Genomic DNA, 92817 nt, shown 5'->3' on the forward strand with positions numbered 1-92817 from the left:
CTGCGGAACGCCGGCGTACTTCGCCGCAAGCAACGCCAGGTCGATGCGCAGGGGCCCATTGAGCATCGACGAGAGCCCCTGGCTGGTGACCGGGCCGTATTGCTGCAGGTGTTTGCGCAGTCCACGGTCGGGGTCGATACTGTCGACCCATTGTCGACTGGTGCCCCGGAAAAAGGTGGGTCCCAGCGAGGAATCCGTGACGGGGTCTCCCAGCTCAAGCGCCGCACATGCGCGCAGCAAATGTTCCCACCGGATGAAGGCGTCGACTTCCCGGGGCTCGGGGCGGGAAGGGGCCAGCGACTCGTATCCGGGGAACGTGCGGAGCTGTTCCAGGGGGTCCAGATGCAGGGCGCGGGAGACCCCAATGATCGTTTCCTCCTTGACGCGGTCATCTGCCATTTGTTGCAAGATGCGTATGCGGGAAAAACCGGCTCCCTTCGAGAGCACGCTGAGTCCGGTGCCGGGAGCGACCGTGTTGAACCACCGGTTGGCATCACTCGCAACAAAAACCACGGGCTCTCCTTTCAACGAACTCTCCATTGGGTCGGCTTCACCCCTAATCTTCCACGGTGTCTGAACTGTCCCGGCAATCCTGCCGCCGGTTGACGAGGGGCGGATGGCCCGAGCCTTTAGGTTGGATCGTCGGTAATGGCACTTATGGAATGCTTGCCCGAGTTCCGAGCGAGTCCCGTCAAGCCCGGACCCGCAAGCCGGCACATGGGGAACCATAGGGAAACGCCAACGAGGGTCCCTGCCTGGGGAAGCCGGGACCACGGCGGTAGGGTTCCTCCACGCGGTGCGGTCTAGGTGCTTTTCTTGGGCCGCGAAGCACAGAGGGAGGACGGAGAACTCACGGCGGGCCGCGACCTTGGCGGTGTGCTCAGTGACCGGGTGGAATCCCCCGGTCTTGATACCCGCGAATGTCGCGGCCATTTCTTGGATGGGGCGGCTTGGTTCGTGGCTGCTGGCCCTCGGGGTCTTGGCCACGAAGTGCAGGTAGCACTTGGGCGCGGTCTTGCGTTGGCAGAAGACGCGATCGGTGCGAGCAGAAGACACGGCATCGCCGCGTCATGGGGAGCCGCGAAACCATCGTCGGCACCCAAATGCACCACCCGAGGCACGGGTCGCTAGCCGGCCTTCACGACCAGCAACTCGTCCCAGTGCGTGGTGTAGCGCGGTGACATCATCTCCCGGCGCATCGTCCACTCAGGGCCGGCCTTCATCCCTGCCAGCCCCAGGCCCACGGCACTGGCGCCGTGGCGCTGTTTGATCTTCTGGATCAGGGGACCGATTTCCTTGGCCTCGTGCGGGTTCACGAAGGGCTCGAACGTTTCCTGGGTTCCGGTCGGGCGAATATCGGTCACCACGATTCCGGCGCGGGCGTACTTGATGCCGTTGATGATCTGGGGAAGCAGTTCCTTGGCGGCGCGGGTCAACAACAGGGGATCCGCTGTGGGGCCAGGCAGGGCAACGGTGACGGCCGGCTGGTGGTTGTCCTTGGTGTTGTAGTAGCTCGTCATCGCCCAGGCACTCAACACCTTGGCCTGGCGCTGATGCTTGTGCAGGCGCGCGGAGGCCTGTTGTGCATAGATCCCCAAGACCTGTTCCATGCCGTGGGTGTCGGTGATGGGGGTGGAGAAGGATCTGCTGAAAATCAGCTGGTCTTTGATTTCGTGTTCCTCCTCCATGGGGATGCACGGGATGCCGCGCAATTCCAGGATGGTGCGCATCATGACGATCGAAAAGCGCTTGCGCAGCATGACCGCGTCGGAGTCCCGGAGGTCTTTCATGGTCCAGATCCCCAAACCGTTGAGACGTTTAGTGAGGCGCGGGCCGATGCCCCAGATTTCAACGACGGGCAGCCGGCCGAGCAGTTGCTCACGGTCGGCCAGGGTGACGGCTTCCCACACGCAGACACCCTCGAGGTGGGCATTCTTCTTGGCCGCCTTGTTGGCCAGCTTGGCCAACGTCTTGGTCTTGGCAATGCCCACGCAGACCGGTAGCCCCAGGTGATCCATCACGTCTTGCTTCATGCGCCGGGCCAGCTGCTGCAACTCGGGCAGCGTGCCCCGGACACCGAGAAATGCCTCATCGATACTGTAGACCTCGACCCATGCCGAGTGCCGACCCAGCAGCTGCATCACGCGGGAACTCAGGTCGCCATAGAGTTCGTAGTTGCTGGATTTTGCGACCAGTCCCGCCCCGCGGAACGTAGCGTCTGTTTCCAGCTTGAACCAGGGCGCACCCATTTCCACGCCCAAGGCCTTCGCCTCGTCGGAGCGTGCGACGGCGCAGCCGTCGTTGTTGCTCAACACGATGACCGGCCGGCCGATGAGCGTTGGGTCAAACGCCCGTTCGCAGCTCACATAGAAGCTGTTGACGTCCACATGGGCAATGTATTCTTCCGGGTTCCCGCAAGATCCTGCATCAGATGCAATAGCACCATTTAAAGGCGATGCAGACATGTTTCGGCAACTCCCCACACCGTCAGGGAAGCCAACTCCCCCACGGCCAGATCTGGATAGTCCGGGCTTTCGGCCTGCAGAACAACACCTTGCGGAGTGAGGCGTAGGCGCTTGACGGTCATTTCTCCGTCTAGGATGGCCACCACCACGGAACCGTCAACGGGTTTGCGGGCGCGGTTCACGATGAGTTCATCGCCGTCCGCGATCCCGGCGCCCTGCATGGAATGCCCGGACACCCGAACGATGAAGGTGCTGGTGGTGTCGTGGATGAGGTGTTCGCTGAGGTTGATGGACCCAAGGAAGTAGTCCTGGGCCGGGCTAGGGTACCCGGCAGCCACGGACGTCTCAGCGACCGGCAGCATTATCTGGTCGCCGCCACCATCTATGGAACGTATGTTCTGAATAGTCATCATTGCACCCCAATTTTTAGAAATTTAGTTCTACATAAGGATACGTCCGCTGCCCACGATTTGCTCTGCCCTTGGATGGTGGAACTCATAGGAACCATCGACGCAGCGGACGGCCCGGGAAAGGGCATGAGGGAAACGGGCATTCAAGCCGGGCAAGACGATGATGCGCATGCCCGGCTCGTGAATGCCCCGGCCGAGGGGGGGACGGCTGGTGCCAGTGCGCCGCACCTAGGACCAAAAGGTGCGGCCCCCGGAGACAAGGCCGGGGGCCGCGGTGTGTCCCTACAGAAAAGGAACCCTGTCTGCCTTGCGGCAAGTATTCGGTAGTCGTCCACGGTATCGAAGTGTTTCGACCGCGACGAACTGGGTAACTACCTCTCCCCGCCTGGGCGCCAACCCGGGGAAGGCAACCATTGCGCTGATGATCAGCGCCTACAAGGCCACCTGCGACCGCCAGGACTGGCGCCACCCGCAAGCCGACATGGCCACCTGCCCGACGACCCTTGAAACCTGGAGATACCAAGTCAGCACGGTAGAACGCGTCATTGTTGATAACATCAACCAGTAGGACGGTTTGCCCCGGAAATTTGAACGGCTGGGGCAAATCTCCTTGCTCTGGGTTTGATCGGTCATCACCCCGTTCCGGGTTTGACCGGGCACCACCCCGGTCGCGATCAAGCCCGGTACCGGGACTCCCAACCCCGCAACAGTATTCTCAACTCGCGAATACACCAATGGCCACCTCGGTTCCCTTCCGAGGTGGCCATTCATCCTTAACGGCCCTCGCTGCGCTCGGACTGATCCTTCTTGTCCTCCGCGGAGGAAAACATCAGCTGGGCAGGAATTTCATTTCGCACCCCCAAGATGTTCAGTCAAACTGGTACCACACTGGTATGGTACTGGCACCACGCCAAACTCACTCCACTCCAGTGCGGTACCATTCTGGTACTACACTGGTACTACACCAGCACTACACCGGTACCATACTGAAATCGTACCGGTGTAGTGATGGTACTAAGCGTTCTCTGCAGTGCCTGAACCGTATCGTTCCTCCAGAATGGGCCAAACAATACGCTCCAGCAGTTTCTGCTGGCTTATTTCCTCTAGCTCCGCAGCCGCCCGAAGGAGGTTCATCTGGCTGGTGCTGGTCCGGAAATTCAGTCCGGTGGTCTTCTTTTCCTTGTTTCGAATCTTCCAGGCCGGCAAATCTGGCTGTGTTGCAACTGGAACGGGAACCGACTGCTGTTCTGCTCGGTTTGCGAATTCTTCAATTTGGCGGTCAGTCGCGGGCGTCTGCCGAGTGCGAGGCTTCACCATGTGAGGATCTCCTGGGTAAGTAGCTGAACTTCGGCTTTGGCTTTGGAATCTTTCATCTCCACTACTCCTTGCCCTTCATCAAGGCAGTTTTTGAAGACCTTGCGCTCATGGATCACGGTGCTTGCAAGAGTGATTTCCGGGTAGTCGGCCAGATATTCCTGCGATTCCCTGATGTCAGTCGAAAATACATTGGTCGCTGCGCGGTTCATGGCTGCAAGCGTTTTGAGTGCCGGGTTGAAGTCCAGCGCCTCGCTCAGGGTTTCTACAACACCCGCCGTTGAATCCAAGTCCGCCTGCGAAGGCTGGAAGGGCATGAGGAAGACGTCGGCAATTGTCATCGCCGTGCGCATCTCCTTACTGTCTTTACCTGGTGCATCGACAATTACGACGTCGTATTTGCCGCCCAGCTCTTCCAGTGATGTTCGAAGGTTCCCCTTCATCTGCACCGCCTGAATGTACCGGTGCCCGTTCTCTTCACGGTCGCGCGCCCAGTTTGTGACGGTGTGAACAGTGGGGTCGGCCTCCACGAGGATTACGTCTTTTCCTAGACGCTGCATTTCGACGGCGATATTCACGGCAAGCGTTGATTTTCCGACGCCACCCTTATGGTGGCCAACAAGTAGGATCATGGCACTACACTAACACCACACCGGTCTGAACTGGTACCACACTAGTTATATTTTGGTACTGAATTGGTACCACTCTAGTGTGGTTTCGAAGTCTTCATGACTCAAAATTGGGATTGGTGGTCCATTCACAAACACGCCTTGTTTACGCAGTTCTGCGCATCGTTAGGGAACCGAGCGTGGTTTGGTGGTCCTCGTAGTCCGGCCAGAACGGTATGTCTTCATCTGCATACTCATAGTCATCAGTTATGAGCGCTAGAGAACCAAAAGCATTCGTCCTGTTGTCGAGCCAGGCATGCCATTGGGCACGTTGCTGCCTATGCGCGGCGTATTGAGCGGCAATGGCTTCAAGCACTCCAAAATACTCGGCCAGTGTTCGGAGCTTGCTGGGTGATGCAACGGCCCATCCACTATCTGTACGACTAATGAGTTGCCAGGCATAGAGCATTTCGAGTGCGTCTTTGGTACTGGTGGGGGAGAGTCCAGTTTCACGAGCGATTCGGGGGGTGTTCAGATCGCCTTCGCTCTTTTCTACGGCTTCGTAGACGAGAGCAGCTACCTGTCCTAGTTCCCTAAAGACGGGTCGAAGAGCGTGCGTCTTCCCCTTTTTCCAGGTCATCGTCTCGGCAATGACTGCGTACTCGTCAGGGATTACAAGCTCGTAGGCATCCGCATGGCGCCCGCGGCCTTCGCCGGCCTGACGAATCAAAGGTGTAGAGCCACTAGCAAGCAAGCGCAGCTGCCTGGCCACTGTTGCTTGATGAGTGCCGGTAGCCAGGGCGTATGAACGAACACCGAATTCAAGAACGGGGGAGTCCTTCTTATGAGCTGCTTCAAGTAGAGCTCGAAGAAGGAACCGAAGAGAGATCCCTTCGCGGCTTCTCAGGTGGGTTCGCTCGTAGGCGTTGAGTGCTCGTTCCCATGAGCGGAGGTACTGGTGGGTGGTTAGATCTTTAACGCCTAGCCCCCCCTGTGTATTAATCCGGCTTGTGTCGTATTTGCGGCCGTTCTTCCCTGCCGGGGAAACGTTGGCTTTTTTGGCGCAGAAGGCTTCGGCTTTCAGCCAGTCGCGCTTGAGGGCCTTGGCGCGTTGTGATGGTGTGTACCTGGCATAGAACCCTGCGAGGCCGGCCCAGGTACCCTCGTGCATGCGCTTCTGCACATCGGTCAGGGACCACCCGGAACCGGCGGCCGATGCCAAGACCGCTTGGCGGGCTTCCGACGGCGAGTTGTATCGAGAGGTGTCGAACGTGCCGTGACGTCCCATCTGCTCAGCCTCGCTACGCAACATAGTGCGGTCCGAGATGGCGTTCTTGGCACCGGGCGGGGTAGTGGGTTCTGGGATTGCTTCACGGAGAACGGCCAGTTCTGGCGACAGCTCCGTTCGTAGGGCGACAAGGCCGGGACTCGGGTTGGGGAGCATCGCCACATCAACAGCAACAGACAGCGGCTGAGTCAACGTTTGGTAGCCGCCACGCTTCCACGGAGAACCTGGCACACGAATACACCCGCTATAAACAGACTGGTGCGGAGATGGATCCAGGCTTTGGAATCTCTTGGCCAACGCTTCAACGCATTCACGAGCAGTCGTGAAATCAACACGGTTCCGCCACGGGATATACACGTGGATGCCTCCGGATGGAGATGTGTCTTCAATCCATCGCAGCCCGCACTTGGTAAGCAGGCTCTTCAGCTCACTGACATCCGCGGCCACATCACCGCGGCCGGAGTCAAAGTCCAAGCAGAATGCTGAAACGCACCCATCCTTTCCGGTAACCATCACGGCCGCGGGGAAAGAAGGGAGCGCAGGACTGATGGGGCGGGTGTTCTTCGTGAAGTAGTTGCGACCGCCATCCTTGGAAAGTCGCATCATCGGCTGTCCGGCTATTGCGGAGGCCAATGCCTTCCACTCGGCTGCAGCGCGAGCCTTTTCAAGGTCCTCCATCCCCTGGATGCGGGCATCGTGAGACAAGACACGCGTGGGAGTGGAGGGTACAGGTGTTGGTTCAAAAACAATTGTGTGTAGACTGTCATGCATAAGCAGCGTCCTTGTAAAAGGGTGTAGCTATTGGAGCTAGTCACTTCAATCCGGCCAAGAATGTTCAGTGACTAGCTTGGAAACTTGATCGAAGGCCCGCCTTGTGCGGGCCTTCTTCATTTAAGAGGCGTGCTTAATCGGCAACTCCGTTTGATTGTCGATAGCGTCAATGTCGATGGAGCCCAACTGTTCGAGGACTATGTCCGCGATGAAGTCACTGGCAGAAATTCCCTGGGCCTTGGCAACGGCAAAAATTTTCTCAGCCTGCGAGGTGGGAATACGGGTCGTGAATACATGCCGGTCGCCTTTGGAAGGACGCCCGACTCTGCTGCGCGTTAGATTACCCATAGAAGCAATTTACATTTCAGAAATAGCTGCACCAAGGGCTCCCTTCGGTGTGTCGCGATATATTTCCCCAAGTCATCAGACACGTCGGTTGCTTATGCCGTTCGCGACTGCCGCCGCAGAAGCAAGCCACGCGCGTTGCGTTGCAGGGCGTAGCGCTTCGTAGGAAATCTGCCCGTCAACAAGCGCGGGATCATGGGGGATTTGAACAGCCTGCCGCACCAGAGCTTCATAGCCCTTGGCTACATGTTCCAAATCGGCGCGAGTGGCCTTGGGGTCAGCTTGCGAAATGACTGCCACTGCTTCACGGGCGAGCCTCGCTGAGTGTTCGTTGCGCTCTGCCAGCGCTTCCAGGAGCAGCGCACCGGCTTCCGCGTGGTCGTTGCGGGTTGTGGTGGCCACGACGATTTGATCGGCAAGGTCGATCATGCGCAACCACATTGGGTCTGATTCGTCGTTGCCGCTGTCAATGAAAATCAGCCGGTAGTATTTTGCGGCTACGGCGTGGATGGCGTCCACGTCGGCCGGCTCCACGCGTTGCTCGTGTGCCAGCGCCATCGGCTTGGAGCGCAGCACATCGAATTTGTCCCGGGTTTGGTGGTGCACGAAGTGCGCCAGATCTGCGGACTGCGCCCCGGTACCCAATAGCTTTTCTGACTGGGGGAGTAAGTCGAGCAAGGTTGCCTCGTGCGGGCCTTGCTCGGTGCGCCAACCTAGGGTTCCCCGTGTTTGGTTGTTGTCCCAGGAGAGCACTCCTGCGCCTCCGTAGCGGGCGAATATGGCGCTCAGAAGCACTGTGGTTGGGGTTTTTCCTGCGCCTCCTTTGCCGTTCACGATGGCGATGGTGCGTGGGCCTGGCCAATGCTGGCTGACGGCCTGCACATCGCCCCGTTCGGCCCGCTCATCCTCGCTGGGAGCCATGCGCATTCCCATGCGGGTGAGGCTTCCGCGCCATCCCTTGGAGGCTGGTTCTTCGACCTGTTCCTTGGTCAGGAAGCTTTGGCGGGCCTCGCGGCGCGTGCCGGGGCCGGCCGGTTGCTGCTCTTGCCCGGTGCTGTTGGTGCTCGGGGTGGGCGCTTTCTGGGTGAAGGGGTTTGCCGCTTTCTCTCCGGTGGCGGGCGCCTGTGGTGCGGTTGCTTCGGGCGCGGAAATCTGGGGGGCTGTATCGGCATTGGGCACCGGCTTGCGGCTGGTAACCGGCTGTTCCATGTCCGTGGCGGGGGAGGGGTCCGCGGGGGTGCTCTGTCGCTTGCGGATCGGTGCAGCGATGGGTTCCTCATGGACCACTCGAGAAACATTTCCTGTGTCAGCGTCCACGCTGCCGTCCGGGTGGACTTTGACCGGCCAGGTGCCTTGCTCATCGGTCATGAGGGCCCGCACGGGCGCGCCCTGGCTGGCCGCGTGGCCGATCACGAGGGCCAGGGTCTTGGCTCGTGCCTCCTCTTCATTGGCAGCCTCGAACTCGTGGGTTCGATCCTCAATGGTGACCGTGGCCGTTCCGTCCGCGTTGACGATGGCTTCAATGATGTTTCCGGTGGTGCTCATGGTGTTCTCACTTTCTGCGAAGGAGTGAAATCTCGATGGATGGGGCTTCTCGGGGGGGGTTACTGGCCTGAGGCGGTGTAGTCCCTGATTTGGTAGGGGGCTTTGTCGGTGAAGGTGAAGAAGAACGTTGTTTTTCCTTCCCCTGCCCAGGTCTCTCCATCCGCGGTGGCCCATTGCCAGGTCGCAGTGACGGCGATGCTGTTTTGCTCGTGGTGCGCTGTTTCGATTTTGACGTTGGGGTGGCTGGTCGCTTTCTTGGCGGCTGCGTTCAACCATTCCTCGCCGGTTGCCGGTCGCTCGGGTGCGATGACTTCTTTCGCGCGTTCTGCGGTCATGAGTTTGCGGGCACGCATTTGCGCATCGGTGCGGTTGAAGTCCTTGGCCGGGTTCCACGTCGTCATGATCTTGGCCGCCTCAAGGGCAAGGGCAACCTTTGCCGGATCTTCACTGGCGTGGCCTTCCCCGTGCACCCCAGAACTCGGGCTAGGCGATGCCGTCGCTGTTGGTGCTGGCGTGCTGGCCGGCGCCGGTCCAGGCTCGTTGTCAGGCGAGTTGCATGCGGCCAGGCTCAGCGTGATCCCAACGAGTGCCGAGGTGATCATGAGTTGTTTTCGTTTCATCAGATATTCACCTTTTGCTGTCGAAGGATCGGTAGCGGGTCGATGGTTTTGCCGTTGTTGACAGCTGGGCGATCAAACACGGAGGTCTTGGGGTCGTTGATTTGGAAGTGCACATGAATGCCGCTGGAATTGCCGGTGGCACCGGGCTTTCCCAAGGGGGTCCCCTTCTTCACAACGTCGCCTGTTTTGACGAGTAGCGAATGATCCATGGCCTCGTGGAACTCAAAGACCAGGTGAGGTGCTTCGGTCATCTGGGCGAAGATGTAGTTGCCATAGAATCCGTAAAGCTTGTCCGGGGAGCCGACACTGACGTAGGTGATTTTCATGTCGGTGGGGGCGTAGAAGAACGGCTCCGAACCGGCGAGGTCGATGCCCTCGTGGTACATCAAATACGGTTGTCCCGCGCAGCTGGACAAGGGGCAAGGCCGTGAACCGAAACCGGAGGTCAGGCGCGAGGCGGGAAGCGGATGCGCCCATTCACCGGCTTGCAGGTCCCCGAAGTCGAAACCGCCCGGGGCTTCACAGGTGGAAGAAAACTCAAGTTGAGCGTTCTTCATGATCTTTTCTACGTATTCCTCGGTTTCAGCGAACGGTGGGATGCCGCCGTATTTCTGGACGTTGCCGGGGCCGGTGTTGTAGGCAGCAAGGGTGAGCTTGAGCTTTTCGTTCTCGTTGGTGGCCAGGTCGGCCACGAAATCGGACAGGTGCTTCATGTAGCGGCCCTGGGCATCGATGCCCGCAAAGGGATCCAGAACATCTTTTCCGTTGCCCCAGGTGGCCCAGGTGCCGGGCATGAACTGTGCGATTCCCGCAGCCCCTACAGGTGATTGTGCCTTGGGGTTCCAATTGGATTCTTGCTGGATCTGCGCTGCGATGATTCCCACGGGTAGCCCTGCAGTTTTGGAGGCCGCTTCCACGGCGTCTCGGTATTGTTCCGGGATGCTCGCTTGTGGTTTGTCGGAGTCGTCGACCGGTTCGCCCTGGATCACGCATGGGCCGTTCGGGTCTACCGGGGGTTCGTCATGTGCGCCCAGAAAGATGATCACTGGAGTGAGCACGAGCAGCAGCAAGGCCAGCAGCCCACCAATGATGAGTTTTGCCGAGCTTCCGCTTTCTTCCATGGTGCTTCCCCCCTTTACTGTGTGCGGTTGGAGCGGTAAACGACGGTGTTTTCTAGCTGCGTTGCCACTAGGTAGATGGCATCGTTGGTGACGAGTTCGGGGGCCGGATCTTCTGTGCGGTAGTTGTCCCACTTCTGCATTTCGGCGTCGGGATAGGTCAGGTCCAGCGTGACGGGGCCGTTGTTGGTGTTTGCGTAGACGGTCGTTCCGTGAATGCTGGTGATCGATGCCGACTTCAAATCGGTCAGTGCCGCAACGCTTCCGTAGCTCACACCGATGGAGCCGATGGCCGCCGTGCGGGCGTTCCTGTCTACGAAAAGGTCATCTGAAACGCTCGGGATTGCGCGTGGATTGGCAGAGACAAGCAGCTGGCCGGTGGTGGTGTCGAGCACGCCCACCAGGTCCGTTCCCTCATCCCAGGCAAGCAGCAGGTGCGTCTCATCGAGAGTCCATACGCGGCTTGGATACCTGGTGGTTCCCGCAGGTGCTGCAAAGCTTTTCTCGGCGGTGATTGTCCCGTGGTTATCGAGCGTGTAAATCGTGTTTGCGCTCAGGGTGGTGATGCTGCCGTCGGCGGTGGTGTTCAGGACGGTGGATCCGGGGGGAATCATCACGTTGTGGAGTTTCCCGGCCGCATCGGGTAGGCGAATGTACCAGTCGCCAAGGTCGATGTATGGCAGCGCCACGTCGGTTCGCGCGCTCTGCCCTGGTTCCATGGCGATCGCGGTGGGGGAGACGCTGTAGGTGTCATGGGGCATTGCGGTTGGCCAGAGGCGTAGCTCTTGGCCAACGACGGCGGCATACACGCTTTGTCCTGCCCAGGATGTTGCGTGGATGCCGTGCAGGTTTTCGGGGGAACCGGCGCCCCGCCACAGTGGTTGCCCGGTCTCGGGGTTCCGTGCGGTGACCGATCCATCGGGGTCCGCGGTCAACAGTCTCTCTGGACCGATCATGTTCACGGTGCTGCCTGCGGCCACCGGGTGGCTCCAGGCCGCCGTGGGCGAGTGCTGTGGCGGCGGTGCCGCGGGAAGGGTTGCGCCGACTCCTTGGGAAACGTAGGCCGGTGCTTGTGCTGCTGGTTGGTTGGCGACCACCACCGCGGCGGTGACACCCCCCAGAGTGAGCACTGCAAGAGTGCCCAACCCGGCGAACATCAGGCGCTTGGTGCGCCTTGTTTTGCGTTCCTTGCGGGCTTGCTCCGCTTCATGCTGTTCGGAGAGGTCCACGACCTCACCCGTGGCGGAAACGATCATGTCCCAGGAATTGTCCGTTGATGCGTCAATGGCACGGACACGCACGACACCCAGGTGGTGCCGGTGGAGCTTGGCGACAATCGCCGCGATGCCTGCTGCGACGAAATCATCGTCGTCGGCCAGGGGTACCGCGGCTCCGTCGAGGGTCACGGCTTCGTGGTCCGCGCTGATTTGCAGCGTGTATACGGGGAAGGCCGGGACCTTCTCGGGATCAGTCGTCATTTACCTCACCGCTGGCCGGCGGAGTGCCGGTATCGCTTATCTCGTCGCTGGTGAGCAGGAATGTCCGCAGGTCGGTTTTCCGGAAGCGACGCACGCGGGGGCCCACGGAGATCGACTTCAGTCCGAAGTCCTTGCTCCACTTCAGGATCGTCCCCGTCTTGACGCGCATCAGCTCGGCAATTTCTTCGGTCGTGGCAAGCTCTGGTAGCGCCTCGAGGAGGCCGTCCACTGCTTCGGGATCATTCATCTGCACTTCTCCAATGTGAGTGATAGGAGCTAGCCACGTCAACGGCTTTTAAGGCGTTTCGGACGATTGTGTACTTTTGTACAGTCTTTAACGTTTTGCCTGTTTTAGCTGTTTTAACCGTTGATCTTGTTTTGCTCGTGTGTTTATGCTGAGGATTGAATAACGATTACAGCTGCCAATAACGCTTAGGAGAACCTAGCTGTGTCTGGCGTGTCTAACCCTTTTGTCCAAGCCAAACAGACATTATCCCCTGAAACTAGCCCCGACATTCGGGATGACCTGATGGGATCCACATTATTTGTTGGTGGACCCACCCAGCCGGGCCTGTCGCTCCACCTTGAGGCGCCCCTCGAGGCGTGGGAAACCCGGAACGTCGGCCCTCTCGAGGGCGTCGCTGTCATGGGTCTGCATGGCGGGGCGGGGGCAAGCACCCTTGCCACACTGCTTGGTGGTTCAGCCTCGGATATTGGCCGGGCCTGGCCCATCTCCATGAATACCTGGACCGGCAACGCGTGGCCGACCCCCGTGATCGCCGTGGCACGCAACGACCACTCAGGTATCGAGGCCACGGACCGCTTCATCCGCTCCTGGGCGAGCGGCAAACTCACCGGTTCGCTGCTCTCCGCCCTGGTCATCATCGATGCCAGCCCCAAGCTCTCCGACGGCCGCAAACGAGCCACCAAGCGCCTGCTGCGCATGGTGCCACGCGGCACCCACATTCCATGGATCGACGCGTGGCTTGACGCCCCACCCGATCCCGCACGGATTCCCGGGCGGATCAAGAAGATCATCCGCGTGCTCAACACACCGTCACCCACCACATAGAGAGGAAAGCAGATGTTCTTCGAACTGCTCACTACCACCGCTCACATCGCCTCGGTCATCCCCAACCCAACCCCCGAACAGCCGCCGGGCACCGAGGGGTTCACCACCATCCTCAACTGGATCGCGTGGGCCGTGATCATGCTGGGCGTCGCAGGTTTCCTCGCCTCGGCTGGTTTTCTTGCTTTTGCCGCTTTCACCGGACGTGAGATCCAGGGCTTTAAGGGCCTGGTGATCTGTTTGGTTGTCTGCGTCCTGGCGGTTGCGGCAGGATCCATCATCAACGTCTTCGTCTAGAGACAGCCGCCAAACATTAGGAAGGAAGTGTCCCCATGGCCGAGGAACAAGACCCCTTAGGCAAAAGCTGGAAACGCTGGGGCGGCATCCTGGCCCTCATCCTGGCCGTCGTGGTGCTCGGGATCGTGCTGATCCCCAAGCCGACACCCACCCTGGAGAACACCCCCATGGTGCAGGCCACGGATCCGGCCCAAGCGGCGCCTTCAACTTCAGCAGGCTCGTCAGCCCCCAGTACGGGAGACTGCCCCGCACTGAGCACGGACGCATCCTTCCCCAACGATCCACCGGCCACCGAATGGAAGCGACACCCCGCCGGCATGCTGCTCCCGGTCTCCAAGGAACACGGCGCCGCGAAACAGGACGGCGATTTCTGGCGCTGCTTCAGCCACACCCCAACCGGTGCAGTCTTTGCAGGGGCTACGTTGAGTTTTGAATTTTCATCAGCAGGCGTTCTGGAGGCAGCAGCCGAATCTCCTCAGCGAGAAGCAATTTTCAACGCTCAAAAGAACGCTTCGGGGTCAGGTGAGTATCCCGCGATCACTGGATACCGGGTGATGAACAGCAGCAAGGAAAAAGCCTCTGTTGAGTATCTTGCTCCATATGGGGAACAGAGCTTTGCACTACGCATCAATGTTCTCTGGGACAAAAAATCCTCTGACTGGCGACTGGATCTAAGCTCGGGCGAACCAACGACTGACGTTGTCACTGATACAAGTGCCTTCACCCGTTGGAAGTAGGGAACCATCATGGCGACTACAGGCGGATGCCAGTGGTGGGATGTAGTTTGCAAGGGTAAAGAGGGAATCCAAGAATTTGCCGACGATACAATAACCAACTTCGTGAAGTCGATCTACGAAGGTGCTGTCGCTTTCGTCGCCCAGGTCTCAACCTTCTGGCTCGATACACCCAGCCCCGATGTTGCCAACGCCGCGGTGGCCAGCCTCCGCGCCGACATGTCCTGGTACGTGGCGGGCTTCGCCATCCTGGGGTTCTTCGTGGGCCTGATCAGGTTGGTCACCTCTCAAGACGTCAAGAACAGCCTGATCGGGATCGCGACCCCCATCGTCAACCTCATTCTGGCCACGGCCGTCTATGCGACAGGCATCGGCCTGCTGCTCACTGCCTCTGACCAGTTCGCGCGGTGGATCGTCCAACGGTCCACCGGAGGCGAGATCGATTTCGCCCAGCTGCTGACAACGTCCTCGGCCCTGTTGGCCAGCCCCGGCACGGCATTTCTGATGTTCATCGTGCTCTTCATCGGGGCACTGATCAACCTGCTGTTCATGTACTTCCGGGACGTGATGTTCCTGATTCTCTCGGCCTTCATCGTGGTCCTGGCAGCCTCCAGCGGTTCCGAGTCCGGGCGGCAGGCATGGCGCAAGGCCAATGGCTGGCTGATCGCTTTGCTGCTCTTCAAGCCCGTTGCCGCGGGCGTCTATTCGTTGGGGTTCCGCATGCTCGTCAACGGGGCAAGCAGCACCGAAGGCAAAGAAACAAGTATCACCGACGCGATCCATGCTTCGCTGATGGCAATCCTCATTCTGGTGCTGGCGGCGTTGGCGCTTCCGGCACTCGTCAAGTTCGTGGTTCCTGCCGCCGGGGTCGGTGCCGGGGCATTCTCCGGCGGTGCCGCGCTGGGCGCCGGCGTCACGCTCGCGGCCGGCGCGGCGGTGATTGCCAGTGGCGGCGCCGCTGCGCCGGCCGTTGCAGGTGGGGCTGGCGCGGCCGCTGGAGGAGCAAGTGCTGTTGCCGGCGGTGGGGCTGGAGCCGCCACTGCAGCAGGCGGTACTGCCAGTGGGGCTGCTGGTGGAAGTGGTGGCGGAGGCGGGGGCGGGGGCGCTGGCCCGCAATCTTCCGGTGGGTCCGGTGGTTCGTCGGTGGGTGAATCGATCAGCGGAACCGACGCCAAGGGAACCTCCGGCGCGGCGGGTTCCGAGAGCTCAGCTGGCGGCCCCGGGAGTGGCACTGGCGAAGCGGCTGGTGCCGGAGCCGGTGGTTCCGGTGGTTCGGCCGGCGGCAACGCTGGCTCGTCCTCGCCACGCGATTCGGGTTCCCAGGCATCATCCGGTGCTTCCACGCCGGGCAATGCGGCCTCGGGCCACACCCCCGGCGATGGCTCTGGATCTGGCTCCGGGGCTAAGACCGGTACCACCAATCTGGGTGCTGCCGTGCAGCAGATGAACGGCTCCAGCCCCGTTCCCCGGGGAAGCACGCTGGACGAAGCGATCAATGAAGAAGGCGGGCAGTAATGGCACAGCAAGAGATCCGCATCGAACCCAACACCTTCGGAAACCTCACGGTTCCCCGGCGCACCGGCCTGCTGGGCCTGTCGATGGGCCACAGCCTCGCACTGGTGCCCATCATTCTCATCGTGATCATGCTCGCCGTGCGCGGATGGATCATGGCCTCGCTGATCGTGGCGGGCGCCACCATCCTCGGTGCCGCGCTCCTGCTGGTCACCAGAAAAAACGGCCGGTCAATCTACGGGAGACTCATGTTGCGCTTCGCCCACCGTCAACGGGTCAAGGCCAACAAGCACCTGTACCTGGCCGGGCCGGCCGGGTTCACCCCCGACGGGCAGACCCGGCTTCCGGGGCTGATGGCCAAGTCGCAGCTGAGCGAGTTCGCGGACTCCTACGGCCAGCCCTTCGGCCTCATCCGCCTGTCCTCACGCGGCCACCACAACTACTCCGTGGTGCTGGAGTGCTACCCCAACGGCGACAGCCTCGTCGATCAGGCGGACGTTGATTCCCAGGTGGCCCACTGGGCCGCATGGCTGACCCAGCGCGGCCTGGACGAGGGAATCCGCGGCGCCTCGGTCACCATCGAGTCTTCCCAAGATTCGGGGCTTCACCTCAAAAAATTGTTGGCCGACAGCTTCACCGAAGATGCCCCCGATTTCGCCAAGCAGGTCATGGCCCGCATCGCCGAAACGGACAATTCCGATGCACCCCAGCTCGTGGCCCGCATCTCCGTCACCTTCGATGGCCGCCGCATCGACGGCAAGGCCGGGGACAGGGGCATGGAGGAAATGGCCGAGGAGATTGGGAACAAGCTTCCCGGCATCGTCTCCGGGCTGGCAAACACCGGGGCCGGGTCGGTGCGTCCCTGCACCGCCCAGGAAATCATCGACTTCACCCGCATCGCCTACGACCCCACCACGGCCACCGCCGTGGAAGAGAAGCAGGCGGAAGAGGGCACGGGGCTTCGGTGGGAGGATGCCGGGCCGTCCTTCGCGCTGGATGCCTTCGATTTCTACCGGCACGACCGGGCCGTGTCCAAGAGCTGGACGATGTATGAGGGCCCACGGGGTGCTTTCACCTCCAATGCCCTGGCCCGTGTGACAGCCCCCAGCGAGGGAGCACTGCGCAAGCGCGTGACCCTGCTGTATCGCCCGATCCCGGCGGATCAAACCACCACCGTGGTGGAGAACGAGCAAAAAGACGCGATGTTCTCCGGCTCCCAGCAGCGCGTCTCGGTTCGTGCCCGGCAGCGGTTGGCCGCGGCACAGAAAACCGCGCAGGAGGAGGCGCTGGGCTCCGGGCTGACCCGGTTCGGCATGATCGTGACCATCAGCGTGCGCGATCCCGAGGAACTGCGCCGGTTCGACCGCACGGTTCCAGGCATGGTCAGCCACGCCAAGCTGAGGGTCCGGGAAGCGATCGGCAACCAGGCCGTGACGTTCCAGGCGGGCCTGCCGCTGGGCATGGTGCTGCCGGACCACATGATGATCCCCGACGAAATCAGGACGTGGTTCTAATGACACTGGTTGAACAAAAGAAACGGGCCGAGAAGGAGAAACAGGAACCTGCGCTCACGCTCACCAAGCGCGACGTGACCCGCCTGGAAAAAGCGGCACGCAGGGCAGCACCCAGGAAAGCGCGGGAGCCAGGGTTCCTCCGGCGCCTGCTGGACGAAGGTGCGCAGAACCGTCTCACCCCCGGCGACACCGGCTGGAACCGTCCCGGCGGCGGGCCGGCCGGCTATGCCGAATCCCCCTTCGAGGTGCAGGGGTCTTCGGTCCAGGTATGCGGATTCTGGCCCTTCATCACCGGCGCCGGGCTTCCCCTGATTGGTGCCCCGTTGGGCCGCCACCTGCTGCGCAACACCCTGGTCACCGGGGATCCCATCGCCTGGTTCACCGCAGGGATCGTTTCCAACCCCTCCGCCTTCGTCCTGGGCCAACCCGGCTTGGGCAAGACCTCGCTGGTGCACCGCATAATCGCCGCCTGCACGGCACGCGGCGTGGTGCCCATGGTCCTTGCCGATTCGCGCCCCGACTATGTGCCGCACATTCTGGCCCTGGGCGGGCAGGTCATCACCTTCTCCCCGGGACAGGGACACCTCAACCCCTTGGACCTTGGCCCCCTGGTGGCCAGCCTGAGCCTGATCGAGGATGCGAAGGCACGTGGGATCGCCCTGTCGGAGATGACCAGCCGCCGCCGCTCGCTGATGGAAGGCATCGCCTCGATGATGCTGGGCCGCCCGCTGCGCCCGCACGAAAGCACCTGCCTGGCCGTGGCCATCACCGCGCTCGACCCGGATTTGCAGCATGCCCCGGTGCTCGGCGAATTGATCGACTACATCCGCTCGCGCCCCGAAATCCTGCGCACCAACGTGCTGGCCTACGACGATGACCACGAATACGACCATCGGCTCCAGGACCTGCTCGATGCCCTGATCAATCTGGGCCCCTCCGGCGCCTACGGCGACCTGTTCTCCCAGCCTTCGGATGCGCACATCACGCCGGGGGTGCCGGTGGTGTTCGACATTTCCGGGGTGAATGAGAATGACAGCGTGTTGGTTGCCGCCGTCCAGTCGTTGTGCTGGAACCTGGGCTCGGCCACGGTATCGGCTGAACAGCACCTGGCCAGCGCGGGGAAGCGCCGGCGCAAAACCTACCTGTTGGTCATGGATGAGCTGTGGCGGATCCTGCGCGCCTCCGATGACATGGTGCACTTCATCGACACGATCACCCGTCTGAACCGTGGGCGAGGCATCGGGCAGGTCATGATCACCCACACCATGAACGACCTGAAACTGTCCAAGGACCACCTCACCTCCACCGCGTGGGGATTCGTGGAACGCTCCGCCATGGTGTTCCTCGGCGGCCTGGCCCCCTCGGAGATGGGAAACCTCGAGGAGGTCTTCGCCCTCTCGGGCAAGGAAAAGCAGCTCATGACCGACTGGACGGGCGAGGCCGTGGTCGATCCGAAGACGAACCGGGCGGCCCTGCGGCCCGGGGCCGGCCGCTTCATCCTCAAGGTTGGCAAGACACCGGGCACCCCGTTCATGACGCACCTGACCGACCTGGAGCTGCAGGTCAGCGACACGAACCGCGCCTGGGAAATGGTGCGCTCATGATCGGCGCAGATCCCCGCTCCGGGCGCAAGAACCAACCCGCCACCAACGACATCGGGTGGATGCTCGCCGGAGGCATCCTGTCTCTGGCGCTGGTGGGCGCATTGTTGTGGGGTTTCGGGGCGATCCTGGATCCTGCGGTGGAACCGGCCACCAGCAACCCCGTCTCCATCCTCGTGGACCAGGCCCGCGGGTACCTGCCCGTGGGCGGTATCCAGGTGCTGGTCTTCGTCCTTGGCATGTCGCTGCTGGTGGCAATCGCGGTGATGCTGGTTGTGGTTTACCGGCGCAACACCACGAACCGCTCGCGCATCGACCATCTGGCCCGCGACATGTCCCACGCAAGAGACTTCGATCCGCTCGGCCGCGAGGCCGCCGAAATCGATGCCAAGCGTCTGGGCGCTCTCCAAACAGGGCCGGGTGTTCCCCTGGCCAAGCTGGTGAACAAAGGTAAGCCGCTGTATGCCTCGTGGGAATGGGTGCAAATCTGGTTGATGGGACCACGCGCGGGTAAGACCTCGTGCGTGTGCGTGCCCCAGATCCTCGAAACCCAAGGCCCTGTCTTGGCCACCTCGAACAAGCGAGACATCGTGGACATGACCCGCGGCCCGCGCGCACGCGTGGGCACGGTCTGGGTCCACGACGTCCAGGGCATCATCGGTGAAGAACCATCCTGGTGGTGGAATCCCTTGAGCTTCGTCAAGGAAATGGAAACCGCCGAGAAGCTGGCCGACGTGTTCGTGTCCTCTGCCACCGATGCCGGGGCGAAGCAAGATGCCTACTTCGAATCAGACGGCAAACGCCTGCTCTCGCATATGCTTTTTGCCGCTGCCGTGGGGCGCCGGCCGATCACCGATGTTTTCTACTGGGCACAGGTGCCCAACGACAAAACCCCGCGCGACCTTCTCTACAACAACGGATACGTAACCCTGGCCACGGCACTGGAACAGATCCAGAACCTGACCGAAAAGCAGCGCGACGGCGTGTATGGCACGATGCGGCCGTGGGTCAACGTGCTCTCCTATGACCGGGTGATCCCGTGGATTCGCGACACCGGCGTGACGGGACGGCCGCAGCTCGACCACAAGCGGTTCGCAACCTCAACCGATACATTGTTCCTGGTATCCAAGGAGGGCGGTGGCTCGGCTCGCGCCATCACCGCGGCACTGGCGATGGCCGTGATGACGGAAGCGGAAAAGACGGCTGCGCGGCAGCCAGGCGGCCGGCTCAAGACCCCCTTGATGGCGGTGCTCGATGAGGCTGCCAACGTGGTTCGCTGGCGCGAGCTGCCCGATGTGTACTCCCACTACGGATCCCGCGGCATCATCGTATCCACGTTCTTCCAGTCCTACAACCAGGGCGTCGAGGCCTACGGTGAAAAGGGCATGGCCAAGCTCTGGGGCGCCGCAAACATCCGGGTGGCCGGCTCGGGCCTGTCAGACGACAAGTTCCTCCCGTTCCTCTCCCAACTCATTGGCGAACGCGACGTACTCAAACGCTCGTCGAGCAGCGGGAAGCACGGCAGGTCTGTGTCCACCAACCTGCAGCGCGAACGCATCATGGACGTGGCAGACCTTGCGGCACTGCCGCGCGGCCGGGCCATCCTGACCAGCTCGGGCATGCCCGCCGGCCTCATCGAGCTGGAGCACTTCTCTCAAAAGCCCTATGCCCAGGACGTGCTGCAGTCCCAGAACTACTACGAAGGCGTCGCGGCCAGGGACGGTGCCGGCCCAAAAACCCTCTAACCCGGGGACCAGCGAAGGGTGAAGTGGAAGCATGCTTCGATCGCGATTCAAAACCGTCTCCGGAATCCGTGAGCGGCACATATAACAGCCACTCATAAGGGCTGCTTCCTCCGTTCCCGCATGAGTGCGGCATGGATCCGCGTCTCAACAACGTCCAGGCGTTCCGTTCTTTCCATTCCCTGAAGCCACTGAGCGCGTTCACTGACATCCCAGCCGGCCTCCGCAGGCGTGAGCAATTGGGCGACAACCCATGCCGATGTCTTCGGGAGACCCGTGTATTGCGCAGCCAAGAGCGCGAGATCCAAACGCAGAGGACCACCGAGCATTTTTGACAGCCCCGGATCGCTGATGGGCCCAGCGATTTGCAGGTATTTGCGCAGACTTCCCTCGGGATCAATGCTGTCGATCCACTGCCTACTGGTTTCCCCGAAATGAGTCGGACCCAGGGACTGTTCCATCAGTGATTCACCGAATTCAAGCGCGGCGCACGCACGCAGCAGATGCTCCCACTGGATGAAGGCGCCGATTTCCCGGGGATCCGGCCGGGACGGTTCAAGGTATTGGTACTCCGTGAAGTACCGTAGCTGCTCAAGCGGGTGGAGGTTGAGCACACGGGAGATCTTGATGATCGTTTCCTCCGAAACCCGATCACCCACGAGCTGCTGGCGGAGGCGAACCCTCGAGAAACCCGCTTCCCGGGAAAGCACTGTCAGCCCGACCCCGGGCGCGACGGATGTCAGCCAGCGCCCAACCTCGTCCTGAGTCAAAGCCACAGCGACGTCGAATCATCAAGGGGCCCCGTCGGGTCCAGCCGATCTCGGTTGAAAGCGACGGGACGGAACAAGAACCCCGGTAGCCGGCACGCTCTCTTGCGGTCCCGACCAGCCGTGACGGCGATCTGGACTTTATGCGACCTCGCTGAAGCCATCATGAGCAGATGCTACAGTTCCTTCCCCACCCCGCAAAGGCATCCGGGGCACGGCATCTCCCGGAACCTTGCCCATTCCGCTTCGCGGTGTGCGATAAGACCAGTTGGCCAAGCTAGTTCTTCGCCTGGGGAAGTTGCCGGCCGGTGCCGCCGTCGTTGCCCATGGCTCCGGCAGTTGCGGGTTCGTGGTCGCACCAAAGGCATGGAACGGGCCCTCGGGACCGGTGAGCCGGTCCATCATCGGATAGAAGTAACCGCGGTAAAAGACGAGGATCGCCTGGGGTCCGTCCAACCGCATCTGTTCCCACATCAACCACAGTGCCTGGACCAGAGTGACGGCCTCGGGGTAGTCGAACCAGTTGGGCGCCCATTTGCGGGCGTCATCGAGCTTGCGCAAGTAGTGTGGCAGGGCCAGCTTCCGTAGCCAGTGTTCGCAGTTACGGTACACGAACGTCCAGGCCTCGGCTGTTTCCTCTGGCCCTACGCGGCCGTCCCACGATGATGATTACCTTAAATTCGCCCACAACTTCTAGGTCCTCCTAATCGATATTGATTAGGAGGACCTAGAAAATGGCGAATCGTTTCTCATGGCCATCACACGGACACAGGCCAGGGATACGTTGAGTGCCCTCATCGAACTTTCACGGGAAGTCCTTGGCTACCGCCCACCACCTGAGAAGTTACGCCCATGCGGTTCTTAGAGCGCAAGATGCAGCATAGGAATTAGCGAGCGCCGAAGGTTCGCATAAACCCTTGGCGCTCGCTATGGATTTAGTCTTGAAGCACACCGTCAACCCGTCGGGGCAGGCCCCATGGGTTGGCATCCTGCAGTGCTTCCGGCAACAGGTCTGCCGGAATGTTTTGGTAACTCACCGGTCGCTGAAAACGGTAGATGGCGAGCGACCCGACCGAGGTCGTTCGTGAGTCGGAGGTGGCCGGGAATGGCCCGCCGTGGACCATCGAATCGTTGACTTCCACGCCGGTGGGCCATCCGTTGAAGAGAATCCGCCCGACCTTGCGCTCCAGAACCGGCAGGATCGTCCCGGCTCCCGAGCAATCCTGTTCCCCTGCATGCACGGTTGCCGTCAGCTGGCCTTGGAGACTCTCCAACGCGGAGGCCAAGTCTTCTTCGTCCTGGTACTGCACTATCAGGGCCGCAGAGCCGAAGATTTCCTCCTGCAGATCCGGGGTGCTCCGGAAGACCTGGGTGTCGGATAAGAACAGCGTGGGAGCCGGGGCGTTCCGGCCAACTATTTCCTGGCCCTCGGAGACGGCAGTGACACCTTCGGTTTTCACAAGCCGATGTACACCTTGCCGATATGAATCACAGATGCCAGCCGTCAGCATGGTCTGCCCATCGGCTGCAGCGAGCGCTCTGCCCGCTGCAGCAACAAAACCGTCATCGTTTGCGGGGACAAAGACCAGCCCGGGATTGGTGCAGAATTGGCCCGACCCCATGGTCAGGGACGCGACGAAACCTGCAGCAAGGTCCTGCGTTGCACTGCCGAGGGCACTTGGGAATATGACCACGGGGTTGATGCTGGACATTTCCGCGTAGACGGGAATCGGTTCCGGGCGTGCTGCCGCCGTCTTCATGAGGGCGACTCCGGCACCGCGGGATCCGGTGAATCCCACGGCCTTGATTCGGGGATGTGCGACCAGATGCTGCCCGACGGCGGAGCCTGCACCGAATAGCTGCGAGAAGACTCCGACCGGGAGACCGGCTTCTGCAACAGCCCGAGTCACGGCCTGCCCCACCAGCCCTGCAGTGCCGGGGTGGGCGTTGTGCGCCTTGACGATCACTGGACATCCCGCAGCCAGGGCCGAGGCGGTGTCGCCACCGGCGGTTGAGAACGCCAGCGGGAAGTTGCTTGCCCCGAATACTGCGACCGGCCCGAGGGGGATTTGCCGCTGGCGAAGGTCAGGAGCTGGTGCCGGAGACCTCTCTGGCTGTGCATTGTTGATGCGGACTTCCTGGTGCGCGCCGATGCGCAGTTCACGCGCGAAGAGCCGCAGCTGTCCCGTGGTCCGGCCAAGTTCTCCAGCAAGGCGCCCTTGTGGCAGGCCGGATTCCAGCCCGGCCCGGTCAACGATGCGCTCCTTGTCCTGCTCGATATGGTGGGCGATGAGTTCAAGGAACGCAGCGCGTTGCTCGGGCGAAGTACTGCGATAAGTGTCGAAGGCCTGCCATGCGGCCTCCGCCGCTTGGACCACGGCGGTTTCGTCAACAAATGTGAATGTGGGTTCCAGGCTTTCGCCGGTGGCCGGGTTGACTCCCCGGACCTGCCCTGCGCTGCCGGTGACGGGATGTCCCGCAATGATTGAACTAGCGACCAACGTCATGGTTCTCCTCTTGTCATCCTTGTAGTATTCGAGTGCTGCGGGTTATGCCAGGCAGCTGTCAGGCTCCCAGCCAGCCGCCGTCGACATTCAGCAGCTGTCCGGTGATGTAGCTGGAGGCGTCGGAGAGCAGGAACACTGCCATGCCGCCCAGATCCGCAGGGTCGCCGAGGCGACGCATGGGAATCCTGCCCATGATCCGTGCGTGCTGTTCCGGCTGGGCCAGCAAGTCTTCGGTGAGTTTGGTGCGGAAGTAGCCCGGACCGATGACGTTGGCCCGGATGCCATCAGCTGCCCATTCGGCCGACAACGAGCGGGCGACACCGACAATCCCTGTCTTGGTTGCGACGTAAGGTGCGATACGCGGCAACCCGATGCTGCTGTTCAGGGAGCCGATAAATACGTGCGAACCTCCCCGTTTCTCTTGTTTCTGCAACCGGGCAATGGCGGCGCTCAGGAAGAACGGGGCCTGCAGATTCATGGTCTGGACAAAGGTCCAGTCCTCCGGGGTGATGTCCACGGCATCCTTGCGCAGCTGCACGCCTGCTGCATGGATAACCCCGTCAATCGGCCCGTTCTCCGCCGCAGCGCGGACCAACTCATCAATTCCCGCCACGTCTGACAGGTCGGCGGGCAGGATGGCGCATTCCCCGCCACGTTCCGCTGCAAGTTCGGCGGTGCGGGCGAGTTCGTCGGCGGAACGGGAGACGGCGGTTACCCGCCCGCCGCAGGCTGCCACGGACAAGGCCATTCCCTGACCGAGGCCGCGACCGGCACCGGTGACCAGGATGTGCTTTCCCGCCAGGCTAAAGCTGCCGGGCAGGCAGGCCAGCGTGTCGGTTGTCTGCTGTTCTTCACTTGCCGTGTTCATGAGTTCTCTTTCTTGGTTGTCGTGAGGTGTTCGCTGGCGGCAAGGACGCGTTCCAGGTGCGCACGGGCCATGGTTGCTGCCTTGTTTCCGTCGCGCGCGAAGATTGCCTCGGCGATGGCTGTGTGTTCCTTCATGGTGGCGTCCTGCTCTGCCACATAGCCCAGGCTGGATTTGTAGGTTTTTCGCAGGTAACCGTTGATTGGTTCGATGCTGTGCACGAAAAAGGGGTTGCTGGATGCGACAGCAATGGCCCGGTGGAATGCCAGGTCCCACTCGAGAGCCATCTGCTGGTCGGCACCGGCCGAGTTGTAGCCAGAAAGGGTCTCCCGGATTCGGGCCTCGTCTTCATCGGTGTGGTTGTTTGCCGCAAGCTCGGTCATTCCGACTTCCAAGACAAGGCGCATCTCCATGAGCTGCCTAAAGGTTCCATCGGTCAGCTCGAGCATGAGTTCGTACTGGCGGGAGATCCCCGATCCGTCGAATGCGGCAACCACCATGCCTCGGCCAGGGCGGATGTCCACCAGTCCGCGTTCATCCAGGATCCGGCCTGCCTCGCGAATCACCGACCGGCTGACGTCATATTGTTCGACGAGCTCCGGCTCCGTTTCCAGGCGGTCGCCGGGCTTCAAGCCGCGCCTGATCACATCCGCGGTGATTCGATCTGCGACCTGCTCGGAAAGCCTGTTCCGCTTCGGCCTTGGGTTTGGAAACATCCCTGACATTGCCTTGTTTTCACTGTGCATGGTTCCAGTTTCCTTGGTCTTAGGCAATTCGGCACCGCAATTGCTCGCCACTAAGTGCGCGCCCTGCTTCCTCGCTGGCCAGTCGCTGCAGGTTTGCCAAGGAATCGTCATCGTAGAAGGCTGCGTGCGGCGTCAATATGACCTGGGGGAAGTTTCGCAGGGGCGAATCCGCCGGCAACGGTTCGGGGTCGGTGACATCCAGCGCGACGCCGGCCAGGCGCCCGTCCTGTACGGCTTCGGCAAGGGCGTCCAGATCCACGAGAGGTCCTCTGGCCGTGTTCACTATGACGCTTCCCGGTTGCATCCGTCCAAGGAATTCACGCCCGATGAGGTGATGGTTTTCCGGGGTGCTCGGGGCGTGCAGCGATACGGCGTGGGCCTGTTCCGAGAGCTCTTCGAGACTGACGGATTTCACGTTCAATTGTTCAAAGATTTCAGGGCTACAGAATGGATCGAACGCGACAAAGCTGAACCCGAAGGGTTCCAAGCGACGGTGCACGGCCTGGGCGATGCGACCCAGCCCGACCAACCCGATGGTGGTTGACCTGAAGCCCCGCAGCGGCCCCACCTCGGCGGGCTTGGCCCAGCCGTTGGTCTTGATCAGCGAATCGTATACGGGCAGTCGCCGAAGAACCGCGAGCAGGCTTGAAGCAGCGTGGTCAGCAACGGTTTCAACTCCATAGTCCGGCACGTTGGCCACCGCAACTCCAAATTCCTTCGCGGCATCGATGTCCACGTTGTCGTATCCGATGCCATAGCGGATCACCGTCGCACCGGGCTTGAAGCGGGACAGGACTTCGCGGCTCATGGGTGCAAAGTTCACGAAAGCGACATCCGCATTGCGGATGGACTTGATGGTTTCTTCCGTCTCGACGCAGGAGAAGCATTCGAATTCCGCACCATGCTTGACCGCAATCGCCTTCTCGAATTCCACATCACGGAACGCATGGTCCGTTACAACTACTCGCTGACTCATTGATTGTTATCCCATCCGGCGGTCTCTGCGGACCGCGTTCGTTGGCTGTTCGGAGAAATGTTTCGAAGATCACTTGTTCAGATCATATGATGATTATATGTTAGTCCGTGACTGGTATCACAAGCCCTGAAGAAATTTCTCTTGCAAAGGTTTCAAGTGACACCTGCAACTCGCAGCCATGAGGCTCGGGTGAAGTAGATAAATTGCAAACATACTTAAGGCGGCACACAGCATGGCATCGACTCCCACCATCGCTCATTTGTCCACGCAGAAGCTTCTCTCGGCCATGGCCCTGGGCATGGGTTTGAGTATTTCCCTCACCGCCTGCGGTGGACAGGCACCGGCCTCCACCGCAGCCACGAACTCCGGCCTGAAGGTTGGAATTTTCGTGGACAACGCCTTTGGCGATGGAGACTTCTTCGACCAGGCCGGCATCGCGGTTGAACCGCTCGAATCCGATCTCGGTGCCACCGTGAAGACCTACGAAGGCCAGCTCCAGGCCCAGAATTTTGCGCCGTTGTTGCAGGATGCCGCGGACGCGAACGACCTGGTCTTTGTTCTGGGCTTTGAAGCCATCGACGCCATGACTGAAGTAGCCGACCGAAACAAGGACACCACGTTCGTGTTCGTCGACGGCAAGGTAGACAGCCCCGAGGCGCTTTCCGCCGAGTTCCGCACGGCCGAGGGCTGCTTCATGGCCGGTGCATTGGCGGCGGCTGTCGGCGAAGACGCCTCTGCGGTGTCGACCGGCTTCATCGGCGGCGTCAATGCCCCCGTGGTGAAGAACTGCGAGGGCGGATTCACCGCCGGCGTATCTAACGTCGCACCGGACATGAAGGTGCTCGCACAATACGTGGGTTCCTTCACCGATCCCAGCAAGGGCCGCGAGGTGGCACTTGGACTGGAAACCCGCGGGGCACGGAGCGTCTTTGCCTATGCCGGCCTTTCCGGCGCCGGCGCATTCGACGCGGCCAAATCCGGTAGCAGCATTGCCCCCGTCGGCATCGTGGCCGACAAGAGCGCACTGGCTCCCGGCAAGGTCCCGGGCAGCCTGATCATGCGCGTGGACAAGGTCATCACCTCCATGGCCAAGGACTTCAGCGACGGCAAATTGAAGCACGGCGAGCAGCGCAGCTACGGTTTCGCCGAAGACGGCTGGGAAATGCTCTACGACGACAAGCTGGTCCCGGCCGAGCGCGTCAAGGAGCTCGAGGCACTCCAGGCCAAGCTGGTCAGCGGCGCGGTGAGCCCCGATGCCAAGTAACGACGCGCACCCCACGCGCCCCGTTCTTGAACTGCGGCAGATCACCAAGACTTTCGGGCCGGTCGTGGCCAACAAGGACGTGGATTTCGATCTCGCAGCGGGTGAAATCCATGCCCTCGTGGGCGAGAACGGCGCTGGCAAGACCACCCTGATGCGCATCCTGTACGGCATGTACCAGCCCGATGGCGGCAGCATTTCCATGGACGGACAGCCCGTCGGATTCAAGAAGCCCATGGATGCGATCAACCACGGCATCGGCATGGTGCACCAGCACTTCATGCTCGTGCCCGGGTTCACCGTGGCGGAAAACGTCACCCTCGGCGCCGAGCCCCGGCACAACGGGCTCTTCGACCACGCGGCCGCCAACGAATCCCTGCTCGAACCCATGAAGCGCCTGGGAATCAGCCTTGACCCCGAGACCATCACAGGGACGCTGAACGTGGCCACCCAGCAGAAACTTGAAATCATCAAGGTTCTCTACCGGGGCGCAAGGATCATCATCCTTGATGAACCCACCGCGGTCCTGACCCCGCAGGAAACCGAAGAACTCTTCATCCTGCTCAAGACGCTTGCGAAGGACGGCGCTTCCGTCATCTTCATTTCGCACAAACTCCGCGAGGTTTTCGCGGTGGCCGACAGGATCACTGTGCTGCGCAACGGGCAGACGATCCAGACGTTCACCGCCGCGCAGACCGATGCCGCCAGCGTCGTGGCCGCCATGACCGGGCGTACCGACGTCAACCTCGGCAGGGTGCAGCGGACGCAGCCCGGGGACGGAACGGTCCTCGAAGTCACAGGCCTCAACACCGACAAATTCGGATCGGATGCGGCCCTGAAATCCGTGTCCTTCAGCGTCCGGCCGGGCGAAGTCCTGGGCATCGCGGGCGTGGAAGGCAACGGACAGAGCACCCTCGCCGAGGCGCTGGTCGGCATCCAGGGCCTCACCGGCGGGACCATCCTGCTTCGGAACGATGAGCTGGAGGGACTCAACGTCGCCGACCGCCGCTCCAAGGGACTTTCCTACGTTGCCGAAGACCGACACCTGGAAGGCATTCCGCTCAACGGATCGGTGCTTGAGGGAATCAGCGCCGGCCTGCTGCGGCGTGACAATTCCCCGGCGGGGCTGGGGATCGCATTTTCCCGCGGCGTGCGCCAATGGGCCGTGGACATGATCGGCAAATACGGCATCAAGACCTCCGGGCCCGATGCCAAATGCAGCACGCTCTCCGGCGGCAACCAGCAAAAGATCGTGATGGCCCGCGAACTCGAAGACAACCCGCACTGCATCATCCTCGCCCAGCCAACCCGCGGCGTGGATCTCGGCGCGATCGAGTTCCTCTACAACCAGGTGGCCGAGGCCACCGCCGCCGGCTGCGCGGTGGTCCTCATCTCCGCGGACATGGACGAGATCCTGAGGCTCTCCGACCGCGTGCTGGTGATGTATGGAGGCGAAGTGGTCGCCGAGCAGCAAACCGTCGCGACCAGCCGGGAGGCACTGGGAATGTACATGATGGGCGCGCAGACAATGGAAGTGGCACGATGAGCCTGACAACACCGCTAAAGAACCCCCCACAGTCCACGGGCCGCGGGAAACGTTCAACCGCACCGACCGGCCTTTCCCTGGCAAGGCGCTTGGGTCCCGGGGTCTTCACCTTGGCCGTGGGCCTGCTGCTCGCCGTCCTGTTGATCCAGGCCCAGGGCTTCCAACCGCTGCCGACGATCCTCGCCGGCCTTGACTATGCAGTCGGCGATGCCAAGAGCATCGCCCGGACCCTCGCCTGGGGCCTACCGTTGTTCGTCGCCACCATGGGCGTTGCCCTGGCCTACCGTTCGGGCATGTTCAACATCGGGGCCGAAGGCCAGATCTACGCCGGCGCCATGGCCGCTGCCCTGACCGGCGCCTACATCGGACCCATGTTCACCGGGCTGCACCTGTTTCTGTGCCTGGCCGTCTCGGCCCTGACCGGCGCGGCCGTCGCCGCAGGCCTGGGCTGGCTGCGCGCGGTCTGGAACGTCGACGAAGTGCTCTCCACATTGCTGTCGAACTACATCATCATGCTCTTCTGCGCCTACCTGGCCACGGCCCCGCTGCGGGATCCCGCACGCCAAAGCGGAACCACCAAGGCAGTGCACGAAACGGCGATGTTCGCCGAATTAGTGCCGCAGACCCAACTGACCTCCGCACTATTCGTTGTCATCATCCTGTGTGCCGCCACCTGGTGGCTCAGCGAACGCTCCGTCACCGGCTACCGGTGGCGGATGACCGGGGAAAGCCCGGCCTTCGCGGCAGCCGTTGGCATCAACGTCCGACGCTCCCGCATCGGGTCAATGGCCACCAGTGGCGCGCTGTGCGGGATCGCCGGGGCACTGCTGGTCACCGCATCCCAGGGCCGTTTCTGGACCGAGATCGGCACCGGCATCGGCTGGGACGCCGTGCTGCTGGCGATGATCGCCAGGGCCAGGCCGCTCTCCGCCGTCGTCTGGGTTCTCGTCTACAGCGTCATGCGCTCGGCGGCCCGGGGCATCGAACAGGTCTCCACCGTCCCGTCGGAACTGTCCCTCATCCTCATCTCCGGGATCATCATCGCGGCAACCGCGCGGGCAGGCCTGTTCTCCCGCCTCGCCGGGCTGAACAAACTCCTCATTCGTTCGGAAGGTAAGTAACCGATGGAACTGCTCGATTCCTTTCTAGGATCCGGGGTGCGTCTGACAACACCCATCCTCCTCGCCGCACTCGCATGCCTACCCACGCAATGGACCAAGGATCTCAACGTCGGGCTGGAAGGCGGCATGCTCTTCGGGGCCTTCGGAGGCGTGGTTTTCGGCCTGACCTTCGGCTCGGGTTTCGCAGCCGTCACGCTGACCATTGCCGCCGGTGTGCTCAGCGGCCTGATCTTCGGTTGGCTGATCACCCGGCTGAATGTCAACGTGTTCATCGCCGGAATCGTGCTGAACATCTTTGCCGGCGCCGCGACCGTCTACCTGCTGCGATCGCTGTTCGGCGTGAAAGGCACCCTCAGCGCCCCGGGCATCCCCTCACTGCCCACCTACCGGATTCCGTTCATCGACGGGATCCCGGTGCTGGGCCCCATCCTGTCCGGCCATACCGTGCTCACCTACCTGAGCTGGGCCATCGTCGCCGTGGCCATCTTCGCGGTCAAGAACACGGTGCTGGTGCGCCACCTCAAGGCAGCCGGTGAACACCCCGCCGCACTGGCCGCGGCCGGCGGAAACGTGCAGCGCATGAGGATCCTGGCGCAGGTCTGGTGCTTCGCGTTGTGCGCCATCGCCGGCGCCCAGCTGAGCATCGGCCAACTGACCCTATTCACCGAGGGAATGACCAACGGCCTGGGCTTCGTCGCACTGGCGGCAGTGATCTTCTGCCGCGGACGCGTGTTGCTTCTGACCCTCATGAGCGTGGTCTTCGGCCTGGCATCTGCCGTCGCCATCCAGGTCAACGACTCGGTCATGCCACCCCAAATCGCACAGATGCTCCCGTACCTCATCGCGTTCGTGGGCCTGATCGTACTGGCCAGAACAACCAAGGACGGCGGAGTCAGAATCGCCACCCCGAACATGGAGTCCTAGAACATGCACGTAGAAGAACTAAACCCGGTCGACCTCGAACTCTTCGACAGCGTCAGGGATTTGCTGCTGGCCCGCCACGATCCTGAAAAACATGTCGTCGCCGCGGGCGTGAGAACCCTCTCGGGCGAGATCTACCTTGGCCTGCACCTGGGCTCGCGTCGCGTGAACGTCTGCGCCGAGTCCTCCGCCATCGCCAACGCGGAAATGGCCGGGGACCACCAAATCGCCACCATGGTGGCGCTCTGCCTGGACGACGACGGACGGGCCATCGTCACGAACCCGTGCGGTGTCTGCCGCGAGCTCATGGGCACATACTGCCTAGACTCCCACGTGATCATCGACTACAACGGCCTCGTCCGCAAGATCCCGGCCCCGGCACTCATGCCCCAGCGATGGCTCTTCCCGCACGAAAACGACTGGACCGTTGAAGACCCGACAGCCACAAAGGAAGCGAACTAATGCAAAAGCCAACCATCACCGATATCTGCCTCATCACCCGCGACCTGGATAATTCCATCGAGTTCTACACCGAGAAGCTCGGCTTCACGCTGAAACACAGAATGCCGGGATTCGCGGACTTCGCCGGCCCCGGGGTCATTCTGGCCCTCTGGGACGCGGAACATATCCAGAAAACCACCGGTGTCAGGTCGCAACGCGAAGAACCACAGGGCCACAACGTCATGCTCGCCGTAAAGCTCGACAGCCCGGAAGACATCGATCGCATGCACGAGGAACTCGTGGCCAGATCCGTGGAGTTCTATGACGCGCCGGCAGACTACCCGTGGAACGCACGCTGCCTCTACCTTGCAGGCCCCTGCGGCGAACTGTGGGAATTCTTTGCCTGGTACGACGGCGGCGAACCCGGCGCCGTCGATCTGTCATCCAACCAAGAACCAGTATCACTCTAATGAACGAGGAAGCAATGGAATTTTCAGTAACCGATCTGCTGCCGCTGGACGCAGAACAGGCATTGTTGGTTGGCCGCGTCTTCGACCCGGAAGTCGGCGGCCCCTGCGTCGTCGTCGTCATTGGCGACCAGGCCGTGGACATCTCCGCGGTGGAGCCCACGGTTTCCACCCTGTTGGAGCGCGAGGACCTGCTGTCGGCCGTTCAGCAGGATCTTGGCGGCCGCCGCTGGGAACTGCAAGATCTCCTGGCCGCCACCGCAGCCGGAGACACCGATAGGGCGCATCTGCTCTCCCCCATCGACATGCAGGTGATCAAGGCTGCAGGCGTCACGTTCGTCGAGAGCATGCTTGAACGAGTGATCGAGGAACGCGCCCAGGGCGATTCCTCCAAGGCCTTGGCCATCCGCGAGCGTCTTTCCACGGCCATCGGCGGAGCCATCTCCACGGTGCGCCCGGGCTCGCCCGAGGCCGCACAGGTCAAGGAAATCCTGCAGGCCGAAGGGCTCTGGTCGCAGTACCTCGAGGTCGGCATCGGACCCGACCCCGAGATCTTCAGCAAGGCCCCCGTATTGTCCTCAGTGGGCACCGCCACCGACATCGGCGTGCTCTCGCGTTCCACCTGGAACAATCCCGAACCCGAAGTGGTCCTTGCCGTTCGCTCGGATGGACGGGCAGTGGGCGCGACGCTTGGCAACGACGTCAACCTGCGCGACTTCGAAGGTCGCAGCGCGCTGTTGCTGACCGAGGCCAAGGACAACAACCGCTCCTGCGCCATCGGCCCCTTCATCCGCCTGTTCGATGACTCCTTCTCCATGGCCGATGTGCGCGAGCTGGACATCGAGCTGCAGGTCTCAGGCCCCGACGGGTTCGCCATGGATGGAACCAGCTCAATGAAGAAGATCAGCCGCGATCCGGAGGAGCTCATCGGCCACGCCCACGGCAAGCACCACCAGTACCCGGACGGATTCGTGCTCTTCACCGGGACGCTGTTCTCGCCAACCCAGGACCGGCATGCGCCGGGCGCAGGCTTCACCCACGAGGTCGGTGACGTGGTTTCCATCTCCAACCCGAAGCTGGGCATGCTCCGCAACACCGTCAAGCACGCCGAAGAAGCAGAGCCATGGACCCAGGGAATCTGGGCTTTTGCCCGCAACCTGAGCGCCCGCGGCCTGCTCTAACCCACCAACAGGAAAGGCAATCACTATGTATCAGGTCATCAATCCCGCCACCGGAGAACTCGTCGCCGAATACCCGGATGCCACGGACGCAGAGATCAGCGACGCGGTGGACCGCTCACACCGGGCCTACCTGTCGTGGCGCGAAACCCCCATCGCCGAACGCGCCCGTCTGGTCAAGCGCGCCGCGGAGATCTTTGCCGAGCGAACCGACGAACTTGCCGCGATCATCACCCGAGAGATGGGCAAGAGGATCGACGAAAGCAAGGGAGAGCTGCAGACCGTCGTAAGTATCTTCACTTACTATGCGGAGAACGGGCCCACCCTGGCCGGAGACGAGACTCTCGCGATCCAGGGCGGCAACGCGGTCATCCAGAAGCGCCCGATCGGTTCGTTGATCGGCATCATGCCGTGGAACTACCCCTACTATCAGGTGGCCCGCTTTGCCGCGCCCAACCTGGTTCTGGGGAACACCATCATTCTCAAGCATGCACGCAACTGCCCGGAATCCGCGGCAGCGATCGAGTCGGTACTGCACGACGCCGGCATTCCCGCCGATGCGTACATCAACGTTTACGCGTCGGCCTCCCAGATCGCCTCGATGCTCGCCGACCCACGGGTCCAGGGCGTCTCGCTGACCGGCAGCGAGCGGGCAGGCTCCGCGGTCGCCATGGAGGCCGGGCGAAACCTGAAAAAGGTGGTGTTGGAACTCGGCGGATCCGATCCGCTCGTTTTGCTCGATAGCTCCGACTTGGACAAGACCGTCGAGGTCGCCGTCGCGGCCCGCATGGGCAACAACGGCCAAGCCTGCAACGCGCCGAAGCGGATGATCGTCATGGACGACATCTACGACGAATTCGTGAAGAAGCTAACCGGTCAGATGTCCGCCTTCGAGCCGGGGGACCCTGCGGATCCAAGCACCACCTTGGCTCCGCTCTCCTCGCAGGCAGCCGCAGACGAACTCGTCGAGCAGATCGCCGACGCGGTGGCCAAGGGCGCAACCCTTCACACCGGAGGCACACACATCGACGGACCGGGGGCCTACGTGGCACCCGCGGTGCTGACCGGTGTCACCAAGGACATGCACGCCTACTACGGCGAGCTTTTCGGCCCCGCGGTGGTTGTCTACAGGGCCGCCAGCGAGGAAGAAGCGATTGAACTGGCAAACGACACGGTCTACGGGCTGGGTTCGGGAGTCTTCAGCGCGGATCCGGAACGCGCACGGCGCGTGGGTGAGCGAATCGACGCCGGAATGGTCTACATCAACGCAGCTGGCGGTTCCCAGGCCGATCTGCCCTTCGGCGGCATCAAGCGCTCGGGTGTCGGACGCGAGCTGGGTGCCCTGGGCATGGAGGAATTCATGAACAAGAAGATCGTTCGGCTCTAGCCATAAGAGAGAGTGAAGGGCCGACCCTATTGGGTCGGCCCTTCACTCTCTCGCGTAAGGCTAGATATCCGCTTCGGGGAAGTGGCTTGCCGGTGCCGCTATCGTCGGCCATGGCTCCGGCAAATGGGGGTGCGTGGTCTCGTCGTAGGCGTGGAATGGGCCGTCGGGGCCGGTGAGCCGGTCCATCAGCGGGTAGAAGTAGTCGCGGTAGTACACGAGGATCGCTTGGGGCCCGTCCAACTTCATCTGTTCCCAGGTCACCCAGAGCGCTTGGACCAGGGTGTCGGCTTCCGGGTAGTCGAACCAGTTGGGCGCCCATTTACGGGTGCCGTCGAGCTTGCGCAGGTAATGCGGCAGCGCCAATTCCTGCAGCCATTGCTCGCAATCCCGGTAGGTGAATGACGGCGCCTGGGCGGGCTGCCCGCCACCTGCAGGCTCGGCCGGTGCCTCGGGTTCCTCGGTGGGTCCGTCGAGGTCCACCAGTTCTTCATCCGGGACCGACATCATCGGATAAGCACCTTTTCTTGGGTCCGGTTCGGCTGGGCGGCACCGATGACGCGCTTGCGGTTCTTCATCGCGGTGTTGGAGTTCGTGAGGCTTGGTTCGTCCGGGAAGTTGGGGTTTGACTTGCCGCCGGTTTTTTCCCGCCATGAGGAAAGGGCTTGGGCGGCGCCCGGTGTCGGTTCACCGGGATTCCACTGCCCTTCGGTTTTCTCAGGTCTCGAAGCCTCCGTGGCTTCCTGGCCTTGCGCGTTCTTTTGGTCCCGGGCAACCTCCGCACCCGCGTCCCCTGCGAGGTTCAGGTGCGCGGCTTCCTCCACGCGCTCCACCTCGGCGCGTTCCCCCGGCTGGGTTGCCTGGGCAACCTTTGCCGCGGCCATGTCCTGGTCGTGATCCGCGTCCGGGGTCTCATCGCTTTCGGCGTCCAGGCGGTGGCTGGCGAAGTAGTCATCCAGGGCATCCCGCAATGCGGCGTGCCGGTCGGCCGGCGCGGTGGGGTGGTCGCGGTTGATGTCCTCGACGTTGATGCCAAATTGGTTGCGGATGCGGTCGGCGCCGTCCATGTAGGTGCGTCCGGCCTCCGGGTGCCGTGCAGCCAGCTCGGCGGCGACGGTCATGCGGTCGGCGATGGATTCCGAACCCGCATTCTTCCAAAATGGCGACGAGGAGAAGTCACGCCGGATTTGCTCGACCATGGCACGTTCACGAGCGCCATCGGCCAACAATGCAGCGTGGGCGCGCTGCTCCTGCGCCAGCCGCTCTTGCCCCTCCATATGGGAACGCCGCTGCGCCTGCTCGGCCGCCTGCATCCCGGATCCAAGGATCAATCGTGCAGTGCGTCCAAGGTCTTGGACGATTTCGGTTTCTTCCTGCTCCATCATGTTCATCACCTTCGCTAACGTTCGTGCCCACGTTCCGTGGACGTTCCTGGTTGATGGCGAGTGTTCCAATCACGGTAGGGACCATCCGGTGTCTTTGATGGCTGAGCCCCTGCCCGAACGAGGTTCTCCTTTTCAATCCGCGCCGCCGCGCTGTTCACGATCTGTTCGACCTCGGCCAAGAGTCGGGTGCTGGTGGTGGCCAGCCGGCGGCGTTCCTGCGCCATCGCACCTTGTGCCATCAGCGTTCCCAAACGGCCGGCCTGCTTGGCAACGGCAAGCCATCCGCGCGTGGAATCCTTGCTGGCGAAACGTTGCACCATCCGGGCTGCATACCGGGCGTTGCCCTGGCCCTGGGCTGCCCGGGCATAGGTTTCGGATAGCTGGGCGAACCGGCCCGGCTTGTTGCGTTCGAGCTGCACCGACAGGCGTGCGTAGATGTTGGCCAAGGTGTCCGGACCGGTCTTGTGGCTGACCATGCGTTCTACCTGTGCCTCGGAGAAGCCATGCAAGCGGGCCTTGGTGTGTTCACGATCCGCATGCGAGGAATGCAGCGACGCGAGGTAGGCGTTGCCTGCGGCCTTGCCGTCCTCTCCGAAGCGCACGTTGATGTCCGGCCACCCAAGCGTTGAATCAAGCTTGCTGGGCGCGTACCAGAACGCCGTGGCGCCCTCGTCTCGACCGACGAGGGAAACCTTGTAACCGCGGACCTCGGTGTTCGATCCACGGGCAAAACTTGGTGCGATGCGCACGCCCAAGTCCTGCGCATGGCGCAGGTATTCCTCGGAGGTGTTGGCCGTGGCCAGGGCCGCACGAAGGCGGCGGCGCAGCTCGAACTTATCCGAGTACGACGCACCCTGCCGGTCCGCGCGGGCGCGCTCGGCCGGCTTCTCGCCGGCCAGCCCGCGGCCGACCTCGGCAGACTCCAACCGTGGCAACCCGAACTCCTGCTCGAGCTCCCGGCACACGGTCTGGGTGCGGTGGAAGTCGTTGTGTACGTTGGCCTTCCCGCCATCCTCGCGCACCATCTGGACCACCAGGTGGATGTGGTCGTTGCCGTTCTTGGAGGCCCCGTGGTGCACCGCCGCCCAACGCGATGACTTGGCCCCGTCGGGGTCGACAAAACCCATGCGGTTCACGAACTCGTGGGCGATCTTTTCCCACTTCTCGTCATCCAGTGTCCCGTAGCCGGCCTCGACCGCCAGGGAGCAATGCCAGACCTCGCCGTGGCGTTCCCCGACACGGATCTTCCTGCCCGATTCATCACGCAGAAACTCCTGGGTTTCCCCGTCGCGTGCGTACTCGGGAACCATCACGGTGGTTCCGTGGATGCGGCGCGGATGATCCAAGACGTAGGAGACCTCGAACGCGTTCGATGCATCAAGAGCGGTGCCAACCGGCACGGCGAAAGTGACTTGGTCATCCCCGGCAACCAGACGTTGGTTCTCGTGCTCGTTCGCGCGCCCCGGGCCGACCAGGTAGGCCATGAGTCCGTTCATGCGGGCACCGCGAGTGACGTTGGGAATCATGACGGATCATCCGAGATTGCGAGCACTTCCAGGCACTCGTTGATGCGCGTCACCGTGGACCGAAGGTGCGCCAAGGATGCGTTCAGTTCGGGGGCGATTTCGCCGGTCGCATTCGCGGCCCGGGCAATCTGGTTGATGTTGTTCCCCGCCGCGGCAAGGCCGCGCTGCAACGTGAAAAGAGCGGTCAAAAGGTCCCGGCGCTCCTTCAGGGTTTCACCCGAGAAAGACGACAGCGTGCTTTCAACCAACAGACGCGGAACGCTGACCCCAAGCTCGGTTGCATGGACACGCAATGCGGCATCCTGGGCAACCGACAACTTCACCACACGGCGAGTCATCCGGCCACCGGGAACATTCGCCTGACGCTTACGGTCCATGCCATCGCGCATCCCCGCCACCTCCGCCCAGTGCAACGCCACTTGAAACCAATTCTGGGTTCAAGTGTTCCAGACAAGTGAGACGCAGTAAAGCACGACAAGCGACTTAGGGCACCTAAGTCTATAGCTTGCTCCGTCGTTTCTGGTCACGCGACCCTGGAATCTGATGTCGTGGATGCTTTCAAAACGGGGTGCTCTGTGGGTAGCCTGAAGGGGAAATGTCCTGTCACAGAACGGGCCGAGGCCGGCGACAGCACCGGATGCCGAATGAATCGGAGATGATCACATGAGCGATGCAGCAACCCGCATCCTGGAACAACTTCAAGCACAAAATGACCTGCGCATGCAGGCGGCCAACGAGATTGCCCAGGCCGTCGCAGCACGCGTACAAGCCGAACAGAACCTACTCACAGCGCAAGCCACAGAAAAGCAGGCTTTCACCAACGCGCTGAAGAAGGGCTGGACGCAACAGGAGCTGAACAAGATCAGCCCCGCGCGCGCCACCCGCAAGCGCACCAAGAAAAACACTGTATCGACCGATGACAGCACTGGAAGTGCACCGACCGAATAGTGTGCCAACGCAGAAGTGGGGGCAAGATCCTATTTGGATCTTGTCCCCACTTCTTACTCCCGGGGTACTTCGCCAGCCCCCTGCCCACAGGTGCACAGCGCAAGAAAATTCCTCCGGTCTTGCCGCTGCACACATGATGGACAGCGGGACCCAAACGACCGCCCGCACACAAGCCACAAGTTACCCACGTACCCCAACTCGCCACCCATAATCGTGGCATGTGCACGGCCTCACCGTCAGGCGGGGACTACTTGTTCCTCCGCTCGCCCAATGCAGCCTTGGAAACCGCTGCGAATCGCAGGATCATCGAGGTCACTGCCGATGACCACCACTCCCCGTTGTCCGTCCACACCTATTTCCGTGGCATCTTCCAGGGTGATGAGCCCTGAGACCACATGGACAATGAGATCGCGGCTTTCGCCGGCCCGGAAGACCTTCACAATCCCCTTGACCCTGATTACCGTCGGGGGCAGCCCGCCCAGCCAGGAACGGAATTTGTCCTCGTCCAGGGTCAGTTCGGATGTCAGGCTGATGCTCGTCATCGACCTCCCGTGTGCGGCATGCGGAACGTGCTCCCCGCGAAGTGACGGGCTGGATTCCGCCGCCTCCATGCGGGGTGGGTAGGCAAGCAAATCGGCAAGGTCCAAGGAAGCCCTGACGGCCACCAGCACGGGGGCCGATGGGTTCAACAATTCCAATCCGGCACGAATTTGTTCGACCTCCTGGGGACTGACCAGGTCGGTCTTGTTGAGCACCAAAAGGTCGGCGTGCGTTATCTGGTTGTAGGCGGCCTCGGCATGCTCGAGGTTCCTATCGAAGTTTGCCGCATCCACGAGCGTGACGGTTTGCTGCAGGTGCAGGGCATCCGAGAGCGGCGGACTGACCAGTCTCTCAATGACGGGCCCGGGATCGGCGAGCCCGCTGCTTTCCAGCAGGATATGGTCTAGCGGCTTGCCACTAGAGGCGAGGGCACTCAGTGCCCCTTCGAGGTCGCCCCGGCTGGCGCAGCAAACACACCCGTTAGCCAGTTCGACGATGTCCATCCCCTCACTGCGGGAAATCAGGGATCCGTCAATGGGGAGTTCGCCGAATTCATTGACGACCACCCCCACCCGGAGCCCTTCCTTTTGCTGGAGAAGCCGGTTGACCAGTGTGGTCTTGCCGCTTCCAAGGAATCCAGTGATGAACGTTACCGGGATAGCTGACTGCATGGACCTAACCTCTCCCTTCGGCGAGAGCCGGGGTCTTTCCCAGAAGACTCTCGCGCACACTCTTTTGACTGGCGGCATCGGCAATGGTTGCCGCCAGCGCTTGGGCCCCGTCGGCCACTGAACTATCGGCGATAGGCGTGGCACAGGCCGCCGTGAATTCTGGCTGGTGGTTAACAACAGGCCAGGTCCCCAGGCCGATGAACGGCTGGATGGTGGGCATGACCTGCGAGACATTGCCGACATCGCTGGAGGCCAAGAATCCATTCATATTGGGGTCATGGCTAAAGTCCCTGCCCAAGGCCTCGGCATTCTCGCGGTAGAGCCCGGCCAGGACCGGATCGGACCTCAGTTCCGCGTAGTTCCGCCCACCTCCGCTGAATCCGTGCGAGCACCCCGTGGCTCGTGCACCTCCCTCGAAACAGGATTTGACTCTGTTCTCCAGTTCGGCAAGCTGGGCAACGTTCGTTGACCGCAGGACATAATCAGCGGTGGTCCGGGCCGGGATGATGTTGGGTGCTTCACCGCCATGGGTGGTGTAGCCGCTGATCCTGTCTTCCTTGCCAATGTGTTGCCGGAGAAGCCCGAGCGCTACCTGGGCAACGGTTAGTGCGTCGGCAGCGTTGCGTCCTTGCTCGGGGGCCGCCGATGCGTGTGCCGCCACCCCCGTCATTTCCACCTGTAGTCTGCTGGCTGCGATCATCTGGGGTGCGGCAACCTCGAAGGGTGTCGGATGGACCATGAGTGCGGCATGGATGCCATCGAATCCCCCTCGCTCGAGCATGAGGAGCTTGCCGCCGGCAGCAAGACGTTCTTCTGCCGGTGTGCCCAACACCGTTAGGGTGATCCCCAACTCATCGACGAAGGGTGCCAGGGCTGCCGCGGCCGCGAAGGCCGTCGCGGCAATCAGGTTGTGGCCGCAGGCATGGCCCATGCCTGGGAGTGCGTCGTACTCCGCCAGCAGGGCAATGTTGAGGTCTCCGGTGCCAATGGAAGCGCGGAAGGCAGTCGGCAACCCACAGATACCGGACTCAACCGTGTAGCCTGCCCCATCCAGCGCTTCACTCATCCAGCGGCTGGCTTTCTCCTCCTCAAATCCGATCTCCGGGTTGGAGTGGATGCGGTGGCTGAGGCTGACGGCATCGTTGTGTACCAGGGAGATCCGTTTGTCGAGATGCCGCTTGACGGCGTGTGGATCAGCGTTCATGGACAAGTTCACCTCCGACGTAGGTCTGCAACACTTGCAGTTCGGCGATTTCCTGGTCGGCGCAGGTCAGGATGTCGCGGTCAAGGACAGTGAAGTCGGCAAGTTTGCCGAGCTCAATCGAACCGCGCACGTCTTCCTGCCAGCAGGCGTAGGCGTTGTTGATCGTGTACATGCGCAGCATTTGTTCGCGGGTGATCTGTTGGCCGGGAAGCAGCACCCCGGCCATGGTGTCCCCGGTGAGTGCCGAGTACTGGCTGAGGAAGGGACGATCCGGATCGTAGACCACTGCCGGGTTGTCCGAGCCGCCGGTGACCGTCAGCCCTCCGTCCATCCAGGACTTGATGGGCATCCCCCAGTCGCGCACGGTGCGCCGCCACGGATCCGTATCTGACATTTTGGCGATGCGGACTTGTTCCATGATCTCGTTCATGCGCATGGAGCGGGCCGAGGCGTAGTAGGCCAAAAGGGAATTGGAGGCGATAATTGCCCCGAGTTTGCGTGCCCGCTCGTAGTGCTGAGGTTCCTGGAGACCGAATCCGTGCTCGAAGCTGATGCGTCGGCCGGCGATCGGGTTTTCCATGGCGGCTTCCTCGAGGGCGGTCAATACCGTTTCCGTTGAATCACCGGATCCTCCCGTATTGATATGAATGGCCATGTTCCAGTTGCGGCGGTTGTATTCGTTGATGATGAACTTCAGCTTTTCCTTGCTGTGGGCCCACCACCCGTCGTTGACAGCGACGATTTTGATCCCGTTCAGCCGCAGCATCGAGTCACCCAAGTGCTGCTTGGGACCGAAATATGAATTCAGGGAATTGAGGATCTCATCCTCGGACATGTAGCGCGCGGGCAGGCCGAGCAGGACATCCGTGCGGATCTTGAGCAAGCCACGCCGATGGGCCTCGGTAAGGGCCTCGAGTTCGTCAATCGATGTCCCCATGTCGCGTACCCCCACGACGCCACATTGGTGGTAAATCTTCTGCTGGGCCATCATCGCCTTGATTTGGGTTTCCTGGTCGAAGTACAGGAAGTCCCATTTCTTGATGGGCTGGTTGTTGACCTTCCACCAAGCCTTGCGGGCCATGTCGCCGGCCCCGGCGATCAGGTGTCCGGTCGGCTCGCCGTCGTTGTCACGCACGATCCAGCCTTCAGGTTCTGTGGGGTTTTCGGTATCGCGTGTAATGCCGGCCAGGCGCAGTGCGTAACTGTTGCAGATCACATTCTTCCCGGACTGGAAGATGTATACGGGGTGGTCGGGTGAGACCTTGTCCAGGTCATGCCGGGTGGGGAAACGCCCGTCTTTCAGAGCCCCGCGGTACATGCAGGAGGTTCCGATCCATTCCCCCGCAGGGGTCGCGTCGACGCGGGCCTTGATCTCCCGGAGGATCTCATCGATGGATTGGAGGGTGGCAATGTTGACCTTGGCTTCCCCGTCCAGGGCATCCATGCCGGCCAGGGAGAAGTGGACGTGGTTGTCCATCTGTCCGGGCACCAGCGTCTTGCCGCCCAAATCCACGCGCTTGGTCCGTTTGCCGGCCAGCTGGGAGACTTCGTCGGTGCCTCCAATGGCGACGATCTTCCCGTCATAGACCGCCACGGCCTCGGCGGTGGAGAACTCCTTGTCGACGGTCACGATGTTTCCGTTGGTCAGAATCAAGTCAGGTGCGAATTCGATGGTCATGCTCTTACCTTCTTTCGTGGAACCTTTTTTGGTGGCGTAAAGCTTCGGTGAACCTATTCGGAGTTGGCCCCGCTCAAGGCGCGGACTTCGAGTGCGTCGTAGCCTTCCTCAGCTGCAACATCGCGCTTGGACAATGCGCCAATGATCGCAAAGAGGAAACCTGCCGGCACGGATACCAGCCCAGGATTGGTGAGTGGGAACCAGCTGAAGTCGACGGAGGCAAACAGGGATCTGTCTGTTCCGGAAACGGTCGGGGAGAAGACGACCAGCAGCACTGCCGTGACCAGTCCTCCGTAGATGCCCCAGAGTGCGCCTCGAGTGTTGAACCTTCGCCAGAAGAGGTTCAGGATCAACGAGGGTACGTGGGCGGAAGCGGCGATCGCGAGACCCAGTCCGACGATGAAGCCGATGTTCAGGTTCTGGACGGTAAGACTGATGACGATGGCGGCAAATCCAATGACGACTGCGGCTATCCGGGCGACCTTTACCACTTGCGCATCGGTGACCTGGCCGCGCTTGATCACATTTCCATAGAGATCGTGCGAGAAGGTGGTGATGGCGGAGACCATGATGCCTGCCACCACGGCCAGGATCGTCGCGAAGGCCACGGCGGAGAATACGGCCATGAAAATGTTTCCATTCAATGTTCCGGCGCCCCCGCCCAGTTCCTGGGCAAGCAGGATGGCGGCGGTATTGCCACCCGCGCTCGAGGCCGTAATCGCTGCTACGCCCACCAAGGCGGCTGCTCCCAGCCCCATGATCAGGACCACGGCGACGGTGAATATCGATTCGATTCCGAAGAGCCAAAGGGCGGATGAACGGGCAGTCTTGTCGTCGCTCACGGTGTAGAAGCGCTGGAAGACGTGGGGAAGTCCGATAAAGGCCAGGGTCACGCCGATTCCGAGGCTCAGCAGGTCCAAGGGGTTCTTGTACTGGAGGCCGGCTTCCAGGAACTGTGGACCGTGCCCGCTACCTCCGGCTGCCGCGGTGAGCAGGGCACCGAAATCGAACTCGAAACGGATCAGGACCATCACCGCCATGAGCGACACGATGCCCATGAGGATGACCGCCTTGATGATCTGTACCCACGTGGCGCCCCGCATCCCACCGAAGACTGCATAGATGGTCATCAAGATGCCAACGACCACGATCGTTGCGTTCTTGACGCCAGGTCCTTCGGCTCCGATCAAGAGTGCGAGCAGGGCCCCGGCACCGACCATTTGGGCGATGAGGTAGAACAGGGAAATCGTGAGGGAAGACATGCCCCCCGCTAGTTTCACGCGCCGTTCATTCATCCGGAAGGACAAGACATCCGACACCGTGAAACGTCCCGTGTTACGCAGGAATCCGGCCAGCAGCAACAACAGTACGAATGCCACCACGTTGGCAATGCCGAACATGAAGCCGTCGAACCCGAAGAGGGAGACCAGGCCGACGCTGCCCAAGACGGCTGAGGCGGAGAGCGAATCTCCGGCCATGGCCAGTCCGTTCTGCCTGCCGGTCAGACCTCGGCCGGCCGTAAAGAACTCGTCGCGGGACTTGCGGTGGCGTGCAGCCCACGCTGTGATGCCGAAGGTCATGACGATGATGGCCAGGAAAAGCCCGAGCATTAGTGGCCTGCTGCTATCCATTCCTGACGCAGCCACCTGAGTCGGAGCAGCTGCGGTGGTTGTCGGTATCATTTCTCCCCCTTGACGGCGCTTTGCCGCATCTTGGCGATCAGTGCCTCGTTGGCTCGTGAGTGCCTCACGAACATGACTGCAACGATTAGTGCTACAAAGACTTGGGACCAAACGAATATGAAGCCGAGGTTGATTGGCCCGATGACTGAGACGGCCATCATTTTCGGTGCGTAGCCCACGGCCCAGAACAGCAGAATGGCCCATACCCACACCACCGCCCCGGCGGTGAAAGTGAAGTTCCTGGACCGCTTCCGCAGTTCAGTGAACTCGGGGGTTGCACGCAGGTCTACAACACTGGGATCGGCTCGCACAACACTGGCATCTTGACTGGACATCGTTGTCCTCTCCAATGAGATCAATAGGGATAAGTGCGCGGTGGATGAAAGGTGCCTCCCTTTTGGAGGGTGGCCCCAATACCTACGCTTACGGCTCACCGCGACGCTTGTCCCTTGTCAGCGAGTCCGTTATATTTCGGTAGGCAGAATCTAAAAAAAAGTATTCTGTCTGGGCGAACAATCACAGTATTATCGTATCTATGACGTACGTCAATGGGGCAATATGTTTTTTTGGGAGTCGCGAATTTTCCCGGCGCTCGAGGAGCCGTACGTTGCTTCAATTCCCCATCAGTTACCGGCACGCGAGGATTAAGCATGCAAGAGAAGGACGAGGACCAGGGGCCGCTGCTCAATGAGTCTGCGGACCGGGCACTCCAGCTCATTATTTATCTGCGCGACACGGGGGCTATTTCGGTTACGGAGGCAGCTGAACACTTGGGTATTGCCCCGAGTACGGCCCATCGACTGCTCACGACTTTGGTGCATCGACATTTTGCCGAGCAAATGACAAACCGCAAATATCGGCCCGGTCGCGAAATTGCCAACGCCGAACCTGTTAGCGTCGCGCGCCTGCGAGAAGCCGCCAGGCCGGCGATGACTTCCCTGGCCCAGACGCTAGGGGAGACGGTCCAGCTCGTGGTCCTTCGCGGAGGAAACATTGAGTTCGTGGACGGAGTCGAAAGCGAAAACCTGCTCCGCGTGAGCTGTCGATTCGGCGTCCAGATCCCCGCATTTACATCGGCCGGCGGCAAGGCCTTGCTCGCGGAAATGAGCGACGCCCAGATTCAAGATCTTTACCACCACGGTGTCCCCACCTGGCCGACGAGCAGCATCGGAACCATCGATGACTTGAACGCCAGTCTGGACGAAACCCGGCGGACAGGATCCGGAACGAACTTTGAGGAATCCGAGCGAGGAATTATCGGCATAGGGGCCGCAATCCACAACATACGAGACGAAGCCGTCGGAGCACTCACCGTGGCCATTCCCGCGTCCCGGTTCCAGCCTTCCAAGATGCCGCGCATCTTGGAAGATCTCACGAAGGCAACAACACAAATTGGCGAGTTGCTTGGGGAGCAATCCTCCTGAATATCCGCATCCTCAAGGCAATGCACGCGGGGTGACTACATTGGTCACGTTCCGTGGAACGCCGATGCCAAGATGCAGGCGCCCACTACGCGGCCACGGATCCCGATCGGTCTCGGTCCAGGGGAATGAACCTCGCCCGGCACTCGAGCGGCGATGGCGTCGCGGCCTCTCATCAAATGCGGGCGGCAAAGCCGATTTTCGTCATAAGGAAGATTCACTTATTGAAGAAGGTTCCGCGGTTGCTGCAACTCCCGAGATTCCGGGTGTTGCAGCAACCGCTAGAACTCGCCGACCATTTAGGTGGCGCGGGGAAATAACCACCGCATAGGACGATCCTTCACTGCCACATCCACGGCCAAAAGCCGGTTGTTGCTGCCGGGGCCATGTGCCGGTGGCTAGACGTCGACGCAGTCGCGGCATATCGGGGCGCCGCCCAGGGTCCTGGCGGCCTGGCTTCGGTGCCGGACGGTGAAGCATTCGCCGCACACGAACTCGTCGCTGGCCTGGGGAATGATCTCGACGACCAGCTCATCGAGAACGATCGCGCCGGGCAGCTCGATGCCGTCGGACAGGTCTGTCTCCTCGAGGTCTGCGTGCACGCTCCGGGCGGTCGGTGCGTCCATCTTCCGGACGTCCTTGAGCGTCCGTTCCGAGGCCTCGGCGACATCCGGGCGGGCCTCGTCGTAATCCTGGGCCATGTTGTGTCCTTTCATTTGATTCTGGGGGCACGAGTGTAGAACCAACCAGACACGGCCGTCCAACGGACCTTCGTCACATCACGAATTAGTCGTATTTCACCTAGTCAAAATGCCATTTTGAAACGCCGATAGTTGATATTATGTAAGGTCGCATAAATGCAAAGTGCAGGAAGTGTGCTTTGCATTTGTTCCATTGACCCTTTGAATTGAAGCATTCTCACGCAAGGTGAAGCATTGGCCGCATTTTTGTCGCTAGAAATGAACTATCGACCAAAATTTCCTGTGATTCCGGGGATTTCTGGGCCTAATTATATATTTCGGTTCGACGGTTTGATTCACCTCTAGGGAGAAAAATAGGAGCAAAGCGACCTCCCAACCGTTGAGGACCCCCCTAGGATCCTGTCTTTTCGTGGTCCAACTTAAATCCGAATCCTTCATTCCTCTGGGTATCCGGCTAGGGCACGGCGGCCCGGATCATTCGTCCAAGCTTGAATAGATCGACGGCGGCTGCGGTCGACTGCAGGGGATCAAGACCCGCGGCTGCGAAACTACCGGCTGGATCGCCATCCCCTGTCATGTATGGCGAGTCGGTTCCAAGCAGCACCCGGTCAGCGCCGGCAAACGCCGCAAGAAAACGCAGTGCGGTTTCGGAGTGCACGATCGAGTCGTACCAGATCTGTTCTGCATAGCCGGAAGGTGGCTTGCCAGCAGCTTCTCGCAATTCGGGGCGCTGCTTCCACGCGTTTTCCATCCGACCGAGCAGATAGGGCAAAGCGCCGCCACCGTGCGGCACGATGAGTTTCAACCCGGGGTGGCGGTCGAGGGTTCCGGTGGCCATGAGCCTTCCGACCGCCCATGCAGTATCGAAGGGAACCCCTAGGGAATTGTTCAGGAATAGTTCGGGCGAGGTCACCATCCCGCAATAGTAGGGGTGGACCAAGAGTGGAGCGCCGAGTTCCGCAGCTTCCTCAAAGAGCGGACCAAGCCCGAGCACGTCTAGCGGTTCTGATGGTCCCAGGCCCGTGCCGATGATCGCGCCGACGAGGCCGAGTTCTTCCGTTGCTCTGCGAAGCTCCGCCGCCGCGGCCTGCGCATCACCGATGGGCAGTGTGGCAAGTCCGTATAAACGGTCCGTATCGCCGATGAACTCGGCGATTGCGTCATTGGCGCGACGTGCGAATCCTATGGGGTCATGTTCCTGCCCGTAGATGAATAGGTGCGGGGTGAGGGACACGATGGAAATATCGACGCCCCGTTCATCCATGGCCGATAGTTTAGCCGAGGGCGATTGCATCTCCGGGTAGTGCAGCGGCAGTCGGCCTGCGGCAGTCTCCAGAAAGTCTGTTGTCCCCGTGATCCCATGGGCACCCGACCCCGCGCGGAGTATCTGGACGACAAAGTCCGGGACGAAGTGGGTATGAACATCAACAAGCATGTGCGGAACCCGCTTCAAACCGTTCCAGGGCGGCAATCGCAAGACGCCTGAATACCTCGGCGCTGGTCTTGATCCCGTTCGTAAACCACTCGAGCGAGAGATGTTCCTGGGCTGAATGTTCCTGCATGTCGGGCTGGGCATAGGGCACCAGAAGGCAGTCGAGTCCCACCGCGTCGACGAAGGTGGCGAAGACTCCGCCCCCGCCGATGGACGGGATCACCACCGGTGGGCGCCCCCACACCGATTCGAGGGCAGCGACGGCCGTCGACACGAGCGGATGGTCACCGGTGACTCCCGATGGCGGTGCGTCGGAGAGCACCGTGATCTCGATGTCTTCGAACCCGTGCGCGTCAAGGTGCGCCCGAAGAAGCGTGGCGACGTGGCTTGGCCGTTGGCCCTTGAGCAGCGCAAAGTCGATCTTTGCCGTCGCCGAGGTCGGGACCGCCATTTTGAGGCCCTGGCCCGTGTAGCCGCCCTCGATGCCGCAGACGCACATCCTTGGTTCAAAGAACATCGAATCGATCGGTGCGTCGCGTTCAAATTCACGGACGCCGAAGGTCTCGGCCGGAGGCAGGAAACCAGCGGGAAGCTTCGCTGCTAGGTCCCGCAATTCGGTGGTGATCGGCTCCATGCCATCGAAGAAACCGTCGATCGCCACGCGGCCATCCTTATCAACCAGCGTTGCGATGGCTTGGGCCATCTGGGTGACTGGATTTGGAAGGATACTGCCGTAGCTCCCCGAATGCCATTCGTTGTCTGCACCCTTGGCGTTCAACTCCACATACAGTGCCCCGCGGATTCCGAGGAACAGCGCAGGGTCCCACACCCCCAGCGTCGAAGCGTCGGAGGTATAGAGGAAGTCTGCGCGGAAGCGGTCCACATTTGCCCGGATGTAGTCGGAGGTGTCCCCGCACCCGATTTCGTCCTCACCATCAAACATGAAGTTGATCTGGAACGGGGGAAGCTCCCCAAACACATCGATCCAGGCCGCCAGCGCACAAAGGTGCGCGATCATCTGCCCCTTGCTGTCTCCCACGCCGCGTCCCCACAGTGATCCCTCAAAAACCGTGGGCTCGAATGGCGGAAACTTCCACTGCGCGTCGTCTCCCGGCGGCACCACATCATAGTGTCCGTAGACCAACAACTTTCGTTCGCTCTCCCCCGCTGCGGCCCAGACAATTGGGTGGGCTCCGGTCTCCAAGAGCTCGGGTTTCAGCCCGATCGAAGCGATCCGGGAAGCCAGGTGCTCCGCGCACTCGCGCACGCCTTCCCCGGTGGCACTGATGCTCGGGATCGAAGCGAACTCGATGAGCCAGGACAGGTACTCGCCGGCTTGCTCCTCGACCCGCTGCATCAGCGCTTCCTTGTTGGCCTCCAGCGCCTGCAGCTTGTTTTCCCGCAGCTTAGAATCCATCACGGTTGGCATCCTTGTATAGAAGATAGGCGGATTGGGAGAGTCCTGTCGGATAGTAGTACTGCGGGCAATACGGACCCATGTAGATGAAGTCGTCCTCTTGGACCTCATAGTTCTCACGTTCCAGAACATAGATTCCGCGTCCGTTGAGCATGTACAGGACGTGCTCCTCGTCATGGATCTCGACCTTGGGGAACACCGCGCCGGGGTCGAACGAGAGGATGCTCATCGCGAAGTCGAACGAGGCATCGACCGGCAGCATTTCCAGGCGGTAAACGCCGGGAACCGATCCGGGGGTCGGCAGCATGTCATTGGCGCACCCCACCACGGGCTCGGGCGCGGGGTGCCCGGCTGTCGGCTCGTAGCGGCGCTTGACCCACAGTAGGCGGGCGGGGATATCGGCGGAATTGGAGATTTCAAAACTCCCGCCTTGCGGCAGGAACGCGAAGGAGGATGCCGGGGCATCTTCTCCAAAGGGGCCGGTGAGCCCTCCATCCAAGGTGTAGAGGAAGTTCTCGAATCCTTCACCGGCCGGGGCAACGGTTCCACCACCCGGCTCGATTTCCAGCAGGTACATCGCGGCTTTCGCCGACCCGTTGCGCGGCGTGGTCAGTTTCTTGACCACAGTCTCGGCAAATTCCGGCAGCCGTGACCCGAAGTGGTTGGCCGGGGTAATCACATAGTGTCCTTGGCCGATTCCTCCCCTGTTGGTGGAGACCTGCGCGGGTGGGAGCAGTGGTGGAGACTGGTTCATTTCGTTTCTCCTAATGGGTGGCTGGGAGTCGACCGGTGCAGGTACGCTCCGGCTCGTTGGTTCTGGAGCACCGCTCCGTCGAAAAATACTGTTTCCCCACGCAGCAGGACCTGCCGTACCCGGCCCGAAACTTCCATCCCCTCATAGGGAAGGTAGTCCGCGGCCGAATGGTGGGTGCTGGCGGAAAGTATGGAGCTTTGCCGCGGGTCAAGGATCACCAGGTCGGCGTCGGAGCCGACAGCGATCTCGCCCTTGCGTGGGTAGAGGCCTGCGAGCTTCGCCGGGTTGCTGCTCGCGATTTCCACCATGCGCGCCAGCGTGTAGTGGCCATCAACGACGCCTTGATAGGCAATGGCCATCCGCTGCTCGACACCCGGGAGCCCGTTCAAGATGTGGGTGAAGTCGCCCTCGACGATTTTTTCGCCGTGGAGCGCGAAGGGGCAGTGGTCGCTGGAGAGCACGTCGAGCGGGCCCGAGTCGAGTGCGCCCCAGAGTTCGGTCTGGTCCTCCAGCGAGCGCGTGGGCGGGGAACACACGAATCTGGCTGCGATCTCCCGCGGGACCCCCTCGAGCATCGACTCGTCGAAGACAAGATAGTGGGAACAGGTCTCCGCGAAGATCTGCGTCCCGGCGGCGCGCGCCCGCTCGATTTCCGCGAGCGCCTCGGAGGACGAGACATGGACTATGTAGAGCCGGGTCCCGGAAAGACGGGCAAGCACCGATGCGCGCATGACGGCTTCGGCCTCGGTCATCGGTGGCCGGGTCTTCCCATGCCAGTCCGGTTCCGTGTGCCCGGCCGCCAATGCGTCGCCCACCAGCACCTTGATGGCGTGGCCGTTCTCGGCATGCACCAGCACGAGCATGTCGGACTCGGCCGCGCTCTGCATGGCCCGCAGGAGCGCCTCGTCATCGCTCATCATCTGCCCCGGATAGGCCAGGTACATTTTCACGCTGGTGACGCCCAGGTCCGGCAACCCGGAAAGCTGCTCGAGTGTTTCGGCGTCGGGCTGCACCAGGACCATGTGCGCCCCGTAGTCAGCCCACGGGCGCTGGGCTGCAACTCGTTCCCGCCAGTCTGCAAGCGCATCCGCCAAGGACTGGCCGGCTTCCGCCCTGCAAAAGTCGACGATGGTGGTGGTTCCGCCCGCCACCGCCGCTGCGGTGCCGCTCGCGAAGTCGTCGGCGGTGCGGATGGAACCCCGGAAAACCGAGTCAAGGTGGGTGTGGAAATCGACGCCGCCGGGCAAGACGTAACTGCCGTGCGCATCAATCACCTCGGCGTCGGCTGGCACTTCGTCGTGGCCGGGTTCGAAGGACCCGAGCCCGGCCACGACGCCGTCCACCACCAACACGTCGGAACGCACCACGCCGGCAGCGGTGACTACCTCGCCGCCGCGCACGATGCACCGACGCGGGCGGCTAAACATCGAGATTGATCCAGTTCGTCTTGAGCGCCGTGTACTGCTCCAGCGCGTGCAGCGACTTGTCGCGTCCGAAGCCCGACTGCTTGAACCCGCCGAAGGGCACGTTGATGTCGGCCTGGTTGTAGCAATTCACCCAGACAGTGCCGGCGCGCAGCGCCCGCGAGAGCTGGTGCGCCTTCGAGATGTCCCGGGTCCACACCGCGGCGGCGAGGCCGTAGTCCGAATCGTTAGCAATCCGCACCGCGTCCTGGGCGTTCTTGGCCGTGATGACGGAGAGCACCGGCCCGAAGATTTCCTCTTGGGCGATGCGCATCCTGTTGTCGACGTCAGCGAAGAGCGTCGGTTCGAGGTAGTACCCACCGGTTTCCTGCCGGGCACGCACCCCGCCGGTGATGAGGCGGGCGCCCTCCTGGCGCCCGATGTCGACGTAGCCGGCAACGCGATCGAGCTGTTCGGCGTCAACGATGGCGCCCATTCGGGTTTCGGGGGCGAACGGATCCCCCGGTCGCCACACGTGGCTCGCCGTCACCACAAGCTCAATGAACTCGTCCCTGATGGATTCCTCCACCACCAAGCGGGACCCGGCGCTGCACATTTCGCCCTGGTTCACGTATGCGGCCAGTGCCGCGGCGGCCGCGGCGACCTCAAGGTCGGGCGCGTCAGCCATCACGATGTTTGCCGACTTGCCGCCGCATTCCAGGGAGACGGCCTTCATGTTTGATTGTCCCGAGTACTGCAGGAAGTACTTGCCCACCTGGGTTGATCCGGTAAAGGCAATCTTGTCCACATCCATGTGCAGGCCAAGGGCCTTGCCAGCCTTCTCCCCCAGTCCCGGGACAACGTTGAAGACGCCGTCTGGCAGCCCCGCCTCGACCGCGAGTTTCGCGAGAGCGATCACCGGCAGCGGCGCCTGCTCGGCGGGCTTCACGATGACCGAGTTTCCCGTGGCCAGGGCCGGGGCGATCTTCCACATGGGCATCCCGATCGGGAAGTTCCACGGGACCACCGCCGCCACCACGCCGACGGCCTCGCGGGTGACGAGCGCCAGCGCCGACGGGGCCGTGGGCATGATCTCGCCTGCCCACTTGTCGATGGCCTCCGCGTAGAACTCGAGCACATCCGCCGCATGGTCTACCTCGCCGAGCGCGGCGGAAATGGGTTTGCCGCAATCGGCCGTCACGATGGTTGCCAGGCGGGCCCGGTCGCGGCGGATCCCGGCGGCGAAGCGCATCAGCACCTGCTTGCGGTGGCGCGGTGGGGCGCTAGACCAGCGGCCGTCCTCGAATGCGCGCCGGGCCGCCGAAACCGCCGCGTCGACATCCACCTCGTCCCCGGCGGCGATCTGTCCGATCACTGCACCATTGACGGGGCTCCGGTTTTCGATGGTCTCGCCGGAGATCGCGCCGACAAAGCGGCCGTCAATGAATGCCCCGCCTTCGGGCGCCGCCTCAGCGACGACAGCTGTCCAATCCTCGGTGATTTCGGTGGTCATGGGGTGCTCCTTCTAAAGAAAAGTGGAAAGTGTTGAGAGCTAGTTTCTGGCCAGCCAGATTTCGGGCTGGCGGTCCGAGGCCGGCTGGCCCGTGGCGATTTCCGCCCACAGCTGGGCCGAGGTGCGCTCGTCGCGCAGGTCGACCACGACGTTGCCGTCCTTCATCACCAGGCGCGGCCTGGCCAGCGCGCGCAGGTCGCTGGTCGGGTCGCCATCGACAATCACCAGGTCCGCCAGGTTGCCCGCACTGATGCTGCCGATGTTCGGTGCCCCTATGGCCGCGGCCGCCACCTTGGTTGCGGCAAGCAGCGCGTCGATCTTGGCCATGCCGGCGCCGACCAGCGCCTCCAATTCGCAGACCAGGACGTCGCGGGCGGGAATCCAATGGATCGGGTCGCTGCCGGCGGCGATATGCACGCCCGCCGCCATCGCACGCTGCACCGATTCCTTGTGCACCCGGGCGATGCGTTCCTCGTAGACGGCGGCCCGGTCCTCGGTGATGGTCTTGCCGATCGACAGGTGCGTGTTGGTTGAAAACGCCCAGAGCGTGGGGACGTAGTAGGTGCCCTGGTCCGCCATCTGGGTCACGAGTGCCTCGTCCAGGGCGAGTCCGTGGTCGATCACGTCGATCCCCGCGTTGACCGCCGCGCGCGCAGCGTCGAGGCCTTCGCAATGGCAGCCGACGCGTGCGCCGAGCAGATGGGCCTCGGCCACGGCCGTGGCGATTTCCTCGTCGTTCAGGTAGCGCAGGCAGGTGGTCCAGTCCGAGTCGCCGGTGGTGTGCGAGAGCACGAGCTTGATCAGGTCGGCACCCGCCAGCCGCTCCTCGCGCACCGCCCGGCGAACCTCGTCGGTTCCGTCGGCGAAGTGGTTGCGCCAATCGATCGGGGCTCCGCGGCCGACGATGTTCGGTCCGGCGGTGAAGGCGCGCGGCCCAAGCACCCGGCCGGCGGCAATTTCATCGCGGAAGGCATGGATGCCGCGGTGCTTGCAACCGGGGTCGCGGACCGTGGTGACGCCGGATTCGATGGCCCGGCGTGCCGTGATGACGCCGTCGACGACGCTGGTGGTGATGAGCTTTGCGTCTGCCTCCACCCCCGAGCGGCTCATCAGGTGGAAGTGCGAATCGATGAGTCCGGGAATGATGTGTCCGCCGTCTGCATCAATGATGTTTCGTGCGTCGCTCGGCAGTTGGCTGGCCGGTTCCACGGCGGTGAAGCATCCGTCCTGCACCACGACCATGTGGTCGTGCACAAAGCTTCGGGAGTCGCTGTCGAGAATCGGTCCTCCGAGCACAAACTGGATTGTCATGAGTCCTCCTGGGGTAGGTCGTGGGTGGTGGAAGTTTGGGTGATGTGGGCGTCGGCGAGGGTCTCGGCCATGCGGACCCCCGCCAGCAGCCCCGAGACGACGGGGCGGGAAATCGCCTGCGACAGCCGTGGGGCAATGCGTCCCATGACCGATCCGGTGAGCACCAGCGTGTCGCCGAGCTCCTCGTCCCCAAGGCCCATGCAGGCTTCGATGAGTTGGGCCAAGAGTTCGTCGGGCGAGGTGCTGGCCGCACGGCTGGAGGATCGGGCCGGAACGATGGAGGCAAGCCGTCCTTCCAACCCATAACCGCGCACCAGCGCCCGCATGCCGGGGATCTTGCCCGGCGCCAACACCGCGACGCTGAACCTGGCACCCATGGCGCAGGCCTGCAGTATGCCTGCCTCGGCGATGCCCACGACCGGTCGGTTTGTCACCTCGCGCGCCGCGGCGAGGCCGGGATCGTTGCCGCAGGCCACCACGAAGGCGTCGAAGTCATCGCTCCATTGCCGTACCAGTTCGGCGGTATGCACCCCGGAGATGGCGACATCCAGCAGCGTATCGATCCCCGCCGGACCCTCCTCCGGGTTCATGAAGTGCGCTTCGGTTCCCTCGCGAAGAACAGGGGTGAGGGTGTCGGCAAGTTGCGCCGTGACGGATGCCGAGCTGTTCGAGTTGATCACTGCGATCCGGCGGGTGGCCGCCGCACGCGTCGCCGGTGCTGTGCGCAGCGTGCTCATGCTGCCACGTAGCACTGCTCGGTGATCTGCTTGGCAGTCGCACCGACCATTTCGCGGCGTACCAGCCCGCCGCGCATGATCAGCACCCTGTCGCAGAGGTGGCTTAGTTCCTCGTGCTCGGACGAAACCAGCAGCACTGCGACTCCCTGCTCCGCCATGCGGCGCACATGTTCAAGCACCGTCCGCTTGGCGCCGACATCGACGCCCTGGGTGGGTTCGTGCAGGATCAGGCACTTCACCCCGGCCTTGGCCGCCCACTTGGCGATGAGAACCTTTTGCTGGTTTCCGCCGCTGAGCGTTTCCAGGGGCCTGTCCGGGTCCCCCATGGGCCTGACGTCGAACTGCTCCATGGCCTCGACAACGCTGCGGCGCTCGGCCCGCGCATCGATCAGTCCCCGGCGGGTGAAGGTGCCGATGGAAACGAGCGTCAGGTTTTCGGCGATCGAGGCGCCCATGATCCCGGAGCGGCGCTTCCGATCCGCCGGGAGCATTGCAATGCCGGCGGCCGTTGCGTCCGTGGCGGAACTTGGCTTCACCTTCTTCCCGCCCACGGAGACCGTGCCCGACTCGGCGTTCATGCTGCCGAGGATCAGATCCGGTACGTCGTCGTGGCCGGCACCGGCAAGCCCTGTCAGCCCGACGACCTCGCCTGGCCGGATGTCCAGGCTCAGCCCGTTGATGCCGCCGCCGCTGAGCTCATTGATCCGGATGGCGGGTTCGGAGCCCGCCACAAAGTGGCTGGTGCGCTCCGGAAAATGCGATTCCAGATCCCGACCGAGAATGTGTTTGGCGAGCTCCTTTTCCCCGCTGATGGTGCTGGTGGGGGCCTGCATGACGACGCTGCCGTCGCGCAGCACCAGCACCGAGTCGGTGGCAGTGAGCACCTCGTCGAGCCGGTGGGTGCAAAAGGCAATCGCCGTGCCGCTGGCGGCGGCTGCGCGCATCGCTTCGAAGAGCCTGTCACGCTCCACGCCGGTCAGGTTTGCCGTTGGCTCATCGAGCACCAGCAGGCTCGACCGTTCGCGGCCGCGGGCGTAAACCGCCCGGGCGATGGCGACGACTGCCTTCTCCGCCTGGGTCAGTTCCTGCACCGGCGTGGCCGGGTCTACATCGACGCCCAGGCCGGCGAGCAGTTCACGGACCTTGACCTTTTGCGCCTTCCAGTCGATCAAACCGCGCTTGCGCATCATCGCACCGACAAAAACGTTCTCCGTCACCGAAAGCGATCCCGCCAGGCCCAGGTCCTGATGGACGAAGGCGAAACCCAGGTTGGCCGAGCTGGTCGGGGTCAACGGGAGGGAGGCTTCCTTCCCGTTGACCCGCAGGGTGGCGCCGGCGTCGGGCTCGTAGATTCCGGCAAGGATCTTGAATAGCGTTGACTTGCCCGCCCCGTTCTCGCCCAGCACGCCGGTGACGGTTCCAGGGGCAAAGGTCAATGAAATATCGTGAAGGACCTTGGTCAGGCCGAATGTCTTCGAGGCTCCCGTGAGCACGATTCCCTCGTGTGCGGCCGCATCCAATGGGCTGGTCATCGATTCTCTCCTTTCCGGTCGATCCGCTTGCGCGGACCCGCTTACTTCCAGAGGTTGGCGTACTGCTGCTTGTAGTCGACGTTGTCGTAGAGGACTTCCTCGGAGGAAATGTCCAGCCCCTCGATGTTCTTCGCATCGAAGAGCTTCACCGGCACCTCGCTCATCGCCGGTTCCGCCCCGGACAGGGCGCGCAGCGTGCGGTCCATCATGGCCCAGCCGAGCCAGTTGTTGCTGTTGCCCACGTCCACCGCCTGGATGCGCTTGTCCCTGATGAAGCCCAGGTTCGCCTCTACCGCATTGATGCTGCCGACGCGGATCTGGTCCTTGCGGCTGGAGAGCTCGACGGCGGGGATGGTGAATTGCGCGATCCCGTCGATGGCCGGGAAGATCCAGTTCAGCTTCGGGTTGCGGGAGATCTCCGAGCCGGTCAGGGTCTCTGCAGCGGTCTTGAAGTTCGACTGCATGAGGTCATCGACCTGCAGGCTGCATTCCGATGAGCAGAACTCATGGAAGCCCTCCTCGATGCCCTTGCGCATCTCGGTGAAGGTTTCGATGGAAGGCAGATTCTGCACGACTCCGTGTGCCGGACCTTCGGTGTTGGCGATGGCGTAGGCGGCCAGCAGCTTGCCCGACTTCTTGTAGTCGATGCTCACTTCGCCTGCCGCTCCCTTTTCCAGCGGAGCATTCGCATCGACGTTCAGTGCGCCGATGACCGGGACACCTGCCTGGTTGGCGCTCTCGATGGCCGTCGGGAGCAGGTTGAAGTTGATTCCGAAAGCCACGATGGCCGATGATTTGGCCGCCAGGGCCTGGTTCACTTGCTTCGCCGCGGTGTCGGTCGAGCCCTTCGCGTCGTACACCTCGACCTTGACGCCGGCGCGTTCGCCAGCCTCCGTCATCCCGTCCAGTACGGCCCGAACGAATGGCAACGAGTTATCGAGGGTCACCGCCGCGATGGTCTTGCCGCGGAATTGCGAGATGTCGATCGCCTCGCCCGGTGAGAGGAATGCGGCCGGTTTGGCGTTTTCGCTGACGAGTTGCTCGGCAGCGGACTTGCCGTCTACCGCGTTGACAGTGGAGCTGGCGAGCGAGGCTGTGCTGCTGTCGGTCTGACATGCCGTCAGGCTCAAGATTGCAAGGCCGAGGCCCAGGGTTGCCAGTGGCTTGGAGAGATTACGTGAGCGCTTCATTGCACTGATTCCTTCCGTGCGAGGTGGTGGAGAGCGGAGTGGGGAAATTACGATGTTGAAAAGCGGTGTTGAAGTACTACGTTGAGGAAGCCGACTTGCGGCTGATGATTGCGGCGAATGAAACGGCAAGGACCAGGGCTGCACCGTTGAACACGTTCTCCAACCAGCCCGCGCCGCCAAGCATCTGCAGCCCGGTGACGCCTGTAACGACGAGGAACACGGCGATGACGGTTCCCCAGGCGTTGAAGCGCCCCGGCTTGATGACCGTCGCCCCAAGGAAGACGGCCGCTGCGCCGGGAAGCAGGAAGGATGCCCCGAGGTTCGGATCGGCACTGCCGAGTCGGCCAACGTTGAGCACGCCTGCCAGTCCGCACAGGAACGCGCTGGCGGTCAGTGCGAAGACACGGATGCGGTTGGTCGGCAGGCCACTCAGGCGAGCGACTTCACGGCCCTCGCCGGTGAAGTAGATGTAGCGTCCGAGCGGGGTGTGTTCCATGAAAACCCACACCGCAAAGGCCAGCAGGAAGGCGAAGTAGACGGGCAGGGGCAGGCCGAGGAATTGGGCGGTGGCGATGTTGCTGAGGAATTCCGGGGCACCGGCGATGACCTGGGAGCCGGAGATCGCCAGGGTCAGCCCGGTGATCACCGTTCCCATGCCGAGCGTGGTGATCATGGAGCTGATCCCGATCTTCACGATGAAGTAGGAGTTCAACAGACCCCAGACCATGGTCGAGGCCAGAGCGATCGGGATGGCGATCTCACCCGGAAGACCGAGCTTTACGTGGAGCACGGAGAGGATGATCGAGGACCAGGCAATCATCGGGCCGAAGGAGAGATCGAACTCCCCCGCCGCGAAGGGTAGGACGAGTCCAAGCGCGGCAATGATCAGCACGCTCTGGGAGGACGTGACCACACGAAGGTTCTCGAAGGTGAAGAAGGTATCCGGTGCCGCGACAGAGAAAACAACGATCACGAAAATCAAGACGCCGAGCACCGCATACTTGTACATTAAGCGGCGGAACAATGAGTCCTGGGTGACGTTCGTTCTGTTCTTTCCCGATTCGGGAGGTTTTGGTGTGCTGCCGTTTTCAACCGGTGTTCGTTGCGCCGGCGGCGTACTGATCTGGCTCATTCGGTGTTCTCCCATCACATAAAGTGGTCGGTGTCAGCGATGACGGTGGCAAGGCTGGAACCCGCCACCTCCAGCTCTATGGCGCTATTAGCCAAGAGCGAGATGGGCTCTCCGAGCCCGATTGCGTAAACGGTCACGGGTTCCGGGCGGCTGGCCGCCCTTTCCCCGAGGTGTTGCGCCCACGTGGTGCCCGCTTCGTCGGTGAGCTCGGCGACGGCACGCTGAATCTCATCCATGGCGGGCAGCCGACCGAGGGCCAGCGGCTTGCCGTCGCGCAGCATGCGGAACTCCGCACCGGCTAGCACCGAGAGGTGCGTGCCGGCCGAAACGAGGCGGATCACCCCACCGTTGACCGCGATACGATCTGCATCCTCGGTCTGGGACGTGCCGAAGGGGCACCACGAAACTTCAAGGCCGAGTTGCAGCTTGTCAGGCGTCGCCATGGCGCCCTTGCCTTGGGGTGCCTGAAGGCTCGGGGCAGGTTCGCTCCGGAATCCGAGCACCCCGCGTACCCTCAAGGGAATCGATCCGACGGGAATTCGTGCGTTCGTCGACGAGAGCATGCGTTCGCCCAGGATGACTGGATCCAATCCATCGTGGGCGTTCAACAGCACCGCACCCCGGTCACCTTTCGACATTCGTCTACGGATCACCTCGTCACGCACGAGTCGTGCGTCATCAATCGAGAATCCCGGAATCATCCGGCTCAGGGGTGTGATGCTGCGTCGCTGGACATCCGAGGAGACAATGAGATCGACCAATCGCCGGACCTCACGTCCTGTCAGTTCTGCGCTGGTGGCCCGGTTTTCCGCGGCCTGCAACTTTGTCATGGAGCCAGACTATGAAGCGCCCGGTTAACCAATCCGAAACGATCTCGTGTAATTTCAGTCACACTCGTTAACGCACTTTAACGCGTTCGTTCACCGACGCCGTCAGATGGAGCAGATCGTGTCACTGGAACACTCCCTTCCGTTGCTGCGAGGCAAGATCTCCGCGCCCTCGCTGCCCGAGATCCTGGTTCCGCGGCCGCGGCTCGAGTCTTCGGTTCGGGACCGGTTGGGCGCGTTGCCGGTACTTGTGGTGTGCGCCAGCGCCGGTGCGGGAAAGACCACAGCCGTTCGGACCGCACTGCGCGATGAACCCCAGGTTGCGTGGTTAACGCTCGATGCGGCGGATGCCTCCCCGGGCCGTCTGCTGACCTACATTGCCGCGGCTCTTGCGCCGTTCTCACCGAATCTGACGGAACTGGTTCAACACGCGATGGCCGCACAGGCACCCCACGGCGAGATTGCCGGGCTGCTGATCGAGTCCCTTTTCGGCGAGGTTCCAACCACGCTGGTTCTTGATCAGCTCGAACGCGTGGCTCCGCATCCGAAGGCGATGGAGGTCATCGATCATCTTGTCGGCTTCGCCCCGGCCAATGTGAAGATCATCCTGATCTCGCGCACCGCCATCACCCTGCCTTCCAGTGCGCCGCCAGGGTCGGAACGGCTGGACTACCTCATCGACCGCGAGCTTGCCTTCACACCGCAGGAAGCGGTTGTCGCGCTGCAGCAGGCCGGCGGTTCGACCGATGATGTCGATGCGGTCATGCGTGCCACCGGCGGGTGGGTGGTCGGTGTTCTCTTCGCGGGAACCACTGCGGAACCTATACGGATGGCCCTCCAACCTGAGATCGACCCGTTGCACGCATATCTATGGGCCCACGTCCTGCAGGGGTTGAACGACGAGCTGCGCGATTTCGCCATCACCACCTCGCTTCTGGTTTCCGTCGATGCCCAGCGCGCCACTGCACTGGGACTCGAACGCACCGAACGCTTCCTGACCGAGCTTCGGGCCCACAGGATCCCCGCGGTCTGGGCGCCGGGTGGCAAGTCTGTCCGGTACCACCCCGTGCTGCGCGATTATCTGTTGGTGCTGCTGGAGCGACGACCCCGCGCGGAGGTTGTTGCTCTCCGGCTCAAGTTCGGCCGCTTGCTCGCCTCCGAGGGGTTCCTCATCGAGGCGACCGAGGAGCTGCTGGCCATCGAGGCGCTGGCCGAGGCTTTGCCATACGCCGAGCAAGCCATCGAAACCTTGATCGATCGGCGCGACTACGACGTCGCAGACCGCTGGCTCGAGGAACTGGCAGATTTTGGCCAGGCCGGACTCAGCCCGCTGACTGTTGCCGAGCTGATGCTCTGCGTCGCCCGGGAGGAATACTGGCGCGGCGTGCGCATCGCCGACCAGTTGGCAGCCCTGGGGCAACGCGAGGCGCTTGCCCGCAGTTCCAGCCGCGCCGCCGCAATGATGATTTGGTGCTACTACCACGCCTGCCGGACGGAAGACATGGCCGAAATTCAGGGCGTGGCACCGCCGGGACCGGAGTTGGACGCGGCCAATGGTCTCCTCACGCTGATCGATTCACGAGACGTAGCGGCACTCTCGCCCTACGGGAGCGCCAGCGGCCAGGTGGATGGCTTGTTGGCACGGCTGAGGTACTGGCGCGGAATGCTCGCCGAGGCATCGGCACCTACCCAAAATCCGGCGACGGAGGCAGTCGTTGTGCCTTGGCGGGTCGCTGCACTTCGGGCCGTCGGCGAACTCGAACAGGCGCATCGACTCTATGCGCGGGTGGAAGCTGCGGGAATGATCACCGCAGGGCTCCTGGCAGTGGTGGGCGCCGAACTCTACATGGACATGGGACGCGAGTCTGACTCGCGGCGCTGCATCGAAGCGGGCCGCCTTGAGGCCAGACGCCTGGGTTCCGTGGTCTGGGATCTTTTCTCCCAGCTCTCGGAAGCCAAGCTCGAATTGCGGTTGGTGCGCGACCCCATCCGGGCACGGCAGGTCCTCGACGGGCTCGAACTTGAACCGCTGGCCCGCGTCTACCAGTCCACCGCCGAACAGATCGACACCTGGCACGGCCTGAGCCACCTGATGCTCGGCGAATACGAATCCGCCCGCTATCGGCTGCAACGTGCTGTCGCTTCAATGCGCGAGTCGGGCCGGGTGTTGGAACTCCCTACCGCCGCGGTGTACCTCGCCGAGGTTGCCTGGCATTGCAAGGACGATGAGGCTGCTGACACCGCATCCGACGAGGCCATGGCCGCCGCCCGGGCGCAGGGCACCGACGAGGTGCTCTTGCGCGCCCTGCGTGAGTTCCCCGAGGTACTGTCCCGCAGGCTGGACTCGCTCGCCGACGGCGACACGGACTGGCACCGGCTCGGCGGAAGGCTGCTCAACGAGTCCACCCCGCAGGTGCTTTCCTCGTCCGTCGTCGTGCAGCTGCACGAGTTCGGAGCGCCGCAAATCCTCGTGGGCGACACCGAGGTACGACCCCGCATCGCCAAGAGCTATGAGCTACTGGCCTACTTCGCATCGATCGGCGAGAAGACAGTGACGCGCCAGCAACTACTCGATGCCCTGTTCGACGGACGCGACACGAACGCCTCGAAATCATACCTGCGGCAGGTGGTGCACCAGCTTCGATCGGTGCTGCCCGAGGGCGTGGGGCCTTTCATCACCAACGATGCAATCGCCTTCGCGGACCACGTCTCCATAGAGAGCGAAGCGGCACGCTTCGAGCAAATCGCGCAGCGATCCCAAAGCAACGATCCGCGCCGCCGGGACCACGAAATCAAAGTTGCACTGGGAGCCTTCGACCAAGGCGGCTATCTTCCGAAAGCCAAATCGCTCTGGATCGACAACCGACGCGAGCAATTGCTCGGTGCAGCGACCGCGTTACGTCTCGAAGCTGCACGGCTGGCCTTCGAACAAGGATCATTCGCCAGGGCAGACAAGTTCGCGCGGGCCGTACTCAGCGAAGAACCGCTTCGCGAGGCCGCCTGGCGCTTGCGCATGCGCACTGCCGCCGCAATCGGCTCCTCCGACGACGTCCTGACCATCTACACCGAATGCGTCACCGCGATCACCGCGATCGGAGCGGAACCCGCGCGCGAGACGAGGATGCTGCTCGAACAACTTCGTTAGACGACGAACAGCCGGGGCGCGTGGCCGCGTAACATTCAGCTGGCCTGCGTGTCGGGTGTCCCCTGGTGGTATCGCTGCTGCCAGTGGTCCCCCTCGCGCATCCAGATGGAGCTTCTGTGGACCGTACCGAGGGCATCCTCGGTACGGAACCTGACGTGCGCCACTCCGGGCGCAAGTTCCACGACGCGGTCGAAGGCCACGCCCTGAATTTGATCCGGAATGGTGTTGAGAACTCGAATCACGTCATCGCGCTCCCAATAGCGTCCGGTGCGACCAATTTCGTAGAAATCATGGTGGATCATTTGCTCGAGTCGCTCAACGTCGTTGCGCGACTCGGCGCTGAGAAGCGAGGTTTCAAGACCAACAATTTCATGACGCAGATCCGTCGAGGCCTGCACCGCTTCGCTAGCCTCGTTCTGCCTCGAATTCGCAACGAATAACCACGGGCGTGACGTCGTAGCGGCACTATCTGTGGATCCAACCCATGCAAATTCCACCTCGCGCCCGACGGTTTCCCGGGCAATTGCTTCCATAAGGGAATGTTCGGGGTCGCCCAAGGTTTTTCGGGACCCTGACTGCTGCCGCAAATCAGCTAGATGTTCAGCGAGAAGTTGATCTTGCAGAACAATCCGTAGGGCCCGGCCCTCATTCGCCGTTATGCGCAAGGCGTCCAAGACTGCAGGTAGCTCGGTTACTTTGGCCGAGCCTTGGGCGTGGCCTCCGAGCCGCCACTGATTGTCATCGATCACCCAGGCCCAGCAGGGAGAGATCAGGCCGTCCGGAAGCGTGGGATAGGTCACTACTGTAATTGTCATAGCATCATGCTCTCAGATCGAAGTCCCAGAATCGCCATTCCGGGACCAGACATGTTCGGCAAACTATGACCGAAAATCGTGAACATGCAGCATTTGGCAGGTTGCGTGAGCCGAGGGTCTATGCAGCTCTGGGTTTCCGTTACCTTATTTGGTGATCCCGGTTTCGAGCAACATGCGAGGAGATGGGTTGCTGACCTGTCGGCCCCGGCACGATTTAGTCCCCCAGTCATCAATGATCAACCTTGGTCTTGCCATCCACATGACGCCCCTGCGCCCACACTGCCGCAGCGGTACACGAAGAACGACCCCGAACCTACTGCTGTGCCAGGAGTCGTTCTTCTCTCCCCCTAGACAAACTCGCCCACATACCCATCGTGAGCCGGCTGGTCGGGCGCAGACGGCACATACGGTAGGACTGGCCGTCTGAACTCAGCACATCTGAAGCCTGAAGGGCGGAAACTTACTTGGCAGGCTCTGCGTGGGTTCTCGGAGTGTGAACGATGTCGAAGTAGACATCCTTCATTTCTGCATCGGGGAACACCCGGTACGTGAATTCCTCAGCGTTCAGCGTGACAATGTCCGAATCGCGCGTGAAGAGTTCCTTGACGGCGTCATCCCGAGGGAGGATATGACGGGTCTTGCCATCCGGCGTGACTGTCCGCTTGCCCTGCATCTTGGGTGCATCGTCGAGGGTGAACATGGCGAAGGTGCCGTTGGCCTTGAAGTAAGCGTTTCCGACGAAGTTGCTGACATTCTCATCAGTCAAGGCAACCGCGTTGCCTCTCGCATCGGTTGCGCCAGTGGTTTACTCAGCAGTGGAGGAGAGGATCTGCGAGGGGGTGCTTGCTTGGGTCATTGCCGAGGCTTCCACGGTCGTCGGGGCCGGAGATTGCGTGGCCTCGGTAGCGGCGGTGCGGCATGCGGCCAACGGGCCGATGGCCACCAGTGCGGATGCTGCAGCAACCATGGACTTAGAAAATCCGCCAATAGGCGCCCAACCCGGCAGCAATCATCCGCACGTCAGCGCAATTAAGCGTCATTGGGAACGAAGGCAGGCACGACCCCTGTTAAACAGGTTTTCGACCAAGAAAACGTCTGACCCAGGAGAGTCGTGCCTGCCCTTCCAACATTCCTCATCGAACCACTCCGGTGCCAATTCGAGGCGCTGATCCCGCCGGTCCGGGACCGCCACCCGCTGGGCTGCCACCGGCCACGGATCACCGACCGCTTGGTCTTCGACAAACTCATCCAGGTCCTCGTCCTGGGGGCCTCCTACGAGAAGATCGGCGACACCGGCTGCTCGGCCACCACGATCCGGCGACGGCGCGATGCATGGATCAACGCCGGGAGCTTCGCCGCCCTGGAGCAGATCTGCCAGGAGGCCTACTACCGGATCATCGGCATGGAACTGGAGAACCTGACCGTGGACGGGTGCATCGTCAAGCCCCCGTGCGGCGGGGAACTGGCCGGAAAATCCCCGGTGGACCGCGGCAAGCTGGGCACCAAGCGTTCCGTGCTCACCGACGGCAGGGGCATCCCGCTGGGTCGTGGAACGCACCAACTCATGGCACAACCGAGGATTCAAAAACTCCTCATCTGCACCGAATGGAAGGTCCGCGTCATCGACGCCATGATCAGCCTGGCCAACAGCATCATCATCCTCCGACGACTCATCCGCGAAGCCTGGTTCACCCACCGCTGGGGATACCAGCCCCAAACGAAAGCCCTGACCTTCAACCCCTGTCGGCGCAATTTCTTAGTCCGGCGGCGAAGAGTCTCCGGCCAGGCATTGCAAGCCTGCCCGGAGACCCACGTTCAGAAGAAAATGCGATGCAAGCCAGAATTATCCTGCACTGAACATTTCCCACCGGTCTCGATGCTGGTTTTTGAACTCGGCTACAAGATCTATACAGCCCCGGTGACCGATGACTTGGACATCAATCCCCGCTGCTTTCAACCACTCCAGGGCTCCCTGGTAGTGAACATCCTCACCGACAATGACACGTCGCACACCACTGACGATGATGGCTCCGGCGCACATCGGGCAAGGCGCTTCGGTAGCTACGACGAAAACGTCCTGGTCCGGTGCGAAAGGTTGTTGCACGATACCGCCAAGACAATTCAATTCGGCATGTGAGAAATACTGACGATCCTGGACCTGGCGGTTCCGTCCGCTAGCTACGATTTTTCCGTCGCAAACGAGGACCGCCCCAAAGGGCATGCCTCCTTCAGCGACGCTGGCCGCTGCTTCTTGCAATGCTCTGTCGAGGTATGCGTGGTAGGTCAATGGTTATCCTTTCAGTATCCGTTGAGCAACGGGATCCGGGCATGGGCAGGGGCGATTGGATGCAACTAATGCGGTGGACCAGATCAGGATGCGGGATCCGACACTGTGGCATTCGTGGCTGACTGGGCGGCAAGGCCGTGCTTGGGATGCCTGGCGAGATAGGGATACAGAGCAAAGGCCGCGCCCGCTCCAATGAACCAGGAGAAGGGCGCGATGACGCTGAACATCGGTACTAAAGCTGCACTCACGGAGAACGCGGCGGCGACCGCCAGAGTTTTCACTGCGGTCAAATTAAAGCCTTTGGTGTACCAATAGGCGGCCGTTGGGCTATCGGTGTAGAGCGCAGAAGTGTCAATGTGCTGTTTCCTGACGCGGTAGAAGTCGGCCATGAGGATCCCGAAGAGAGGTCCGATGAGAGCGCCGAGCGTACCAAGGGTGTATTGGATCATGTCCGGGTTGCTGTAGAGGTTCCAGGGCATGACGACGATGGCGAGTATCGAGGCGATGATTCCGCCCTTGCGGAAGTTGATCTTGCTCGGAATGAAGTTGGCCAAATCAAATGCAGCCGAAATGAAGTTTGCGACAATGTTGGTGGCCACCGTAGAGATGGCAAATGTCAGGACGCCTAGCAACACCGCAGTGGTGTGGTCGATCCGCGCAACAAGGTGAACCGGGTCCATGATCATTTCACCGAATACCTCGAAGCCACCTGACGTGGTGACGACGGTGACGAGGGCGAAAATCATCAGATTCACGGGCAGTCCGAGGAAGTTGCCGCGTTTCATGCTCTTGGGCGACTTCAGCAATCTGGAGAAGTCCGCAAAGTTCAAGGTTGTCCCCGCAAAGTACGATACGACCAGGGCCACGGCGGTGATGAACATTCCCCACATCTGGCCGCCGGTGAGTTGCTCGGAGCTGAGCGTAAAACTGATGTTGCCCGGACCGGCCTTCATTACGATCCATCCGGCCAGCAGGAACATTACGACATAGACCCCGGGCCCGGCCCAATCGCAGAAACGCCGAACCGTCTCGATGCCCCGATAAAAGACAATGAATTGGATGGCCCAGAGAACGAGGAATGCAATCCATCCGAGTGTCGATAGCCCCAAGAAGGAATCTTCCGTCAGGGGCGTGAGGTTGGGGAAGAAGCGCAGTAAGGCGACAACGATAGCGGTGGAAGCCACCCATGTCTGGATGCCATACCAACACGTTGCGATGACGGCCTTGATGATTCCTGGAATGTTGGCCCCCAAGACGCCGAAGCTGGGGCGGCATGACACCGCGAATGGTATGCCATATGTCTGGCCGATTTTTCCGACTTTGTTGACAAAGAAATTGGTCAAACCGATGCCCAGAAGTAGGGCAATCAGGACCTGCCAACCGGGTATCCCCAGTGCGAACAGGCTTGCGGCAAAAACGTAGCCTGCAACGCTGTGGACATTGGACATCCACATGGAGAACAGGCTGTAGGTGCCCCAAGTTTTGGTCTTGACCGGAAGGAGGTCTTCATTGCTAAGCCGTGGACTGAAATGCTGATTTGACGTGGGATCGCCCTGTTCAGTGTTCTGTTCTAACGACACGGATATCGCCTTTCGTTGCCCCGAGCCTGAGGCTTCGCGCACCTTGCCACATCGAGCGGGCAGGCCGGAGCGCAATTGCAGCCACAGGGGGAAATGGTGGAGTGTATGGCCGGGCAATCTCGCCTGGGCCGAATTGTAAAGATCGAAAACTGGGTCCTGGGGGGATCGCCCGCTACTCACTAGTTTCCGCCTGGTGAAATCTTAATTTCACCTCCAAATAGTGTCACGCATCTCATTGTTGGTCAATAGAAATGCTCTCTTGGTATACCGGGATGGGAAAAGGTCAGGTGCCGCACGACGGTTTTGGGTGCTCGGAATGACTAAGACCTGACACGGTTCAATGTTGCCCCGCATTTCATCTCCACCGGGCGGGGCAAGCTTGATCAGAGCTGGATGCATTTGGTGCATGAGGCGGCGTCTATCGCTACGTTCGGGTAGTTGGCCCCGCAAGAATCCCGATTTTGGCGGTAAAACATTGGCCTTCTGCTGTCGAAGGATGGGATACACGGCAGGAAGCCGGCCAGAGTCACCAGCGCTTCGATCAGCTCCGCCCGAGGACGCGTCCCGGGCGGCACGGCCGCCATGGCCGGCAAAGGCTCGGTCGGTTCGACTTTGGAAGCCGTCCCAGCTGGCTGGGCAAGTGGCGTGAAGCTGGCCTTCCAATGAAAAGGGGGTTACCTAGCGCCCGGAGGGTACCGAGGGTCCCCAATTACCGGTGCCACATTCCCACCTATGCAGCAGGGCCTATGGACGTCAACCGTGGGTTGATTGGGGGCTCTTTGTGCGAGTCGCTGGCGGAAAACCAGGACTGGCGCCCGTTTCCGTAGACAGCGCCCAGCTCCCGGTTGGCGACCCCACCTTCAGCACCACCGTTTAGGGAACGCCGAAGGTGGGAAAAGGGCTGACTGCCCCACATGGATCCCATGGGTTTGGTTCTGCCGTGCGCTACCAGTGGCTGCACAACGGTAAGAACATGTCCAGGGCCACGGGCAAAACCTACACGCCCACGGCCAAGGACCACGGCAACAAGCTCAGCGCCCGCGTCCATGCCTCCGTCCTCGGCGTCAGACCACTTGTACACGGCCTCCGCGCAGACTCGGTCCGTCGCATATGGCACTTTGTCCGCGCCCGCCGTGAAAGCGAAAGGCACCGGCGCGTCAGATCCCCACTGACCGCATCGCATTCAACCTTCAAGCCCAAAGTCTCGGTGAAGTACACCTGGCTACGCAACGGCAAGGCCAAATCCATGTCCACAGGCAAGACCTACAAGCTCACCCGAACCGATCGCGGCAAGAGAATCAGCGTCTGCATCACCGGAACCTTTCCCGGATACAAAGCGGCCACCAAGACGTCGGCCTCCTTGCACGTCCGCTAACCCGACAGCTTCCTGAAGAGCCAGGGCGCTGAAGTCAACCCCGCGTTGAACGATCCCTCACGAACAAACGCTCGGAGATAAGACGGTCCACCGGACATCGAGGACGTTGACGCGGTGTCCTGAAGATCTCCAATTATTGGAGAACCGTGAAAACCTCGCACAAGCTGGTTGACCGAGTTTCCGCAAACAGATCGTTTTGGAAAGTCATCTCACCAATTTGACGGCACTGGAACGAACCATTTGCCGATCCCCCACCGCGACACTCTGACATCAAAAGTCCGACAGTTAAATACGTTGGTAACTCGCGGATCTACGTGGGCTCTCGATTCGCGGATGCCCCGCCCGCAAAACCGTCCCGGTCAGGTGACACAAACGCTACACTCGAGACATGTCACCACACCTGGTCGGGTACGCCCGAGTCTCCACCAACTCCCAAGACCTCAGCTCCCAACAAGCGGGTCTCAAGGCCCTCGGAGTCCCCGACGAGTTGGTCTATGTCGACCACGGCCTCACCGGGAGGAACCGCGAACGCCCCGGACTCCAACAGGCCCTCGCCGCCTGCCGGGCCGGCGACACCCTCGTGGTCACCAAGCTCGACCGCCTCGCCCGTTCGCTGCCCGACGCCCGGGACATCGTCGAGGACCTCACCAAGCGCAACATCAGGCTCAGCCTCGGCGGGTCCATCCACGACCCCACCGACCCCGTCGGCAAGCTCCTCTTCAACGTCCTGGCCATGGTCGCCGAATTCGAGTCCGACCTCATCCGCGCCCGCACCCGCGAAGGCATGCAAATCGCCAAGGCCAAGGGCAAGCTCCGCGGCAAGCAACCCAAGCTCTCCCCCGCCCAGGAAAAACACCTCGTAACCCTCCACCAGGGAGGTCAGCACACCAGCGCAGAGATCGCCGAACTCTTCGGGGTGGCCCGAAGCACGGTGTACAGGATTATCCAGCGCAGCCCATGAGGAAAACGTGCTCCGAGGTCAATGAAATACGTCATTTCTCGCGCTAAGCTCACTATAAGTACACTCCCACTAGGAGCGCCCTGCGATCCTTAGTCCTATAAGGATTCCAAACTATGCAGCTCTCACGGCTTACCCTGAAGAACTTCCGTTCATGTTCTTCCACCGAAGTGGAATTCGCCAAGGACCTGACCGTATTGGTCGGTGAAAATGCTTCGGGCAAGACAGGCATCATTGATGCCTTACGACTGTCCACCTACCCGGCCACCGGTCGCAGAACAGCTTGGTTTTCACCAGATCGCGACCTCACGCGCACCGCGGACAATGGTTCTCTCATAAGCATTCAAACCCGGTTCACCAAGCTCAGCGAGGCTGAGGAAGCCATATTCATGGCTGGACTTGTCGACGAACACGGCGATTTGGTCTACACAACATCATTTGCAACTGATGCTTCCATCCCATCGCGGAATGCTCAGAGTTACTCAGTGGGCGAGAGCCAGATAGAAGATCCAGAGCCCGCTAATCGGCGACGAATCGCTCACGTATATCTGCCACCTCTTCGCGATGCAGTCCGAGATTTGGATGGCGGTGAGGGCACACAATTACATGAGGTCTTGAGGACCTTGCTGGACGGCGACAAAGATCAGGAAGAAACATTCAAAGAAGCGGCGAACACAGCACTTTCAAGCATCGCCGCCCACGCATTGCCCCAATCAGCTCAGCAGGAGATACAGAGGCATTTTTCGGACGCAGCGCCACCCAGCCGAAACCACACAATCCAGATCAAAACCCGCGTCCAAGAGCTCCGACGACTCGTGGGCATGCTGCGGCTGCAATTCGCGGAAACCGGGATTGACGTCGCAGACGTCGCTTCATCGGGATTGGGGTATGCAAATCTTCTCTATATCTCGATGATCGTTCTTCAACTCTCCAAAGCCCGTGAAAACGATCTCACCCTACTTCTTGTCGAGGAACCCGAAGCCCACTTGCATCCCCAATTGCAGGCGGTCCTTCTGGACTACCTTCGCCGTCGAGCCCAGGAAAGCGGAGACTTCACCGACGAGCTCAGGCCAGCAGGAAAAGTCCAAATCATTGTCACCACTCACTCCCCGAATCTGGCAAGTTCTGTTTCCATCAAGAACATAGCGGTCGTTGCACGACAGCAACTACAGACCGATCCCAAGGAATGGTGCACCCAAGTGACGCCGCTTTGGAGATTAGGACTCGACGAGCCGGAGACCCGAAAAATTGATCGATACCTGACCGTCACTAGGGCATCACTCCTTTTCGCCCGGAGGGTGGTTCTAGTCGAAGGTATCGCGGAAGCACTGCTCGTTCCGGAATTCGCAAAACACTACATTTTTAAGAAACCGTCCCCGGCCGATGCAGCAACTTCGGACGGGTTGACGAAACTGGCAGAGCAGCGGCGCCAGTCGCTTCGACAGTTCCATTCCTCATCGATTGTCATAATCGAAGGAGTAGATTTCGAACCCTACCTAAAACTTCTCCTCGCAGGGGCTAGTCGGCGAGCCGACAAGGTCGTTGTCATTACCGACGCGGATAACGACGGCGCCGGCAACGTCCGCAAACAAACATATGAAAGCAAGTTTTCACAGGCTCACGCGGACGGCGTGTTGTCCATTCATGTGGGTACCTCGACTCTCGAAGCTGACTTGTTTGCGAGTGTTGAGAACGAACAAGCAATGAAAGCGGCGTTCCTTCGGCTTCATTCCAGATCTGAACACAAGTGGACCGCAGTGAGCGAGGCTTCCAAAGATTTGGGGCAAGATGAGAGAGCCAAGCGATTTAGCCAGGCCATCCGAGCGGACAAGTCCCAGCCGGGTGGGTATGAGCTGGACATATCCAAGGGCGATTTCGCGCATCTGGTTGCGGAGATCCTGCAAGATGAAACGCACCCGGAGCATGCGTCATTCGAGGTGCCGGCCTACCTGGACGCAGCAATCCGTTCAGTTGCGGGGGACTGATGACAACGCAGAGCCAGATCGCTCGTCCATCGTCGTTTCCCCTCACGGAAAAGCAGATGGCCGTCCTGGAACCAGGCACGAGGCTTATCGAGGCGGGTCCTGGAGCAGGAAAAACCCGTGCGATAGTTGCCCGTTTCAAAGAACAAGCGCATCGTTCGTCCCGCGGCATCGCGTTGCTGTCGTTCACTAATGCTGCTGTTAACGAAGCGAAGCTAAGGTGTGCAGACAGCCCTCACCTTGTCGAAGCACCGCACTTCTTGGGAACTTTCGATCACTTTTTTCACCGCTATATTGTCACTCCCTACATTGTCTCCAACCATGGAGTGATGCCCACCTACCTAGCTTCGTGGGACGATCTGCCGGACCATCTTGCAAGAATACGTACGCAGAGCGGAGGTATCGGTATTCGGCTGTCGCGTTTTCGGCGAAGAGCAAATAAGCAGCTCTACATTGAAAGCTCGTACCTAAGCCACGCAGAAAAGCAGTATTGGGAACGATTGACCCCCCAGGCGCAAGCGTGGATCCAAGGCGAAGCTTCTCGCGTCCATATCAGACTTCTGGATAGACATATATATGACACGTCTTCGGCACGCCAAATAGCTTTTGACGTGCTTCAACAGGGCAGCACATCGAAATATATGCTCCGCCTGTCACGCAGATTTACCGAGGTCATCGTTGACGAGTTCCAAGACTGTGATGAAAGCGAACACCGACTGCTGGAACTTCTCACCGCTTCGGGTGTTTCCATTGTGGTGGTCGCAGATCCCGACCAAGCCATCTACGAATTTAGGCAAGTGTCCAACAATGCATACGCGCGATATCGAGAAAAAATTCCTCAAGAAGAAATTGTGGAACTAGACGTGTGCCACCGCTCCACCCAAGCGATTTGCGGGATGGTGACGAGCCTACGGTCGGTCGGTCGGTCGCCCGTGGTTCCCAGCGCCGAAACCACAAATTATCCCACAAAGACCTTCGTGATCGTCGGAAGCGGAAACAAGCTGAAAGAGGCAGCCCAACAGCTGAATACTCAATACGGCGTGAAGAATGATTCTTTCAGGGTCCTCTCCCACGCTACTTCAGACGCCCGAAAGATATCGATAGGAGGCATTGAACCTCCCAACGGCAGCTCCATAACTGAAAGTTTTCTCACCTCGCTAGTTACCCTCCGGAACAGTGGTAATCCAAAGATGCGTCTAGCCGCTGTCCGCCGCTTAGAACGGTCCATTCTCGACCTTTTTCAATGGCCGGACGCCACTTCTCACGGTAATCGAGTGCTGGAACTGGAGTCCCTCGGGTTGGGCCCAACACAACTAAGAATCCTCGTGGGGAGGTTGCAAGAGTCTTCCAAGGCTTGGAAATCGCCGGATGATTGTGGAAAGGGCCTGCGCAACTTCATCAAGATTGAACTGGGCAATCAGCGTCATTCTCTCATCCCGACACTGAGCAACAAGCTAAGCAAACCAACAAGCAAGTTGTGGACGTACTGGGAGGAGTCCACCACTTCAAATCCGAATTCAGGCGTACCCGCATTATGGGCAAACATACATGCAGTCAAAGGTGCAGAATTTGATTCAGTATTATTGGCACTCCCCCAAAGAACCGTTGCTGGTCGCTCCCACGTTCTGGATGATTGGTCTGCAAATATTAATTCGGAACAACGACGAGTTCTTTACGTTGGAGCTAGCCGCGCGAAACGGTTGCTCATGCTTGGAACTCCAAAGACGAGGCTGAGGCAGCTGATCCAGATCTTGGAAAGGGATCAAGTGTCCTACGAGGTTATCCATGCCAAATGAGCTGAATGCCGATACGCAGTAAGCTCCACGCAGCATCCGGATGCCTAGTTGCCCAGTGGAGAAACCCTATACATGCGTTAAAAGAAGTAGGGAGTGGCCCCTAAGGGCGACTCCCGTACTTTAGATTTTAGATCGCTTCAGCGATGTAATCATCATAGGGCAAAATAAGTAAGATGAGCAACTCAAGCACCCTCAGTCTCTCGCAAGGGCATATCGGCAAAGAATGGTTCGCAACCCATCTTGCCGCACGTCTACAAGACTTCTTCTTTGAGTCGTCACCTTGGCAAAAGAGGCTGTGGGAAGCTGGAACTCTCTCAACCTTAAAAGAACTGCTTGATGCGTCCTTCTGGAATAGCCGCAACGTCCTAAGCCAGCACGCGGTCGGGTGGTTGGCAAAAGAGCTCGAACGGATAGTAGGCCTTGATCGCGGGATTGGGGGTCGAGAGACAAAAAAGAAGTTCACCACAGAGCTCGCTACAGGCGTTCCTTACGAATCCAGACATTGGCGCGCACTTGAACAGCTAATTACTCAAGCCGAGCGTCGGTACCTAAACCTATGGCTGACGGCCGTCGATTCATCCTCCCCGCCCGGTGCAGAACGAACGGCACGGGCCATCGCAGCACTCCTGCTGGACGTCGGCTTCAGCATGCCCTACCTACACTCATGGATCGGTCGTCATATTAGTGTCGGGAGTTCCGTCCAAGAGCTCTTCGTCGACGCCGAGCTATTACGCACGCAAAAAATCACAACCTTTGACGTCGTCATACCGTTCAACAAAATGCCCAACCCCGAGACAGCGCAAGCCCACACAAATTGGCTGGTTCCCAGCGAAATCCGACACTGGCTTCAGGACAGTGACCCTAGTGTGAGATCTGGCGTGCGCTATATGGGCGGGTTTCGTTACGAAATTCTTGCAATGGATCCTTATGCGGCATCCCGCATAGCCGCGGGCATTGTTGATCGGATCATTGCGCGAGCTAGCTACGCACCGGGATATAGCAAGCTAGCGCCTTGCGAAGCCGTATGGATCCGGGCAAGCGGCGCCAAGGACGCCAAAAGATACTCCTTGAGTAAACCCCACCGCGGAACTTACGTGCGATCACTACTCGCAGAACGGAAAGTCCATGCAGTTGGGGTGGCATCGACTTCCCTCGATGACGCTCTCGAATTAGCCGCTTCGCTGAACAACAGCAGTTCTGCAGGACCGGCGATTGCGAGCGGATGGTCTGCGTTGGAAGCACTGCTGTTTTCTCCCGGCGACCCCCAAGACGCAAAAGACGGCCGAGGTGTTGTTGTTGCCGCACGAGCAGCGACACTGGCTGCATGTTCATGGCCCAGAGCTGAATTAACCAGCTTGGCTCATGCGCATAACAAGAAATCGACTAAACCGAGCATCGCCGGCCATTTTGCATTGGCGCTAACGCCAACACAGAAACTTGTCCAAGAAGGCAAGGAAAACAGCGTCCTCGCTGAGAATCTCGAGTCGGCGGTGACGAACCAACAAAGGTGCGAGTTAGTTCTTGAGCATTTTCGAAGTGGGCAAATGCTGCACTTGGCCGGAGCAAGTGACGCAGCTGCACAAGAACGAGTCCTATCAGTAGTCCAAAATGGCTCAGCAACTCTTTCCGAGGTACGCATTCAAATCGAGCACGCCTTTAGACGGATGTACCGAAACCGAAACATGGTGGTGCATGGAGGCGCTGCCACAGCTCAGACGCTCGAAGTAGCCCTCAGAACTTCCGCCCCACTGGTCGGAGCAGTCCTGGATCGGATAGCCCATGCACAGCTCGTCGACGGCATAGAACCACTTAACTTGGCAGCCCGAGGAGAAATCAGTATCTCATCGATGCATCTCGCCGAAGCCCAAACATTGAGTGACCTATTGGAATGAGGCACTTCAAATAGTTACGTAGTGAAGATCGCGTTGGCCTGAATGTAAAGAACGACGAAGAACGTACACGCGGCTCTGGGCTCTCCACTTAACTGGAGCACTTCCGGAATATTCAGTTCGAGTTCTTTGGATGCGTAGTAGACGCCTCCACTCCGCTGGCAAGTAATTGAAATTGAAGCGCTCTGCTGAAGCGACCGGGGCCCCTGGGTACCTGCCGTGCCGTGGTGGGTGCCAGGTCTGGCTTCATTCCATTGTCTTGCTTCGGATAGGTATGTATTCCTCCGCTTATGTGGAGAGCCCAGACGCGGCTTTCCTGACCAGCCCTTGTACGTCCCACCAATGGCTGCCAGGGCCATTCGTTACGACCACGCTGCTTGAGACACATTGATGAGAAGCGCCGTCAGGGCCGAACAGCCAGACTGACAAAGCAAAACTATCGCTACTCGTGGATCCCTAATCAAAGGATTGAACTGTCCCTGAAGTCATGCCGCCGTTTTGGGAGGCCCGTAGGTTAAGAGACCCAGTGCCTAGCACCCCAGCGCCGCTCCGCGCCGTGGGGCAAAGTTGAGGCGACACGGGTTGCACCCCCGCGGTATTTATGTGTCCTTGAGTGAGTGAGAATCGTGACGATTCCACTTCGCGAAGACTCATGGCTAGAGTCGACGGATGAGCCTTACATCGCTTCTTCGTGATCCGCAGTCGTCAGTGCGTGCCTACCTGGATGGCATTTCTCCGCTCCTTCAAGCCTCGAGCGGACGAAGCTACGAATCTCGCGCGGCGGTAGGGGCTCTGGGCCTGCCGGAAATCGCAAGTAGCAGGACTATAGTGCTTCCCTTCCCGGGAGCGGATCGACCACTATCCGGTACGGCTTTCGACTTTCGTGCACGAATCGACCTCGGGAGTTTTGACCCTCGCCATTCCGCTGCTGCCGCCGGTGTTGCCCAGCTGACACGCTATGTTCCATTCATGGAGAACGGTCCCCACCGCGCCAAGATACTCACCGAAGCGTTCGGCGTGGCAGAGACGCTGTTGCGCGAACCGTCCAGCGACTCGGAGCTCGACCGGGCATCCATCCTCCTTGCCTACTGTGAACAGGCCGCTCGGGCGGGCGCGACGGCACTCATCGGTTCGGTCGGCGCTTCCTGCGATGCGGTTGTCGACGGAAAATCGTTCGCAGACCGGCTTGATCCGCTTGCACTGGCAGACATCACATCGCTGATGTTGTCCAATGCTGGTCAGCTGGAAACCTGGCGGGAGCAGATCGCCGACGGAGACCACTACGAACCAAACCCGGGGTTCGCAGGATCGGGGCTCGTCGGAGGGGCCGATGCCGACTGGGTGATCGGCGAAACCTTGATCGACTGCAAAGTCTACGGCGCGTTGACCGTACCCAAGCTGCGAGACTTCCTGCGTCAGTTGCTTGGGTATGTGATGCTGGATTCCGATGACAGCCTCGGCATTCGCCATGTCGGCATATGGCTCCCGCGCCAGGGGATGACGCCCCGTTGGAGTCTCAAGCGCCTTCTTGGCGGTGACCCCGAGGAATTGCTGCCTTCGCTGAGACAGGGGTTCATCAAGGCGATAGGAAAGACGCAGCTTGCGCCACATGCTCCTATTTCGGCGAGGCGCAAGCGTCAACTGCTTGCGGATAATCGGCACACTCCGTACGAGATGTTGGCCGAGCTGGCGCTAGGTGAGGACGTTGACCTCCGTCGGCGCGTTGGACGGAACGCGGTGACACCCGAGCCAACCCTTCGAAAGCTCGTGGGAGATGCCCGTTGGCAGGTTCGTGAGGGTGTTGCGATGAATGAAGCAGCGCCCGAAGACGTGCTTCAAACACTCGCGCACGACCGAAGCATTGCGGTTCGGCGAGCCGTGGCGTCAAATCCTGGCGCTCCCTTACCGCTGGTGAAAGCCTTGGAAGCCGACACCAGCCCTGACGTGCAATGGGCTGCCCGAACTCACCAGGGAGTTGGAACCGAACTGGCGGGCAGGGCGCCGCTGGAGGCCGAGCTGTCCAGTGCAGGAGGACATGGTGCGGTTCAAATCAGCCAGAACCGCGACGAATCTGCACTTGACTCGCAGTGGTTCGACAAATTCCTCCAAATGACGCGCGGCTTCCCCCTTTTGCCGATTCCGCAAGCTAGCCGTATCTGGGGTCGGCTGTCTAAACGGCAGCTTGATGTCGAAGAATGGATGCAGGCCGGTCTCCCCGATCAAGTTCTAGACGATCTGTTCCGGTCGGATCGCCCCCGCTGGGTTCGAAGAAGGATTGCAGGGGAGCTGCCTATCTCGGAGACGGCTGTGCGTGAAAGCCTACTGAGTGACGCTGATCCCGAGATTCGATGGCAGGCTCTTGAGCGTACCCTGAGCACTAAGGCCGAGTCTCTCGGCACATTGCTCGCCGATCTCGCGGCATCTCCGGAAGCGAGATTGCGATTCCGCACCGAGGGTATGGAATCTATACGGGAGTGGTGGTACACCGCCGCTGAATACAAGCACAGGACGCTTTGCCTCGTTGCTGCTCACCCATCGACTCCCTGCGACGCGCTTCTGACGCTTACGTCGAGTTCCTCGACCGAGGTGCTCGCCAACCTGATCGATAACCCGTCTCTTGGTGCTGCCGATCGGGCTCAGCTCATTGAGTCGCTGCAGACCAGCAAATCCGTCGCAACTCGTGAGTTGCTTGTTTCCTTGCACTCGGTGCCGGAGTCAGCTTTGATCGATCTGGCATCAGACAGGGACGTCAGAGTGCGCGCTGCGGTCGCAAAGCATCACGCCGCACCGCTTGCTGCCCTAACTCACTTGGCTGCGGATAAGAAACGCGAGGTACGACTATCGGTACTTGAAAACCCGTACACTCCTGGTGACCTGGCTAGTTTCATCGCGGAGGCCATGCTTCTGGTCGATGTCGACGAGGATCTGCACGAGGTGCTCAAACTGACTGAGACACGTGCAGACGTTGATTTGCCGCCGCGGGTGATCGAGGAAGCCCTCGATCGTCTCTCAAAGAGCCGAGTGCGTGATCCCGACATGCGTGTGGTCGTAGCGGGCGATGGTCGAAGCGGTGGGAGGACGCTGTCGCGGCTCGCTCGCAGCGCTGAAGACGGTGTTCGCCGCGCGGTCGTCACAAACCCCCACACTCCAATCGCTGTATTGGAGCGTCTCGCCAGCGATCCCGAACCGGGAGTGAGGGCGCGGGTAGCTGGCAACCCGCTTTCGCCGGCGATTGTTCTCGTGGCGCTCTCACATGACGAGGACCCGCAAGTCAGAGCCGGGACGGCCAAGAACCCTAATCTTCCACCAAGCGTCCTTGAAAGCCTGCTTGTTGATGCTGAGGCTAGCGTAGGTTCTACGGCACTGGCGAACCCCGCAACGCCGGAGGAACCAACGCGTGAAGCGGAAACCGAACTAGAACGTCCACCGTCACCATCGCGTCCTCACCGCGTCAGACTGGTGGAGATGGTTGCAAATCCCAAAGCTGAGGTGCGAATGCAGGTTGCATTTAGTCGCAGGGCAGATACGGATCTGCTTGTGATGCTTGGTGGGGAACGAAGCGCACAGGTGCGGCGTGCCGTCGCGGCGAACCCGAATACTCCCGTTGCAGTGCTGCGTTCACTTGCCGACGACAAGGACGAGCAAGTTCGCCATGCAGTCGCCTTCAATGGCTCAACACCAGGGCCTCTTCTGGCGGAGCTTGCCGGCCGCAGCATCGACCTCGCCGTCCTCGTCGCCATGAATCCGGACGTGCCCAACGCCGTCCTTGACGCTCTTGCGCAAGACGGCAGTCCGCTAGTTCGGTTTGTCGCCAACGGCAACCGACAGGCTCACGTTCTTCCCCGCAACGGGAACACTCAATAAACCCTATAGTCGGGCCCGGCGGCGCAGTCGCGAAGAAGAGTTGAGAACCGATGGCCCACAGGTACCACGGTGACAGAGCAAGTCAGCTCGATCGCGTAGGGCATTGCGGACTGCTCTCTCTAACCTAATGACAGATCTCTTACGAGAGAGTCATTGGTCAGGACAGGGCTGTCCGCACCATACAATTCAGGGTAAGTACGTGTGCGATCGATGAAAGCCGCACGGCAATGGGGACGCCACCAGCGGCAGATGAAACTTCCAGCGCGCCCCGCTGCCTGAGGCAAGGGAAGTGGGAGTAAGTGGCCGGCAACAACAACGCCAATCTGGTGTGGAGCATCGCAAACATTCTGCGGGGTACCTACAAGCCGGCACAGTACGGTTCGGTGATTCTCCCGTTCACGATCCTGCGCCGACTGGACGGCGTGCTTGAAGGAACGAAGGATGCCGTCCTGAAAGAGGCGGAAGCCAAGAAGGACCTGAACATCCCCCTGGACGCCTTCCTCCAGAAGGCCTCGGGCCACAGCTTCTTCAACACGTCGCTATTCAACTTCGCCAAGCTCCTGGATGACCCCACGAATATCAAGGCCAACATCCTCAACTATGTCCAGGGGTTCTCAGAGAACACCCGGGACATCTTCGAGCGCTTCGAGTTCTACAAGACGCTCGAGAAGCTGGACGGCTCGGACCTCCTCTACCACGTGGTCAAGGACTTCGCCGCGATCGACCTTCGACCGGAGACCATCAGCAACATCGAGATGGGCCTCATGTTTGAAGAACTCATCCGCCGCTTCGCTGAATCATCCAACGAGACCGCCGGCGAGCACTTCACGCCGCGTGAGGTCATCCAGCTCATGGTGCAGCTCCTGCTGAACTACGATGACGATGTCCTCACCAAGGAGGGCATCGTCCGCAGCATCTACGACCCCACCGCCGGCACAGGCGGCATGCTCACCGTCGCCCAGGAACACCTGCACTCGCTCAACCCCAGCGCATCGCTCGTTGCCTACGGCCAGGAGATCAACGACGAGTCCTACGCCATCTGCAAGTCTGACCTGCTCATCAAGGGCCAGGACATCTCCAAGATCTCCGTCGGAGACACCCTCGCCGACGACCAGAACATCGGCCAGCAGTTCGACTTCATGCTCTCCAACCCGCCTTTCGGCGTGGAATGGAAGAAGATCCAGCCGCAGATCCAGAAAGAGCACGATCTCCACGGTTTTGACGGGCGCTTCGGCCCGGGCCTGCCCCGCGTCAGCGACGGATCCCTACTGTTCCTGCTGCACCTGGTCCGCAAGATGCGCCCGGCTCACGAAGGAGGATCACGCATCGGGATCGTCCTGAACGGCTCGCCGCTGTTCACCGGTGGTGCCGGCTCCGGCGAGTCGGAGATCCGCAAGTACCTGATCGAGAACGACCTTGTTGAGGCCATCATCGCGCTGCCCACGGACATGTTCTACAACACCGGAATCGCCACCTACATCTGGATCCTCTCCAACAGCAAGAAGCAGAAGCATCCGGAGCGCGTCGGCAAGATCCAGCTCATCAACGGCGTCGATTTCTTCCAGAAGATGCGCAAAAGTCTCGGGTCCAAACGCAAGGAACTCGGACCCAACGACATCTCGGACATCGTGCGCCTGTATGGGGCGTTTGAGGACGACGGCGAGACATCCAAGATCTTCACCAACCGGGACTTCGGCTACTCCACCATCACCGTGGAGCGCCCGCTGAAGCTCAACTTCGCCTTCACCGCAGACCGTATCGACGCCGTGCTGGCGCAGAAACCGGTGGAAAGGATGGCCACCGACGATCGGCTGCTCTTGGCAAAGGCCCTCCGCTCCGAAGTGGCCGAGCCCGGCGAGGTCGACAAGAACCGGGAGGCTTTCCTCAAGGTCCTCAAACCGGTTCTCGCCAGCAGCGGCTTGAAACTCGGCGCGCCGATCTTCAAGGCAGTGCTCGCGGGACTGTCAGAACGCGACGAGGGCGCAGACGCGTGCACGGGGCCAAAGGGAATGCCGGAGGCCGACACGGAGCTGCGCGATACCGAAAACGTGCCACTGGCCGAAGACATCCAGGCCTACTTCGAACGAGAAGTGCTCCCGCACGTGCCCGATGCCTGGATCGACGAGTCCAAAACGAAGATCGGCTACGAGATCCCCTTCACCAGGCACTTCTACAAATACATCGCACCCAGGGCATTGGACGAGATCGACGCCGATCTGAACAAGCTCATCGGTGAGATCACGACACTGCTTGCCGAGGTCGAGAAGTGACCTATCCTCAACTGGCGGTCCGCCGTGTGGTGTCTGAGATCGAAAGTGGAACTAGTGTAAATGCGATTGACCTCCCAACCACTAACGACGAAACAGGCGTGCTGAAGACGAGTAGTGTCTCCAACGGATACTTCGACGCAACGGAAAACAAGGTCGTTGATCCGGACGAACTTCACCGTGTTTCCTGTCCCGTCCGGGGCGACCGGTTGATCGTCAGCCGCATGAACACACCGGCGCTTGTGGGTGCTGCTGGCCACACCCAACGTGACTATGACAATCTGTATCTTCCGGATCGTCTTTGGCAAGTGCGAACATCTGAAACGGCAGTAGCAAAATTTGTCTACTGGTGGATGCAAACGCGGGAATATCGCGACCAAGTTGCCGCCATATGTGTTGGCACCAGCAGTAGCATGCAGAACCTCAGCCAGAACGACTTTCTTTCCTTTCAAATGCCCTTTCCAAATCAATCGACGCAGAATTCGATCTCTGAGTTTCTCGACCGAGAAACAGCACAGATCGACGAGCTAATCGGCAAACAGAAGCGGCTCATCGGGCTGCTTGCCGAGAAACGCCAGGCCACTATCAATCGCGCCGTCACCAAAGGCCTCGACCCCACCGAATCTACCGAGCCCTCTAGCGTCCCTTGGATCGATGATTTTCCTAGTCATTGGACGGAGAAGCCGATGTGTCATTTCATGACAGGGCGAGTGGACTATCGCGGTGCTACTCCAAAGAAGACCGACGATGGCATCTTCCTGGTCACGGCGAAGAACGTGCGGAAGGGCTACATTGACTATGCAGCCTCGACCGAATATGTGGGGGTGGATGATTACGATAATGTAATGAGCCGAGGCCGTCCTGCGCTAGGCGACATTCTCATGACGATGGAGGCTCCTCTCGGAAACTTCGCACTCGTTGATGATCCGGGGGTGGCTTTGGCCCAGCGTGTTATCAAATTCCGGCCGAAAGCCGAGTTGATTCCGAAATTTGCCGTGTATGCAATGAATTCCCCATACTTTCAGGCTCAGCTCGAGGAACGAGCAACTGGATCCACTGCTTTGGGGCTCAAGGCAAGCAAGCTTATCGAACTTCGACTCGTTGCTCCGTCTGTTGCGGAACAACTTAGGATCGTCGACTATCTTGATTTGAGCACGGGACGCATCGACGACTTGGCACGTCGTTCGGAGACGGCCATGAAACTCCTATCCGAGCGCCGCTCCGCTCTCATTTCCGCTGCCGTGACCGGCAAAATCGATGTTCGCGAAGGAGCTGCATAACGATGGCGTTGCCACAATGGCATGGATTCGTTGACCCCGTCCTAAGGATCATGTCCGACGGACAGATCCGGAGGAATGCCGAGGTTCGAACCACCGTGGCAAAGAGCATGAAGCTTTCCGAGGAGGACATGGCCGAGGTCATGTCCTCCGGGGAAGCCCGCTGGGTAAACCGAATCAATTGGGCAGTGTTCGACTCGATGAAGGCCGGTTTGCTCGTGCGTGAAGCTCGAGGGCAATACCGGATCAGTGACGAGGGACGTCGCCGCACTTCAGCCGGGGCACCCATCACATTCCAGACGCTGTTGGAGTACGATTCCTACCGCGAATACCAGAAGAAATCGAAGCCCCCTAAGGCTCCTTCAACGGCAAGCTTTAGTGCAATGGATGCTTCGGCAACTCCAGTGGCCGAATCCAATCCGTCTGAAGTCCTGGAACAATCGGCGAGCCAGCTGAACCAGGTCGTAATCGACGAAATCTACCGCAATCTTCTCGAACTCACGCCTGACGCGTTCGAGAGGTTGATTCCCTTCGTAGTCAAGGCGTTGGGCTACGGAACCGACAGGGAAGACAACCTGAGACCCACGCAGCGATCCGGTGACAAGGGGATCGACGGCATCGTCTGGCAGGATGCGCTGGGATTCGACCGCGTCTACCTCCAAGCGAAGCGGTACTCCGAGGGGAACAACGTCGGCTCGCCCGAGGTACAGGCCTTCAGTGGCGCCTTGGGCCAGTTCCGTGCCACCAAGGGCATCTTCATCACCACCTCGACGTTCACCAGCGGTGCGCGTGCCGTCGCCCGGGACACCGCCCACTACACCTTGATCCTGATCGACGGGCAGCGGTTGGCCTCGCTCATGTTCGACTACGGCGTCGGGGTCCAAGTGGACCGTACCGTGGTGGTGAAGAAGCTTGACCAGGACTTTTTCGACGGTTTCTAGGGGGAACTAGATGGCGCAGCACAATGAAGTGACGTTCGAGGACGAGATCTGCCAGGCACTTGCGGCCCAGGGCTGGATCTATGAGCCGCAGCGCAAGGCCGGCGAGCTTTACGATGCCACCCGGGCGCTGATCCCGGAGGATGTCTTCGGCTGGCTGGCCGACACGCAGCCGCAGCAGCTGGCCAAGGTCCTGAAGCCCGCGGATTCGCCGGCCGAGCAGGAGCTGGCCAAGAAACTGCTTCTGGACCGTCTCTGCAAGGTGCTGGACAAGCCGGCGACCAAGGAGGCTGGCATGCTTTCGGTCCTGCGCACGGGGTTCAAGGACGTTGCCGCCAAGTTCGAGATGTGCCAGTTCAAACCGGCCATGGGCCTGAACCCCCAGACCCTCGAGCGATACAGCAAGGTGCGCCTTCGGGTGGTTCGGCAGGTGCATTACTCCACGGTCGACACCAAGAAGAGCATCGACCTGGTCCTGTTCGTCAACGGCCTGCCCGTGGCAACCATCGAGCTGAAGACCGACTTCACGCAAAACATCAACGACGCCGTCGCGCAGTACCGAAACGACCGGTTGCCGCGCAACGGGAAGAACAAGGACGAGCCGCTGCTGTCCTTTGGCCGCCGGGCCCTGGTGCACTTCGCCGTCAGCAACGACGAGATCCAGATGACCACCGAGCTGAAGGGCAAGGACACCTATTTCCTGCCGTTCAACCTCGGCGACGACGGCCACGCCGGCAACCCCGTCAACCCGAAGGGGTCGGCCACCAGCTACCTGTGGGATCAGGTGTTGCAGCGCGATTCCTGGCTGAACATCATCGGCAAGTTCCTGCACCTGCAGGTCAGCGACAAGACCGACCCCGTCACAGGTGAACGGGACCTCCGCAAGTCCCTGCTCTTCCCGCGCTACCACCAGTGGGACGTGGTCAACCAGCTCATCGAGACCGCCCGCTCCGAGGGCCCCGGCCACCGGTACCTCATCCAGCACTCGGCGGGTTCCGGCAAGACCAACTCAATTGCCTGGACCGCGCACCAGCTCAGCTCCCTGCACGGGGCCGGCAACGAGAAGCTGTTCGACTCGGTGATCGTGGTGACGGACCGCACCGTGCTGGATTCCCAGCTGCAGGACGCGATCTACCAGATCGAGCACAAGTCCGGCGTTGTGGTTCCCATCCGCGGCAACGCGGGTTCCAAGTCCGCCGAACTCACCGCCGCACTGACGGCACGGACACCGATCATCATCGTCACCATCCAAACCTTCCCCTTCGCTCTGAAAGCCATCGCCGAATCCAGGGCCCTGAAGGGGCGGAATTTCGCGATCATCGCTGACGAGGCGCACTCTTCCCAGACCGGTTCCACGGCCAACAAGCTGAAGAAGGTCCTGTCTTCGGAGGAACTGGCGGACGTCAATGACGGGGGCGAGTTCGACGTCGAGGCGTTCCTGGCGGCCGAGATGTCCGAGCGCGCCGACGCGAAGAACATCAGTTACTTCGCGTTCACTGCAACGCCCAAGGCCAAGACCCTCGAGCTGTTCGGCCGCAAGGGGCCGGACGGGCTGCCGCAGCCGTTCCACCTGTATTCCATGCAGCAAGCCATCGAGGAACGTTTCATCCTGGACGTGCTGCAGAACTACACCAGCTACAAGGTCGCCTACCGGCTCACCCACAAGGGGCAGGACTACGACTCCGAAGACTCCAAGGTGGAGAAGTCCGAGGCGCTCAAGTCATTGATGGGGTGGGTGAAGCTGCACCCCTACAACATCAGCCAGAAGGTCCAGGTGATCGTCGAGCACTTCCGCACCAATGTCGCCTGGCGCCTGGACGGCAAGGCCAAGGCCATTGTGGTCACCGGCTCCCGCAAGGAAGCCGTGCGGTACAAGCGCGCGATCGACAAGTACATCACCGACGCGGGCTACTCCGGGCTGGGGACCCTGGTCGCCTTTTCCGGCGAGGTGACCGACGATGAATCCGGGCCCGAGCAATTCACCGAAACCAACATGAACCCGGGGCTGAAGGGCAGGACGCTGCCCGAGGCGTTCTCCACCGACGAATACAAGATCATGCTGGTGGCCAACAAGTTCCAGACCGGCTTCGACCAGCCCCTGCTGGTGGCGATGTATGTGGACAAAAAGCTCTCCGGGGTCTCAGCCGTGCAGACACTCTCCCGACTGAACCGCATCGCCGTGGGCAAGGACCAGACATTCGTGCTCGACTTCGTCAACGAACCCGACGAAATCCTGGCCTCCTTCCAGCCCTATTTCCGGGAAGCCGCACTGGAGGGTGTCTCGGACCCGAACGTCGTCCACGACCTGCAGGCCAAGCTCGATGCCGCCCAGATCTACCTCGAGTCCGAGGTGGACGGGCTGGCGAAGTCCTACGTCCTGGAGGAAGGCAACAACGCCCTGTCCGGCTGGGTGGCACCGGCGAAGTCCCGCTTCAATACCCGGTACAACGCCGCCGTGGCCGCGGAGGACAAAACGTCACAGGACGAGCTTGACCTGTTCCGCAAGGACCTGGGATCGTTTATCCGCGCCTATGATTTCCTCTCCCAGATCTTCGACTTTGCCGACGCCGACCTGGAAAAACGCTCGATCTACTACAAGCACCTGTTACCTGTTCTCCGCGTGAACGATGCCAAGGTGGCACTGGATCTTTCCGGGGTGGCGCTGGCGAAGTACGCGCTCAAGGACAAGGGCCAGGCGCAGCTGCAGCTCACTGGCGAGGACGCTGGATTGAAACCGCCCACGGAGGTCGGCACCGGGCAGGCGAAGGATCCCGTCTTGTCGACCTGGGAGGAAATCATCCAGCAGGCCAACCTGCCTTTCGAAGGCGAGGAAATGGATGCCGTGGCGCACTTCGTTGAAGGCGTCCGGCGGGAGCTGGTGAAAAACGATACGCTGCAGAAACAGGCGCAGAACAATTCCCGCAGCCATTTCGGAAGCAGCCCCGACTTGGCCCAGGCAATCACAGATGCCGTGGCCAACTCGATGGACAGCCACTACAACCTGAGTTTGCAGGCGCTGGGGGACAAGACGAAAATGGCGGCACTGCTGAAAATGCTCAGTGAATTGGTTTACGAAGAGTTGCAGCTCTAATGGACGGGCAGATTCAGGATCCCTTTCATGCCGAAATACCCTTACGTGAAATGATACGCATGCTATCCACGCCCCTCTTGTGGCCGTAGTTGTCATTGCCGGCAGGAGTAGACCTCATCGATACGAAGACCCAGGGGCGGCGGCGGCTCTGCTCAAAGGGATTTACAGAAATGGTATTGGTTTTGCATGGGAGTATTGAGCTGTGACTAGCCTCGATTTTTCACCGGGTGCCGGCAGGCCGCTGATTCCGTGATTTTCCCGGGATCGGCGGCCCGGCTGTTTTTCGGGCATGCAGGGATGGCCATGTCGCCGGCATGGGCGCCGGGTTCCATCTCCCGGAAGGGGTCTCTTTCGTCTCGAAGGGGCTGTTGTTGGCGGGCCGTTATGCCGTCAGGTGCCCGTTTCGCCATCGGTGCCGCAACCGGGTGTTTCCCTCGAGTAGCGTGGTGAAGAGGTTGGCTTCGGGTGCCGCCTCGGGGACCAGCAGCCGTCGCCGCCGTGCGCTGCTGGTGAGTTTTCCGGCGATCGAAAACAGCCGGTAGCGCCATCGCTTCAGGTCCCAGACCCCGGCCGCATGACCTGCAGGCAGGATCGCCACTTGCATCCAGGACACGAGGTTCAGCGCAAGCACGGCCAGGTTGGCCCAGAGCTGGTTGGCCGCGAACGCCTTGAATGGCAGCTTTCCCAGGCCTGCGTTCTTGAGGGTCTTGATGCGGTTTTCGCACCTTGCCCGGGCTCGGTGCCGGGCATCGAGGAATGCGACGTTGTAGCGCGGGGCATTGGTGAGGAACGCGGTCACGCGGTGCCCGTCGACGTCGAAGAGCGAGGCCTTCGCCCCGGGATGCAAGGGTTCGGCCCGCAAATAGAGACGGGTGCCTTCGGGGTAGTCCTTGAGCTCGATGACCTTGGTCGCGTCGATGACCCAGGCGTCGTGGCGCTGGTTTCCGTGCTGGTCCAGCGCTTGTTCCCAGTGCTCCTTGTTGTTGATCCAGCCGATGAAACGTTCGTTGGGCACCGGCAGGGCGAAGGAGGTGGAGAACTGGAGTCCCAGCACATACAGGTGGTGCAGGAATTCGCGGGAGGCGCCGGCGCTGTCGGTGCGCACCAGGATCCTCTCCGCGGCCAGGTTCCCCTGACCGTCGCGCATCGTGTCGGGCAGCTGCCCCAAGGCCTCGGAGAGCACGGTGATGTGATCTTTCGCGGAATTCGCACCCTTGTTTCCCGGCCGCAGCATCGCGGCCAGGATCTCCCCGGTGCCGTTGTCCTTGCCGTAATCCACCGAGGCAATCATGGGCGCGAACCCGTACCCGCCCTTGTAGGTTCCGGCGCTGTTTTCCTTTTCGGAGTGCGCGGTTACCAGGGTCGCATCGATGTCGATCACCAGCGGGTCCAGACGGGTGGCCAACGCTGCGGGGTTCCGTTTTCCGGCCGCCGCCCAGATCCGGGAACGCAGCCGATGGCTGAGGGTGGAAAAGCCGTGGGCGAAGGCCTCGGGCTGGTCGGCGGCACGTGCAACGAACCGGGACACCGTCGCGTCCGAGGGGACCGGGCCGAAGAGTCCGGGGCTGTTGCGCAGCACGTCCAGGTCCGAGACGTGTTCCCCGCCGCCGGCGAGCATCACCGCGAGCGAGCCGAGGATCCGGCCCGGCCGGTGAGTGGCTCGTTCGGGGACGAATTGGGAGAAGCGGTCCTCGCACAGGGCACCGAAACCGGTCGCCTCCACGAACGAGGTCAGCACGTTCAACCCGGCATGGGAAATGAGCGACTGGCCGGTCAAGGCCGCCGGAACGGAAGGGAAAACGCGGGTAGTATTGATCATCGAAAAGGTGAGTCCTGATTTGGGTGGATAAAAGGTGTGGTTACCTCTATTTTCCCAGTTCAGCTCACCTTTTCGTCGTTAAAGACGCTTAATGACATCCGCAACTCATGAAAACGCCGGGCTAGTATTCCGACGGGACGCGTTCCGCAAAATATAGATGGCCCCTCCCTCGTCGCCGCCGTCTCCGGACTGATGCTCCTTCCAGAAAACGCCCCGCGACTCGTACGCCTACATAGACTCGCGGCCCTTGGCATGGCTCTCGATGACAATCAAGCTTCGGCCATGAGCCCCAATGCCGTCCGGGCGCTCCTACGGACTGAATACATCGGCGGGCCAGGCATCTTGGCACAAGAAGACCCGTACTCAGAAGTGCTTGTGCAAAGCGTCAGCTTCTTCGGCGGGCCATATCTTGTATCGCCGGGATCAGGCGAACACACTGTTGCTGATCTAGAGAATTTAATGGACGCAGCCTTTCGCGAACCATGGATGCCGAATGACCTGCGTGGCCCAGCTCGACAGCTGATTCAAGGTCTCCTCATGGTCAGCGACATGGTCCTTAAACGAGCAGGCCTCACACGAGGCACACTGCCAAGTGGGTCCGCACGAACACCGGTCTATGTTCCTGGCTCGAATTGGCTGGAAGAACTTTCCCGGGCTGCTTTCCTTTCGAATGACGAACTCGATGCTCACGGCGCTTGGCTACGGATGGTCATCGATACTCTCGCCCTCAATCCGGGCGAGCTAGTTGATCCGTGCGTTGATGACATCACTGACGATCGCCTCTACATTTCCCCTTTTCTGCGGCTTTCGTCCGGTTACCAACTTGTACTGCCATTGGACCTGCTCATCACCATCCGCTTCCATCTCCTGCGTTTTGTACGCCAAGAAGGCGAGCTTGAAAAGTTCGGCAGACAGTGGAGGGACGCCGCATTCCGTCGAGTCATGAGGTTGCTTCCTCGCGATGCATCACCCGTTGCTCTCGAAAATGACGGTGTTATGAGCCGCTATCTCTTACCAATTGATAGCAAGCGGGATCTTCACATCATCGTGGCGACCGACCCCCTCGTCGACTGGCAACTCGATGTTTGGGGTACCTATGGCACACAGGCCGCAATGAGTCAGCTTGCCCATTTAATGGAACCCGACGTGCGTAGAACATATTCGTCGGCGGAGACCACGCTCCATCTGGTCATCACTGACAGCCCTGGACGCGGTGCTGTCTGGGGCATCCCAAACATAGCGGACTCTGACCCCGTGCTCATGGCTAGATCCGACGATCTTGAAATCATGCTGCATCACGAGCCTGATGGCCCGCTTGGGCTACTGCTTTTCGCAGAGGCAGTTGACCGACGCCCGGGTGAGTCATTTTCCACCGCCGTTCTCGACGAGTTTTCTTCGTACAACGACCATGAAAAATCGTTCTATTTCACCGACGGAAAACCGGCCACTTTCACGCTTTTTCAGACAGCAGATGGTATACAGCCACGAAAGAAGTACTTCACAGAAACCGACCGGCACGGCGTCATCCCTCCTGTGAAGAATCCGAGCGTCCTGCAAGCCCAGCGTCGTTACGAACGCGATGCACCGGAGATCTTCATTATCGAGCCCCACAGCTCATACCTCGGTTATGTAGTTGAACTCGATGTCCGAGATATCTTCGTGACTATAGACCCCGACTCAACCGAACATACTGGCTTGGATCTGGACCTTCTTGAATGCGTGGCTTACTGGGTTCGTGAGTGCGCAATCCACACCGAAAACCAAAGCGCTTCCACGACAACGGAACTAGTGATCAGACGGGGAGACCCCGAAGCATGGAAAATGACCAGCGATTGGTCACGGTCCCAGCCAGCCATTCGGGTCTCACCCATGACCAGTGGGTTCACTCTGGAGTTGACAGAGACCTTCGTAGCGCTCCTCCAAGAGAAAAAGAATACGGCGGAGCGGGAACTAGTCTCAGCACTTCTCGTCAGTTTGTTCGATATTGACCGAACAGAACTAGGGCTGCCACTTAGTAAAATTGCCCCACTGGGTACCAAACGAATGCTCAATTCATTCAATCAAAGCACTAATCCCGACATGCTGGCCCACAGGCTGCCCCGCCCATTGACTGGTCACGACCAAGTCGCCGCGCAATTACTTGACGAACTTGGCGAATGGCTTCGGTCACCGAACGGCGGCAATTTCTCGGTCGGAAATTTCGAGGGTCATGCTCGGACCGAGTTGCTCAAATCTACCGTCGGCCACCTCTTCAATGTTCTTGAAACGGAGATCGCTGGCTACGACCAAAGAATCCTGCTCGACTTCCTCATCGCCCAAAATGAAACTCTGAGCCACGACGCCAAAGTCAATGCGACCATGCTGAAATCCCGGTTGGCGTGCTTCGGTGAAAACTCCCACACGGTCACGGAACTTGTCGAGCACCGGAAGGAAAGTGCGTCGGCACAACGTGCCAACCGTTTCTTGATCGAATACGTGGCAGCTCAGCCTCCGTCCGGAACCAACACCATCGACGTCCGTGACTACTATCGTCTCCTGAGCGTGGCAAAAGAACTCATTGACAGAGCAACAGCCTCCGATCTCCTCCACTACGGTATCGCTGACTTCCAGGTATCCATTCTTGACTCAGGTCGCCTTGGCCTCAGCCGAAATGAGTCGGTAACCACTGCAATGGAAATCTATGCCACAGCATCAAGCCGGCGATCGGTTCGATCAGCCCAAAGCGAGGACGCTAGCCCAGAAACGGACGTCTTCGACTACGCCGAATTCATTGAAAGAAGCGCAGATGCAATGCGAGCCGAGTTCGGCTTCACTTTCACCGAACTACGTGCCGTGTGCGGCGGTCTTCTCGAGATAGCAACCGCTGACCAAGTAACTCGCATCGACCGTTCCGAAGCCATCTCTAAGATCATTGAAAAAACAGCTCTAACGGACAGCACAGTAAACGCGGTTCTTGACCGAATCGTCCTCACTGCGCGAGCGTCATTCCTTGAAATTAAGGAAGACGCCTGGCCGTGGCGATATAACCGGGACAGTTCGTATATTCGGCGGCCTTTGGTACAGCAGGGGAACGAACTGGTCTTCGGCTTTCGGAGCATATATCGCTTGGGCCTCTACTGGCTCGATAACCTTCTTTCTGGTCGTCTGCAAGGCCGGGCGAAGACTACCGAGATGCAGCGCTGTATCTCGGAGGCGAGGGGCCGTATCAACGACGCGTTCGCTCATTCGGTGGCCGCAAGACTCCAAGCCCTCGGCATGACGACACTCGTTTCAGTGAAGAAGATCGGTAAAAACCGAATTGTCGACCCTAACGGGCAAGACCTCGGCGATATCGATGTTCTGGCCTATCACCCGGATACCAGGTCAATTTTGGCCGTCGAGGCAAAAGACTTCGAGATTGCACGGACGCCAGCCGAGATGTCCAACGAACTCGAGAAGTTATTCCACGGAAAAAAGAAGAAAAAACCGACTGTCGAACTCCATCAAAGGCGCATGGAATGGCTACGCAACAATGTCGCCGACGTTGTTCAGGCGATGGGCACCAATTCCAATGGAGCTCCATGCAAGCTGATTGGCCTAATTGTGACGAGCGACCCCCTTGTCACGCCACTGGTCGAAGCAAGCCCTCTACCTGTGATCCCCTTTGATGATGTTGAACTTGAGACGCTAGGACTCATTCCAAACCGACCCGTTCGCACTCCAAACAAAAAGCATAAGCGCCGATAACAGCACATATGGAAAGCGTGCCCGCGTTCCGAGTGAGCCCCGTTCAAGCCCGGCCACGCAAGCCGCCAACAAGGGTCCCGGCCTGGGGTGCCGGGACCCTCGGGTGCACCGCACTATGGACGTGCGGTGCATGGCCCGACAGCCACGGGCTAGGGAACCCGAACATCAAGCCGGTCGGGCCCTGCCCGCGGACCCCGGGTACGGCCCTCGCGGGCCTCACCTCGGCACGGGGTCCCGGGTTTGTTGCTCCCGGACGATCGCGGTGTGGATTCGCCCCTTCACCAGGTGCAGACGCTCCACTTTCCCCAGGCCATGGAGCCACTGCACGCGTTCCTCGGCATCCCACCCCGCTTCCGCGGGAGTGAGCAGCTGCGAGGCCACCAGCGCCGAAAC

The 92817-nt window shown here is 60.8% G+C and carries 74 protein-coding genes and 2 pseudogenes; 31 read left to right on the top strand and 45 right to left on the bottom strand.

Going from position 1 to position 92817, the window contains the following annotated elements:
- The 3 genes from JOF47_RS19090 to JOF47_RS19100 form a co-directional block, all read right to left on the bottom strand.
- On the bottom strand, window positions 1–399 hold a 399-nt coding region (locus JOF47_RS19090), incomplete at its 3' end, for a hypothetical protein (protein WP_210001913.1).
- 728 nt (window positions 400–1127) lie between these two features.
- Entirely contained in the window at window positions 1128–2387 is a 1260-nt protein-coding gene (locus tag JOF47_RS19095) for a Y-family DNA polymerase (protein ID WP_342592869.1), read from the bottom strand.
- A 59-nt stretch (window positions 2388–2446) separates the two neighbouring features.
- Window positions 2447–2878 (bottom strand): LexA family protein, encoded by a 432-nt coding sequence (locus tag JOF47_RS19100; protein WP_377738840.1) that lies wholly within the window; start codon window positions 2876–2878, stop codon window positions 2447–2449.
- A 418-nt stretch (window positions 2879–3296) separates the two neighbouring features.
- Here JOF47_RS19100 and JOF47_RS19105 point away from each other — a divergent pair, with 418 nt between their 5' ends.
- Window positions 3297–3443: a hypothetical protein gene (locus tag JOF47_RS19105; RefSeq protein WP_210001917.1), complete on the top strand. Its 147-nt coding sequence runs from the start codon at window positions 3297–3299 to the stop codon at window positions 3441–3443.
- A 446-nt stretch (window positions 3444–3889) separates the two neighbouring features.
- Here the strand turns inward: JOF47_RS19105 and JOF47_RS19110 are convergent, their stop codons facing one another.
- The 9 genes from JOF47_RS19110 to JOF47_RS19150 all read right to left on the bottom strand — a co-directional run bounded on the left by JOF47_RS19110 (window position 3890) and on the right by JOF47_RS19150 (window position 12209).
- Entirely contained in the window at window positions 3890–4192 is a 303-nt protein-coding gene (locus JOF47_RS19110; RefSeq protein WP_210001919.1) for a hypothetical protein, read from the bottom strand.
- Window positions 4186–4821 (bottom strand): AAA family ATPase, encoded by a 636-nt coding sequence (locus JOF47_RS19115; RefSeq protein ID WP_210001921.1) that lies wholly within the window; start codon window positions 4819–4821, stop codon window positions 4186–4188. Before JOF47_RS19115 ends, JOF47_RS19110 begins: the two co-directional genes overlap by 7 nt.
- A 142-nt stretch (window positions 4822–4963) precedes the next feature.
- Complete coding sequence (locus JOF47_RS19120) at window positions 4964–6763, bottom strand: bifunctional DNA primase/polymerase (protein WP_210001923.1); 1800 nt, start codon at window positions 6761–6763, stop codon at window positions 4964–4966.
- A gap of 213 nt (window positions 6764–6976) precedes the next feature.
- Window positions 6977–7204: a hypothetical protein gene (locus JOF47_RS19125; RefSeq protein WP_210001925.1), complete on the bottom strand. Its 228-nt coding sequence runs from the start codon at window positions 7202–7204 to the stop codon at window positions 6977–6979.
- Window positions 7205–7279: 75 nt separating this feature from the next.
- Window positions 7280–8746, bottom strand: coding sequence for an AAA family ATPase (locus JOF47_RS19130; protein ID WP_210001927.1), 1467 nt, complete (start codon window positions 8744–8746; stop codon window positions 7280–7282).
- A 59-nt stretch (window positions 8747–8805) separates the two neighbouring features.
- Complete coding sequence (locus tag JOF47_RS19135; protein WP_210001929.1) at window positions 8806–9348, bottom strand: hypothetical protein; 543 nt, start codon at window positions 9346–9348, stop codon at window positions 8806–8808.
- A gap of 17 nt (window positions 9349–9365) precedes the next feature.
- Window positions 9366–10436 (bottom strand): transglycosylase SLT domain-containing protein, encoded by a 1071-nt coding sequence (locus JOF47_RS19140; protein WP_210001931.1) that lies wholly within the window; start codon window positions 10434–10436, stop codon window positions 9366–9368.
- A gap of 65 nt (window positions 10437–10501) precedes the next feature.
- Window positions 10502–11962, bottom strand: coding sequence for a hypothetical protein (locus JOF47_RS19145; RefSeq protein ID WP_210001932.1), 1461 nt, complete (start codon window positions 11960–11962; stop codon window positions 10502–10504).
- Window positions 11952–12209 carry a helix-turn-helix domain-containing protein gene (locus JOF47_RS19150; RefSeq protein WP_210001933.1) on the bottom strand — a complete coding sequence of 86 codons (258 nt, stop codon included), beginning with the start codon at window positions 12207–12209 and terminating at the stop codon, window positions 11952–11954. The genes JOF47_RS19145 and JOF47_RS19150 overlap by 11 nt, the downstream gene beginning before the upstream one ends.
- Window positions 12210–12491: 282 nt before the next feature.
- Here JOF47_RS19150 and JOF47_RS19155 point away from each other — a divergent pair, with 282 nt between their 5' ends.
- The 7 genes from JOF47_RS19155 to JOF47_RS19185 all read left to right on the top strand — a co-directional run bounded on the left by JOF47_RS19155 (window position 12492) and on the right by JOF47_RS19185 (window position 20434).
- Window positions 12492–13034: a DUF6668 family protein gene (locus JOF47_RS19155; protein ID WP_210001935.1), complete on the top strand. Its 543-nt coding sequence runs from the start codon at window positions 12492–12494 to the stop codon at window positions 13032–13034.
- Window positions 13035–13046: 12 nt separating this feature from the next.
- Complete coding sequence (locus tag JOF47_RS19160) at window positions 13047–13328, top strand: hypothetical protein (RefSeq protein WP_210001936.1); 282 nt, start codon at window positions 13047–13049, stop codon at window positions 13326–13328.
- Between the two features lie 35 nt (window positions 13329–13363).
- Window positions 13364–14065, top strand: coding sequence for a DUF8175 domain-containg protein (locus tag JOF47_RS19165; protein WP_210001937.1), 702 nt, complete (start codon window positions 13364–13366; stop codon window positions 14063–14065).
- A 102-nt stretch (window positions 14066–14167) separates the two neighbouring features.
- Window positions 14168–15577 (top strand): hypothetical protein, encoded by a 1410-nt coding sequence (locus JOF47_RS19170; protein WP_210001939.1) that lies wholly within the window; start codon window positions 14168–14170, stop codon window positions 15575–15577.
- Window positions 15577–17088 (top strand): SCO6880 family protein, encoded by a 1512-nt coding sequence (locus JOF47_RS19175; protein WP_210001940.1) that lies wholly within the window; start codon window positions 15577–15579, stop codon window positions 17086–17088. Before JOF47_RS19170 ends, JOF47_RS19175 begins: the two co-directional genes overlap by 1 nt.
- Window positions 17088–18692: a hypothetical protein gene (locus tag JOF47_RS19180; RefSeq protein WP_210001941.1), complete on the top strand. Its 1605-nt coding sequence runs from the start codon at window positions 17088–17090 to the stop codon at window positions 18690–18692. The genes JOF47_RS19175 and JOF47_RS19180 overlap by 1 nt, the downstream gene beginning before the upstream one ends.
- Window positions 18689–20434: a type IV secretory system conjugative DNA transfer family protein gene (locus JOF47_RS19185; RefSeq protein WP_210001943.1), complete on the top strand. Its 1746-nt coding sequence runs from the start codon at window positions 18689–18691 to the stop codon at window positions 20432–20434. Before JOF47_RS19180 ends, JOF47_RS19185 begins: the two co-directional genes overlap by 4 nt.
- Window positions 20435–20526: 92 nt before the next feature.
- On the opposite strand, the gene JOF47_RS19190 is transcribed toward JOF47_RS19185, so the two are convergent.
- The 6 genes from JOF47_RS19190 to JOF47_RS19215 all read right to left on the bottom strand — a co-directional run bounded on the left by JOF47_RS19190 (window position 20527) and on the right by JOF47_RS19215 (window position 26292).
- Window positions 20527–21207, bottom strand: coding sequence for a hypothetical protein (locus JOF47_RS19190; protein ID WP_210001945.1), 681 nt, complete (start codon window positions 21205–21207; stop codon window positions 20527–20529).
- 132 nt (window positions 21208–21339) lie between these two features.
- Window positions 21340–21810 carry a DUF4913 domain-containing protein gene (locus tag JOF47_RS19195; RefSeq protein ID WP_210001947.1) on the bottom strand — a complete coding sequence of 157 codons (471 nt, stop codon included), beginning with the start codon at window positions 21808–21810 and terminating at the stop codon, window positions 21340–21342.
- Between the two features lie 323 nt (window positions 21811–22133).
- Window positions 22134–23705 carry an aldehyde dehydrogenase (NADP(+)) gene (locus JOF47_RS19200; protein ID WP_210001949.1) on the bottom strand — a complete coding sequence of 524 codons (1572 nt, stop codon included), beginning with the start codon at window positions 23703–23705 and terminating at the stop codon, window positions 22134–22136.
- A gap of 58 nt (window positions 23706–23763) precedes the next feature.
- Window positions 23764–24573: an SDR family NAD(P)-dependent oxidoreductase gene (locus tag JOF47_RS19205; protein ID WP_210001951.1), complete on the bottom strand. Its 810-nt coding sequence runs from the start codon at window positions 24571–24573 to the stop codon at window positions 23764–23766.
- Window positions 24570–25286, bottom strand: a complete 717-nt coding sequence (locus JOF47_RS19210) for a FadR/GntR family transcriptional regulator (RefSeq protein WP_210001953.1) — start codon at window positions 25284–25286, stop codon at window positions 24570–24572. Before JOF47_RS19210 ends, JOF47_RS19205 begins: the two co-directional genes overlap by 4 nt.
- A 49-nt stretch (window positions 25287–25335) precedes the next feature.
- Window positions 25336–26292 (bottom strand): C-terminal binding protein, encoded by a 957-nt coding sequence (locus tag JOF47_RS19215; RefSeq protein ID WP_210001955.1) that lies wholly within the window; start codon window positions 26290–26292, stop codon window positions 25336–25338.
- Window positions 26293–26524: 232 nt separating this feature from the next.
- On the opposite strand from JOF47_RS19215, the gene JOF47_RS19220 reads away from it, so the two are divergent.
- Genes JOF47_RS19220 through JOF47_RS19255 form a run of 8 tightly spaced genes read left to right on the top strand, consistent with a single transcriptional unit; the run spans window position 26525 to window position 34614 of the window.
- Entirely contained in the window at window positions 26525–27556 is a 1032-nt protein-coding gene (locus tag JOF47_RS19220) for a BMP family lipoprotein (RefSeq protein WP_210001957.1), read from the top strand.
- Complete coding sequence (locus JOF47_RS19225) at window positions 27546–29099, top strand: ABC transporter ATP-binding protein (RefSeq protein WP_210001959.1); 1554 nt, start codon at window positions 27546–27548, stop codon at window positions 29097–29099. Before JOF47_RS19220 ends, JOF47_RS19225 begins: the two co-directional genes overlap by 11 nt.
- Complete coding sequence (locus tag JOF47_RS19230; RefSeq protein ID WP_210001960.1) at window positions 29096–30220, top strand: ABC transporter permease; 1125 nt, start codon at window positions 29096–29098, stop codon at window positions 30218–30220. Before JOF47_RS19225 ends, JOF47_RS19230 begins: the two co-directional genes overlap by 4 nt.
- Window positions 30221–30256: 36 nt before the next feature.
- A complete protein-coding gene (locus JOF47_RS19235; protein ID WP_210001962.1) occupies window positions 30257–31144 on the top strand; it encodes an ABC transporter permease in 888 nt (295 codons plus the stop codon).
- Between the two features lie 3 nt (window positions 31145–31147).
- Entirely contained in the window at window positions 31148–31603 is a 456-nt protein-coding gene (locus JOF47_RS19240; RefSeq protein WP_210001964.1) for a cytidine/deoxycytidylate deaminase family protein, read from the top strand.
- Entirely contained in the window at window positions 31603–32052 is a 450-nt protein-coding gene (locus tag JOF47_RS19245; protein ID WP_210001966.1) for a VOC family protein, read from the top strand. Before JOF47_RS19240 ends, JOF47_RS19245 begins: the two co-directional genes overlap by 1 nt.
- A 14-nt stretch (window positions 32053–32066) precedes the next feature.
- Entirely contained in the window at window positions 32067–33230 is a 1164-nt protein-coding gene (locus tag JOF47_RS19250; protein ID WP_210001969.1) for a fumarylacetoacetate hydrolase family protein, read from the top strand.
- Between the two features lie 25 nt (window positions 33231–33255).
- Window positions 33256–34614 (top strand): NAD-dependent succinate-semialdehyde dehydrogenase, encoded by a 1359-nt coding sequence (locus JOF47_RS19255; RefSeq protein ID WP_210001970.1) that lies wholly within the window; start codon window positions 33256–33258, stop codon window positions 34612–34614.
- Between the two features lie 60 nt (window positions 34615–34674).
- Here JOF47_RS19255 and JOF47_RS19260 read toward each other — a convergent pair whose 3' ends face one another.
- Genes JOF47_RS19260 through mobC form a run of 4 tightly spaced genes read right to left on the bottom strand, consistent with a single transcriptional unit; the run spans window position 34675 to window position 37911 of the window.
- A complete protein-coding gene (locus JOF47_RS19260) occupies window positions 34675–35121 on the bottom strand; it encodes a DUF4913 domain-containing protein (RefSeq protein WP_210001972.1) in 447 nt (148 codons plus the stop codon).
- Entirely contained in the window at window positions 35118–35996 is an 879-nt protein-coding gene (locus JOF47_RS19265; RefSeq protein WP_210001975.1) for a hypothetical protein, read from the bottom strand. Before JOF47_RS19265 ends, JOF47_RS19260 begins: the two co-directional genes overlap by 4 nt.
- A gap of 14 nt (window positions 35997–36010) precedes the next feature.
- Entirely contained in the window at window positions 36011–37522 is a 1512-nt protein-coding gene (locus JOF47_RS19270) for a relaxase/mobilization nuclease domain-containing protein (RefSeq protein WP_210001977.1), read from the bottom strand.
- Window positions 37519–37911 (bottom strand): plasmid mobilization relaxosome protein MobC, encoded by a 393-nt coding sequence (mobC, locus tag JOF47_RS19275; protein ID WP_210001979.1) that lies wholly within the window; start codon window positions 37909–37911, stop codon window positions 37519–37521. The genes JOF47_RS19270 and mobC overlap by 4 nt, the downstream gene beginning before the upstream one ends.
- A 274-nt stretch (window positions 37912–38185) precedes the next feature.
- Here mobC and JOF47_RS19280 point away from each other — a divergent pair, with 274 nt between their 5' ends.
- The gene (locus JOF47_RS19280) at window positions 38186–38470 is read left to right on the top strand and encodes a hypothetical protein (RefSeq protein WP_210001980.1); all 285 of its coding nucleotides are present in this window, start codon (window positions 38186–38188) and stop codon (window positions 38468–38470) included.
- Between the two features lie 236 nt (window positions 38471–38706).
- Here the strand turns inward: JOF47_RS19280 and JOF47_RS19285 are convergent, their stop codons facing one another.
- From JOF47_RS19285 to JOF47_RS19305, 5 genes are read right to left on the bottom strand one after another with little or no spacing between them, the layout of a single operon-like run.
- Window positions 38707–39681, bottom strand: a complete 975-nt coding sequence (locus JOF47_RS19285) for a CobW family GTP-binding protein (RefSeq protein ID WP_210001982.1) — start codon at window positions 39679–39681, stop codon at window positions 38707–38709.
- 4 nt (window positions 39682–39685) lie between these two features.
- A complete protein-coding gene (locus JOF47_RS19290) occupies window positions 39686–40885 on the bottom strand; it encodes an amidohydrolase (protein ID WP_210001984.1) in 1200 nt (399 codons plus the stop codon).
- Entirely contained in the window at window positions 40875–42563 is a 1689-nt protein-coding gene (locus JOF47_RS19295) for an amidohydrolase (protein WP_210001986.1), read from the bottom strand. The genes JOF47_RS19290 and JOF47_RS19295 overlap by 11 nt, the downstream gene beginning before the upstream one ends.
- 53 nt (window positions 42564–42616) lie before the next feature.
- Window positions 42617–44194, bottom strand: a complete 1578-nt coding sequence (locus JOF47_RS19300) for a solute symporter family protein (RefSeq protein WP_245357056.1) — start codon at window positions 44192–44194, stop codon at window positions 42617–42619.
- A 47-nt stretch (window positions 44195–44241) separates the two neighbouring features.
- On the bottom strand, window positions 44242–44580 hold the full coding sequence (locus tag JOF47_RS19305; RefSeq protein WP_210001990.1) for a DUF485 domain-containing protein: 339 nt from the start codon (window positions 44578–44580) through the stop codon (window positions 44242–44244).
- Window positions 44581–44895: 315 nt separating this feature from the next.
- On the opposite strand from JOF47_RS19305, the gene JOF47_RS19310 reads away from it, so the two are divergent.
- On the top strand, window positions 44896–45669 hold the full coding sequence (locus tag JOF47_RS19310) for an IclR family transcriptional regulator (RefSeq protein ID WP_210001992.1): 774 nt from the start codon (window positions 44896–44898) through the stop codon (window positions 45667–45669).
- 395 nt (window positions 45670–46064) lie between these two features.
- Here the strand turns inward: JOF47_RS19310 and JOF47_RS19315 are convergent, their stop codons facing one another.
- From JOF47_RS19315 to JOF47_RS19370, 12 genes are all read right to left on the bottom strand, one after another.
- Entirely contained in the window at window positions 46065–46367 is a 303-nt protein-coding gene (locus tag JOF47_RS19315) for a DUF4193 family protein (RefSeq protein ID WP_210001994.1), read from the bottom strand.
- A gap of 454 nt (window positions 46368–46821) precedes the next feature.
- The gene (locus JOF47_RS19320; protein ID WP_210001996.1) at window positions 46822–47820 is read right to left on the bottom strand and encodes an amidohydrolase family protein; all 999 of its coding nucleotides are present in this window, start codon (window positions 47818–47820) and stop codon (window positions 46822–46824) included.
- A complete protein-coding gene (locus JOF47_RS19325; RefSeq protein WP_245357062.1) occupies window positions 47792–49216 on the bottom strand; it encodes a M20/M25/M40 family metallo-hydrolase in 1425 nt (474 codons plus the stop codon). The genes JOF47_RS19320 and JOF47_RS19325 overlap by 29 nt, the downstream gene beginning before the upstream one ends.
- On the bottom strand, window positions 49206–49970 hold the full coding sequence (gene allE, locus JOF47_RS19330) for a (S)-ureidoglycine aminohydrolase (RefSeq protein WP_210002000.1): 765 nt from the start codon (window positions 49968–49970) through the stop codon (window positions 49206–49208). The genes JOF47_RS19325 and allE overlap by 11 nt, the downstream gene beginning before the upstream one ends.
- Entirely contained in the window at window positions 49967–51397 is a 1431-nt protein-coding gene (gene hydA, locus JOF47_RS19335) for a dihydropyrimidinase (protein WP_210002002.1), read from the bottom strand. The genes allE and hydA overlap by 4 nt, the downstream gene beginning before the upstream one ends.
- Window positions 51390–52886: an aldehyde dehydrogenase gene (locus JOF47_RS19340; protein ID WP_210002004.1), complete on the bottom strand. Its 1497-nt coding sequence runs from the start codon at window positions 52884–52886 to the stop codon at window positions 51390–51392. Before JOF47_RS19340 ends, hydA begins: the two co-directional genes overlap by 8 nt.
- A 39-nt stretch (window positions 52887–52925) precedes the next feature.
- Window positions 52926–54197 carry an amidohydrolase family protein gene (locus tag JOF47_RS19345; protein WP_210002006.1) on the bottom strand — a complete coding sequence of 424 codons (1272 nt, stop codon included), beginning with the start codon at window positions 54195–54197 and terminating at the stop codon, window positions 52926–52928.
- Window positions 54194–54934: an aspartate/glutamate racemase family protein gene (locus JOF47_RS19350; RefSeq protein WP_210002007.1), complete on the bottom strand. Its 741-nt coding sequence runs from the start codon at window positions 54932–54934 to the stop codon at window positions 54194–54196. The genes JOF47_RS19345 and JOF47_RS19350 overlap by 4 nt, the downstream gene beginning before the upstream one ends.
- Window positions 54931–56466 carry a sugar ABC transporter ATP-binding protein gene (locus JOF47_RS19355; RefSeq protein ID WP_210002010.1) on the bottom strand — a complete coding sequence of 512 codons (1536 nt, stop codon included), beginning with the start codon at window positions 56464–56466 and terminating at the stop codon, window positions 54931–54933. The genes JOF47_RS19350 and JOF47_RS19355 overlap by 4 nt, the downstream gene beginning before the upstream one ends.
- A gap of 41 nt (window positions 56467–56507) precedes the next feature.
- On the bottom strand, window positions 56508–57656 hold the full coding sequence (locus JOF47_RS19360) for a sugar ABC transporter substrate-binding protein (RefSeq protein ID WP_210002012.1): 1149 nt from the start codon (window positions 57654–57656) through the stop codon (window positions 56508–56510).
- 76 nt (window positions 57657–57732) lie between these two features.
- Window positions 57733–58788 (bottom strand): ABC transporter permease, encoded by a 1056-nt coding sequence (locus tag JOF47_RS19365; RefSeq protein ID WP_210002014.1) that lies wholly within the window; start codon window positions 58786–58788, stop codon window positions 57733–57735.
- 14 nt (window positions 58789–58802) lie between these two features.
- Window positions 58803–59618, bottom strand: coding sequence for a hypothetical protein (locus JOF47_RS19370; protein ID WP_210002016.1), 816 nt, complete (start codon window positions 59616–59618; stop codon window positions 58803–58805).
- 118 nt (window positions 59619–59736) lie between these two features.
- Here JOF47_RS19370 and JOF47_RS19375 point away from each other — a divergent pair, with 118 nt between their 5' ends.
- Window positions 59737–62760 carry an AfsR/SARP family transcriptional regulator gene (locus JOF47_RS19375; protein WP_210002018.1) on the top strand — a complete coding sequence of 1008 codons (3024 nt, stop codon included), beginning with the start codon at window positions 59737–59739 and terminating at the stop codon, window positions 62758–62760.
- Window positions 62761–62795: 35 nt separating this feature from the next.
- Here the strand turns inward: JOF47_RS19375 and JOF47_RS19380 are convergent, their stop codons facing one another.
- The 3 genes and pseudogenes from JOF47_RS19380 to JOF47_RS19390 form a co-directional block, all read right to left on the bottom strand.
- The gene (locus JOF47_RS19380; protein WP_210002020.1) at window positions 62796–63575 is read right to left on the bottom strand and encodes a DUF4440 domain-containing protein; all 780 of its coding nucleotides are present in this window, start codon (window positions 63573–63575) and stop codon (window positions 62796–62798) included.
- Between the two features lie 460 nt (window positions 63576–64035).
- A pseudogene (locus tag JOF47_RS19385) lies at window positions 64036–64368 on the bottom strand (DUF4822 domain-containing protein); the annotation flags it as partial.
- Window positions 64369–64380: 12 nt separating this feature from the next.
- Entirely contained in the window at window positions 64381–64542 is a 162-nt protein-coding gene (locus JOF47_RS19390; protein ID WP_210002024.1) for a hypothetical protein, read from the bottom strand.
- Window positions 64543–64686: 144 nt separating this feature from the next.
- On the opposite strand from JOF47_RS19390, the pseudogene JOF47_RS19395 reads away from it, so the two are divergent.
- A pseudogene (locus JOF47_RS19395) lies at window positions 64687–65121 on the top strand (transposase family protein); the annotation flags it as partial.
- A gap of 297 nt (window positions 65122–65418) precedes the next feature.
- Here JOF47_RS19395 and JOF47_RS22535 read toward each other — a convergent pair.
- Window positions 65419–65796, bottom strand: coding sequence for a nucleoside deaminase (locus JOF47_RS22535; RefSeq protein WP_377738842.1), 378 nt, complete (start codon window positions 65794–65796; stop codon window positions 65419–65421).
- Window positions 65797–65945: 149 nt separating this feature from the next.
- Window positions 65946–67442 (bottom strand): NCS1 family nucleobase:cation symporter-1, encoded by a 1497-nt coding sequence (locus JOF47_RS19405; protein ID WP_210002026.1) that lies wholly within the window; start codon window positions 67440–67442, stop codon window positions 65946–65948.
- 940 nt (window positions 67443–68382) lie between these two features.
- Here JOF47_RS19405 and JOF47_RS19410 point away from each other — a divergent pair.
- From JOF47_RS19410 to JOF47_RS19455, 10 genes are all read left to right on the top strand, one after another.
- A complete protein-coding gene (locus JOF47_RS19410; RefSeq protein WP_210002028.1) occupies window positions 68383–68817 on the top strand; it encodes a hypothetical protein in 435 nt (144 codons plus the stop codon).
- A gap of 388 nt (window positions 68818–69205) precedes the next feature.
- Entirely contained in the window at window positions 69206–69778 is a 573-nt protein-coding gene (locus tag JOF47_RS19415; protein WP_210002030.1) for a recombinase family protein, read from the top strand.
- A 113-nt stretch (window positions 69779–69891) separates the two neighbouring features.
- On the top strand, window positions 69892–71760 hold the full coding sequence (locus tag JOF47_RS19420; protein WP_210002032.1) for an ATP-dependent nuclease: 1869 nt from the start codon (window positions 69892–69894) through the stop codon (window positions 71758–71760).
- Window positions 71760–73553: a UvrD-helicase domain-containing protein gene (locus tag JOF47_RS19425; RefSeq protein ID WP_210002034.1), complete on the top strand. Its 1794-nt coding sequence runs from the start codon at window positions 71760–71762 to the stop codon at window positions 73551–73553. The genes JOF47_RS19420 and JOF47_RS19425 overlap by 1 nt, the downstream gene beginning before the upstream one ends.
- Window positions 73554–73726: 173 nt before the next feature.
- On the top strand, window positions 73727–75445 hold the full coding sequence (locus JOF47_RS19430; RefSeq protein WP_210002036.1) for a hypothetical protein: 1719 nt from the start codon (window positions 73727–73729) through the stop codon (window positions 75443–75445).
- A 966-nt stretch (window positions 75446–76411) separates the two neighbouring features.
- A complete protein-coding gene (locus JOF47_RS19435; RefSeq protein WP_210002038.1) occupies window positions 76412–79306 on the top strand; it encodes a hypothetical protein in 2895 nt (964 codons plus the stop codon).
- Window positions 79307–79605: 299 nt separating this feature from the next.
- Window positions 79606–81576 (top strand): type I restriction-modification system subunit M, encoded by a 1971-nt coding sequence (locus JOF47_RS19440; protein WP_210002040.1) that lies wholly within the window; start codon window positions 79606–79608, stop codon window positions 81574–81576.
- Window positions 81573–82853: a restriction endonuclease subunit S gene (locus JOF47_RS22400; protein ID WP_210002041.1), complete on the top strand. Its 1281-nt coding sequence runs from the start codon at window positions 81573–81575 to the stop codon at window positions 82851–82853. Before JOF47_RS19440 ends, JOF47_RS22400 begins: the two co-directional genes overlap by 4 nt.
- A gap of 2 nt (window positions 82854–82855) precedes the next feature.
- The gene (locus JOF47_RS19450) at window positions 82856–83791 is read left to right on the top strand and encodes a restriction endonuclease (protein ID WP_281070321.1); all 936 of its coding nucleotides are present in this window, start codon (window positions 82856–82858) and stop codon (window positions 83789–83791) included.
- A gap of 10 nt (window positions 83792–83801) precedes the next feature.
- The gene (locus JOF47_RS19455) at window positions 83802–86879 is read left to right on the top strand and encodes a type I restriction endonuclease subunit R (protein WP_210002044.1); all 3078 of its coding nucleotides are present in this window, start codon (window positions 83802–83804) and stop codon (window positions 86877–86879) included.
- A gap of 382 nt (window positions 86880–87261) precedes the next feature.
- On the opposite strand, the gene JOF47_RS19460 is transcribed toward JOF47_RS19455, so the two are convergent.
- Window positions 87262–88698, bottom strand: coding sequence for an IS1380 family transposase (locus tag JOF47_RS19460; protein WP_210000338.1), 1437 nt, complete (start codon window positions 88696–88698; stop codon window positions 87262–87264).
- 252 nt (window positions 88699–88950) lie between these two features.
- Here JOF47_RS19460 and JOF47_RS19465 point away from each other — a divergent pair, with 252 nt between their 5' ends.
- Window positions 88951–92424: a hypothetical protein gene (locus JOF47_RS19465; RefSeq protein WP_210002046.1), complete on the top strand. Its 3474-nt coding sequence runs from the start codon at window positions 88951–88953 to the stop codon at window positions 92422–92424.
- Window positions 92425–92817 lie beyond the last annotated feature (393 nt).

This window comes from Paeniglutamicibacter kerguelensis, assembly GCF_017876535.1.
Classification (GTDB): domain Bacteria; phylum Actinomycetota; class Actinomycetes; order Actinomycetales; family Micrococcaceae; genus Paeniglutamicibacter; species Paeniglutamicibacter kerguelensis.

Coding starts and splice junctions, on each gene's coding strand:
- JOF47_RS19365 (WP_210002014.1), bottom strand. CDS start 58,788: ATGAGCCAGATCAGTACGCCGCCGGCGCAACGAACACCGGTTGAAAAC.
- JOF47_RS19315 (WP_210001994.1), bottom strand. CDS start 46,367: ATGGCCCAGGATTACGACGAGGCCCGCCCGGATGTCGCCGAGGCCTCG.
- JOF47_RS19200 (WP_210001949.1), bottom strand. CDS start 23,705: ATGACGTTGGTCGCTAGTTCAATCATTGCGGGACATCCCGTCACCGGC.
- JOF47_RS19180 (WP_210001941.1), top strand. CDS start 17,088: ATGACACTGGTTGAACAAAAGAAACGGGCCGAGAAGGAGAAACAGGAA.
- JOF47_RS19370 (WP_210002016.1), bottom strand. CDS start 59,618: ATGACAAAGTTGCAGGCCGCGGAAAACCGGGCCACCAGCGCAGAACTG.
- JOF47_RS19345 (WP_210002006.1), bottom strand. CDS start 54,197: ATGACAATCCAGTTTGTGCTCGGAGGACCGATTCTCGACAGCGACTCC.
- JOF47_RS19285 (WP_210001982.1), bottom strand. CDS start 39,681: ATGCAGTCAGCTATCCCGGTAACGTTCATCACTGGATTCCTTGGAAGC.
- JOF47_RS19290 (WP_210001984.1), bottom strand. CDS start 40,885: ATGAACGCTGATCCACACGCCGTCAAGCGGCATCTCGACAAACGGATC.
- JOF47_RS19225 (WP_210001959.1), top strand. CDS start 27,546: ATGCCAAGTAACGACGCGCACCCCACGCGCCCCGTTCTTGAACTGCGG.
- JOF47_RS19205 (WP_210001951.1), bottom strand. CDS start 24,573: ATGAACACGGCAAGTGAAGAACAGCAGACAACCGACACGCTGGCCTGC.
- JOF47_RS19185 (WP_210001943.1), top strand. CDS start 18,689: ATGATCGGCGCAGATCCCCGCTCCGGGCGCAAGAACCAACCCGCCACC.
- JOF47_RS19280 (WP_210001980.1), top strand. CDS start 38,186: ATGAGCGATGCAGCAACCCGCATCCTGGAACAACTTCAAGCACAAAAT.
- JOF47_RS19135 (WP_210001929.1), bottom strand. CDS start 9,348: ATGATCACCTCGGCACTCGTTGGGATCACGCTGAGCCTGGCCGCATGC.
- JOF47_RS19145 (WP_210001932.1), bottom strand. CDS start 11,962: ATGACGACTGATCCCGAGAAGGTCCCGGCCTTCCCCGTATACACGCTG.
- JOF47_RS19325 (WP_245357062.1), bottom strand. CDS start 49,216: ATGGATTCTAAGCTGCGGGAAAACAAGCTGCAGGCGCTGGAGGCCAAC.
- JOF47_RS19105 (WP_210001917.1), top strand. CDS start 3,297: ATGATCAGCGCCTACAAGGCCACCTGCGACCGCCAGGACTGGCGCCAC.
- JOF47_RS19460 (WP_210000338.1), bottom strand. CDS start 88,698: ATGATCAATACTACCCGCGTTTTCCCTTCCGTTCCGGCGGCCTTGACC.
- JOF47_RS19265 (WP_210001975.1), bottom strand. CDS start 35,996: ATGATGGAGCAGGAAGAAACCGAAATCGTCCAAGACCTTGGACGCACT.
- JOF47_RS19125 (WP_210001925.1), bottom strand. CDS start 7,204: ATGGGTAATCTAACGCGCAGCAGAGTCGGGCGTCCTTCCAAAGGCGAC.
- JOF47_RS19220 (WP_210001957.1), top strand. CDS start 26,525: ATGGCATCGACTCCCACCATCGCTCATTTGTCCACGCAGAAGCTTCTC.
- JOF47_RS19165 (WP_210001937.1), top strand. CDS start 13,364: ATGGCCGAGGAACAAGACCCCTTAGGCAAAAGCTGGAAACGCTGGGGC.
- JOF47_RS19100 (WP_377738840.1), bottom strand. CDS start 2,878: ATGATGACTATTCAGAACATACGTTCCATAGATGGTGGCGGCGACCAG.
- JOF47_RS19455 (WP_210002044.1), top strand. CDS start 83,802: ATGGCGCAGCACAATGAAGTGACGTTCGAGGACGAGATCTGCCAGGCA.
- allE (WP_210002000.1), bottom strand. CDS start 49,970: ATGAACCAGTCTCCACCACTGCTCCCACCCGCGCAGGTCTCCACCAAC.
- JOF47_RS19260 (WP_210001972.1), bottom strand. CDS start 35,121: ATGATGTCGGTCCCGGATGAAGAACTGGTGGACCTCGACGGACCCACC.
- JOF47_RS19210 (WP_210001953.1), bottom strand. CDS start 25,286: ATGTTTCCAAACCCAAGGCCGAAGCGGAACAGGCTTTCCGAGCAGGTC.
- JOF47_RS19215 (WP_210001955.1), bottom strand. CDS start 26,292: ATGAGTCAGCGAGTAGTTGTAACGGACCATGCGTTCCGTGATGTGGAA.
- JOF47_RS19295 (WP_210001986.1), bottom strand. CDS start 42,563: ATGACCATCGAATTCGCACCTGACTTGATTCTGACCAACGGAAACATC.
- JOF47_RS19175 (WP_210001940.1), top strand. CDS start 15,577: ATGGCACAGCAAGAGATCCGCATCGAACCCAACACCTTCGGAAACCTC.
- JOF47_RS19115 (WP_210001921.1), bottom strand. CDS start 4,821: ATGATCCTACTTGTTGGCCACCATAAGGGTGGCGTCGGAAAATCAACG.
- JOF47_RS19305 (WP_210001990.1), bottom strand. CDS start 44,580: ATGTCCAGTCAAGATGCCAGTGTTGTGCGAGCCGATCCCAGTGTTGTA.
- JOF47_RS19350 (WP_210002007.1), bottom strand. CDS start 54,934: ATGAGCACGCTGCGCACAGCACCGGCGACGCGTGCGGCGGCCACCCGC.
- JOF47_RS19465 (WP_210002046.1), top strand. CDS start 88,951: ATGGCTCTCGATGACAATCAAGCTTCGGCCATGAGCCCCAATGCCGTC.
- JOF47_RS19420 (WP_210002032.1), top strand. CDS start 69,892: ATGCAGCTCTCACGGCTTACCCTGAAGAACTTCCGTTCATGTTCTTCC.
- JOF47_RS19415 (WP_210002030.1), top strand. CDS start 69,206: ATGTCACCACACCTGGTCGGGTACGCCCGAGTCTCCACCAACTCCCAA.
- JOF47_RS19245 (WP_210001966.1), top strand. CDS start 31,603: ATGCAAAAGCCAACCATCACCGATATCTGCCTCATCACCCGCGACCTG.
- JOF47_RS19150 (WP_210001933.1), bottom strand. CDS start 12,209: ATGAATGATCCCGAAGCAGTGGACGGCCTCCTCGAGGCGCTACCAGAG.
- JOF47_RS19270 (WP_210001977.1), bottom strand. CDS start 37,522: ATGATTCCCAACGTCACTCGCGGTGCCCGCATGAACGGACTCATGGCC.
- JOF47_RS19360 (WP_210002012.1), bottom strand. CDS start 57,656: ATGAAGCGCTCACGTAATCTCTCCAAGCCACTGGCAACCCTGGGCCTC.
- JOF47_RS19155 (WP_210001935.1), top strand. CDS start 12,492: ATGGGATCCACATTATTTGTTGGTGGACCCACCCAGCCGGGCCTGTCG.
- JOF47_RS19380 (WP_210002020.1), bottom strand. CDS start 63,575: ATGACAATTACAGTAGTGACCTATCCCACGCTTCCGGACGGCCTGATC.
- JOF47_RS19450 (WP_281070321.1), top strand. CDS start 82,856: ATGGCGTTGCCACAATGGCATGGATTCGTTGACCCCGTCCTAAGGATC.
- JOF47_RS19435 (WP_210002038.1), top strand. CDS start 76,412: ATGGAGAACGGTCCCCACCGCGCCAAGATACTCACCGAAGCGTTCGGC.
- JOF47_RS19425 (WP_210002034.1), top strand. CDS start 71,760: ATGACAACGCAGAGCCAGATCGCTCGTCCATCGTCGTTTCCCCTCACG.
- JOF47_RS19390 (WP_210002024.1), bottom strand. CDS start 64,542: ATGGTTGCTGCAGCATCCGCACTGGTGGCCATCGGCCCGTTGGCCGCA.
- JOF47_RS19110 (WP_210001919.1), bottom strand. CDS start 4,192: ATGGTGAAGCCTCGCACTCGGCAGACGCCCGCGACTGACCGCCAAATT.
- JOF47_RS19160 (WP_210001936.1), top strand. CDS start 13,047: ATGTTCTTCGAACTGCTCACTACCACCGCTCACATCGCCTCGGTCATC.
- JOF47_RS19355 (WP_210002010.1), bottom strand. CDS start 56,466: ATGACCAGCCCATTGGATGCGGCCGCACACGAGGGAATCGTGCTCACG.
- JOF47_RS19300 (WP_245357056.1), bottom strand. CDS start 44,194: ATGGATAGCAGCAGGCCACTAATGCTCGGGCTTTTCCTGGCCATCATC.
- JOF47_RS19250 (WP_210001969.1), top strand. CDS start 32,067: ATGGAATTTTCAGTAACCGATCTGCTGCCGCTGGACGCAGAACAGGCA.
- JOF47_RS19310 (WP_210001992.1), top strand. CDS start 44,896: ATGCAAGAGAAGGACGAGGACCAGGGGCCGCTGCTCAATGAGTCTGCG.
- hydA (WP_210002002.1), bottom strand. CDS start 51,397: ATGTTTAGCCGCCCGCGTCGGTGCATCGTGCGCGGCGGCGAGGTAGTC.
- JOF47_RS19255 (WP_210001970.1), top strand. CDS start 33,256: ATGTATCAGGTCATCAATCCCGCCACCGGAGAACTCGTCGCCGAATAC.
- JOF47_RS19120 (WP_210001923.1), bottom strand. CDS start 6,763: ATGGAGGACCTTGAAAAGGCTCGCGCTGCAGCCGAGTGGAAGGCATTG.
- JOF47_RS22535 (WP_377738842.1), bottom strand. CDS start 65,796: ATGCCCTTTGGGGCGGTCCTCGTTTGCGACGGAAAAATCGTAGCTAGC.
- mobC (WP_210001979.1), bottom strand. CDS start 37,911: ATGCGCGATGGCATGGACCGTAAGCGTCAGGCGAATGTTCCCGGTGGC.
- JOF47_RS19430 (WP_210002036.1), top strand. CDS start 73,727: ATGAGCAACTCAAGCACCCTCAGTCTCTCGCAAGGGCATATCGGCAAA.
- JOF47_RS19240 (WP_210001964.1), top strand. CDS start 31,148: ATGCACGTAGAAGAACTAAACCCGGTCGACCTCGAACTCTTCGACAGC.
- JOF47_RS19340 (WP_210002004.1), bottom strand. CDS start 52,886: ATGACCACCGAAATCACCGAGGATTGGACAGCTGTCGTCGCTGAGGCG.
- JOF47_RS19130 (WP_210001927.1), bottom strand. CDS start 8,746: ATGAGCACCACCGGAAACATCATTGAAGCCATCGTCAACGCGGACGGA.
- JOF47_RS19230 (WP_210001960.1), top strand. CDS start 29,096: ATGAGCCTGACAACACCGCTAAAGAACCCCCCACAGTCCACGGGCCGC.